Raw genomic sequence first — 112,875 nt, 5'->3', positions numbered from 1 at the left:
TGGTCATTCGCACCGGCTATCTGGATGATTCGAGCCTGATTGCCCGCCACATCCTCGACTCCCAGTGGGTGATCTGCGCTGCCCCCGCCTACGTGCGTCGCTTCGGGGCGCCGCGCGAGCCGTCAGACTTGCTCACCCACAACTGCCTGCGCTACGCCTACCAGAGCACGGGGGCCTCGGAGTGGGCCTTCAAGGGGGAAGATGGCAACTACCTGGTGTCGGTGTCGGGGAGCTTTTCAACCGACAACGCCGGGGCCCTGCGCAAGGCGGCGCTGGGAGGACGCGGTATCGTCTATGTGCCGCGCTGTCTGGTCTATCACGACCTGATGCAGGGGGATCTGGTGGACTTGTTTCCCGACCGGGTGGGCAAGAAGCTCGGCATCTACGCCGTCTACCCCTTCACCCGCCAGCCGCCGCGCAAGATAAGGCTGCTCATCGAGCACATCCGCCAGCGCTATCTGGAAATTGGCCACTACTTCATCTGAGACCCTTGCCGGGCCTCAAAGGGCGGATGACGCCGCCTGACGGGAGAGAAACGCCAGGGACTGGCGGTTGAAGTGATCCGGCTGCTCCACGTTGCAGACGTGGCCGCACTTTTCGATGATTTCGAGGCAACTGTAAGGGTCGCGGGCTACCTGCTCGCGCACCGGTGCGAGGAACATGTGATCCTCCTCCCCCATCACGTAGAGGGTGGGAATGGGCAGGGCCCGCTCGCGAAAGTAGCGCATCAGGGGGTTCACCTCGGTGGCGAGACGGAACCAGCGCTTGAACTCCTTCTGGCACAGCTTTCTGGCCTCGCGCACGAAGAGGTTGCGGGACTCCTGATGGTGCTGGCGCGGCATGATGATGAAGGCGAACAGGCGGTAGAGCCACATGTAGGGCAGGAAGTGCTGGCCGAGGCGACCAAGCTGCACCAGCACCCGGGAGCGGATGTCGAGACGCAGGATGGCACCGCCGAGCACCATGCTCTTGACCCGCTCGGGGCGAAGCTCCGCCAAATGGCGAATGAGGATGGTGCCAAGGGAGATGCCGACAAAATGGGCGTGGGGGATGCGCAGGTGATCCAGCAGGCGCAGGATATCCTCGGTCACGGCCCGAAAGCTGTAGTGCCCCTTTACCACCTGCTGCAGCTGGTTGGACTGGCCGTGACCGCGAAGGTCCAGCAGCAGCACGTTGAAGTGCTCCCGGTAGGCCCGCAACTGCTTGAACCAGATGGAGGAGCTGCCGCCCGCACCGTGCACGAACACCACCCAATCCCGATCGGGACCCAGTTCAAAGGTCTTGTGGTACAACATCTCATGGGCTCCCGGGGTGATGGGGGGTATACTCGGCGCGCATATTAACAGAAGGCTCACCCCGGTGAACATGCTTCCACCATGATCGGACCAGCCTGGAGTCCCCATGACCCTCGTTCAATTGCGTGAATTTTTGCTCAGCCAGCCCGGCGCCACCGAGGACACCCCCTTCGGCCCGGAGATCCTGGTCTACCGCATCGCCGGCAAGATGTTTGCCCTGGTGGACTGGCAGGCGGAGCCCCTCTCCATCAACCTGAAGTGCGAACCCGAGCTCGCCCTGCTGCTGCGGGAGATCCACCCCGAGGTGAAACCGGGCTGGCACATGAACAAGCAGCACTGGAACACGGTGACCCTGAGTGAAGGCCTGTCTGACGATCTCTGGCAGGGCTGGATAGTCCACTCCTATGAGCGGGTGGTGGCGGGTCTGCCCAGGGCGAAGCGGCCCCAGGGCCCCCGCGCGACCATCAGGGAGGGTTGACCCATGCCGTCTCTTTCTTCTTCTCGCATCGTCCCCCTCGAGGAGGCGCACATACCAAGGCTGCTGGATCTGTTCGAGCAGTCGGTACGCCGCCTGGGGCCTGCACACTACAGCCCGGAGCAGGTGGAGCAGTGGGCCAGGGGGGCCCATCACCCGGGGCTTGCCAGCCAGTTGCGCGAGCACCATGGCTGGGTCATCGAGCAAGACGATGTGCCCCTTGGCTTTGCCACCCTGAGCGATGACGGTCATCTCAGCCTGCTCTACGTGAGCGCGGATCATCCGCGCCAGGGGCTCGGCACCCTGCTGCTGGAGCGGGTGCTGGCAGCCGCCAGCCAGATGGGGCTTGGCAGCCTCACCACGGAGGCGAGCGCCTTCAGCCTCGCCCTCTTCCTGCGTCACGGCTTCCTGCTGACCGGATTGGAGACGGTGGAGCGCGGCGGTGTCCAATTTATCCGCCATCGGCTCCACTGCCGCTTGCCATGACGGGTTCAGCCACTAAAATACGCACCATTTCCCCAAGGCAATGAAGAAAGGGCAGCCATCATGGTGGTAGAGAGCGACGGTTACATTGCGCTGATCGAGTATCTGGTAGAGAGTCTGGGTCTGTTCGAGAGCCAGCAACAAGGCGGCGGTGCCCAGACCATCGAGGATTTGGTGAGCAGCCGGGTGGCCGACAACCTGATGGCCATCTGCGAGCAGAACCCCCAGCTCGACCCCAAGGTGCGCTTCCTGATCATGCAGGAGGCCGATGCCGTGGTCGCCGACCTGGAAGAGGTGCTCTCCGCCGTTTGGTTGTCCGCCCCCAGCGAAGCCCAGCAAGCCTTCCTCATCGAGTTCATCGACCTCATCAAGAACCTGTTCGACAGCACCATCGGCTGATCCCATCCCTGCCGTGACGGCAAGGGGACGAGATGCAATGAGGCGAGGAGTGAGGCGGGACGCCCAATGAAAAGGGCCGCCTCATCGGGCAGCCCTGCTTGCTAGCATTGTCAATTCATCGCGCTTGTCAGAGTAATGAATTTCGGGGCAAAAAATGTGTCTGGTCTTGGCAACCATCCGTGGTCGCTACCCTGTTGGTCAGCCAGGGTTCAGTTTAGTTCCCCACCTGACGCATTTTTTTCAATTATTTTTCATCACAATAACACGGGGGCCTGATGGCCCCCGTGGTATGCATTGATGCCTCAGCGATTCAGGCTGGGAGGCAGGCAGACACCGATGCCCCCCAGGCCGCAATACCCCTCGGGATTTTTCTCCAGATATTGCTGGTGATAATCCTCGGCATAGTAGAAGGGGGCCAGCGGCAGGATGCGGGTGGTGATGGTGCGCCCGTCACCGCTCGCCGTCATGGCCTGCTGGTAGGCGGCCAGGCTCTGCTGGGCAATCGCCTCCTGGGTGTCGTCCCCGACGAAGATGACGGAGCGATACTGGGTGCCGATGTCGCCACCCTGGCGCATCCCCTGGGCCGGATCATGGTGTTCCCAGAACAGCTTGACGAGATCCCCATAGCTGATGACCTTGGGATCGAACACCACCTGCACCGTCTCGGCGTGGCCGGTCAGGCCGCTGCACACCTCCTTGTAGGTGGGATTGGGGGTCAGCCCCCCCTGATACCCGGCGGCGGTGGAATAGACCCCGGGCTGCTGCCAGAACAGACGCTCCACACCCCAGAAACAGCCCATGCCGAACCAGGCAAGCTCCATCCCCTCGGGCCAGGGCCCCTGGGTCGGGTGGCCGTTTACTGCGTGCACCTGGCCAATCTCCAGCGCTTCCCGCCGTCCCGGCAGCGCCTCTGCCGGTGAAATAATCTGCTCCATATGCCCTGTCCTTGTATAAAACCCCGCGCAATGCGGCTGACGAAAAGGAACACCGAAGATATCAGGTTATTAGCCCGGATCAACCAGGGAGCGGCCCCCGGGGCTACCCTCCCGCCCTCGCCTGCGTCTCCCCCTCCCCGCCCGCACTGGTCAAAATGGCGACAAAAAAACATCAAGTCGATATTTAGTCTTGATTTGTGAATTTATTTTCATATATTGGGCAAATTGCTGCTTTTTTATGGAATGAAACACGTGCGTGAACGCGAACCCAGCCTGGTCCATGCCTTTCGGCAATCCACCCCCTATGTCAATGTGCACCGGGGTGCCACCTTCGTCCTGATGATCGGCGGGGAAGCCATTTGTCACCCCAATTTCGCCAACATCGTCAGCGACATCGCCCTGCTGCAGACCTTGGGGATCCGCCTGGTGCTGGTGTTTGGTTCGCGTCCGCAAAATGACGAGGCCCTGGCCCGCGCCGGCATCCAGGCCCAGTATCACAAGCGGATCCGGGTCACCGACGATGCCAGTTTCGCCATCATCAAGCAGGTGTGCGGCGGTCTGCAATACGACATCACCGCCCAGCTCTCCATGGGCCTCGCCAACACCCCCATGCAGGGGGCCCGCATCAGTGTGGTGAGCGGCAACTTCGTCACCGCCCAGCCGCTGGGTGTGGATGACGGCATCGACTTCTGCCACAGCGGCCGGGTGCGTCGCATCGATGTGGAGGGGATCACCCGCCAGCTGGATCAGCACGGCCTGGTGCTCATCTCCCCCATCGGCTGCTCGGTCACCGGCGAGAGCTTCAACTTGAGCTCGGAAGAGGTTGCCCGCCGGGTGGCGGTGGATCTCAAAGCCGACAAGCTCATCTGCTTCAGCAGCACCCAGGGGGTCATGGACAGGCACGGAGAGGCCATCTCCGAGCTCTTCCCCGAACAGGCCGAAGAGCTGCTGGTGGCGCTGGAGCAGGCGGGTGAAGAGATGTCAGGCACCGCCCGCTACCTGCGCGCGGCCATCGCCTCCTGCCGGGGTGGCGTGCCCCGCTCCCACCTGGTGAGCTATCAGGACGACGGCGCCATGCTGCAGGAGCTGTTCAGCCGCGAGGGACTGGGTACCCAGATCGTGCGCGAAAGCGCCGAGCGGGCGAGGGCCGCCACCATTGAGGACATCGGCGGCATCCTGGATCTCATCCGTCCGCTGGAGGAGGAAGGGATCCTGGTGCGCCGCTCCCGGGAGCAGTTGGAGATGGAGATAGACAAGTTCACCATCATCGAGCGGGACGGCCTCATCATCGGCTGCGCGGCGCTCTATTGTTTCATGGAAGAAGCCATGGCCGAGATGGCCTGCGTCGCCATCCACCCGGAGTATCGCAACTCCAACCGGGGAGACACCCTGATCGCCAAGGTGGCCGAGCGGGCCAAGCGGCTCGGCATCCGTCGCCTGTTCGTGCTCACCACCCGCTCCATCCACTGGTTCCGGGAGCGGGGCTTCGATCCCCTGGAAGTCGAAGATCTGCCGGTGGAGCGCCAGCGCTTCTACAACTGGCAGCGTCGCTCCAAGGTTTTGTCCAAGACCATTTCGTAACTGATTGATCTTGTGCCTGGTTACCGTCAATTTTGTTCTTTTTTACGAACTCGATTGACAGTGCAATCCAGACCAAGGTATTTGTACATGCACGCCACCTGTCACAGGTGGCACCAGAAGAGGAGCGCTGCCCAGGCAGCCCAAGGGAGGACACCAGTGTCCGGTGAACTTGGGTCAGGGGGAGCAGCGCCGAGACGAGGCGAGTGACTGGACACCGCCACGTCGGCTGCGGGGGCTGAATCCCCCGGGTTGTCATCGGTAGTGGTCATCCCACACCGCGCCCCACCTGGGGCCGGTACGGGATGGGCTCTGCAGGTGGAGTGCTTCTGGCCGGGATCCTCGCGTTTTCCTGCCATTTTTTGCCTCCTCCTCTCTTTTTGCCCGATGAAACCGGATTTTCACCTTGAGACAGGAGTATGCAATGAACCCGATCAATGTCGCCAAGTTTGGCGGAACCAGCGTCGCCAATGCCGCGGCCATGAACCACTGCGCCGACGTGGTGCTGGCCAATCCGGCGACCCGGGTGGTGGTGCTGAGCGCCAGCGCCGGCGTCACCAACCTGCTGGTGAGCCTGGCTCAGGGTGAACTGGACGAAGCCGGACAGGATGCCCAGCTTGCCAGGCTTGCCGACATCCAGCTGGCCATTCTGGCCGCCCTTGGCAACCCGAGCGACGTGAGCGCCCTCATCCATGCCCAGCTCGGCGACATTCGCACCATGGCCCGTCAGGCCAGTCAGCACACCGACGCCGAACTCGCCGATCGCCTCATCGCCTGCGGCGAGCTGATGTCCACCCGTCTCTTTACCGAACTCCTGCACCAGCGCGGGGTCAAGGCCCAGTGGCAGGATGCGCGCCAGCTGCTGCGCACCGACAGCCGCTTTGGCAAGGCCACCGTGGATCTCGCGGCAACCCGCGCCCTCTGCCAGCAGGCGGTGGGCCCGTTGCTGGGTGACAGCCTGGTCATCACCCAGGGCTTCATCGGTGCCGACGGCGATGGTCGCACCACCACCCTCGGCCGTGGCGGCTCCGACTACAGCGCGGCCCTCCTGGCCGAGGCCCTGGACGCAGGCAGCATCGAGATCTGGACCGACGTGCCCGGCATCTACACCACGGATCCCCGCCTGGTCACCCGCGCCCGCCCCATCCCCGAAATCAGCTTCGTGGAGGCGGCGGAGATGGCCACCTTCGGCGCCAAGGTGCTGCACCCGGCCACCCTGCAACCCGCGCTGCGCCAGGACATCCCGGTGTTCGTGGGCTCCGCCAAGGATCCCGCCGCCGGTGGCACCTGGATCCGCGCCACCACCCGCAGCAACCCGCTGTTCCGGGCCGTGGCCCTGCGCCGCCAGCAGGTGCTGGTGACCCTGCACAGCCTCAACATGTTCCACGCCTACGGCTTCCTGGCCGAGGTGTTCGGCATCCTGGCCCGTCACCGCATCTCGGTGGATCTCATCACCACCTCCGAGGTGAGCGTCTCCCTGACCCTGGATCACACCGGCAGCCAGAGCAACGGCGAACCCATCCTGAACGACAAGGTGCTGGCGGAGCTCGGCCAGCTGTGCAAGGTGGAAGTGGAGACCGGTTTCGCCCTGGTGGCGCTCATCGGCAACCGCATGAGCGAAGCGGCCGGGGTGGGCAGCCAGGTGTTCGACGCCATCCGCGAGCACAACATCCGGATGATCTGCTACGGCGCCAGCGCCCACAACCTCTGCTTCCTGGTCAAAGAGGACGAGGCGGGCCACATCGTCAACTGCCTGCACCGGGAACTGCTCGACTGAGTCGCCCCGGCGCTGGCACACCACAAGCCTCCTCCGCCCCATCACACCCGGGGCGGCCTTCCCCACTCAGCAAAGAGGGGCGCCGCGGCGCCCCTCTTGTCACTCTTCTTCCACCATCAGCTGGTGACCAGGGTGGCCCGGGTGGGCAGCAGATTGGCCCGGATCTGCTCGCGCAGCCCTCCCAGCCGTTGCAGCAACCCGGCCTGACCGAGCCCCGCTTCGTCAGGGGCCAGATTGTCCACCAGGGCCGGGAAGTGCTCCCGTACCGCCTGCTCCAGCCAGTCGAGGCGGCGCAGGGTGAGCGGGCCGCAGCTCTTGCCGCTGAGGTCGTCCAGGATGTCGAGCCGATGGCTGCGGTACATGTCGCGCCACCAGTTGGCCGCCAGCGCCTCGTCGCTTGCCAGCGCCGCACTCCACTCCCCCACCAGTCCCTGCATCCGCGCCAGCACGGGGGCGCTCGCCCCCTCCCGCGACAGGTATTGCAGCTCTCCCCTGGCCCAGGCGAGGCAGAGCTCGCGCCAGCGGCGAAACAGCGGCAAGGGATCCGCCTCGTCCAGCCAGAGCCCGGAGAGGGTGCGGGTTTCCAGCCGCTCAGGCACGTGGAAGTCGGGATCGGTGAGGCCGTTGGAATTGAACTCGTGCAGGGGATCGAAGGGCCACATGTAGCCAAAATCGAACACCGAGATATGCTGGCCGTCATCCAGCAGGTTGCCCGGGCTCGGATCCCAGTCAAACCAGCCCCAGCGGGCCAGCTCCGCCTCCACCGCCAGCATCTGCGACAGGTTGCGCTCGCACAGCGTGCGCACCGGCTCCCCCCGCAGCCAGGGGGAGACCAGCACCCCGGCCCGGGCGGAGCCGAAACTGGTACAGACCACGTTGGAAAGGATGGTGGGATGCAGCTCCCGCAGGCTCTCTATCTCCCGACGCCGCTCCAGCTCGGTGAGAAAGGCGGTCTTGCCGTCCACATTGGCCACCAGAGAGTCCTGGCGGCAGCGTTTCAGGCACCAGTGGTGCCCCTCCACCTTGAGATGGAACACCTCGGCGGTGAGCCCGTGACCGTAGACCTTGACGACGTCCGGGTGATCCTCGGTCAGCCGGACGAGCTGGGGCAGCGGCAGGGGGCAGTCCCGCTCCCGCCCGATCCGGATCTCTTCTTTGCTCTCCAGCATCTGGAGCAATCTGGCCTGACGCGCCGCAACTTTGGGATTCATACATGTACCTCCAACCGTTACTGAGAGACTAAACAGCGCCCCCCTCCCAGACCAGCGGCAAAGGCTCATGATGACGCTTTCATCACAGAATGAGTGCCCCTGGCGGATCGGGATCACAAATTGCTTCACAGTGCTCATCACGGAATATTCATCTTGTTGTCATTAAATTGACATCAAGGAACAAGCCACGCACCATCGGGTCAAAATAGAGGCAGTCGTCGCTGCCATGACCGCTCCAAGGATGAGCCCTTATGAATGCCCCCGTCACCGGCCACCGCCCCGCCTCCCAGCCCCTGGCCGGGCTGTTGCTGGGTCTGCTGACCGCCCTGCTGCTGCTGACCCTCGCCCTGCCGCTGCTCAACCCCGTCAGCTGGCTCGGGCGTGCCGCCCCCCTCATTCTGGGCCCGGCGGATCAGCCCATCGCGACCCTCAATCGCTACAGCCTGCTCTACAAAAGTGACAACCGGGGCTTCTATCTGGTGGTGCGCAGCCAGTGGCAACTGCTCAAACCCCTGCAGGAGGGGGACAAGGTGCGGGTGGAGCTGCTCAACGACAAAGGGGTGCGCATCGATCAGCTGAGCCAGGCGGTGGACAAGCGCCAGAAGTGCCGCAAGGAGCGCTGCACCCTGAGCCTCAACAGCGCCCTGCGCGCTCCCGACGACGCCCTGGACAGCCGCTACCAGCTGCGCATCGGGCTGCTGCTGGCAGACAGGCCGGAGAGCGCCGAATACAGCCAGATCCTCCAGACCCTGCCGGAGCGCGGTTTCAACCTCCTCTACCTGATGACCAGCCTGCTGCTGGTGCTGCTGGTGAGCGCCGCCGTGCTCAAGGCCCTGCTGCCGCGGCTGCGCCGAAGCTACCGCGCCCGGGTGGCAGGCAGCCTGCTGCTTGGCAACCTCACCTTCGTGCTGCTCCACGGCTTCGTGGTGTTCAAGCTGGGGGAATTCCTGTTCTGGTCGGGCTTTCGGCCAGAGCACTACTACCTCGCCTGGGGCAGCATGGTGCTGGGCTGGAGCCTCTGCGCCCTCGCGGGCTTCAGCCTCTATATGGGGCTGCTCTTCACCGCCCTCTCGGGCATCGGGCTGCTCGCCAACTTCATGAAGATCGCCATCTACGGGGTGCCGCTGGGGGGGGACGATCTGGGCAACCTGCTGGCCCTGCTGCACATCCTGCTCGATCAGCACCCTGTGGTGCCGGTGCTCGTCGTGCTGGGGCTCCTTTTTCTGGTGTGGCGCTTCGCCCTCTCCCGCTGGATCCTGCGGGGCTTGCTGCGCACCACCGCCGCCACCGCCGCCTTCTTCGCCCTCTGCGTGTTCGCCACCCAGACCGGCAACAAGCTGCTAGGGGCCAACATCCGCTACGTGGACAGGGCGGTGAACTACCACAGGGACATCATCCGCGCCGGCCCCGGCCTCTACCTGTTCAACCTGGTGGACGAGATGCTGCAAAGCGGCAACGTGTTTCGCTACCCCTTGCAGATCAACGAGCGCACCCCGGAGCTGAGCCTGCCCGCCCAGCCCAGGGCTCCACGCTTCGATCTGGTGATCGTGCTGCAATACGAGTCGCTCTGGCTTGACTGGCAGGGCCGTCTCTGCGCCCCCGCCCCCACCTTGAGCCTGCCCGCCAGCGTGGCCCAATGGCGCAAGACCATCCACTCCCCCACCACGGGTGGCATGACGGTACTGGCGGAGTTCGAGATGAACACCGGCCTGCCGGTGGGCCTGCTCAAACAGGGAGTGGTGCCCTACTACTACCTCTCGGACAAGGTGCCCGGCCTTGCGCGCAGCGCAGCCCAAAGCGGCTACCAGACCCTGTTCGCCCACCCCTATGTGGAGAAGTTCTGGGGCCGCGCCAAGGCGATCCCGGCCCTCGGCTACCAGGAGCGCTGGTTCGATACCCGCTTCAGCGCCCTCGAGCACAAGGGGCTCTACATCTCCGACGATGCCCTCATCGATCACCTGCTCAAACGCAGCAACCAGGACCATCAGCCCCTGTTCGCCTACGCGGTCACCATGCAGGGGCACGGCCCCTTCGACGGGGATCGCTACCGGGCCCAGCAGCGCAGCGGCGCCTGCCCGGATCAGAGCCCGGCGGATACCCAGTTGCTCAACACCTACTACACGGGGGTGGTGGATGCCATGGCCTCCCTGGAGCGGCTGCTCAAGACCCTGGACAATTCCGGCAAGCGCTACCTGGTGGTGGCCTTCGGGGACCACCAGCCCTTCCTGATGTCGGCCGACAAGGGTATCCACGGCGCCAAACCGCCACGGGATGCCAGCTACCAGATCCCCATGATGGCCTTCACCCGGGCCGGGGACGGGCTGGATCTCGCCCGCCAGTTCGACCCGGTGCGCCAGCTCTACCAGATGGGTCAGGCCACAAGGCAGCTGCTGGCGGGGGACCTCACCCCTATCCGGGACCAACCCCTGCTCCACCCGGTGCTCGGGGAGGAGAAAGGCTTCGACCCCTCCCCCCTGGTGCCGCAGATCCGCGCCAGCTTCCGGCCCGATGCATTGCCCTGATCGATTGAGACACGAGGGACACAGATCCTTGCAACACCTTCCGGCCCGATGCCCTGCCCTGATCCGCAGCGAAGTCGCAGACGACAAAGAGGTCGCCCGGGCGACCTCTTTTTATGGGCGGGATGCGAGTACAGTGCCGCCTGCACCTCGCCATGTTCGTCCTGATCTGGGCTTTCGACCCCTGACAGGCTATTTTTTGTTTAGATATATCAAACGATAATTCATTATCGAATAGCAAAATTGAACAATTTTGCCGACCTTCAGACCCCGTGCCCCCATGTTCCCGCACCTTCTCCGGGCCGGGCCGCTTTCTCCCTCATTCCCGGCCAGCCCAGAGCCATCGGAGCGTTCGATACGTTCAGGCCTTGAGCCACACTCACTTGCGCCCAGACTACCCACGCACTCGAAAAATGTCTCAAAACTCTCAAAGCCTTTGATGGTGCCGACTACAGAGAGAACAATATCTAAAATACACATGGACTAGTATTCTCTCGAAAATCTCTGAAAATGTGCACCATAAATTTTATGGTGTAACAGTTATTCGAGAGGTAGAGGAATCCCTTTTGTAGCATTTTGACAACAAGCTCACCCACTTAGACTAAGAATGCTAAGAGTATTGGTTCTTTGAACTGCTGTTCCGCAGGCATTCCTTGCGGCTTGTACCAAGCAAGCACCTTATGGCTAGATACGATCCCCTAATCTCGGACTCAGTGACTTGTTTGACCTCTTCGACTTTGAATGTTTAGGGATATGATTGACGAGTTACAACACATCCAATAGTGACCTCATTTCAAAATATTGAGGTGCCTAGGGAACTAGCGGCGATTCAGTTCAGCTATGCAGAGGCAGACATGTATCAGGTTATCGGGTTGACGGGGACTCTTAAGTGGTTCGGTATCTCATGTGTACTGGTGTTCATCTTGTTGCACTTAGGAAACATTACTGAATTCTTAGATCTTGGAATGGCGCCGACAGCGTTGTTCGATGGAGCCTCCAAAATGTTCAAAGAGGCATGCAAGGCTGCTGCGATTGTTGGGGTAATCACCTACTTGCTAGGGCAGACATGCATATTTCCATGGATTTGCAAGATACCAGGAATACGTAACTGGTTTCCTCCAATCGACGGCGAGTGGCAAGTCACTTCGCACTCGAATTGGAGTCGGCTTGCCAACGGTGGTGGTGATAAAGATGCTGACTTGCATATCACCTACGGTAAGGTAAAGATAATTTCTCGCTTCTTCAGTGTGCACATGACTTTTGTATCAGATGACGCCTATTCAGAATCACGTACTGTACACATATCTGTTCAGCGAAGCCCACACTTGGGAACAACACAGCTCAACTATATCTACGAGAATTTTACTCTCATCCCAAAGGCAACTGACACGAACCTTCACAATGGCGCGGCAAGACTTTACATCACAGATAACCAAGGTGAACTGGCAATGGTTGGAACCTACTTTACTGACCGTAAGTGGACAGAGGGTTTGAATACCGCAGGTAAAGTGACCTTTACTCGGTTACCGAAGCATAAGGGCTAACGCTGCCAAGACACCATATATAGATGTACCACATCACCATTGCACTACATGTTGTGCCGTGGCAATATTATCCCGTGTGCTGCTCCATGTAGGAAGAGTCAGCCTGTCAGTTCGTTCAGATAGTAGTTGGCGAAGGCCTCTAGGTTGCATCGGTGTGATGCATAAAACCATAGATACAACACCCCAAAAATGATCGGGAATCTCTATGCCAAATTTCAGTTCGCTGTTGTACACCACCACCCAAGAACGTTGCTTCCTGAACGAGCTTGACCTCACTACTTCCGAATACGAGAGTATCGACTCTGCGCGAAAGCTTATCCGTGACACTCTGAAAGCTCAGTTGCCTAGCGTGCTTAAAGAAAAAGGGTTCCAGGGAAGTATGAGGGAACCACGTTTCTTCATCCAAGGATCCCGAGCTTACAAAACCCTGAACCGCCCATGTATAACCCCACCACAGCAGTCAGACATCGACGATGGTGTCTACCTGCCAATGACCACAATCCAAGAAGAAGAGCGGCCTAGCTTGGCTATCGAGACCTTCTTTGAAGCCGTGGTCGAAGTTCTTGAGCCATTGGCAGATAAACAGGGGTGGAAAATTAGCCAAAAGGATACCTGTGTGCGAGCAGTTATCTCAGATGCTGCCCATATTGATTTGCCTCTTTACGCAATTCCTGATGATCAGTTCGTACTTCTGAAAGCTATGATGGAGAGTCGGGGATGCGAAAGTTTGAAGGACGTAGCCATGGATGCGTCAAATGATAACTGGTCAGCGTTACCTTCAGATAAAATTCTTTTAGCCCATAAAGCAGAAGGTTGGATAGAATCTGACCCGCGGGCTATGAAATCTTGGTTCGTACAACAAGTAAGCGACAAGGGCGAACAACTCCGCCGAGTAGTCCGTTATATAAAAGCCTTTCGCGATTTTCAATGGCCTACTCGAGGGCCGAGTTCAATCCTACTCATGGCAGCTTCTTGCCCTCTGTTCAAACAGTTCGATCGTCGAGATGATATTGCTCTCCTAGAAGTGGTGAAAGGTATTCCTAAAGCGTTGCAAGAAGGTGTGCTCAATCCTGTCGATTCAACTAAATACTTGACCGGAGCCCTCAGCCGCGAAGAGATCCAAGACGCAGTTGAGCGCTTCACAATTTTTGCTGAGCAGCTAGAAGAAGCCATCAATAGCATGGAGAGTATCCACGCGTGTAAGTGTATGACAGCAACACTGGGAAAACGTTTCCCCAATGAGCCTGATCGTATGAAGGTCAGTAATGAAGAACTTCCTGCGGCTATAGCGTCATATCTTCCGGAACGTGGTCCATCTGAAAAGATACAACGCACCAAGGCAGGCTGAGTGTACATGGGCGTATTCCCTGAACTGATCTCGCTGCTCCAAGCGAAAGGCTTTTTCTACAGTGACAAGCAGCCAGTTTCTGGTTGGCTGACTCTCACTGGTTCCTTAAATACCCGCTTTGGACCTGTTGAATGTGAAGTGCTGATTGATCGCACCCATCAAACTCACCCACAAGTTAGATTGCTAAAAATACCCTCACAACTTCAGCCAATTGCCCCTCATGTCACAGCAGGGGGGCATTTTTGCTACGTTGCAGCAAGTACAGAGGTGGTCGATATCTTTGATCCCATAGGGTTCACACTCTTGTCACTTGATCGCGCAGCTTATGTCCTCGATCGGATCATGGCTAAAGAAATGCTTGAAGATCTCGAGGAAGAGTTTTTCGCTTACTGGATAAGTGATCAATGGTGTTTAAGTGACGTCCAGCGTCAAGACTCCGGAGCATTACAACTACTTGGGCTTCAACGAAAGGGGGTGATGTTCCTAACCGATGATGTTAATCGTAGTGCAGGAAAAATCCAAAGCCTTGGTGGCCAAATTAAAAAACGAAGCGCTACAGTCGCGATGATCGTAACGAAAGTAAAACCCAGACCGTCATTGCAAGTATGGCCACCAGAAACTCTCTCTGATATTTTGCATTGGCAACAAATGCTTGACAGAACATGTTGCAGAAAAATAAAAAAGCACATTATTAAAGCTTATCGCTCTGGCTACGATGCGCAACTTATTATCATCGAATCACCAAGTATGCCCTACGGTTTTTTAGTCACAGACCTACAGGAGCATAAAGAGTCGGCCATTACTCGACTATATCGCGAGCGAATTTATGATCGGCCTATCAAGCGTCTTATGATAGCGAAAATAGATGATCGATACCTCGCACAACGAAATGTCCCAGACACTCGATCTTTAGCTGGAAAAAAAATAGCCCTGGTGGGGTGTGGAACAATTGGCGGATACTTAGCCGAAATGCTGATCAAATCAGGCGCTGGCACCATAGGGGGAAAATTGACGCTGGTTGACAGTGAGATACTCCTGCCTAACAACTTGGGACGCCACCGATTGGGCTTTAATCGTTTATTCCAGAACAAAGCCGTGGCCTTATGTGATGAATTCAAGCTCATCATGCCATCTGCTAACACTATCGCTCATCCTGTGGATGTTAGAGAGACCAACCTTGCTGATTATGACTTACTGATTGATGCTACAGGAGAAGAAGCAATAGGGCACTGGTTGTCAGCTAAGTACGGAAAGTTGATGCCTATGCTGCATGCTTGGATTGAAGGTGCGGGAGTCGCAGTTCGGACTTTGATGCGAAAAAAGGAAGGAGAATGTTGTTATCGATGCCTTAGTGGGCATACACAACACGGTAATTATCTTTCCGTTCAAGGAGGGTTTGCACCAGTATTCTCAGGTCATGGATGTGAGGGATTATTCGTTCCATTTCCGGCCTCAGTATCTGTGCAAGCAGCCAGTCTTGCCATTGATGCTACCTTAGCCTGGGCCAATGAAACGCCTTGGCCTGCTTTGTCTACACGTGTAATTAGCCGGGAGCATATTGCTGCCGGTGAAGATTGCTGCCCGCCAGTGCTTAAAGGGTGCCCTGCATGCCGTTCGTAAAAACCTGGGCTGTTGCGACCTCTGGCCAACTTGTTCATATCGGGCCACAGCCGATCGAGGTTTTCTCACGCCACATCCAAGAGCGCGGGGATGCAAGAGAGGCAGGCGGCATCTTGCTAGGCCATGTCCGAGGCCCACACCTTGAAATAATCAAGGCATCAGAGCCAACATTCAGGGATCGACGTTTCCGCTTCCTATTCGAACGACAGGTCTATCATCATGATTCGTTTGCAAAACGCTGTTGGCTCGAAAGTGGCGGGACGATTCGCTATATTGGCGAGTGGCATACTCATCCTGAAGACTATCCAATCCCTTCACTCCTAGATACAGCAGAGTGGAAAGCGCTTGCAGCAAATCGATCTGATGGACGAGCGTTAATGGCTCTAATCGTTGGGTGCCGTGACTTGCATCTTGAATATATGCATGCAGATGGTGAACGGCTATTTTTGAGACATGCAACCGAGGCGGAGTGTCGGTAACAGGTGATAACTAGATCTGTACACCCCTTTTCGAGATATCAATAGTGTGAGGGTGTATTTTTGCTTTTTCGTGTGGGGGTACCACCTTTGCGCGTCACACCCAACAAAAAGCCGACCTAGGGGTCGGCTTGTGACGGGGCGTTTGGCCATGCAGGGCCGGACGCTGGCGGGCTAGATCACCACGGCGGTGCCGCTGATGCTGACCATCAGCATGCTGCCATTCTGGCCCACCACCTCGTAGTCGATGTCGATGCCCACCACGGCGTTGGCCCCCAGCGCCTGGGCACGCTCCTTGAGCTCCTCGAAGGCGATCTCCCGGGCCCGGGCCAGCTCTTTTTCGTAGGCGCCGGAGCGACCGCCGATGATGTCGCGGATGCCGGCGAACAGATCCTTGAAAATGTTGGCGCCGAGGATGGCTTCGCCCACGACGATGCCACGGTACTCGCGAATGGTTTTGCCTTCCAGGGTGGGGGTGGTTGAGAGGATCATGAGGTCTCCTGTGAGTTGGGCTGGGTGCACGAAGCACCGTTGCCGCCATGGTAGCAAGGTGTTGGCCAAAGCATAAGCCCGGCGTGGCCAGGGGCTTCAAGCACAGCGCCCGCCAGGCTCATCAAGGTGCCATCCATACGGCCTGTGTCGTGCCACTTACCCCCTCAAAGCGACCTTGGGCACCGGTGCTGGGGAGAGTGCTTCCAGGCCACGATGAAAGCGGGGCCTTGATGATGCAGACACGACGGCAGCTGCACCCGGCCCTCTACTTCTTCGCCCTCAACTACGGCAGACGTTTCTAGCGTCGCCCTGCGTCGGCCATAAAAAAAGGAGAGGCAAGCCTCTCCTTCTTGATGTTCGCAGCGGCAGCCGCCATGCACTCAGTGCAGCTTCATGCTCGGGCGCAGCACCCGGTTGATGCGGCCCACCAGCATGATGAGGCCGGTCTTGATGTAGCCGTGCAGGGCGACCTGGTGCATCCGGTAGAGGGAGATGTAGACCAGGCGCGCGATGTAGCCTTCTACCATCATGGAGCCGCGCATCAGGTTGCCCATCAGGCTGCCCACGGTGGAGAAGCGGCTCAAGGAGACCAGGGAGCCGTGATCGTGGTAACGGTAGGGCTTCATCTCGCCGCCGTTCATCTTGGCCAGGATGTTCTTGAACGCCTGGGTCGCCATCTGGTGGGCGGACTGGGCGCGGGGCGGCACGAACTTGCCGTCCGGCTGCGGGCAGGCGGCGCAGTCGCCGATGACGAAGATGTTCTCGTCCCGGGTGGTCTGCAGGGTCTCGTGGACCACCAGCTGGTTGATGCGGTTGGTTTCCAGGCCCGCGATCTCCTTCATGAAGTCCGGCGCCTTGATGCCCGCGGCCCACACCATGAGGTCTGCTTCAATCAGCTCCCCATCCTTGGTGTGCAGACCATCGCTGGTCGCTTCGGTGATCATGGTGGCGGTGCGCACGTCCACGCCCAGCTTCACCAGCTCCTGATGGGCGGAGCCGCTGATGCGCTCCGGCAGGGCCGGCAGGATGCGGGGGCCCGCTTCCACCAGGGTCACCTTGAGGCTGTCGGTGGTGAGGTTCTTGAAGCCGTAGGCGTAGAGCTGCTCCACCGCGTTGTAGAGCTCGGCGGAGAGCTCGACGCCGGTGGCGCCGCCGCCGACGATGGCGATCTTCACCTTGTCACCGGGCTGGTATTCGGTGGCGAACTGCAGGAAGCGGTTCATCATGCTGTTGTAGAAGCGGTGCGCCTGGGAGGGGCTGTCCAGGAAGATGCAGTGATCCTTGATGCCCTTGGTGTTGAAGTCGTTGGAGACGGAGCCGATGGCCATCACCAGAATGTCGTAAGCCACTTCCCGCTCGTTGACCACCAGGGCGCCGCTCTCGTCGTGGATGGGGGCCAGCACGATGCGTTTCTCGTCGCGCTTGATGTCGGTCAGGCTGCCGAGCTGGAATTCGAAGCCGTGGTTCTTGGCGTGGGACTGGTAGCTCAGGGCGTCGATGCCCGCATCCATGGAGCCGGTGGCCACTTCATGCAGCAGGGGTTTCCACAGGTGGGTGCGATTGCGATCCACCAGGGTGATCCTGGCCTTGTTCTTCTTGCCCAGCTTGCGGCCCAGGCTGGTCGCAAGCTCGAGACCACCGGCGCCACCGCCTACAACGACAATATTCATCATGATGATTTTCCTTGGTTCCTCAAAACGAAAGGGAGCCATTGGCTCCCTAAAACGAAATCGGTTGACGTGATGGCTCAGGCTTCTTTGAAGGCCTTCATCCGTTGCAGATGGTGCGAGATGTTCTTGAACTTATGGGTCTCGCGCTCATCCCATACGATGTCGTAATAGTTCTTCAATTCACGTTCAGTGTCCCGATTATCGCGGATTTCATCCTGAACGGAAAGGATGCACAGGTAGTTTCCTGAATTTTTATTACGAAATTCGGTTACACACTTGGTGCCGATGTCCTCGTACTCCTCCGGCCGGTCGATCTTGCCCTGCATGTTCTCTTCCGGGTGCAGATTGGGGTTGAAGACCACCTGCTTGATGCCGCACAGAAACCCGATCCGCTCGCTCCAGTAGCCACCAAGGCCCACGCCGCAGATGAGGGGTTTGGGATCCGTGCTCATGTCGAGCTGCTTCTTCACTTCCTTGAGCAGATGGCTCATGTCGTGGCGGGGGTGAACCGTGCTGTAGTGCACGAAACGCACATCATCATCGATAAACTGCAACTGCAGCACTTTTTCATGATTGCCGGGGCTGGTGGCATCAAAGCCATGCAGATAGATGATCATGGACAAGACCTCAAAAACTGTGTCGGTTCTATCGAAACTACCCCAGCGACAGGGCCTTGCGCCACCAAAACATCCCACTTTCTTGCTTTGGATCACGCCCCTTCGGGCCACCAAACCGCGCGTCGGGGCCGCTGTGGCAGCGCCATGCCCGGCGGGACATGGCGCAAACCGGGTCTAGCGAGGTTAACTGCCGCACTGGGCGAAGCGCGCCACCGCCGCTTCCACCAGGGCCAGGCTCCCCTGCCAGAAGGCGGGTTTTCGAATGTCCTGCCCCAAATGCCGTTCGACCAGTTCTTCGGCGCTCATGCGACCGGTGTCTCGCAGCAGGGCGCGGTAGGCCTCGGCCACCCCCTCCTCCCCTGCGGCCTGGCGGCTCATCAGCTGCTGATAGACCCCGAGGCTGAACAGATAGCCAAAGAGGTAGGGGTAGTTGTAAAAACCGAAGCCCGCGATGGAGAAGTGCGCCTTGGCGGCCCAGAACAGGGGGTGATAACGGTCGAGGCTCTGCTCGTACCAGCGCCCCCAGGCCTCGTCGGTGAGCCCCTTGAGCCGGGCCGACGACACATAGCCCTGCTCGCGCTCGGCCACCAGGGCCCGCTCGAAGTCGAAGCGGGCCGGGATGTTGACCAGGAAGGTGGCGGCGCCATCGGCATCCGCCCAGGCAATGGCCAGACGCTCCTCGGCGCTTCGGGCCTGCTCGTAGAGGGCGCTGCGCACCAGGGTCTCGGCGAAGATGGAGGCGGTTTCCGCCAGGGTCATGGGGTAGCTGCGCTGGCTCATGGGCAAGTCGCGGATGAGCCAGTTGTGCCAGGCGTGACCGAGCTCGTGGGCCAGCGTGATGACGTTGTCCATGGTGCCCGCATAGGTGATGAAGACCCGCGGCTCCACCGGCTCGGCAAACTTGGTGCAATAGGCCCCGGTGCGCCGGTTGGGGGTGGGGGCGGCATCAATCCAGCCGCGCTCGGCCATCATGCGGGCAAAGTCCCCCATCTCGGGGTCAAAGCGCGCGAAGGCCAGGGCGATGATGTCGACCGCCTCCTCGAAGGGGATCTCCCGGTGGCTGGCGGCAGGGGGCGGCGCAAAGAGATCCTCCGGCCCCAGCACCTCGAGGCCGAGGTGACCGGCCATCAGCCCCAGGGCCCGCTGGCCCAGATGGCGGGCCTGCCAGGTCTCCGTCATCAGGGTATCCAGGGTCGCCCGCTCGATGTGACTCTGGTGGCAGGAGAGATCCAGGGCATCGAGGCGCCGGTGTTTGCCGCGCTGGCGCGAGAGCTCCAGGCGCCAGCCGTTGAGGGCGTTGAGGATGGCCGCCACCGTCTCCTGCTCCCCTTCCCAGCCGGCGCTGATGGCATCGAAGGCCTCTTTGCGCAGGGCCCGATCCGGGCTGGAGAGCAGGTTGCTCGCCTCTGCCAGCCCCATCTCGCGACCCGCGATCACCAGCCTTATCTTGCCCACCAGATCGTTGTAGAGGTTGCCCCAGGCGTGCAGGCCGTCGGTGCCAAGGCCGATGACCAGCTGCTCCGCCTCCACCGGCAGCCGCTGATCCTGCAGGCGACGCTCGTGGCGCAGCCGGTACCCCTCCTCCCCGAGCAGGGGGTCGGCCATCAGTTGCTCAAACTCGGGCGCAGGCAACCCCAGCATCAGATCTTCGATGGGGGCAAGCGTCTTGAACAGGTCCGCATTGAGGGCACGGGCCCGGGAGGCAACCTGCTTGGCGAGGGGATCCCGGGCGTCCTGGCTCCCCTTGCAGGCGGCCAGCACGGCGATGTTCCAGCCGATGTCGCGAATGCGCCGGGCCCGCAGGCGTACCTCCCTGAGGAAGTCCTGCAAGGCGCCTGGGGTGCGAGGCACCTGGGCCAGTCCCTCGATAAAACCGCTCAGCTCGGCCAGGCTGGCGCGGGCCAGGCTCATGTCCGCCTCGAGGACACAGCTGTCGAGGGAGGGGTAGATGTGATCATTTTGCCACTGCTGTGGATAGACTCGTTGTTGCATCGAACGCTCATCGTCAGGGACGGGCCTGGCCCGTCGTGAAATCCAGGTGGCCAGAGCCACCACCTTCGCGGGCAGGCATCACACCAGCCGCTCGAGGCGCACCACCGCCTCTTCCACATAGCGCAGGCTCTCCTGCCAGAACCCGGGTTCGCGGATGTCGACCCCCAGGTGCTTCTCCACCAGCGCCTCGGCGCTCATGCGGCCGGTATCTCGCAGCAGGGCGCGATAGGCGGGCACAAACTCGCCCCCGGCCCGCGCATGCTGGGCATAGAGCCCCAGGCTGAAGAGATAGCCAAACAGATAGGGGTAGTTGTAAAACCCGGACTCGGCGATGGAGAAGTGACCCTTGCTGGCCCAGAACAGCTCGTCATACTGGCTGAGGGCGTCACCATAGCACTGCTGCTGCGCCGATTTCATCATCTCCCGCATCTGGCTCGCCCCCACGTAACCCGCCTCCCGCGCCGTCACCAGGGCGCGCTCGAAGGCAAAGCGGGCGGGGATGTCGAGGAGCAGGCTCGCGGCCCGCTCCCCGTCCAGCCAGGCGATGGCCCGGCGCTGCTCCACCTTGTCGGTGGCGGCCAGCAGGACATCGCGCACCAGGATCTCGGCAAAGAGGGAGGCGGTCTCCGCCAGCGTCTTGGGGTAGCCCCGCTGTTCGAAGGGAAGATCCCGCAGCAACCAGCTGTGCCAGGCGTGGCCGAGCTCATGGGCCAGGGTGATGACGTTGTCCATGGTCCCCTCGAAGGTGAGGAAGACCCTTGGCTCGGGCGGATCGGCATACTCGGTGCAATAGGCGCCGCTTCGCCTGTGCTCGCTCGGGGCGGCATCGATCCACCCCTTGTCGGCCATCATGCGGACAAACGCCCCCATCTCGGGATCGAAGGCGGCAAAAGCCTCCATCACCAGATTCAGCGCCTGCTCGAAGCCGAACTTGCCGTACACGGCCTGAGGCGCCGGAGCAAAGAGATCCCAGGGGGCGAAGTCGGTGATCTGCTGGGCACAGGCCATGGCCCGCAAGGCGCGGCGCCCGAGTTCCCTGTGCTCCCCGGCCGCCGCCATCAGTGTCTCCAGGGTCGCGCCCGTGATGTGCTCCTGATGGCAGGTGACCTCGAGGGCATCCAGCCTGTGCCCCTTGCCGCGCTGGCGGCCGAGCTCGTTGCGCCAGCCGTTGATGGCGTTGAGAATGGCGGCCACCGTCTCCTGCTCCGCCTCCCAGGCGCCCTGGATGGCGTGCCAGGCACTGGCGCGCCGTGCCCTGTCCGGGTGGGCGAGCAGGTTGTCCGCCTGGGCAAGCCCCATGGGCACCCCCTCCACCACCGGCAGCAGCCGCCCCACCAGGTTGTCGTAGAGATCCCCCCACCCCTGCAGGCCGTCCACCGCCAATCCCTCGATGATCTGCTCGCTCTCGAGCGAAAGCCACTGATCCTGCAGCGCTCTGTCGTGATGGATCTGGTAGGCGAGCTCGAAGAGCTCGGGGTCTTGCAGCAGGGTGCGCACCAGTGACTCGGGGGCGCGAACCCAGAACAGGTCCACCGGCTTGCTGCGCTGGGCCAGGGTCGCCTCCAGCTGCTGGCCCCGGGAGAGCAGTACCCGGGCCTCCTCGTCGCGCCCGTTCTGGCTCAGCCGGTTGTAACCATAGACCTGACTGTTCCAGGCCAGGCTCTTCACCCCGTTGGCCTCGCGGCGGATGGCCCGCAGCAGGTGGCGCAGGGCATTGGCATCCGCAACGGGATGGGCGGGATCCGGCAGGTCCGCCAGGAGGGCGTCAAGCCGGGTGAGGGCGCGGGCAGCCTCCTGGAAGGCGGCCTCGATGGCAGGATCGTCGGGGGCGGCATAGATGTGATCATCTCGCCAAACGGGTGGTTTCATGGTTGTCCTTGTCTGTTTGCGTCCATATCGGGTCACCCCGCCTCTGCGGGCGGGTGAAACCGGATAGTACGAAGGGGGCCAGGCACTTGCCTAGCCCCCATTCGAGGCAACCAGCAGAAGAGCGCCCCCGGGTGCGACGGCCCCTGTCGGCCCTCCCCCGACAAGCGACCTATTTGGCGGGCTGAAGCTTGCTCACCAGGGTCATGGCCACCACCAGCACCAGCCCCGCCACCACGCCGGCCAGGGCGCTCAGCAAGGTGGGCGTCACCACGGCCAGTACCCCGCCGACCCCGGGCAGGGCGGCCACCGTGTCCGCCGTCCCTTCGATGAGATGATGGAGGAAGGGCCAGCCATGGACCAGAATGCCGCCGCCGACCATGAACATGGCGATGGTGCCCACCAGGGCAAGCAGGTGCATCAGACGGGGCGCCGTCACCAGCAGCCCCTGCCCCACCGCCCGGCGCACGGCGCCGCCATCGGGCTTTTGCAACAGGTGCAGACCGATGTCGTCGAGCTTGACGATGAGCCCCACCAGGCCATAGACCCCGACGGTCATCAGCAGGGCGATGCCCGCTACCACGGCGATCTGCAGGCCCAGGCTCGACCCCTGCACGGTACCGAGGGCGATGACGATGATCTCCGCCGAGAGGATGAAATCGGTGCGAATGGCCCCCTTCACCTTCTGGCGCTCATAGGCCGCCAGATCCTCGGGCACCGGCGCCGCCTGATGCGTCTCTTCCTCGTGGGGCAGGAACTTGTGGACCAGCTTCTCCGCCCCCTCGAAACAGAGGTAGGCCCCCCCCAGCATCAGGAGCGGGGTGATGAGCCAGGGGATAAGAGCACTGATGGCGATGGCGGCAGGCACCAGAATGAGCTTGTTGCGAAACGATCCCTTGGCCACCGCCCACACCACCGGCAGCTCACGCTCGGCCCGCACCCCGGAGACCTGCTCTGCATTGAGGGCAAGATCGTCCCCCAGCACCCCGGCCGTCTTCTTCGCCGCCACCTTGGTCATCAGGGCGACATCATCGAGCACGCTGGCAATATCATCGAGCAGGGTCAACAAACTGGCTCCGGCCATATCTGGCATTCCTTCTATTGAGTGGGACACATCCGGGCTGCCCCGGTCAGGGTGATGAGGGGGTCAGGGGATCACGGGCCCATCCGGGGATCACCCTTTGGGGCAAAAGATGGCACAGTGTAACGGGAAGCCGCCACGGCGGCAGCCCCCCATGGCAGATCCCCTGCTCCGTTTTCACCTCACGGCCACCGGCCCAAGGAGTTACCATGCAACCCTGGCAACCTCTGCTCGACTTCTGGTTTGGCGATGACGCAGACGACGCGCCCCGTGCCGCCCGTCAGGCCCCCCTCTGGTGGGGCAAGAGCAGCGAGACCGATGCCCTGCTGGCCTCACGCTTCGGCGAACTGGCGGCCCGTGCCGCAGCGGGCGAGCTCGCCCGCTGGGAGGACGATCCCGCAGGGCGCCTGGCCCTCATCCTGCTGCTGGACCAGCTGCCGCGAAACCTTCACCGCCACACCCCCGCCGCCTTCGCCCAGGACGACAAGGCCAGGGCGCTGTGCCTCAAGGGGCTCACCCTCGGAGTCGACAAGGGGCTCTCGCCGCTGGCCCGGGTCTTCTTCTATCTGCCCCTCGAGCACGCGGAGTCCAAAGAGCAGCAGGCCAGAAGCGTCGCCCTGTTCGAGGCCCTGGCCGACGAGCAGGCCACAGGCCCGGCCCGGGCCACCTTCGAAGGCTTTGCCGACTTTGCCCGGCGCCACCAGGTGATCGTCGAGCGCTTTGGCCGCTTCCCCCACCGCAACGCCATCCTGGGCAGGGCGAGCACGGAGGAAGAGGCCGCCTTCCTGCAACAGCCCGGGTCGGGGTTCTGACATAAAAAAATCCCCGCCATGGGCATGGCGGGGAGAGAACAACCGATCCGCTCATCACTGGATGCGATAGCGGGAGATCTGCTGGTGGATATTCTCCGTGGTCACGTTCAGCTCCTCTGCAGCGGCGGAGGTCTCCTCCGCCGTGCTGCTGGTCTGCTGCACCACCTGGGCTATCTGCTCGACCTGGAGGGCGATGGATTCCGCCGCCGAGGTCTGCTCGCGGATGGCCAGGGAGATCTCGCCGACCTGATCCATGACGCGATGGGAGGCCTGGCGGATCTGGGTGATGATGGCACCGCTTTCCGTCGCCATGGCCACCCCTTGCGCCACCTTCTCCTCCACCAGGACCATTCTGGCCACCGTGGCCTCGGACCCTTGCTGGATTGCCTCCACCGTCCTTGAGATCTCCTGGGTCGACTGGGCCGTCCGCTCCGCCAGCTTGCGCACCTCGTCGGCGACCACCGCAAAGCCGCGTCCCTGCTCACCGGCCCGCGCCGCCTCGATGGCGGCGTTGAGCGCCAGCAGGTTGGTCTGCCCCGCCACATCGTTGATGACGTTCACCACCCCACCGATGCGGGAGATCCCCTCCCCCAGCGCCGTCACATCGCGGGAGGCCTGACGAATGGCGTCGGCGATGTCGTTGATGGCGAGCACAGTGCGATCTATGGTGGCCCCGCCGTCACTGGCGAGCTTGCCGGATTCATTGGTGATGCGGCTGGTCTCCTGGGTGCGCTGGGAGATGTCCGTGATGCTCACGCTCATCTCCTCCACCCCGGCGGCGATAAGGCTGGTGGCGTCATTGGCCTGACTCGCCGACTCCGCCATGTGCTGGGCCGCCTGGGAGAGGGACTCTGCCGTGCTCTTGATCTGCAGGCTGCCCACCGAAAACTCGGTGAAGGTCTGCTGCAAGGTGTCCAGCAGGCGGTTGACCGCCGTCAGCGTCTGGCCGATCTCGTCCTGCTGGCTCACATTGGCCCGCAGGGTGAAGTTCAGGTCGCGCTGGATTTCGGACAGGGTCGTCATGGCCAGACGGAGGGGATTGGCGACCTGCCTGAACAGCCAGAGAAAGAGCACCAGCGTGAGGGCACCCGTGCCCACCGAGATGAACAACAGTGCCTGCATGCTGCTATCGGCATTTTGCTCGCCTCGCAGCTTGACGGCGTCACCTTGCTGGATGTTGAAGTGGACGTGCTTGTCGATGGCCTTGGTAAGCTGCTCATACAAGGGGGCAAGCGCCTTGTCGATCGCCTCTCTGGCCTCCACACTCTTGTTCTCACGGGACAGGCGCAGGACGTCTTCGGAGGCTTTGTCGTACTGGGCAACCAGGCGCCGATCATCGGCGATGAGCTGCCTGTCCTCCTCATTGGTGATCATCCCGCTTTCATACTGGCTCAGCAGGGCGTCCATATTGGTGTGATAGGAAGCGATGCCCTGCTCTATCTGACTCATCTTGCCGTCGTCGGTGTTGAGCACGTGCGCCTGGATCAATGAGTGCAGGGCGTAGAAGTCCGTTTCTATCTCCTTGATCGTGGAAATGCTGGGGACTGTGTTGTCTGTTACATAGCTGAGATCCGCATGGGCGGAGGAGAGTCTGCTGATGCTGAACCAGCTGAGACACCCCAGGGCCAGCATGACCAGCAGGGCAATGAGTTGAAGCCGACGAGCGATATTCATGAGTGCTTACTCCATCCATAGACTCCCTGCCAGTGTAGCCGAAGCGGGCCCCGAAAATAGCGCCTAAAACATGCATTTCATTACACTTTTCAACTTCTGCTCGGCCGCGTCACACACGCCGCCCCAGCCCGGCCTTCGGGACCGCCGCCCCCTCTGGCAGAATGGAAAAAGGAAGGCATTCGCCTTCCTTTTTTGCCCGGGGCGGCCGCACTGGCCGCCCATGTGCCCCGTGACGGGGCGCTCGGCGGTCACGCCGCCTCGGCCAGCTCCTCCTCTTTTTTCTGGTAGGCCTGGGGGGAGAGCCCCAGCAGCTCCTGCACGGTGGAGGCCACCGTGATGGAGGAGATGGTGCCCACCAGGATGCCGGCGAACAGGGTGAAGGAGAAGCCGTAGAGGGCGTCGCCGCCGAACAGGAGCAGGGCCCCCACGGTAAAGAGGGTGGTGCCCGAGGTGATCATGGTGCGGCTGAAGGTGGCCTTGATGGCCACGTCCGAGCACTCGTGGATCCCCATGCGGGTACGCGACCCCAGCAAGTCCCGCAGCCGGTCCGAGATGACGATGCTGTCGTTGAGGGAGTAGCCTATCACCGCCATCAGGCCCGCGATGACGTTGAGGTCGAACTCGATGTCAAAGAGCGCGAGCAGCCCGATGGCCACCAGACCGTCGTGCAGCACCGACACCAGGATGCCGATGGCCTGGCGCCACTCGAAGCGCACCGCCAGGTAGGCGGAGATGGCGAGCGAGGCCACCAGCACCGCCAGCATCCCCTGCTGGAACAGCTCCGCGCCCACCTGGGGCCCGACGATGGTGGTGCGCAAGAGCTCCACCGGCAGGGCGAGTTGCTGCCCCAGCATGGTCGCCAGATCCTCCGCCGCCCAGGGCAGCGCGTGGGGGGGCAGCTTGATGAGCCACTCGCCGGGCACACCGGCGCCGTGCAGCTCCACCACCCCCGCCAGGGGCGCCGTCAGCAGAGCGTTGAGCTCATGGGCCTCCTTCAGGGTCTGGATGCGAAACTCCAGCAGGATGCCGCCGGTGAAATCGAGCCCGAGGGCGAGCCCTTTTGTCGCAAGGACGGCCACGCAGGCCAGGGTCAGCAGCACGGAGGCCCACAACCCGATATAGCGCCAGCGGGTCAGCCCCATGGCCAGGATCATTCTCAGCATTGTTCTTCCCTCGACGTCAGGTGGTTCAGACTTCCCGGCAGGAAGTGGTCGGTGCGCAGGTCATGCAGACTCACGGGCGCGGCGTCATGGTGATGAAGTCGGTTCATGGTCATACCCTCAGCAGCTTGGCGCGGCTGTTGCCCCACAGGGGATTGATGATGGCGCGGGTGCCCCAGATGCCGGTCACCATGCTGGAGATGAGCCCCAGGATCAGGGTGATGGAGAAGCCCTGCAGCGGCCCGGAGCCGATGGCATAGAGCACCACGGCGCAGATGAGGGTGGTGATGTTGGCATCGAAGATGGTGCGAAACGCCGAGCGATAGCCAAAGTCGATGGCGTTGGCCAAAGACCCCCCTTCCCGCAGCCGGTCCTTGATCCGCTCAAAAATCAGCACATGGGTATCCACCGCCATGCCCACGGTGAGCACCAGACCGGCGATCCCCGGCAGGGTCAGCACGGCCCCCGGCAATACCGCCAGCATCCCCACCTGCATCAGCAGGTTGGCGACCAGCGCCGTGATGGCGACCCAGCCGAACTTGCGATACCAGGCCATCATGAACAGCATCATGCCCGCCATGCCGAACGCCAGGGCGGTGAAGCCCGCCTCGATGTTCTGCAGACCCAGGGTCGGGCCTATGCTGCGCTCCTCCAGGATCTTCAGCGGCGCGGTGAGGGCCCCGGCCCGCAGCAGCATGGCGAGCTCCTGGGCCTGTGGCAGGCTGCCAATCCCGGTGATGCGGAACTGGTTGCCAAGGGCGGTCTGGATGGTGGCGACGTTGATCACCTCGCTTCGGGCGCGCAGCTTGCCTTCGGCGTTGGTCTTGTACTCGGTGAAGACGGTGGCCATGGGCTTGCCCACGTGCTGGCGGCTGAACTGGTTCATCTTGCTCCCCCCCAGGGTGTCGAGCACGATGTTGACCTGGGGCTGCCCCATCTCCCCCATGTTGGCGCGGGCATCGACGATATGCTCGCCGCTCAGCACCGGCTGGCGGGCCAGCCCCACCGCCTGGCCGCTGCGATCCGCCATGAAGAAGCGGCTGTCGGCCTTGGCTTCATAGAAGGCCAGAGACGCGGTGGCGCCGATCACCTCTTTCGCCTGCTTGGGGTTGTGCACCCCCGGCAGCTCGATGCGGATGCCGTCCTGCCCCTGACGCACCACCGAGGCCTCGACGATGCCGAGCTCGTTGATCCGCTTTTTCAGGATCGACAGGTTCTGGGTCACGGCGTTGTTCACCAGCAGGGTGCGCTCGGCGTCGCTCAGCACCAGGGTCAGTGCATTGCCGGAGCGGCTCAGTGTCCACTGATCCTGGCGGGTACCGGCACTCTCCTTGATGATGGAGAGCCAGGCCTCCTGCCCCGCCACGTCGGGCAGGGTGACGGCCACGCTCCCCTGGGCGGTGCGCATCACGCTGGCCCCCCGCAGGTTGGCCTCGCGAAAACGGGTGCGCAGGGTATCCACCAGGTTCTTGGTCTGGTTGTCGATGACGAAATCCACATCCACCCCGATCAGCAACTGGGAGCCGCCGCGCAGGTCCAGCCCGAGCTTGATGGGATCGGCGCCAAGCCGGCTGATCCAGGCCGGGGCGTTGGAGTAGAACTCCAGGGTCAGGGCGGCGCTGTCCAGCCCCTGCTGCTCCAGCAACTGCTTGGCCAGTTGCTGCTCCCCCTGGCTGGCGAACACCAGCTCCATCCGGTTGCCCTGGGCGACCTGCTTGAGGGGGTCGATGTGGTTCTCGGCCAGCAGGGTGCGCTGCGCGTCGCTCAGGCGCGACTGACCGTGCAGACCGAGGGAGGGCTGCTCACCGAAGAAGGTGGGCAGGGAATAGAACGCGAACGTGACCAGCATCAGCAGCAACAGGGCGTACTGCCACAGGCTCATGCGGTTCAACACGATATGACTCTTTTTTCTCATGAAATCGGCCTCTGTCAGGCGATGGCAAGGGGCGACACCGGGGTCGCACCGTGCAAAAAAATGAAACAAGACAGCCTAGCCGTTCACTAAAAGTGAACAGCAACAGAGAGAAGATGAGGCAACAGGTGGCAAGCTGACCCCATCGGGGTCAGGCGAGGAAGCTCTGGGCGAATCGGTACTGCAGATGCCGGCGCTGCAGGCGGCGCCTGTGAATGCCGGCGAAGTGATCGCGAAAGCTCGTCCCCGGGTAGAAGAGGGCGGCATAGAACAGCAGGCCGCACAGCAGCAGCAGGATGGCCTGCTGGGACCAGCTCATCACCAGCTCGTAGACCACGCTGCCGGGCTGATGATCCCGGCTCAGGGAGTGCTCGAGGCGCAGCAGGTGATTCTGGTGGGAGCCGACGAACTTGACGATGCCATCGTCACTGCCGCTGACGCCGTGGGCCGCCGGGCTTGCGTCGGCAGGTGCCGCCCCCTCCGCCAGCGAGTGGGCCTGCTGGGCCGAGGGCTGGAACGCGGGTACCCTGACCCCCTCCACCGAGAGGGTAGAGAACAACAGTGCGAGGGTGATGAGCAGGGTCATCGCCGCCAGTTTCACGTTGTCGGTCAGGTTCAAAAGTTAATTCCCACACAATAGAAAGGGCAAGATACCACAGCCTGCCCCACAAGAACAAGGGCGGCAGGCCCGGGGCCCGCCGCCCTTGTGTTGTCTCACCGCGTCCTCAGCGGCTGCGGGTCATGCCCTCGAAGTCTTCGGCATAGTCCTTGAGCAGGGTGTAGAGGTGGGCCCGCTGGGAGAGATCCATGGAGTGGCTGAGATCGCTCAGCCACTGGATGGTGCGCTGGCGGGACTGGTCCGTGTAGCCGGTGAAGCGGCCATCCATCAGGCCGTCCCCCTGCTGGAGCAAGCGGGTCAGCTCCTGGCCGAAATCCGGACTCTGGCGCTGTTTCATCAGCCGATCAAGCTCCTTGGTCCAGGCCTCCTGGAAGTCGAGCCAGGGGGCCATCATCTCGTATTGCCACTCGGCCCACTGCGTGATGAGGGGCTCCTGGGCCGGCTTCACCTTGCCAATCCAGAACACCAGGCGCTCGTTCATCTTCTCCCGAAAGCCCTTGATCATCTCGGCCTTCGACTGGGTGGCAAAATCGTGCTGGCGCTCCTGCTGGCGCTTCACCCGATCGGCCATGAAGCGAGCCACCTGATCGTCGGTCAGGGTCTTGGCGAGGCGCACCGTGCGGGGAATGGCGTTCTCCAGGGTGCGGGTCAGGCTCGCCTGGGTTCTGTCCAGATGCAGGGTCACCTGGGCCGGGCTCATGGGGCTGGCCACCGCCTTGGCCAGGGCATCGAGATCCCGGGCATAGATGGGCAGCTCATGCTGCCGGTGCCAGGCCATCAGCCCCTTCACCTCCTGGTCCAGCAGCTTCTTCTGGCTGCGGTCCAGGGAGAAGTAGTCGTCCAGTTGCCAGACGATGGCCGAGTCGAGCCAGTAGTAGATCACCCGGGTGGCGCAACCCGTCAGCAGCAGGCAGAGCAGCAGCAGGCTCCAGCTACGCGGTTGACGCCATGAGAATGTGGTCACCATGCATGCCTCCCATTCATTGAATACACGCGTCGCGCGGGCCGTTGCCGGGCATCACTCCAGGCGCTGGCGGTTGATGTCGATCAGGGCCTGATACTCGGGCCCGGGTTGCTGTTCGGCCATCAGCAGCGCCCACAGCAGGCCGATGTAATCGACCCAGGGCAGGAAGGCGTCGGCCTGGAATCCCCGGGGCCCCAGCCCCGTCGGTGCCCCGTCCATGGCTTCAAGATAGCAGCTCTCCAACTGGCACCGCTGCTCTTCGCTCCAGCCGTGGGTGCGCTGAATGCTGGCGACCTCGAACCCTGGATGGCCGGCGGCGCCGTACTCCCAGTCGATGACCCAGGGCCGCGACCCCAACAAGTTAGCCGGATTGAGATCGTGATGGCAAGGGAGCCAGCAGTCGTCCGGCTCCCGGCTCGCGAGCAGGGCCCGCTCCAGCGCGGGCAGCCAGGGAGGGATATGGGCCAGACGCTGCCGATAACCGCCGCTGTGGGCCCGCACCGCCATCACCACGGTCGGCACCGGCAGGCGGTGCAGCCGCACCAGCACATCCGCCATCAGGCGGGGTTGCGCGGCGAGAGGCGGCGCCAGCTCGGCCCAGTTGGGTTCGTCGCACCACGCCAGCAGCATCAGGCCGGTGGCGGGATCGCCGTGATGACAGGGCAACGCCAGCCCCTGCCCCACCGCCCCCTGGTAGAGCTGCCACTCGGTGGCCCGGTCGATGCCAAGGCGCACCGGATCCGGATGACCGCGGCGCAGAAAGGCCTGCTCGCCAGTGGGGAGGCTGAGCCGGTAGTTGCCGTTGGTCAGGCCCTGGCCCAGCGGCTCAAGGCGCCCCTGATCCCAGGGCGCCGGCAGGCTGGCGAGGAGCGCCAGCTCCGCCAGATCCCCCTGCCCCCGCGGGTCCTCACCAGCCAAAGGTGGACTTCTTGGCCTGTTTGCGGATCTCTTTCTGATCGGCCCACAGCAGTTCGCCGTTCTCCACATCCATCAGGTTCATGGTCATCTGGTAGTAGACGTCCTTCACCTTGCCGTTGTCCTTGACGATGCTGGCGAGGTTGCCATAGACCATGTAGCGGGCACCGGTCTGCTTGCCGAGCCGCACCATGGTGGCGGGATCCACCATGCCGCTGCCCTGCTGGTATTCGAGCTGCTGCTTGACCGCCGCCACCTTGCTCATGTCCACGAAGCGGAACTTGCCCGAGCGCAGCAGCTTGGTGCGGATAGTGTCGGTGATGGCCTCGGTGTCGATGTGCTCCGAGGTCTTGTTGCGGATGGAGTCCATGAACATCACCGGGCGGCCCCCGGCGGTGATCTCGCTGGTGGCCGGGGACGCCAGCATGGAATCCGCCATCTTGTCGGCGATGGCCTGCAAGTCGGAGGAGCCGTAATCGACGGTCACCGTCTCGGTCTCGGTGGGATCGCCATAGCTGACGGTGGTGCTGGAACAGCCGCCCAGCAGCAGGGCGCCGGTCAGGATCAGCAGGGCATGATTCATTTTCATCAGTAGGATTCCTCCATCACTTCGCGAACGTAAATCCGGTAACCCCGTGCAGCCGGGCTCGGCGCCAGGGCGGACAGGGTGCGGGTCTGGTAGCCATGCAGCTTGAGGGGGGTCCAGCCGCGGCCATCGCTGGCCACCTCCTGCCCCGCGTCGTCATACCAGTAGAAGAGATATTGCAGCGTGTTGTCACCACGCTGGGTGCTGGCCGCCGCCACGTTGACCTGCAACAGGCCGTTCTGCTGGCGCCGGCTGAGTTCGGTCAGGGTGACGTTGACGTTTTGATGCTGCTCGGCCACCGCCGCCGCACCGGCCGCGCCATAGAGCGCCACGCCGGAAGTATTGGTGGCACAGCCCGTCAGCAGCAGAACCAGGCCCAGGGCCAACCCTTGTGCTTTCATCTTGTTCTCCTTGCCGGTGGCCGTCGGCCTGACCGGTCATTCATCTGAGTTGCCATATCCGGTTCCCCCTAGAGGGGCATCACCCGGGTCGTGAGCCCGCTCCCCAGGCGCTGTACCCACACCAGGGTGGTGCGCCCGGCGTGGACGCTGAGTGGCAGGGTACGCATGGCGCTGCCCGCCCCCAGGGTCAGGGTGACGTTCCCGGCCGGGACCATCCCCTGCCAGCTCGAGGCCTTGGCGGGCAGCGTCAGCCAGCTGCGGGTATCCGCCCGCTCCGAGAGGGTGTTGAAGATCCCCACCAGGATGTTGCCCACATCCCCTCCTTCCTTAGCGGCAGTGCGCCGCACCTGCTCCTTGGCCACCAGCCGCAGGGCCTGCCGGGTCAGCATGCCAGGCAGCCGCTCCTGCAGATCCTTGGCCGCCAGCGCCTCCAGCCTCACCAGCTCGCTGGTCTGCGCCACCCCCTTGCCCACCGACAGGGTGAGCGGGGCGCCGTCGCTGGCCCGATTGTCGTAATAGGGCACCGCCACGGTAAAGGTACGAAAATCGCCGCTGGAGGTGGAGATGGGCAGCGGCAGGAAGAGCTCCCGGCGCGCCGGGATGAGGCCATCTTCAAACAGCACCACCAGCTGGCCCTGATCCTTGGCCAAGGGCGGCGCCTTGCGGCCCATCCGTTGCTCGGTCTCCTTGAGCTCCTCGGGAGAGCCGCGAAGCCGGGCCAGGCGCAGCAAGGCATCCTGCAGGCTCTGGTTGTCCGGCGCTATCTGATAGCCGCGCTGGTAATCGACCCAGGCATCGTTGAGATCCCCGGCCGCCTCGTAGAGCACGCCGGAGAAATAGAAGGTGTAGGCGTTCTGGAAACCGTTTTTCACCTGGCCTATCAGGCGATCGAGCTCGGGGGCGCCGCGCGACATCAGCTGGCGCATCTCCCCGGCTTCGTCCTCCTGCTCCCCCTCCTGCGCGGCCTTGCGCACCTCGTCAGCCCGCCGTTTAAGAGCCTGCTCCTGCACCTGGTTGGCACGGCGCACCTCTACCAGGGCGCCGTCGGCATCCCCCCGCTGCAAGTAGTTGAGCGCCAGATAGTGGTGCAGCATGGTGCGCTCGTAATCGGGCGCCTGGTAAGCCAGGGTCTGATCGTTGGTGAGCAGGCTGCCCGCCTGGGCCAGTCCCCGGCTCAGGCGGTACTCGGCCTGATTGTCTTCCCACACAAGCCGGCTGTCGGCGGCGGCAAAGGCCTGCTTGCTGGGGCCGTCCTGACCCGCCAGCCAGGCGATGCGCCCCTTCTCCAGCTGGTCGAGCACGAAGGTGTCGTCCCCCGGGGTCGATTCGCGCACCTCGGGCAGGGCTTCGGCGGCATGGCCCAGCAGCAGCTGGTTGCGCAGGGGCAACATCTGATCCGAGTAGGAGACGAACATGTCTTTCCACTGGGAGGCACAGCCCCCCAGCAGCAGACCGGCCAACAGCAGGCCGGTCGACGGGACGAGGCGCATCACAGGCTCAGCAGGGGTCCCAGGGGCTCGCCACCGACCAGGTGCAGGTGGATGTGATAGACCTCCTGCCCGCCGTGGCGGTTGCAGTTCATGATGAGGCGGTAGCCGTCCTCGGCGATGCCCGCGTCGCTGGCGAGCTTGCGGGCCACGGTGAACATCCGGCCCAGCGCCAGCTCGTGATCCGGCTCCACGTCGTTGACGGTGGGGATGAGCACGTTGGGAATAATCAGGATATGGGTCTTGGCCTTGGGCTGGATGTCGCGAAACGCGGTCACCAGATCGTCTTGATAAAGGATGTCGGCGGGGATCTCCTTACGGATGATTTTGCTGAAAATGGTTTCTTGCGCCATGGGTAACTCCTTTATAGGAAAAAGAAAATTCAATACAAAGCTCAAGCGGCTCCCAAACAGGCCGCCGCAACGCGCCAAGTGTGACACAAGCCGACATTTGGCACAGCCGTTGTCCCAATCGCTTCAGTTATTGTGAAGAATACCGATAGCGAGGAGACGTCCCGCGAACCACAACGGCATCCCCTTCGGGGCATGCAGGGTATCAAAGGGACGGGGTACTCAGGCAAGGGACTTTTGCACAGACAGCGGGACAATAATGAAACAAACAATGTCAGACCTCTCGATCCTACAGAGAGTCTATCTGGGCTTTGCCATCCTGGTCGCCGTCATGGTCGCCAGTGCGGTACTGACCTTTCGCGGCCAGAGCGAACTCAGCGGCGCCCTGGATCAGGTGACCCAGGAGTCCATGCCGCTGGTACTCGCCAGCAGCCAGACCCAGATAAGCCTGCTCAGCGCCAACAAATGGCTCACCGACGTGCTGACCGAGCAGGATCTCAAGCAACTGCCGGCGGAAGTGGCCGAGTTGCAACAGGCCAAGGGCCAGGTCGACAAGATGGTCGCCAGCCTCAAGCAACAGGTGGCGGTTCATCCCCAGTTGCAGGCGGACATGACTGCCCTCGTCAAGCTGGTGGATGACTACCTGCAACTGACCCAGACCCTGCCCGGCGAACACGAGGCCCTGCTCACCCGACTGCACAAGGTCAATCAGGCCAAGGGCCAGTTCCAGGTCAGCCTGCCCCAGTTCAAGAAGAACCTGGGGGACATGATGGTCACCATCGACGACAGCTTCATCAAGATGCTCTCCGAGACCCTGACCACCAAGCTCTCCGCCATCGAGCTCTCCACCATGGATGCCCTCAACCAGAGCATCCCCGCCCCCATCGAGGCGGCGCTCAAGCGCAACAAGATGCAGATCGAGGGCTTCAACAGCACCATCAAGGATCTCCAGGGGGAGCTCAAGGACTTCGACAACAACATGGGCCACTACGTCCATGGCTTCGTGCGCGACACCACGGGCAATGACGGCGTGCTCTCCCAATACCTGGCCCTGATGAAGCAGCAGCAGGCCATGCGCGAGCAGAGCAAGCAGGCGAGCCAGCTCATCCTCAGCATCCAGAACAAGCTGGAGGGGATCACCGCCCAGAGCCAGCAGCTGATGAACGCCAGCATCCAGGCCTCCGATCGGGTGCAGACCCAGAGTACCCTGACCCAGGGGATCAGCATCGCCATCGCCATCTTCGTCGCCATCCTGGTGGCCTTCACCCTGGGCAAGGCCATCCGCCGCCCCCTGAAAGAGCTGCTGCGGGTGCTGACCGAGGTGACCCAGGGCGACATGACCCAGCGCGTCGGCTTCAAGAGCCAGAACGAATTCGGCCAGCTCGCCAGCCAGATCAACCTGCTGATCCACCAGATGGGGGATGTGCTCAAGCAGCTCTCCCAGGCTTCGACCCAGCTCAACAGCGCCGCCCACGACAACCGCCACACCACCGAATCGGTGCGGGCGGATCTGGAAAAACAGCGTCAGGAAACCGCCTCGGTCGCCGCCGCCATGACCCAGATGGAGGCCTCGGTGCGGGAGGTGGCCCAGGCCGCCAACCAGACCCTGGAGCGGGTGCAGGATGTGGAGAAGGCCTCCGAGATGGGGCGCAAGGTGATGGCAGGCAACATCACCACCACCCATCAGCTCGCGGGCAAGCTGCAGCAGACCGGCAAGGTGATTGGCGACGTGAGCGCCATGAGCGGCCAGATTGGCAACATCCTCGACGTCATCCGCGGCATCGCCGAGCAGACCAACCTGCTGGCCCTCAACGCCGCCATCGAGGCGGCCCGTGCCGGCGAGCAGGGACGCGGGTTTGCGGTGGTGGCCGACGAGGTGCGCAACCTGGCCGGTCGTACCGCCCAGTCCACCAGCGAAATCCAGACCATGATCGAGAACCTGCAGCAAGGCGTCGCCCGGGCGGTCAACGTGATGCAGGAGTGCTCCCGCGAGATGGACAGCTGCGTGGATCAGAGCTCCCAGGCCAACAACGCCATGGAAGAGGTGCAGGGCATCGTGGTGCTCATCAGCGACATGTCGAGCCAGATAGCCTCCGCCGCCGAGCAGCAGCAGGCCACCAGCGCCGACATCGCCACCAACCTCAACCGCATCTCCGACATCTCGGATCTCAACTATCAGGGCATAGAGCGGGTCGCCGAGACCAGCCAGCAGCTCGACTCCCTTGCCGAGCAGCAGGAGGGGCTGGTCCAGCGCTTCCGCCTCAGTGCCTGATGGCCACGACCCGATACGACAAGGCCCCGCATTGGCGGGGCCTTTTCATGGCAGCGAAGAACCTGGCTCAGGCGTAGGCGATGGCGCCCTTGCCGACCCCTTCATAGGCGACAATCTTGACGAACTTGTCCCCTACCTGCTTCTTCACCTCGCGGGCGATGTAGTGGGCCAGCAGCTCGATGGTAGTGTCGGTGTCGATCATCTCCACCTCCGCCGCCGGCATGGCGAGCTGGAACAGCCCCTGGGGCGCCACGTACTTGAAGCCGATGTAGTGCGCGTCCCCTTCTTTCAGTGACGCCTCGGCCCGCTCGCTCAGGGCGAGTTCGCCAAGGGCCACTCTGTCCTCTTCGGTGCCCAGGTAGATGTCGGCCCAGCGCTCGGCCCAGTTGAACTCCAGCTCCTCGTCACGCTCTCCATCCACCAGGATCTCGACGGGAGAGCGGTGGCCGTGGGCGATGCGCTGGCAGTTGCCGTCGTGCTTCTTGAGGCCGTGGCTGTAGTGGTAGAAGGCGCCCTCGATGCGCTCCGAGCGCAACGTCAGGGAGAGATCCTTGATGTTGCCGGGCAGACGCTTGGCCAGTACCCCCAGCAGATAGCGGGTCACCGACTCTTTATCCACCTGGGGGGCGGGAATGAAGGCAAAGCCCTGGGTCGGGCAACGCAGGTGGATGGCGCGACCCGGACGCAGCAGATCCACGGTGCTCTCGTCGTTCTCCAGCGCGTGGACATGGACCAGGGAACATTCCGTCGGCACCAGCAGCTTGTGATCCACCTCTTCATCGATGATCGACTTGATGAGCTTCTTCACCCGACCGAAGTCCAGCAACATGCTCATCTCGTTGAGCTCACCGCTCATCTCGATGTCCACCAGCCAGCTCTCGCCCACCATGCCGCGGCGCTCGCATAAATAGCTGGAATCGATCACAGTCAAATCTCTAACAAATAACTTCATTACTCAGGCCTTGCTACAGAGAAAGTGCAGTTTGCGATATTATGACCCCGGATTATCGGCAAAGGAACTGGAACCCCCCATGAACAAATTGCTTATCAAGAATGCCACCCTGGTCAACGAAGGCCGCATCTATGCCTCCGACGTCCTGATCGAGGGTGAGCGGATCGCCCGCGTCGCCCCGGACATCAGTGCCCCCGATGCCGTGGTGATCGATGCAACGGGCCGTCATCTCATCCCCGGGATGATCGATGACCAGGTCCACTTCCGGGAGCCCGGCCTGACCCACAAGGGAACCATCGCCAGTGAATCCCGGGCCGCCGTGGCCGGTGGCACCACCAGCTTCATGGAAATGCCCAACGTCAATCCCCAGACCACCACCATCGACGCCCTCGAAGCCAAATACCAGATCGCCGCCAACTCCGCCGCCGCCAACTACAGCTTCTACCTGGGTGCCACCAACGACAACCTGGAAGAGATCAAGAAACTCGATCCCAAGCAGTCCTGCGGCATCAAGATCTTCATGGGGGCCTCCACCGGCAACATGCTGGTGGACAACCAGGAGACCCTGGCAGCCATCTTCCGCGAGAGCCCGGTGATGATCGTTACCCACTGCGAGGACACCCCGTCCATCAAGGTGCTGGAAGACGAAGCTCGCGCCAAGTGGGGCGAAGACGTGCCCATGCGCGAGCACGGCCGCATCCGCAGCGCGGACGCCTGCTACAAATCCTCCAGCATGGCGGTCTCCCTGGCCAAGCAGTACGGCGCCAAGCTGCACGTGCTGCACCTGACCACGGCGAAAGAGCTCTCGCTCTTTACCGCCACCCCGGATCTGAAGGATCTCAAGGACAAGAACATCACCGCCGAAGTGTGCGTCCACCACCTCTTCTTCAACGAGGCGGACTACGACACCCTAGGCAGCCAGATCAAGTGCAACCCGGCGGTGAAGAGCGCTGCCGACCAGCACGCCCTGCTGGATGCGGTACGCAACGACGTGCTCGACATCATCGCCACCGACCACGCCCCCCACACCTGGGAAGAGAAGCAGAACAGCTACTTCAAGGCGCCGTCCGGCGTGCCCCTGGTGCAGCACTCCCTGCAGGCGCTGCTGGAGCTCTACCACAACGGGGTCTTCAGCCTGGAAACCATCGTCAAGAAGACCTCCCACGCGGTGGCCGAGCGCTTCCAGGTGCAGGATCGCGGCTACATCCGGGAAGGCTACTTCGCCGACCTGGTGCTGCTGGATCTCGGCAAGCCCTATGTGGTCACCGACAGCAACCTGCTCTACCTGTGCGGCTGGTCCCCGTTCAACGGCTACCGCTTCCAGAGCACCATCGAGATGACCCTGGTGAACGGGCAAATAGCCTGGCAGAACGGCCAAGTCACCGACAAGGTATTGGGCAAGCGACTCACCTTCAACCGCTGATCTGGATGATGACCGCTTCCAGCGCGCCTTGCTTGAGATGACCCTGGTCAACGGGCAAATAGCCTGGCAGAACGGCCAAGTCACCGACAAGGTATTGGGCAAGCGCTTGACCTTCAACCGCTGATCTCGGCTTGAGAACATCACGCCAAACGGCCACCTCCGGGTGGCCGCTTTTCCTGCAAGACAGCGGTGAGGTGCCGACAAAATGCACCACTGGTCGCACTTTGATCCGAAGTTGCTCGCAAAGCAGGCAAACGATCTCGAACCTGAATTTCCCCTGTTGACAGGGTCGGGGCATCTCCATAAACTCCCTCCCCGTCAGCCGAGCTGACTCCGTCGGTGTGTAGCGCAGCCAGGTAGCGCATCTGCATGGGGTGTAGAGGGTCGGAGGTTCGAATCCTCTCACACCGACCAAATTCCCCGAGAAAGGCCTTGTCAGACGACAAGGCCTTTTCTTTTATGGTCTTCCACCGCGATTGTCTCTCCGATCCCTTTGTGCTGTAGTAAACCCCCCTTTGCCAAGCGGCCCGCATCATGTTGTCTTCCCTTCGTACTTTCTGCACCCTTGCCCTCAGCGCCCTGCTGGTCGGCCAGCTCGCGGGCTGTGCCACCGCCTATGACAGTGAAAAATCGTTCTGGAATGGCCAGACCGGTTTTTCACAGACCCAGCTTGGCCCGGCCCGCTGGCAACTGGAGTTTGTGGGCAACGATCTGGTGGACAGGGAAACGGCGCGCAAATACGTGCTCAAGCGGGCCGGTGAGGTGGCACTGGCAAAGGGATACCCCTGGATTCGGGTCGAGACGCTGACCCTGTCGCGGGATGCCGTCAGGGTCACCCCGACCCGCCCCCAATTCGGGTTCGACGAGTACGAGCCAGACACCTTCATGGACGACATGCAGGTGGAACATCGCACCTCGGCCCTGCTCGTCTTCACCCTGGAGGCCAGCCCCCGGGACGCGCAGAGCATGGAAGCCGTTTATCTCGCAAAAATTAAAATAAACAGCGATTAATACAAATAAATCACAAGATGCATATCAAATGCAGCTAACAACAGCGCAAAACTCCGAAACAAGTCACTGGATTTCCCCTTCGCGATTAGGCATGCTCCAGCACACCGGCTGTCTGGATTCCACTGCCCGGATCACAAAAAAGGACTGAGGCGGCCTCTCGCCGCCTGCACAGGCATTGCACCTATCGAAACCGGAACTCCCCCATGAAAATGAACAAGTTGACCGTTGCCATCCTCATTGCGATGTTGCTTGGCATCGTGACCGGGCAGGGTTATCGCCTGCTCGCGCCCGCACAGGCCGCAGGCTTTGCCGATGACATCACCCTGCTGACCGACATCTTCCTGCGCCTCATCAAGATGATCATCGCCCCCCTGGTGTTCACCACGCTCGTGGTCGGTATCGCCAAGATGGGCGACACCCGCACCGTGGGCCGCATCGGCGTCAAGACTCTGGGCTGGTTCATGCTCGCCTCCCTGATGTCCCTGACCCTGGGGCTGGTCATGGTCCACCTGATGCAGCCTGGGGTGGGGCTCTCCCTCTCCCTGCCCGATGACGGCGCCAGCTCCGGCGTGGTTGCCACTGCCATCTCCCTCAAGGATTTCGTGACCCACGCCATCCCGAAAAGCGTGGTCGAGGCGATGGCCACCAACGAGATCCTGCAGATCGTGGTCTTCTCCCTCTTCTTCGGGCTGGCCGCCGCCGCCCTGGGGGACGACGCCAAGCCCGTGGTCAAGCTGATGGCCAGCGGCGCCGAGATCATGCTCAAGGTGACCGGCTACGTGATGAACTTCGCCCCGTTCGCGGTGTTTGGCGCCATCGCCGCCATGGTCGCCAAGGAGGGGCTCGGCATCCTCGCCACCTATGGCACCTTCATGGCCCAGTTCTATCTGGCGCTCGGCTGCCTCTGGCTGCTGCTCATCGCCATGGGCAGCCTCTTCATCCGCCGCCGCATCCTGACCCTGCTCGCCCTCATCCGCGAGCCCATCCTGCTGGCCTTCTCCACCGCCAGCTCCGAGGCTGCCTACCCCAAGACCCTGGACAGACTGGAGAAATTTGGCTGTGACAAGCGCATCGCCAGCTTCGTGCTCCCCATGGGCTACTCCTTCAACCTGGACGGCTCCATGATGTACTGCACCTTCGCGGTGATGTTCATCGCCCAGGCCTATGGCATCGAGCTCTCCACGGCCCAGCAGATCACCATGCTGCTGCTGCTGATGGTTACTTCCAAGGGAATGGCCGGGGTGCCCCGCGCCTCCCTGGTGGTGATTGCCGCCACCCTCAACCAGTTCCACATCCCGGAAGCGGGCATCCTGCTGCTGCTCGGCATCGACCACTTCCTCGACATGGGGCGCTCCGCCACCAACGTGCTGGGCAACGCCATCGCCGCGAGCGTGGTGGCCAAGAGCGAAGACAGCCTGGGGGAGACCGCCCCCCTCGGCGAGGTGGACACCGCCAAGGCGTGATCCCCTGACCCCCATGACAACGGCCCGCCTATGCGGGCCGTTGTCATATGCCTGATGGGGCACACCGCGCCTCAGCACCAGCGCCTGACCTGCCGGCAATAGTCGTCATAGGCATCGCCGAATTGCCGCCGCAGCGCCTGCTCCTCCGCCAGGATCTGGAAGCGGGTAAGCCAGCCCCAGAGCAGCAGCGGCCCGAGCCACACTGCCATGCCTCCCAGATAGCACGCCAGCGCCAGGGTCCAGCAGAGCAGCCCCAGGTACATGGGATTGCGGCTGATGCGATAGACGCCCCGGGTCACCAGCACCCGGCTGCTCTCCAGCCGCTGGGGGTGCACGGTGGTGCGCTGCTGCCAGAAATGCAGAAGCGCACCGCCCCCCAGCAGGGCTCCCGCCAGCCACAGCGTGGCGACCAGCACCAGCCACAGGGGTGCCGCCCTCCCCTCGCCCCGCCCCAGCCACATGGCGAGCACGATGACGACGAACAGCAGCAGCGGTGGAATCCGCAACGTCAGCTTCATATTTTCTTCCTGCAACACGTGCCACGATTGACGCCGTTGAGATACACTCCCAGAGTCGGCATCTGGATAAAAAGTGAAATATATCATTAGCATAGCAACATGCTATGACCAGCCCTGCCGCAGCTCGCCTCAGCGATGAGCCCAGCCTCAACTCAAGACAATAAGAAAGGACTTGCCCCATGCACAAGAAAACACTGCTCGCGACCCTGATCTTTGGCCTGCTGGCCGGCCAGGCGGTCGCCGCCCCCTATCTGCCGCTCGCCGACGACCACCGCAACGGTCAGGAACAGACCGCCGCCAACGCCTGGCTGGAAGTGGATCTCGGTGCCTTCGAGCACAACATCCAGACCCTGAAAAATCGCCTCGGTGACAAGGGCCCGCAGATCTGCGCCATCATGAAGGCGGACGCCTACGGTCACGGCATCGACCTGCTGGTCCCTTCCGTGGTCAAGGCAGGCATCCCCTGCATCGGCATCGCCAGCAACGAAGAGGCCCGCGTGGCCCGCGAGAAGGGCTTCGAAGGTCGCCTGATGCGGGTGCGTGCCGCCACCCCGGATGAAGTGGAGCAGGCCCTGCCCTACAAGCTGGAAGAGCTCATCGGCAGCCTGGAGAGCGCCAAGGGGATCGCCGACATCGCCCAGCGCCATCACACCAACATCCCGGTGCACATCGGCCTGAACTCCGCCGGCATGAGCCGCAACGGCATCGATCTGCGCCAGGACGATGCCAAGGCCGATGCCCTGGCCATGCTCAAGCTCAAGGGGATCACCCCGGTCGGCATCATGACCCACTTCCCGGTGGAGGAGAAAGAGGACGTCAAGCTGGGGCTGGCCCAGTTCAAGCTGGACTACCAGTGGCTCATCGACGCCGGCAAGCTGGATCGCAGCAAGCTCACCATCCACGCCGCCAACTCCTTCGCCACCCTGGAAGTGCCGGAAGCCTACTTTGACATGGTGCGCCCAGGCGGCATCATCTATGGCGACACCATTCCCTCCTACACCGAGTACAAGAAGGTGATGGCGTTCAAGACCCAGGTCGCCTCTGTCAACCACTACCCGGCGGGCAACACCGTCGGCTATGACCGCACCTTCACCCTCAAGCGCGACTCCCTGCTGGCCAACCTGCCGATGGGCTACTCCGACGGCTACCGCCGCGCCATGAGCAACAAGGCCTATGTGCTGATCCATGGCCAGAAGGCCCCCGTCGTGGGCAAGACCTCCATGAACACCACCATGGTGGACGTCACCGACATCAAGGGGATCAAACCCGGTGACGAGGTGGTCCTGTTCGGACGCCAGGGTGATGCCGAGGTGAAACAATCTGATCTGGAGGAGTACAACGGTGCCCTCTTGGCGGACATGTACACCGTCTGGGGCTACACCAACCCCAAGAAGATCAAGCGCTAAGCAAATTACTGGCATGAAAAAGGGCTCCCGAGGGAGCCCTTTTTACTGCACCGTTCACGCCGCCTTTTTGCGGGTCATCAGCAGACTCAGCCCCATGGAGGCCAGCAGGATCAGCGCCACCACGCCAAGGGCGATGCCGGTCGGTATCTTGAAGATATCGAGCAGCAACATCTTGACCCCGATGAACATCAGGATCAGCGCCAGGCCGTATTTGAGCAGGGCGAAGCGATCGGCCACCCCGGCCAGCAGGAAGTACATGGCGCGCAGCCCCATGATGGCGAAGATGTTGGAGGTGAGCACGATGAAGGGATCCGTGGTCACCGCGAAGATGGCCGGGATACTGTCCACCGCGAAGATGAGGTCGCTCACCTCCACCAGCACCAGGATGAGCAGCAGCGGGGTCGCGTAGCGCACACCGTCACGCCAGACGAAGAACTTCTCTCCCTCCAGCGTCTCGGTCACCTTGAAGCGACGACGCATCCAGCCGAGCAGGGCATTGTTCTCGAGATCCGGCTCCTTGTCGGCCGCCCACAGCATCTTGGCACCGGTCAGCAGCAGGAAGGCCCCGAACAGGTAGAGGATCCAGTGGAACTGCTCGATGAGCCAGCTGCCCGCGAACACCATGCCGGCGCGCATCACGATGGCCCCCAGCACCCCGTAGAGCAGGACCCGGCGCTGCAGCTCCGCCGGAATGGCAAAGTAGCCGAACAGCATCAGCCAGACGAAGACGTTGTCCACCGCCAGTGCCTTTTCGATGAGGTAGCCGGTGAGAAACTCCAGCCCCTTCTGGTTCGCGATCTCGCGCCCGGCACTGTGATCCAGCCAGAGCCAGATGGCCAGGTTGAACAGGAGCGCCACGCTGACCCAGATGAGAGACCAGATGCCCGCCTCTTTCAGCGACACCTTGTGCGCCTTGCCGCCACCGACAAAGCGGATATCAATCCACAACAGGACCAGCACTATGCTGAAGAAACCGGTCCACATCCACCATTCACCCATTTTCACTTCTCCCAAAACGACAAAACCCACGGCCGGGAGGCAGTGGGTTCGCGTTTGGAGCAGATACACCTTGCCTCTCGGCAAGGTCTCACTTACAGCCGACTTGCGTCAACTGCCCGGCTGCCGGGTGCACTGCAGGATATGGGTGCACCGTAATGACGACAAACCGGCGATAAGTTACTCCCCTTGTGCGGCGGATAGTAACAGTCCGGGAAGATGGCGCCAAGAGGCATCTTATCCCCCATGCAATAAAAAGAGCGCCAGCACGCGCCCTTCTCGATACGGTTCTCCTTAGAACCTGTTTACGAGCTGTCGCGAGAGGTCGTCAACAAGGTAAAGAGCAGCGCAGGAACCGGAATGTATATGAATACATGAGGATTCCGAGCAGCGCATGAGCCTTGATCACGGCCTCGCAGCAAGATCGTTAACAGGTTCTCAGAGCGGGTCCACCTTGAGGCAGGAGACCGCGTGGTCGAAGTTGCCCTCGAGCTGGGGCCGGGTCTTGGCGCACTCCGGACCTGCCACCGGGCAGCGGGTACGGAACACGCAACCGGAGGGCGGATTCATGGGGGATGGCAAGTCCCCTTCCAGGATCTGGATGACCTTGCTGCGCTCCAGATCCGGATCCGGGATGGGGACCGCCGACATCAGCGCCTTGGTATAGGGGTGCAGGGGATTGGTGAAGATCTCCTTGCCGGTCCCCAGCTCCACCGCGTTGCCCAGGTACATCACCAGCACCCGATCGGAGATGTGTTTGACCACGGAGAGGTCGTGGGCGATGAAGATGAGGGAGAGACCCATCTCCTTTTGCAGGGATTTGAGCAGGTTCACCACCTGAGCCTGGATGGAGACATCCAGCGCCGAGACCGGCTCGTCACAGATGATCATCTTGGGCTCGAGGATGAGCGCCCGGGCGATGCCGATGCGCTGGCACTGGCCGCCGGAGAACTCATGGGGGTAACGGTTCACCAGGTTCGGCAACAGACCCACCTTGGTCATCATGGCGCGCACCTTCTCCTTCACCTCTTCCCTTGGCAGGGTCGGGTAGAAGGTGATGAGGGGCTCGGCGATGATGTCCCCTATGGTCATGCGGGGGTTCAGGGAGGCCAGCGGGTCCTGGAAGATCATCTGGATCTCCTTGCGCTTCTCCCGCAGGGCGTTCTGCTCGAGCTTGGTCAAGTCCTGCCCAAGCCACACCACCTTGCCGTCGGTGGCCGGTACCAGGCCGATGAGGGCACGGGCGAAGGTGGATTTGCCGCAACCGGACTCCCCCACTACACCCAGGGTCTCCCCTTCGTAGAGGCGCAGGGTCACCCCGTCCACCGCCTTCAGGGCAGAGGGCTTGGCCCAGGGCCAGGCCTTGTCACTCTTGATATGGAAGTGAACCTTGAGGTCGGACACTTCCAGCAGCAGTTTCTTGTCAGTACCCATTTAGTTCACTCCCTTGATCATGGCATCCGATACCCAGTGGCACGCCCGCTCCCGGCCGTCGTTGAACGGCGTCAGGATCGGCGATTGCTGGCCACAAATCTCGCTCACCCGGTGGCAACGCTCCTGGAAGGGACAGCCGGTGGGCAAACGCAGCAGGTTGGGCGGATTGCCCGGAATGGTGGGCAGCTCTTCCCCTTCGGTGTCGAGGCGGGGAATGGCGCGCAGCAAGCCTTCGGTATAGGGGTGGCTCGGGCGATAGAAGATATCGTTGACCCGGCCGTACTCCATGGTCCGGCCTGCATACATCACCAGCACCTTGTCGCAGATGCCGGCCACGACGCCAAGATCGTGGGTGATCATGATGATGGCGGTGTTGAACTCGCGCTTGAGCTCGTTCATCAGGGTCATGATCTGGGCCTGTACCGTCACGTCCAGCGCCGTGGTCGGCTCGTCGGCAATGAGCAGCTGCGGTCGGCACAGGAGCGCCATGGCGATCATCACCCGCTGGCGCATGCCGCCGGAGAACTCGTGGGGATACATGTTCATCCGCTTGCGCGACTCGGGGATCTTCACCGCATCCAGCATGCGCACCGACTCCTCGAAGGCGGCAGCCTTGGTCATCCCCTTGTGCAGCATCAGCACTTCCATCAGCTGATCCTTGACCTTCATGTAGGGGTTGAGCGACGTCATGGGGTCCTGGAAGATCATGGCAATCTTCTCGGAGCGGATCTTGTTGAGCTTGTGCTCCGGCAGATTCAGGATCTCGTCCCCCTGAAATTTGGCCGAGCCGGTGATGACACCGTTCTTGGCGAGCAGCCCCATGATGGCAAAGGCCGTCTGGGACTTGCCTGAGCCTGACTCCCCGACGATCCCCAGGGTTTCGCCAGCAGAAAGAGAAAAGTTGAGGTCGTTGACGGCCACCACATTGCCGTCCGGGGTCTTGAACTCGACCCGCAGATCTTTCACATCCAGTAATTTCATCTCAGTACTCCTTATCGCGCTGTCGTGATGGGGGCCTGCCCGTGGTGAACGCGGTGCGTTCCCTGAACGGGTCTGATGGCCCCTTGGCGTCTTGCCGGTCCCTGGGTATCAGCGATCCTTGGGATCCAGGGCATCACGCAGACCATCCCCGAGGAAGTTGAAGCAGAACAGGGTCACCACCATGAAACCGGCGGGGAACAGGAGTTGCCAGATGGCCACTTCCATCGACTTGGAGCCTTCATCCAGCAGGGCGCCCCAGCTGGTCATGGGCTCTTGCACGCCCAGACCCAGGAAGCTCAGGAAGGATTCGAACATGATCATCCCCGGCACCAGCAGGGTGGCGTAAACTGCCACTATGCCAAGCACGTTGGGCACGATATGACGGGTGATGATCTTCCACTTGGAGACGCCGCAGACGTGGGCCGCCTCGATGAACTCCTTGCTCTTGAGACTCAGGGTCTGGCCGCGCACGATCCGCGCCATGTCGAGCCAGCTCACCGCCCCGATGGCGAGGAAAATGAGGGCCAGGTTGCGACCGAAGAAGGTCACCAGCATGATCACGAAGAACATGAAGGGGAAGGCGTTGAGGATCTCAAGCACCCGCATCATCAGGCTGTCGACCCGGCCGCCGATGAAGCCGGACGCGGCGCCGTAGAGGGTGCCGATGATGACGGCCACCAGGGCCCCCATGATGCCGACCATCAGGGAGATGCGTCCGCCGAGCAGGGTACGCACGAACAGGTCGCGCCCCAGGCTGTCGGTGCCGAACCAGTGGCCGGTCTCCATGTCCGGGGCACTCTGCATGGCCCCCCAGTCCGGGTCATCGAACGTGTACTGGGACAGGTGGGGCCCCACGATCACCGCCAGACCGATGATGGTCAGGATGATGAGGCTGGTCAGGGCCGCCTTGTTGCGCAGGAAACGGCGACGGGCATCCTTCCACAGGGAGCGTCCTTCCACCACTTCCACTTTCTGGGCGAACGCCTCGACGGCTTCGCGCTTTTCAGTTGTGACTACCATGATGAACTCCCGGCTTAGTAACGGATCTTGGGATCGATGACGGCATAGAGAATATCGACCACGGCGTTAAAGGTGATGGTGAGGGCACCGACCAGAATGGTCAGACCGAGCACCATGGAGTAATCACGGTTGAGGGCACCGTTGACGAACAGCTGGCCGATCCCCGGCAGGCCGAAGATGGTCTCGATGACCACGGAGCCGGTGATGATGCCCACGAAGGCCGGTCCCAGGTAGGAGACCACCGGCAGCATGGCCGGGCGCAGCGCGTGCTTGAGGATGATGTGACGCAGGGGCAGCCCCTTGGCGCGAGCGGTACGGATGAAGTTGGAGTTCATGGTCTCGATCATGCTGCCGCGCATGATGCGGGAGATGGCCGAGATGTAGTACATCATCATGCCGAACACCGGCAGTACCATGAACTGGGCGCCGCCCCCCTGCCAGCCCCCCGCCGGGAACCAGCCCAGATAGATACTGAAGAAGAGCACCAGCAGCGGTGCCAGCACGAAGCCGGGTATCACCACCCCTGCCATGGCCGACGACATCAACAGGTAGTCGATGAGGGTGTTCTGTTTCAGGGCCGCAATGGTGCCAAAGGTGACCCCCAGGGTCACTGCCAGCAGGAAGGCGACCGAGCCTATCTTGGCGGAGACAGGCAGGGCCTGGCTCACCAGATCATTGACGGTGAAGTCCTTGTATTTGAAGGAGGGCCCCAGATCCCCCTGGACCAGGTTGCCGAGGTAAGTGAGGTATTGCATGCCGATGGGCTTGTCCAGGCCATATTTGGCTTCGATGTTGGCCAGGACTTCCGGCGGCAGGGCGCGTTCGCTGGTGAAGGGGTTACCCGGGGCGAAGCGCATCATGAAGAAGGAGACGGTGATCAAGACCAGCAGAGTCGGGATCGCTTCCAGTAGACGTTTAAGGATGAATTTCAACATAGACATTTCCTGTCCTGTACTGCTTCCAAAGGGTCGCGGTTGTAATAAAGGCCCGCCGTCTGGCGGGCCCTGCTTGTTATGCGACTTGTTTCTTTACTCAGTGAGCAACGATGTACATGTCTTTGCTGTAGATGTTGTCCAGCGGGTTGGCCGGGTAGCCGCCCACGTAGGGCTTGACCATGCGGGAGGTCACGTACTGATAGATGGGGGCGATCGGCATGTCCTTGGCCAGGATCTCTTCGGCCTGGACATAGAGCTTGTTGCGCGCCTCGGCATCCACCTGGTTGCGGGACTCGCTCATCAGCTTGTCGAACGTCGGGTTGGAGTATTTGCCGTCGTTGTTGCCGTGAGTGGTCTGCATCAGATCCAGCATGGAGGAGGCTTCGTTGTAGTCGGCAATCCAACCACGACGGGCCACATCAAACTGGCCTTGCTTGAGCGTCTCCAGATAGGTCTTCCACTCCTGGTTCACCAGGCTCACCTGCACGCCGAGCTTCTTCCACATGGAGGCGACGGCCACGGCCACCTTCTTGTGGTTGTCGTCGGTGTTATAGAGCAGCTCGAACTTGAGCGGGTTGCCCGGGCCGTAACCGGCTTCGGTCAGCAGCTCTTTCGCCTTGGTATCGCGCTCTGCCTGGGTCAGCTTGGACCAGGATGGTGCCACCGGCTTGAAGCCGTCCACGAAGTCGGGCACCAGGGCATAACCCGGGGTCTCACCCTTGCCCATCACCTTGTCGGCGATCACGTCGCGATCGATGGCGTAGGTGAGTGCAGTACGCACCCGCACGTCGTCATAAGGTTTGCGCTTGGTGTTGAAGGTGTAGTAGTAGGTGCCCACATAGCCGCTCACCTTCACTTCGTCCGGCAGCTCTTTCTTCATCTGCTTGAAGCGTTCGATGGGCATGTTGTAGGTCAGATCCACTTCGCCAGCCAGATAGCGGTTCAGCTCGGCGTTGGTGGACTGGATGGGCAGGTAGGTCACCTTGTTGATGACGGTCTTGCCGTTGTTCCAGTAGTTGGGGTTGCGCTCGACGTCGACACGCTCGTTGACCACCCAGTCCTTCAGCACGTAGGCGCCGTTGGATACCATGTTACCGGGCTGGGTCCACTTGTCACCGAACTTCTCGATCACCTTCTTCGGGACCGGATAGGTGGTGGTGTGGGAGAGCATGCTGACGAAGTAAGGCACCGCCTTCTCCAGCTGCACCTCGAAGGTATGATCGTCCACCGCCTTCACACCCAGAGTGTCGGCCGGCTTCTTGCCCGCGATGATGTCGGAGGCATTGATGATGGTCGGGATCTCCATGTACCAGGAGTAGGGAGAGGCCGTCTTGGGATCCACCGCGCGCTGGAAGGCAAAGACGAAGTCATGCGCGGTGACGGGATCCCCGTTGGACCACTTGGCATCCTTGCGCAGGTGGAACACGTAGTGTTTGTTGTCCTTGGTTTCCCAGGACTCGGCGACGCCGGGCAGGGTTTCGCCCTTGGGGCCGGAGGAGACGAGACCTTCGAACAGGTCACGCAATACGTTGGATTCGGGGGTACCTTCCACTTTCTGGGGATCCAGGGTGGCGGGTTCGGAACCATTGCCTTTCACCAGGGTTTGCTCGGGAGCAAGCTTGGTACCGGCGGGGACATCGGCGGCGTGAGCCAGGGTGGCGCCACCGAAAAGTGCAGTCAATAAAAGGGTATTAATAATTGTTTTTCTATGAGTCATTTCCATACTCCAACAAGAACATTCCATGCATTTGTTATCCACGAGACAAACACCTCGCTGCCCGCATAATTCCCTGACAATTCTGATAATGCAATAGATATCATCAGGAACAGGCCGCTTTCATGGTCAAAAAAACAACTTAAAACCATTTATTCAGCATTTAAATATCCCGAGACGGTCATTTTTCGTACAGGGCCGCTCGATTCTAGGAAATGACCAACAAAAAAGAAACAATAAAAAGCCGGTCACAAGGACCGGCTCCGACAAAAACGGACCTGGCTCACACCAGACCGGGGAAGACTCCCTTGATGCCCGCCACGATGATCTCGATGCCAAGGGACATCATGATGAGACCCATGATACGAGTCACCACGTTGATGCCGGTGTTGCCCATCAGCTTGAACAGCAGGGGAGCGGCGCGGAAGATGAGCCAGGAGCAGCAGGCAAACGCCACCACCACCACGAACATGCCGGCCATCTGGGGCAGGGTCTTCTGGCTGGCATAGACGATGGAAGAGGAGATGGCACCGGGTCCGGCCATCAGCGGCAGAGCCAGGGGCACCACGGCAATGGATTCACGCGCAGCCAGTTCACCCTTCTCCTGCTTGTTGTGCTTCACCTCCCCCAGCTTGCCCTGCAGCATGGACCAGGCGATCAAGGTAATCAGCGAGCCACCGGCAATGCGAAACGACGCCAGGGAGATGCCGAAACTGTCGAGGATGAGCTGTCCCATGCACATGGAGACCATCAGGATGATCATCACGGCAATGTGGGCGGTGGTGTTGGTCTTGCGTCGCTCCTCCGGCGACATGTGGCCCGTCAGGCTCACAAAGACCGGCAACAGACCCAGCGGGTTGATGATCGCGAACAGGCCGACGAAAAATTTCAGGTATAAAGAGAAGTCTATTGCTGCCATAGGCGCCATCCAGAACCAATACGAGCCACAAGGGGCCAGCCCCCAAACTGCGCGTAAATTTACACCATGGCTTTTCCCTTCTCCAATCAAATAATCTCACCCTTACTGGGGCTTTTTAGTTAGTTCCGCTAATGTATCGACAAAATTCAACATATCGGGTTGTTAAGGGAGAGAGGTCGCCATTAACATCGCCGGGTGCCATGGCAGCGCGTTATATCAACCCTAAGCCAAGAAACGATATTTTCGGCAAATGGCACCCTTGCTTCTCACCACACCTGCTTGCCGCCCCCACCCGCTCCTGTGACCCCGATTTTTGGCCTTTCTCACCCTGGTACGGCACCAGTGGGGTCGGCTGTGAAGAGGTGACACGTTCCCTGCCACCGTCAGATGTGCTGTTTCGCCAGGGCGACTGGATGAAAACAACAACCCCTTTCTCAACATAAATGAAACGTCAGGGGCTGGGCGTTCTGCCGCCATCACGGCAATGCCACCTCCCCCCATCCCGGTCAAGGCGAGAATTCATCGGATCCCCTTCCCTAAGCAGATATTCCAAGGGTGCGTGACAGCAGCTCGTGATGCCAAGAAAGGATGACACACTCCCGTAACATAGTGGTGCGACAAGGGGTGAAACAAAATTTCTTTTGTTCTTTTGTTACATATGATCCAGATCAATCTTTTCTGACACATCCCGACCCTATAATCGAGCCAGAAAACAGTTTACTAAGGCATGTAAATACCCCGTTATGGTGATTCTCGCCTTGACAAGGTGGCTATAATTCCCGGGCATTGCCAAGGTCTTACTAAACAGTTTTCAAATCATCAGGAGATAAACATGGCAGTAACCAATTTGGCTGAACTGGATGCACTGGTTGCCCGCGTCAAAGAAGCACAGCGTCAATTCGCCAGCTTCTCGCAAGAGCAGGTAGACAAGGTCTTCCGTGCCGCCGCCCTGGCCGCCAGCAACGCCCGTATCCCCCTGGCCCAGATGGCCGTGGCTGAATCCGGTATGGGTATCATCGAAGACAAGGTTATCAAGAACCACTTCGCCTCCGAATACATCTACAACGCCTATAAAGATGAGAAGACCTGCGGCATCCTGAGCCAGGACGACGAGATGGGCACCATCACCATCGCCGAGCCGGTAGGCATCATCTGCGGTATCGTACCGACCACCAACCCGACTTCCACTGCGATCTTCAAGGCCCTCATCTCCCTGAAGACCCGCAACGCCATCATCTTCTCCCCGCATCCCCGCGCCAAGAACTCCACCAATACCGCTGCCAAGCTGGTACTGGATGCTGCCGTGGCCGCCGGTGCGCCGAAAGACATCATCGGCTGGATTGATCAACCCTCCGTCGAACTCTCCAACGCCCTGATGCGCCACAACGACATCAACCTGATCCTGGCCACCGGTGGCCCGGGCATGGTGAAGGCCGCCTACTCCTCCGGCAAGCCCGCCATCGGCGTGGGTGCGGGCAACGTGCCCATCGTCATCGACGAGACTGCCGATATCAAGCGTGCCGTCGCCTCCATCCTGATGTCCAAGACCTTCGACAACGGCGTGGTCTGTGCCTCCGAGCAGGCTGTTATCGTAGTCGACTCCATCTACAACCAGGTCAAGGAGCGTTTCGCGACCCACGCCGGCTACATCCTCTCCAAGGACGAAGCGGACAAGGTGCGTAAAGTGCTGCTGATCAACGGCGCCCTGAACGCCGACATCGTGGGCCAACCTGCTACCAAGATCGCCGCCATGGCCGGTGTGACCGTGCCTGCCACCACCAAGATCCTCATCGGTGAAGGTCTGGAACTCTGCGCAGAAGACGAGTTCGCTCACGAAAAACTCTCCCCGACCCTGGGTATGTTCCGTGCCAAGAACTTCGAAGAAGCCGTCGAAATGGCCTGCGACATGGTCAACATCGGTGGTATCGGCCACACCTCCGGTCTCTATACCGACCAGGATCGCAATGCCGACCGCATCAAGTACTTCGGCGACAAGATGAAGACCGCCCGTATCCTCATCAACACCCCCTCCACCCAGGGTGGTATCGGTGACCTGTACAACTTCGCGCTGGCCCCGTCCCTGACCCTGGGTTGCGGCTCCTGGAGTGGTAACTCCATCTCCGAGAACGTCGGTCCCAAGCACTTGATCAACAAGAAGACAGTCGCAAAACGGGCAGAAAATATGCTGTGGCACAAACTTCCGAAATCCATCTACTTCCGTCGTGGTTCCCTGCCGATCGCCTTGGGCGACCTGGAAGGCAAGAAGCGCGCCATGGTGGTGACCGACCGCTTCCTGTTCAACAACGGCTATGCCGATGAAGTGGTTCGCCTGCTCAAGAAGCTGAACATGGAAGTGGAGATCTTCTACGAAGTGGAAGCCGACCCCACCCTGTCCGTGGTCCGCAAGGGCGCCGAGATGGCCAACTCCTTCAAGCCGGATGTGATCGTCGCCCTGGGTGGTGGTTCACCCATGGATGCCGCCAAGATCATGTGGGTCATGTACGAGCACCCGGATACCGCGTTCGAAGACCTGGCCATGCGCTTCATGGACATCCGCAAGCGTATCTACAAGTTCCCGAAAATGGGCGTGAAGGCCGAACTGGTCTGTATCACCACCACATCCGGTACCGGTTCTGAAGTGACCCCGTTTGCGGTCGTGACCGACGACGCCACCGGCATGAAGTACCCCCTGGCCGACTACGAGCTGACCCCCAACATGGCCATCGTGGATGCCAACCTGGTGATGGGCATGCCCAAATCCCTGTGTGCCTTCGGTGGTATCGACGCCGTGACCCACGCCATGGAAGCCTATGTCTCCGTGCTGGCCAACGAATACTCCGACGGTCAGGCGCTGCAAGCCCTGAAACTGCTGAAGGACTACCTGCCCTCCAGCTACATCAACGGCGCCAACGACCCGGTTGCCCGCGAGAAGGTGCACAACGCCGCCACCATCGCCGGTATCGCGTTTGCCAACGCCTTCCTGGGTGTGTGCCACTCCATGGCCCACAAACTGGGTGCGGAGTTCCACATCCCCCACGGCCTGGCCAACGCCCTGCTGATCAGCAACGTCATCCGCTACAACGCGAACGACAACCCGACCAAGCAGACCGCGTTCTCCCAGTACGACCGTCCGCAGGCTCGCCGTCGCTACGCCGAAGTGGCTGACCACCTGGGCCTGACCGCTGCCGGTGACCGTACCGCCGCCAAGATCGAGAAGCTGCTGACCTGGCTGGACGAGCTGAAGGCCACCCTGGGGATCCCGGCCTCCATCCGCGAAGCCGGCGTGAACGAAGCGGACTTCCTGGCCAAGGTAGACCAGCTGGCCCTGGAAGCCTTCGATGACCAGTGTACCGGCGCCAACCCGCGCTACCCGCTGATCACCGAGCTGAAAGCCATCCTGATGGACACCTACTACGGCCGTCCCTTCATCGAGGAAGCCCCAGCTGCCGCCCCGGTTGCAGCCAAGGTCGACGCCAAGGTGGACAACAAGAAAAAATCCAAGGCCTGATAAACGCCACGGATGACAAGAGCCCGCGCACATGCGCGGGCTTTTTTGTTTGTCTATCTGTTTAATTTTGCTAGCTTGTTGATAGGCAAATTCGACAGAAGAGCTAGTCCATGGCGCTGATACAGGCCTCCATCGAGCAGTTGAGAGTCGGCCACTACATCCATCTTCCCACGGGTTGGACGAGCCACCCTTTCATGTTCAACGCCTTCAAAATCAAGGACCAGCAACAGCTCGACATCATCCGCCACCTCGACCTGACCCTGCTGATGGTGGATCCCGACAAGAGCGATCTGCCGGTCGAGCCCCTGCTGCGGGCCGAACCCGTTCCCTCTCTTGAGATGAGCGACACGGGGGATACCGCCCCCTCTTCTGAGGGCCCCACCTTCGACGAAAAGGCGTTCAGGCGCTCCCTTCGCATCGCGGACAAGGCGTTCGGTCAATCCCTGTCAGATCTTCGCGACGCCCTTGGCGCCCTCAACCTCAAACCGGACGAAGGCCTGGCCAATACTGCGCAGATAGTGCGCAGCACCGCCGCCCGTCTGGCAGAACACCAGGGGCCGCTCGGTCTGCACCTCATCCGCAGCCAGAACACGGATACCCTGCTGCAACACAGCCTGAGCGTGGCCTTCATCGCCATGCTGATGGCACGGGAGCTTGGCATGAATCCCGTCGAGATCGAGGAGACCGGTCTGGCGGGCCTGATCCACGACATCGGCGAGCTCAGGATCCCGAGCCAGATCATCCAGAAGCGGGGGGAGCTCAGCAAGGCGGAGCAGAATTTCCTCAACATGCACCCCCAGTACGGACTGGAGATGCTCAACCAGTTGCAGGCTTTCGAACCCAGGATCCGTGAGGTCGCCTACCTGCATCACGAACGCCTCGATGGCAGCGGTTTTCCCCTCGGGATCAAGGGCGACAAGATCCCCCCCCTCGCCCGCCTCATCGGGCTGGTGGATCACTATGACGAGCTGCTTCATCCGCGCAGCGGCCTCAACCCGCCGGGGCCCAGCCAGGTGATCGGCCAGCTCTACAAGCTCTCCCAGAAGAAGTTCGAGCAAACCCAGGTCAGGTTGCTGATAAAGGTGCTGGGGGTCTATCCACCGGGTTCCCTAGTGCGCCTGGATGACGATGCCCTGGCCCTGGTGCTCTCCACCGAGCCCAGCATGCCCCTCAGACCCAAGGTGCTGCCCTACCTCAAGGGGCAGCGACCGGAAGGGGTGGCCATGATCGATCTGCGGGAAGATGCGCGAAGCATCGTCGCCACCCTCAGACAGGAAGAGCTGGACGATGCGCAACGCGCCTTTTTCGGTCTGGGTCGGCGGGTCTGTTACTATTTCGCCTTCTGAGTTATCCCCAGAAGCTGGGGATAACTCATTGGACAAACCTGAATAATTGCTCAGGTCCCCTCGAAATCGTCCACCATTGGAGCTGGATAAAAAACGCCCAGCCGATGGCCGGGCGGAGCATGCCACCTCCGTGTGGCGTATCCGGTGGATACATTCATGCTCGTATCAGCAATATCAAGCGGGCGCAGGTTACACAAATATCAATTTAACGTGCTGATTTTATATGGTTTTATTTTTCCATTCTGGCAAACTGCCGCAGCGTTCAGCCCGCAGCCCACATCAAGACGGGCTCAGGCTCACCCTGCGTCATGACAACGCCCGGCTCCGGCGTGGTGTTTGAGGAAGCTTTTTTATGCAACTAGTCCTCTCTCTGCTCCAGCAGATGAGTGTCAGCCTGGTCATCGCCTACCTTTTTTCCAAAAGCCCCCTGTTGCGTCCCCTGGCCAACTACTCCGTCAGGCTGCCCCACAAGGTGCTCATCTATGTCATCTTCTCCTGCTTTTGCATCCTGGGAACCTATGTAGGCCTCGACATCGATGACGCCATCGCCAACACCCGGGCGGTCGGTGCCGTACTGGGGGGACTGCTGGGTGGCCCTCTGGTTGGATTCCTGGTGGGGCTGACCGGCGGCCTGCACCGCTATACCCTGGGGGGGTTCACCGATCTCGCCTGCGCCATCTCCACCACCTGCGAAGGCTTGCTGGGGGGGCTGGTGCACTGGCGGCTGATGCGGGCAGGCAGGGTCAATGACCTCTTTGCGCCCAGGGTCGCCTTCTTTACCACCTTCGTGGCCGAGATCATGCAGATGGTGATCATCCTGCTGGTCGCCACCCCCTTCGACAAGTCCCTGCTACTGGTGCGCACCATCGCCACCCCCATGATCCTCGCCAACTCCTGCGGGGCGGCACTCTTCATCAGCATGATCCGCGACCAGCAGCGGATGTACGAAAAGTTCTCCCGGGTCTTCTCCGCCAAAGCGCTCACCATCGCCAACCGTACCGTCGGCATCATGAGCCAGGGGTTCACTCCGGAGGCCAGCGGCAAGATAGCCCATATCGTTCAGGAAGAGACCGGCGTCGGCGCCGTCGCCATCACGGACACCGACAAGATCCTCGCCTTCATCGGCACCGGAGAAGATCACCACAAGCCGGGCACCCCCATCACCTCGGCGATCACCCTGCAAGCCATCGCCCAGAACAAGGTGCTGTTCGCCGATGGCAACAGCCAGCCCTATCGTTGCAGCATCTCCCCCCAGTGCCAGCTCGGCTCCGTGCTGGTGATCCCCCTGCAGGGTGACGAGGGGGTGATCGGCACCATCAAACTCTATGAGCCCAAGAAGCGGCTCTTCCTCAAGATCAATCACACCCTGGGAGAAGGGATCGCCAACCTGTTGTCCCAGCAACTGCTGGCAGGCCGCCTGGAGCAGCAGCAGCGCCTGCTGGTGCAATCCGAGCTCAAGCTGGTGCAGGCACAGATAAACCCCCACTTCCTGTTCAACACCCTCAACACCATCAGCGCCATTACCCGCCGCGATCCGGGACGGGCACGGGAACTGCTGCTGCACCTCTCCCGCTTCTTTCGCAACAACCTCAAGCGCCAGAGCGGCCTGACCACGCTGCGTGAGGAGCAGGAGCACTGCCTCTCCTACCTGGAGATAGAGCAGGCCCGCTTTGGCGAGCGGCTCACCGTCATCAACGAGATCCCGCCCCACCTTGCCGAGGTGCAACTGCCGAGCTTCACCCTGCAGCCCCTCATCGAGAATGCCATCAAGCACGGCATCTGCTCCCTGCTGGGAGAGGGGCGACTTCGCCTCTTCGCGAGGGAGACCCCCGAGGTGATCACCCTTTGCGTCGAAGACAATGCCGGGGCCTGGCAACCATCCGGCCAGGGGGATGGTCTGGGGATGAGCCTGGTGGACAAGCGCCTCAAGAGCGCCTTTGGCGAGCGCTATGGCATTGACGTCCAATGGGAGCCAGAGCAATGGACCCGGGTCTCCCTGACGCTCCCACGACAACCCCGCACCACCGCCAAGGAGATGACATGATCCGCACTCTGATCGTCGATGACGAGCCCTATGCCCGCGAGGAGCTGGCAGAGCTGCTGGCCAGCGATCCCGACATCGAGATCCTGGGCATGGCGGGCAACGCCATCGAGGCGCTCGGCCTCATCCAGCAACTCAAGCCGGATGTGGTGTTTCTCGATATCCAGATGCCCAAGCTCAGCGGCATGGAGCTGGTGGCCATGCTCGATCCCCTGCCCCGCATCGTCTTTGTCACCGCCTTTGACGAGTACGCCATCCAGGCGTTCGAGGAGAACGCCTTCGATTACCTGCTCAAGCCGGTGGAGCCTGCGCGCCTCGCCAAGACCCTGGCGCGGCTCAGGCAGGACATCACCCCGCAACCGGTCGGGACCCTGGCCCCGACCATCCACCATATCCCCGGATACCTGCACAACCGGGTACGGCTGCTCCCAGCCTCCCAGGTGGAGTACGCCTTCTCCGATCTCGGCGGCGTCCATGTCGCCTGCCAGGGCGAGCTGTTTCACAACCCAGCTCACCCTCAAGTCCCTGGGAGGAGAAGACCCCGCTGCTGCGCTGGTCACCGCCAGTATCTGGTGGCCCCGGCCGCCATCTTCGAAATCCGGTTGCTGGAGAATCATGCTGGCGGAGATCGTGACCCCGAGCGGGGCCCGGGTACCGGTCAGGCCGCCGCTACCTCAAGGGAGCTCAAAGACGAGCTGGGACTGGAATAAAACGGTGCGCGATGTGCGCCGGATCACAGTGGGCAAACCGCTCGGGTCGCCATGTCGCCGCTCACCCTCTTTCACCTGCCGTTAACAGAAGTCCCCCCCTACACTGGCTGCGCACACCAAAAAATAACAAAGCAGGAGCGTAGCAATGATCTGGTTCTTCCTCTGTGTCGGCTTGTTGATAGCCGGCTACTTCATATACGGCAAATTCATCGAACGGATATTCGGGCCCAAACCCGAGTTGAAGACCCCCGCCATCACCATGGCGGACGGGGTGGACTATGTCCCCATGTCGGACAAGAAGGTCTACCTGGTTCAACTGCTCAACATCGCCGGCGTCGGCCCCATCTTCGGCCCCATCCTGGGTGCCCTCTATGGTCCGGTCGCCATGCTCTGGATCGTCTTTGGCTGCATCTTCGCCGGTGCGGTCCACGACTACTTCTCCGGCATGCTGTCGGTACGCGCCAGGGGCGCCTCGGTGCCGACCGTGGTCGGTGAGCACCTCGGCACCGCCGCCAAGCACTTCATGAACCTCTTTGCCGTGGTGCTCCTGAAGCTGGTGGGCGTGGTCTTCGTCCTGAGCCCGGCGGGCCTGCTCGCCAACCTCACCTCCACCGATCTGGTCTACTGGATTGCGGCCATCTTCGCCTACTACATCCTCGCGACCATCGTCCCCATCGACAAGATCATCGGCCGCTTCTACCCCATCTTCGGTGCGCTGGCTGGTCTTTCATGTCGGTCGGCCTCATCATCGGGCCCTCATCGTCTCCGCAAGGGCTTCTACAACACCGGGATGGACTTCTCCAAACCTGCACCCGACGACCTGCCCGCTCTGGCCGCTGCTGTTCATCACCATCGCTGTGGTGGCCGTCTCCGGTTTCCACGCCACCCATGTCCCCGCTGATGGCGCGCTGCATGCAGAACGAAGAAGGCTCCGGTCCGCTTCATCTTCTACGGAGCCATGATGGGGGAAGGGATCATCGCCCTCATCTGGTGCACCCTGGGTCTCTCCTTCTACGACAGCACGAGGCACTCAACGCCACCCTGGCCAGCGGGCGGGGCCCTCTGCCGTGGTGCACGAAGTCTCCACAGCCTGCTCGGTACCGTGGGCGGCATCCTGGCGATCCTCGGCGTGGTGATCTGCCCATCACCTCGGTGGACACCGCGGTTTCGCAGCTGCCCCGCCTCAATCGTGGCGGACTTCCTGGCACCTGACCCCAGAAGCCGATGGCCAAGCGTCTGCTCATCGCCATCCCCATGTTCATCCTTGGTTTCATCATCTCCAAGGCCGAGTTCGGGGTGATCTGGCGCTACTTCGGCTGGGCCAACCAGACCACCGCCGTCATCATGCTGTGGGCTGCGGCCGCCTACCTCATCAAGGAAGGCAAGCTGCACTGGGTATGCACCATTCCCGCCATCTTCATGACCGCAGTGGTCATCACCTACCTGGCCAACGCCCCCATCGGTTTCGGCCTCGAGATGAATGTTTCCACCATCATCGGTCTGGTGAGCACCGCCCTCATCACCCTCGCCTTCCTGGTGAAATTCAGGCCCTCCCAACTGAGAGAGGCCAAGGAGAGCTGAGGCGTCAGCTTCTCTTCATGACAAGAGGCCCGGCATTGCTGCCGGGCCTCTGCTTTTTGTGGTCACTCCCTGGCGGGGGGCTCGGCGGGATCGGGCGCCCGGGCCGGCGCCTGATACCACTGCTCCCTGGCCACCAGCACAGCCTGCTCCGGCTGGGCAATGAAGTTGGGGGACATGATCTGCACCCCGAACTCGTTGAAGACATCCTGAATATGGCCATGGAGCTCCGTTTTGACCACCGCAGGGAGTTCGTTCGCCTTCATTCTTACCTGCAACTCGTACTCCACATACCAATCCTGCAGATTCAACTGCCGCACCAGGGGAGCTTCATCCTGATTGAGCCGGGTGCAGCGCCGCGCGGCCAGCTCCAGCATGGCATGTACCTGACGCCAGGGGGTGTCATAACCGATGGTCACCTTGGTCAACAGGGCCACCCCCTTCTCGCCCGCCAGCCGTGTCAGGTTCACCACCTTGCCCCACCACCACCGCATTGGGCAGCGTGACCTCGTGATCCTGTCGCGTCACCAGCTTGGTCGAGAGGGCATTGAGCTCGCTCACCATCCCCTCCACCTCGCCGATCTGCACCAGATCCCCTGGCCGCAGTGCGCGGGAGTAAATGAGCACCAGGCCGCTCATGGCATGGTTCATGATACCGGCCGATCCCAGTGTCACCATCAGACCGAAGAAGACGCTGATCCCCTTGAAGGCATCGGAATCCGCACCCGGCAGATAGGGGTAGGCCACGGTCAGGGCAAACAGCCAGATCACCACTGACAGCAGTCGCCGGGTGGCGCCTATGGTCTCGGCGTGCAAACCCTGCACCCGAAACTGGCCACGCTCGATGCGGTCGAAGAGGATGGCCAGCATCTTGATGAAGAAACGGGTGATGACCACGATAAGCAGCACGGTTACCAGACCGGGCATGGCGGCAATCATGCCCTCCAGCATGTCGCCACACAGGGCAAACAGGGATTCCCCAAGCTGATAGCTCCAGGCCCGGGTCTGGGGGAACAGGCCGAGCACATAGGTCAGCCAGCCATAGGTGAGCATGAAGATGAGCAGCAGCGTGATGAGGCCGAGCAAGCGGACCTCGACATTCCCGGTGACCTGGCGCCAGGAGTGGGGGACCAGCCCCTTCTGCAGCAACAGGCGGTTGGCCAGCCACTTTCTGACTCGCCGATGCCCCCGCTGCAACAGCCAGATGAGGCCGAAGAAGATCAGGCTGACCACCACGCCAAGCCGACGGCTCTGAGCAAATAGGGGGTCGAGTGCAGCTCGAGATACTTGATGCGCACGCCGTCGAGCCGATGCAGGACGCGTTCGGCCGCCTGATCCAGGGTCAGTTCGTCGAATTCATCAAGGTCCCTTCCAGCAACACCAGAATGCGCTTGCCATTGACCAGAAACTCCCGGCTCTCCTGGCCGTGTCGGCTGCCTTTCGTCACGGCCACAGGCGTCATGAGGTCGCTTGGCTCCATCCGCTGAACTCGCTCATGGGCCAGCCGTACCCTGGCCGCCCCATCCAGGTTGCCATATTTAGCCGTCAGCATGACGATGGGTTCATGAAGCAGGACCAGGGTCTGTGCCCGCTCCTGCTCATTGGGCTCCATTCTGGGTTCGGCGGTCCAGCCGAGGCGGGACCACAACAGGCAGATCAGCAACAGGCCAAGCCGCCATCCTTTGCCACTGCACCATTCGTTCATCAGGTTCACCTCTCACCTTGCCGGGCATCCATTGCTGTTTGATTTTATCTAACCAAATCAATTTTGTGTGTTAAATGAGCAACCGATGAACCATGCCTGTACCGCCACACCAACTCTCCGATTGCAGACTTGCACCGACGGCATATGCTGTCATTATTGCCGAAGCCTCGACTCGACAATCGAAGCATTGTTAGCGACTCAGACGGGAGAAATCGATGGTACTTGACTACATTGCCCTGGGGATCCTGGTGTTTGTCGTCTTGGTCATGTTCTATGGCATTATCGTCATTCACGATATTCCATATGAAATTGCCAAGCACCGTAATCACCCCCACCAGGACGCCATTCACGTGGCAGGCTGGGTCAGCCTGTTCACCCTGCACGTGCTCTGGCCCTTCCTCTGGATCTGGGCCACGATTTATCGCCCCGATCGCGGCTGGGGCTTCTCGCAACGCCTACAACATGACGAAACAGAGATCAGCGCACTCAAAGAGGAGCTGGCAGCACTGCAGGCTCGCATGACTACGCTCGAACAGACCGACAAATAGGTAACGCCCCATGGACCTGCTACTTATTCTCACCTATACAGCCCTCTGCATAGGTATTTTCAAGATCTTCAAGATCCCGCTCAACAAGTGGACCGTGCCGACCGCCGTGCTGGGTGGCGTCATCATCATCGGCACACTCATCATGCTGATGAACTACAACCACCCTATTCCGAGCTGGCTCGCAACTATTATGTCTCCACCCCGGGGTCGTGCCCCTGGTCGAGAGGGGGCGTGTCACCGACGTCCCCGGTCGAAGCCCAACCAGCCGGGTCAAGAAAAGGGGATGTGCTGTTTCGCATCGACGCTGAGCCCTTCCAGGAGAAAGGGGACGGCCAGGCCTGAGGCGCGCCTCGCCTCCCAACCCGATTTTCTGAAGGCTCCTGGACGCCCGCCTTGCGATCCGGCTCAGCGATCTGGACAGGGATCGCGGCCCAGGAGGCTGAGGCGACGGGGCTCGGCCAACAGCGCGACGCTCGACGTCACCCAGGCGCAACGTGGAGACATCATCGCCCAGATAGATCTGCAAAAAGCGACCGCTCAATGACCTGAGTGCCCAGCTGCGTACAGTCGCCAAGTAACGACCTGGAGCAGACCGTGGGTCTACGCCCCGAGTGAACGGTATGTCGTGCAACTGGCATTGCGCCCGGGCAGGATGCCGCGCCCCTTCAATGTTCCGCCCCCGTGATGACCTTCATTCATGAAGATGCCCAATTCCTATGTCGGCTGGTTCTGGCAGAAACAGCATGCAGCGGCTCAAGCGGGTGACGAGGCCGAAGTCGTGCTCGACGGCATTCCGGGTCGCCATCTTCAAGGCCAAGGTGCAGTCCGTTATCCCGGCCATGGCTCGGGCACAACATCCAGGCACAGGCGGGTGCTTTCGATCAGACTTCGGCCCAGGTACCGGGTCGCCCTACCCATCGTGCTCGAGATCACCGATCCCGAGTGGGCAAACTACCAGGTGATCGCGGGCTCCAGCGGTCAGGCCGCCATCTATACCGAGCACTTCCACCACGTGGCCATCATGCGCAAGATCCTGATGCGCATGGGTAGCTGGCTCAACTACCTGTTACCCTTCCACTGAGGTCCCTGACCTGCACGGGCCGGCATCTTGCCGGCCCGCTTCCTGTCAGCACGCCCCCCTCGCTGCATTTTCCCCGCAAGATCCCTATAATGGCGCCACCTTGCGCCACAGCCGTTCCCCATGTTCGTTCTCAGACCCTATCAGACCGACGCCGGTCCAACGCTCTGGTCATCAGCACTTCGCAAACACACCCGGGATCCCGCCGTGGTGGTACTGCCCACCGGGGCCGGCAAACGAGTCTGGTCGACTCGCCGAACTGGCCCGCAAGGCGCGCGGCCGAGGTGCTGGTGCTGGCCCACGTCAAGGAGCTGGTGGAGCAGAACCACGCCAAGTACGAGGCGTGGGGGCTCAAGGCCGACATCTTCGCCGCCGGGCTGGATCGCAAGAAGGCGAGCGCCCAGGTGGTATTTGGCTCGGTGCAGTCGGTGGCACGCAATCTGGCAGCATTCGACGGGGCGTTTTCGCTGCTCATCATCGACGAGTGCCACCGGGTCTCGCTCGATGACGACAGCCAATACCACCAGGTGATCGAGCATCTCAAGGCCGCCAACCCTGCCCTCAAGATCCTCGGGCTCACCGCCACCCCCTATCGGCTGGGGCTGGGCTGGATCTACCGGCGCCACTACCACGGCATGGTCAAGAGCCACGGCGAGCGGCTCTTTGGTGACTGCGTATTCGAACTGCCCCTGCGCTTCATGGTGAAAAACGGCTCCCTGACCCCGCCGCGCCTGGTGGACGCCCCCATCGTCCACTACGACTTCAGCAAGCTGGTGCCGCGGGAGAACGGCCTGTTCAGCGAGGCGCAGCTCAACGGCGAGATCAAGCGCCAGGAGCGGGTCACCCCCCATATCCTGAGCCAGGTGCTGGAGTATGCCGCCGACCGGCAGGGGGTGATGATCTTCGCCGCCACCGTCGAGCATGCCCGGGAAATTCATGGCCTGCTCGGTGCCAGAGGCCAGCAGGCCGCCCTCGTCACCGGCGAGACGCCGGGACCGGAGCGCGACGCTCTAATCAGTGCCTTCAAGGCGCGCGAGCTCAAGTTTCTGGTCAACGTGGCGGTGCTCACCACCGGTTTTGATGCCCCCCACGTCGACCTTATCGTGATGCTGCGTCCCACCGAATCGGTGGTCGCTCTATCAGCAGAATTGTGGGACGGGGGCCTGCGCCTCTCACCCGGCAAGGAGCGATTGCACTGGGTGCTCCGACTACGGCAGGCAACGAAACTTCAACCTGTTGTGCCCCGAGGGTTTGGGAGGAGCCCAGGCCCCCCATCGCCCGGCACGCGAGCGTTCAGATGTAGCCCTGCCCCGCCTGCGGCTTTAGCCAACACCTTCTGGGGCAAGGACGACGAAGGATGCAAGGTGATCGAGCACTATGCCGCCGCTGTCAGGGACCTGTTTGAAGATGACGAGGGCAACCGCGAGGAGTGCGACTACCGCTTTCGCGCCAAGATCTGCCCCGGATGCGGCGCTGAAAACGACATCGCCGCCCGTCGCTGCCAGAGCTGTGACCAGCTGCTGGTGGATCCTGACGACAAGCTCAAGGAGGCCCTCAATCTCAAGGACTGCATGGTGATCCGCTGCGCCGGTTTGACCCTGAGCCCTGGGCGCGGCAAGCAGGGGGAGCGGCTGGAGGTGACCTACCACGACGAAGATGGCTTGACCCTGACGGAGTACTTCCCCTTTCACTCCCGGGGTGCACAGCGCTTGTTTCAACAACGCTTTGTGCGTCATCATTGGCCCGCCCCTGGCCTGGAGCCCGAATTCACGACCCTGGCGAGCGTGATGCTCGCGGCAGACCAGTTCCGTCACCCGGATTTCGTCATCGCCCGCAAGTCGGGACGCTTCTGGCAGGTGAAGGAAAAAATATTCGATTACGAGGGGGCGTTACCGGACTGCCAACGCCCCCGGCCTGACCCCATGGCAGGCGATACCCCGGCAGTCACCCGGTTTTGATTATCGGGGCGGTATCTGATGCCGCCCTTTCGTTCCAGTTAGAGGATCCTATGCAGCGGCCTGTTGATTGGTTTTTGTGCTCTCTTTTCTCTGGCGGTCCAGGCCGCCCCCCGCTGACCCCGCCCCAAGGGGGGCCAGTACGCCGGTCATCGTACAGGGCAAACAACGGGGTGGAATTTGCCCCGTCATGCCCGATGACATGATAGCCCCCGCCTCCACCAATGAAGGTGCTCCACGCGCTCGCCGCCCCGCCTCGAACTCGGCGCCCGACTTCCGCTTCGCCACCGACATCCAGGCCCAGCCCGGCGCCAAACAGGGCCACCACCATCAACGGCGACATCTGGATCAACTTCGTGGGCGACCCCCCACACTGTCGCGCATGGACTCTGGTGGCCCCTGTTCAAACAAGCTAGGCGCTCACCCCGCATCCAGGGCAACGTCTCTGTCAAACACCGGCGCCTACAACGGCTACGAGCGCGGCAACGGCTGGTCCTGGGGGGATCAGACCCTCTGCTTCGCCGCCCCTGTCTCCTCGGTCATCATCGACAAGAACTGCGCCTACGGCACCATCACCGCCACCCAGATTGGCAAGCCTGCGGTGGGCAACGTGGCCACCGGTGTGCCCATCGGCATCGGCGCCGACAACGTGGAGGTGATGAGCTATGGCGACATGGCGCGCCAGTTCTGCGCCCTGGAGGTGGACATGGCCAAGGGCAACTTCTACGAGCTCAAGGGCTGCATTACCCCGAACAAGGAGCCGCAAGGGCTGCGCTTTGCCATCCACGACGTGGAAGCCTGGGGCTGGGACAACATCCGCTGGGCCATGAACCGCGCCGGCATCAGCCCCGACGGCCTGCTGCGGGTCACCCATCAGGCCCCTGTCGGTGCCGACACCCTGGCCACCCACTACTCGGTCTCCCTGCCGGTGATGCTGTCCAAGATGCTGAAAAAATCTGACAACCTCTACGCCGATACCTTCCTCAACACCGTGGGTCGTCACTACTACAACAAGCCGGGCAGTTATCGCAGCGGCACCATGGCGGTGCGCGCCATCCTGACCAAGCACGGCATTGACCTTGGCAACGCCACCCTGGCTGACGGCTCCGGCCTCTCCGCCCACAATCTCATCAGCGCGCGCCAGATGTTGTCGGTGCTTAACTTCATCCAGAAGAACGATGCCGAGCTCGACTTCATCAAGCTGCTGCCAAGCTCCCAGGTGGACGGCACCCTGGCCTGGCGACGCAGCGTCACCGCTCCCATGATGAAGAACAAGGTGCACGCCAAGACCGGTACCATCACAGGTACGTCGAACCTCGCCGGTTTCATCGACACCGCCGGTGGCCAGCGCAAGGCCTTCGTGATGTTCCAGCGCGGTCTCTCCCAGGATCCGGCGACCCACGAGCGCTACCGCGCCAGCAAGGCGCCCTGGCCCTGGACCGTCTTCGAAAAAGGCGTGCTGGAGAGCATCTACCAGCAGCAACCCATCCAGATCGTCGAGCAGTGATAGACGGGCTGCCTTGCCGGCAAGGCAGCCTCATTCCCCGGCCTTGGGGCGAAACAGGGACGCTGGCGCCGTCATCAGCAGTGGGCGCAATCGGAGATGGCGAACGTAAGCATCGCTATTTTCAGCTTTGACTGACAGGGCGCCAGGGCTATGCTGTGCCCAGCCTCATCTCAATGGCCTTCTTCAACGGCTTGTTTAATGGAGAGAAAAGATGTTTGTAGAGATTTTTGGTCGTCCCGGTTGCCCCTATTGCGTGCGTGCCAAGCAGATTGCCGAGCAACTGACCGAGGAGCGCGATGACTTCGAGTTCCGCTACGTGGATATCAACGTGGCCGGGCTGACCAAGGACGATCTCGCCGCCAAGGCGGGCAAGCCGGTCACCACTGTGCCGCAGATCTTCCTGGATGAGCAGCACATCGGCGTGCTCAACCGATTTTGAGGCCTATGCCAGAGCCAATCTGGGTCTGTAAGCCCCGACACCATGAAAAAGGCGCCTCTGGCGCCTTTTTTCATGTCGCCATGCCTGCCTCAGGACACGGCGTGAAGCGGCTCACCACCTGTCCCTGATGTTCAATCCACTCCATGAACATGGCGACGGGGCGGGCATAGACCTGACCATCCTGTTCGGATTGATAGATCACCAGCTGCTCCTGGGTTTCGGTGTGCAAAGCAGGGCCAGAACCTGGTAATAGCCCCCCTTGAAATGGCGGTAGCGACCGGTGGCGGGTGCCTGCATGAGTGAACCTCGAGAGCGGGAAGATGAGCCCCGTGCCTGCGTGCTCCCCTGGCAGACCCGACGGGTCGGGGCCTTTTTTACCCCAGCCAATCGTGCCAGATGGGGGAGATATTTCAATACACTCATGTTGCATTATGAATCTGCCCCCATCATCTTTCACTGATCTACCAAAGAGAGACAAACGATCATGCTGAATTTAACATTTCAACAACCCTGTTTCGGGGTAAATATCAGGGATTTATTCCATAAATTAGATTGTTCTAGCATTCAATTCTGTGAAGAATAGGGCAAAGAAATTTTGATACTAAAAACAGCTTTTCTGCCAACGCGCCCCACGGGGAAGGAATCACGCTCACCATGTTCACTATCGACAAGTCGCACAAGCTCGACGATGTCTGCTATGACATCCGCGGCCCGGTGCACAAAGAAGCTCGCCGTCTCGAAGACGAAGGTCACCGCATCATCAAGCTCAACATCGGCAATCCGGCCCCGTTTGGCTTCGAAGCACCGGAGGAGATCATCAAGGATGTGATCCTCAACATGCCCCAGAGCCAGGGCTACTGCGACTCCAAGGGGCTCTTCTCCGCCCGCAAGGCGGTGATGCAGTACTACCAGCAAAAAGGGATGCGCAAGGTCGACATCGACGACATCTACATCGGCAACGGTGCGAGCGAGCTCATCGTGAAGGCGATGCAGGCGCTGCTCAACAACGGCGACGAGATGCTGGTGCCCTCCCCCGACTACCCGCTCTGGACCGCGGCCGTCACCCTCTCCGGCGGCCATGCGGTGCACTACCGCTGTGACGAAGGGGCTGACTGGTATCCGGATCTCGACGACATCCGCGCCCGAATCACCCCGCGCACCCGCGGCCTGGTGCTGATCAACCCCAACAACCCGACCGGCGCCGTCTACGGCAGCGAGTTTTTGCTTGAAGTGATCGAGATCGCCCGTCAGCACAACCTCATCATTTTCGCCGACGAAATTTACGACAAGATCCTCTACGACGACATCTCCCACACCAGCGTCTGCACCCTGTGCGACGATGTGATGGTGGTGACCTTCAACGGCCTCTCCAAGGCCTACCGCGCCTGTGGCTTCCGCCAGGGCTGGATGGTCATCACCGGTCCCAAGGGTCGTGCCAAGGGTTATATCGAGGGGCTGGAGATGCTGGCCTCCATGCGGCTGTGTGCCAACGTGCCCATGCAGCACGCCATCCAGACCGCCCTTGGGGGCTACCAGAGCATCAACGAGCTGATCCTGCCGGGGGGCCGCCTGCGTCGCCAGCGGGACAAAGCCTGGGAGCTTTTGAACGAGATCCCTGGGGTCTCCTGCGTCAAGCCCAAGGGGGCGCTCTACATGTTCCCGCGCCTCGACCCCAAGGTGTACGACATTCGCGATGACCAGAAGATGGTGTTCGACCTGCTGCAGCAGGAGAAGCTCCTGCTGGTGCAAGGCACCGGCTTCAACTGGCCGGCACCGGATCACTTCCGCCTGGTGTTCCTGCCCCGGGAAGAGGAGCTGGAAGAGGCCATCGGTCGCCTCGCCCGCTTCCTCAAGGGCTACAAGCAGTAAGCAAGGCTCATGAAAAAGGCTCCCGCGGGAGCCTTTTTGTTGTCTGTCGCGTTCTATCCGCGCCATCAGCCGTGGAGCAGGGCCCCGGCCACCAGCACCGCCATGGTGATGAGGGCCACCCCGATGATGAAGGGCAGCACCCAGCGCACGAAGCGATCGTAGGGGATCCTGGCGAGCGCCAGCCCCGCCACCAGGTGGGCGGCGGTGGGGGCGAACAGGTTGATCCAGCCGGAGGCGGACTGATAGGCGGTGATCACCAGATCCCGCGAGATGCCGGAGAAGTCCGCCAGCGGCCCCATCAACGGCATGGAGACGGTCGCGAGCCCCGAGGTGGAGGGAATGAAGAAGCTCAGGATGATGTGCACCAGATAGGCCATCAGGATGAAGACCGACGACGACAGCCCGCTCACCAGTCCCTCGGCCCAGTGCAGTATGGTGTCGATGATGACGCCGTGCTCCATCACCACATAGATGCCGCGCGCCACCGCTACCACCAGGGCCACCCCGATGAGATCCCGCGCCCCGTTCAGGAAGGTCGCCACGTAGTTGGACTCCGGCATCCGGTTGATGAGGGCAATCAGGATGGAGGCGCTGAAGAACAGGGTGGAGAGCTCGTCAAACCACCAGCCCAGGGTGGGCAGCAGATCGATGCCCAGATCGGACCAGCACCACCGCATAGATCATCAGCAGGAAGGTGCCGAAGAAGACCAGCATGGTGAGCTTCTGCTTACCGCTGAAGGCGAGGTTGCCGCTCTTCATCTGGGAGAACTCGTCGTCATAAACGATGTCGGCCAGCACGGAGCGGGACTTGTTTCTGCTGCACCTGCCTGGCGTAGCGCATCACGAACCAGGAGGCGAAGATCACCAGCAGCAGCCACTGGATGACCCGCAGCCCTATCCCCTCACCGATGGGGATACCCGCAAAGCCGGAGGCGATACCGGTGGCAAACGGATTGACGGTGGAGGCGAGCACCCCGACCCCGGAGCCGAGCAGGATGATCCCCGCCGCCACCATGCGATCGAAACCCGCCGCCATCATCACCGGCACGATGAGTGCCCAGAAGGCTACCGTCTCCTCCGCCATGCCGAAGGTGGAGCCACCCAGGGCAAACAGGGCGATCAGCACCGGTATGAGCAGCCGCTCGCGCCCGGCGAAGGTACGCACTATGGCCCCGACCCCGGCATCCAGCGCCCCGCTCTGCATGGTCACCGCCAGAAAGCCGCCGATGATGAGCACGAAGAGTGCCACGTCCGCCGCCTTGTGAAAGCCCTGGATGGGCGCCTTGAGCACATCGAATACCCCCTGCGGTTGGGAAGGGAGCTCGGTGTAACTGCCGGGTACCGGCAGCAGTCGCTCGTCACCGCTGTAGTCGGCCACGGCGGCTGCCGCCACCGGCTGCTGGGTCTTGGCCGTCACATAGTTGTATTTTCCCGCCGGCAGCACCCAGGTGAGGGCCGCCATCAGGGCGATGATGAGGAAAAGCAGGGTATAAACCGTGGGGAGCTGGCGCTTCTTAGGCGCCTCATGGGATGTGGTCATGACTTTCGTACCTCGGCGGTGCCGTCTGTGATCCGGACAGCGCAAGCCTAGCGGGTTTGTTCGGGGAAAAAGGTGATCGCGGATAATAAACCTGAGGCAACAGGTTGAGTCTGCTGCAAAAAAACAGGGCCCCGCAGGGCCCTGTCTGTGCTGGCGACCGACTTACAGCTCGACCACGTCGAATTGCACGTCCGGATTCACGTCCGCATCGTAGTCCACCTCGTCCAGGCCGAAACCGAACAGGCGCAGGAACTCCTGCTTGTAGCCGGTGTAGTCAGTCAGCTCGGAGAGGTTCTCGGTGGTGATGGAGGGCCAGAGATCACGGCAGGTCTGCTGCACGTCTTCACGCAGTTCCCAGTCATCCATGCGGATGCGGGCCTGCTCGTCCAGCGCCATGTCGGCGCCGTACAGGCGGGTGCGCATCATGCGGTCCACCTGCTCCATGCAGCCCTCGTGAATGCCCTTCTCCTTCATGATCTTGAAGGCCATGGAGATGTAGAGCGGCATCACGGGAATGGCAGAGGAGGCCTGGGTCACCACGGATTTGAGCACGGCCACGTGGGCGGTCCCCCCCTTGGCAGCCAGATCGCCACGGATGGCGGTGGCGGCGCGGTCCAGATCTTCCTTGGCACGGCCCAGAGTACCGTGCCAGTAGATGGGCCAGGTCAGGTCGGTACCGATGTAGGAGTAGGCCACGGACTTGGCACCGTCAGCCAGCACACCCGCATCGCGCAGAGCCGCCATCCACAGTTCCCAGTCCTGGCCGCCCATGACGGTGATGGTGCTCTGGATCTCTTCCTCATTCGCCGGCTCGACGGTGGCGGTGATGATCTGATCCTTGTTGGTGTCGATGGCGGTGGAGGTGTAGACCTCGCCGATGGGTTTGAGGGCGGAGCGCACCACTTCGCCGGTATCCGGCAGCTTGCGCACCGGAGAGGCCAGGGAATAGACCACCAGATTCGATTTGACCCAATCCTGCTGATGAGCTCGCTCACCTTGGCACGGCACTCGTGGGAGAAGGCATCGCCATTGATGCTCTTGGCGTAGAGGCCGGCCTCTTTGGCGGCCTTGTCGAAGGCGGCGGAGTTGTACCAGCCGGCGGAGCCCGTCTTGGTCTCGGAGCTCGGCTTTTCGAAGAAGACACCGATGGTAGCAGCTCCGCTGCCGAAGGCTGCGGCAATGCGGGAGGCCAGACCATAGCCGGTGGAAGCGCCGATCACCAGCACCTTCTTGGGGCCATTCTCGATGGCGCCCTTGGCTTGGGTGTAAGCGATCTGGCGACGAACATTGGCTTCACAACCGACCGGGTGGGTGGTGGTGCAGATAAAGCCGCGAACCTTGGGTTTGATGATCATGTGTTGTCTCTTATCCGTTTGATGGATGAAATCGGGGCATAAGATACCTCATTGCGGCCCGTTATGGTGCTCTGATGTGTTGAACTGCGGGGAAACAGGTGTAGCCCGCCGCGAAAAATGAAAAAATCTTCTGGGTAAAACGACAAACAGAGTTCAGCCGCATTTATCAAACTCGGTGAATCAGGAATCACCCAGTTTGAAAGACGCTTAACAGGGGTTTAAACCTCGATTTCATAGGTTGGTAAATCAGGCGCGGGCCCAATGATGGCGCCTCCCTGATAAAACGCCTTCTGGCCGATGGCCACCCCTCCCCCTCGCACGATCACTACGCCCCCGCCCGGGGCCTCCAGCGTGGTACTGGTACCCGTCGTTGCGGTGACGGTACCGACCAGCAACGGTTCGGCGCCGGGTATCAGCTCCCGGAACTGCTTGAACAGGTTCATACAAATCGCTCCACACTCAGTTGCTGGCGCACCGTCATGGCCTTGTTCTGTAGCTCAGCAGAGACCCTGACGCCCCGGTTGTATCCCTTCCAGCCATCCACCGCGAGCAACGCCCCGGGCAGAATAAGCCCCGTGTCGCCGGACAACGGCAGCTGGATGGTCTGGGTGCGCTTCGGCATAGTCTTGGCCAGCCCCACCACACCTTGGGCGCGGGCCGCCACCACATCGCACACCAGCGGGTGGGTGATGGCCAAAGCCTGCCGCTCCCCTGCTGTGCCTTGGCGCAGCACCCGCGCGTTGATGCCCTGATGGCCACCGCTGACATAGATGCCGTTCGCAGGCTGCCCCGGCTGGAAGTCGCTGCCCAGCGTCGTGATGATAGCGCGGGGGATGGCCACGTCGGCCAGCGCCCCATCGATCTGCCAGGGCACGGTCGGATAGCGCGGCTTGATGACCAGGTGCCGATCGCGCTGGTGCGGCAACACGAACCCACCCGCCGCCTCGGCCAGGTACTTGATCGCCTCGATGGGAGTCTGGCTGTCCAGGCTGAAAAATCCGCCAGGTACCAGCCAATCCGGCGCCTGCCAGTCCAGGGTCCAGCCGAACGGCAGCAGCGCCTCTGCGAGCTGGGCCATGGTCGCAGCCCCGATCTCGCTCACTGCCTGGGGTAAGACATGGGTCGGTGACAAATAGGCCGTGCGAGAGCGCCCGGTGAGGGTCGCCGACTCACGGGCAAAGCTCTGGCTTGATTGCCAACCATCGCACACGCAATCCCACTGCTGGCCGTTGACGAAGATGCTTACCTCCTCCTCGTCCGTCATCTCGGCTGCCGCGATGCGGGGGATCTGGGCCGTGAACTGCCAGGCCCAGGAGTCGGTATCAAGTTCGATGCCCAGCGAGGTGGCGGGAATGTCGAGCCCGTCTCTGACTCGCACTATCTGTGCTGCGTTGCTCACCAGGTAAACCCTCCGGGTTGGAATAACGATGTGGGCTTGCCCGAACCAGACAAACTCCAGGGATGCGCCCCCCCGGGGGCGGCCGAACGCCAGCTTGCGGCTGCGCTTGTCCGGGCGCTCTGGGGTGATGGGGGGCTTGGGGGGCGGCGTGATGCCCCAGGGGGGCTGTATCGCCTCGTCCCACCCATCCCGCCAGCTTTTGCGAAGGGGCAGACCCCACTGCCAGCGCTGGCCGGTCAGGGTGAACCCCAGCCCGATACCCTGGGCCCAGCCGCCCTGCCACTCGTTGTCCAAGCGCGGCAGGTCACGATAACCGCTCACCTGCCAGCACCCCGCCCTGGTGGCCTCACGCCACGGCGAGCGCGGAGTGACATCGCAGCGCGGCAGGCTGGTAAAGCCGGTTCCGTGGGTCGTGCCCAGTGCCGGGCCTTCTTCAAAGCGATCCTGCACCAGGTTATCGCAGCGCGGCATCTGGGCCGCGACACCTACCAGAGTGCTCTCCAGCGCCGTGCCCTCTTGCCAAGACTGCTGATGGTGCGCCTGGGCCACCCCGGGTCGCTCCCAGTGGCTGATGACGCTGGCCACTACATCCTGGGCTTGCTGCCACTGACCCTGGCTGGTGTGGCTCGGCCCCCGAAACACGTTGATGTCATTGCCAGCCTCATCTGGTAGAGAGCGTCGGCCGCGCGCCGTCACGGTCAGCGTTGCATCGATCACACGCTGGCGGTGATGTCCGTGACCGTGGCAGGGGCCGTGCTGGCCAGGGTAGCCGGATGGATGGGCGTGATCGTGACATCAGTCAGCGGTGCCTGCCCCTGCCCCTGCAAGACGGCAGGCAGCACCAGCCCGGGGGAGCTGGCGAAGGTGGGCGGCAGACAGGTGCCCTGCAGCACGGCCACATAGCGCACCACCATAGCCGGGTTCAGCTCCAGGGCAGCGGACACGACTTGCGGGCCTTCTGCAGCGCCAGGCGGGCGTCGGTTCTGGCCATGCTGACCTCTTGGCTCACGCAGAGCGGTTAGGGTTCGGTGAAGGTGGCATTGTTGATGCGCACCATGGCGCCCGCATACAGCTCGTTCGCCGGGATCTCGATGTCGGCCCCGCTGCCCGGTGGCCCCACATCCAGGTCTGCGATAAAGACCCCATCGCGGTTGGCCAACCGCCCCCACGCCTGGACTCCGTTGCCGGTGACCATCTTCTCGGCAAGCGGCTTGAGGGTCAGCACCCCGCCCGTCACGCTCTGTGCGCAGGGGTGGGTAAACTGCATGGCGACCAGCAGCACCTGGCTGGTGACGGCGGCCCCCGGGCGGGCCGTGGCCCGGTATAAATGGTGAGGGTCGCCGGCCCCGCACTGCCTGAGTCGATGGCCGTGGCCAGCAGATCGGCGCGGGCGGTGCGCAACGTATCGGAGTAGGTGAACATATCAACCTCCTGACAGACCGACCCCCTCACCGGGGGCGTAGGGGGTGGGAAGCTGGAAATCAGCCGCCACGGCGTTGTAATCGGCCGGGCCGAACGCCGGATCATCCTGGGCGACCACCATGTAACGGCGGTTGAGCCAAAGCAGGTCGAACCGGTACTTGCCGTCAGATGCCCGGCTGTAGGTCTCGCCGATGAGGTTCCCCGCCTGTTCAAAGCACAGTACCCGGCGTCTGACCCCCTCCCCGTTGATGGTGACGGTGCTCTCGATGTAACCCTGCTCGGCGCTCTGTTCGCCATCCCGGATCCAGTTCAGATCCCGCCCCTGGCAAAGCGGCGCCGCCGTCACCGGCAGGGCAGACATGGGGCCGGCATAGACTGCCCCTGGACTGCCACGCCACTCAACATCCTGCGGCTCGAACTGGCTGCGGGGCTCCTGGTTGGCGGGAACGGCATTGAGCGCGGCGGTCTTGATCCAAGCGAAATGGCTGGCGAGCGGTGATCTCCTCTTGTGTCAGGGGCCGACCATAAATGGCGACATCACAGGTCTGGCAAGAGCCGTTATTTACGGCGTTGTAGTAATAGGCCCCCACCGTCAGGTATTTGCCGGCTGCTTGAGAGAACACATCGAACGGCACCGTCATTGCCGAGTCTTTCACGCCGTCGATGTAAACCTCGGTCGCCGTGCCCGCCTCATTGAGCTGCACGACATAGTGATGATTGCCGACTGATAGGTTTTCCCAGAAGTTGGTCAGCGAGGGGTAACTGACAGGCACCGATGGGTTGGTCATATTCTGGTAACTGCACACACCCAGGTTGTCTTGATAGAGCAGCATGTATCGGCCCGCGTTCCCTGTAAGGGGCTGATTCACACCGATGGCGGTGCTGTATGTGCCATTTCCTTTTTCGCCATCCAGTCTGAATATCCCCTCAACGGCCTTGATCTTCGGCAAGCTGTCCTGGGCAATCCGCAGTGACCCACTAATGGGGGCGTCAGAACCGATGGCACCAGTTGTGTCGTCATCGGTGGGGCTAAAAAACTCACCGAACCGACCGGGGTGAGATGACGGTTATTACCACTGAGATCATTGCCGTTACTGTTCAACGGCCAGTAAGCAAGCAAACCAGCGGTGGCCTGAATGAGATCAGAGAGTGTGGCCATGCTTACCTCCACGGTCCGGTCAGATCAAACGCCACCAATGTGACCAGCCCGGCGGTGGATTGTGTCTCCGAATAGCACGGCTGAATAAAGCGCACAATTTTCCCGGGCACGGCGGGCAAGTCAGCGAAATTCTTGCGATCCCAGCCCGCGATGGTGCCATAGGGCACAATCAGGCCCGGCATGAAGCCACGCAGGTTAGACCCTGTTTCAAAGAGCATGATGGGATCGGTGCTCATGTAAAAACCGTTATCCGGGCCGTTGGGGGTATTCATGCCGGTGCCAAACCGGGAAAAGATGCCTTTCAGCCACCAGTCAGCAGAGCCAAACAGTTGGCTATATGCCGCGCCATTTTGCGATAGAGAGACACATCAAAGTTGAGGAACTGGTTGCCATAGTTGCTGTTGGATGCCCCAGCGCCTTGAGCCCAGTTTCTGGCCGTTTCTGTCGCCAGCAGGCTGGGATAATGGGCTATGACAGCATGATAGCGATCCCTGGCCTGACCGACTTCAAATAGCCGAAGAGGTAGAAATGCTGGTAGTTCGAGGCGCCATAGGCGGGCAGAAAATAGAACAGCTGGGGATCACCGATAAGATCCAACGCTTGTCGCTATAGCGCCCCGTGGCAGGCCAGCGGTGCTCGTAAATGGTGGTGAAGGTGTTGATGTCCACCACATCCTCGACCATGGCCACCTTCGCCAAATAGGCGTTGGCTGCACCGGTCCAGCCGCTGAATGCGGTGTTGTCGATGCGCAAGGAAACGTTGCCCGACTCGCTGACATTGGTGGGGCGATAGATGGCCACCTGGCCGTCACCACTCTCATGGGTCAGGGTCCAGCCGAGGGGTGCCACCTTCATCGACATGGTGCCGCTGCCGGCACTGCCCGGGTTGCCGCCGTCCAGCTCGAACCAGACTTCGGTGCTGCTCACCTTCTTCACTCGATGCTCGCCGTTGTAGGCGGCCGGGCTCGCCCCGCTCACCTCGATCACCGAGTCTTTGAGGTAGGCGTGCCCGCCGGAAAACGTGGCCTTGGCGGCCCCTTCGGCGGCATCCCACACCAGGGCATTGATCGTGAGGTTGCCGAACCCGGTCACCAGCACCGCCTTGAGCAGGGCCGTCAGGGCCCCGGCGGTGGTGTCCCCCAGGCTCGGGGCTCCCTGCATCTGACTCGCAAACCATTTCACCGGAAACGCCATGATGATCTCCTATGGGGTGGGGCAGATTGCCCCACCTGGTTGGTCCCTTATGGGGTGTTGATGTTGCCGCGCAGGGCCAGCTCAAACTTGTCGGTATCCTGTGACGCCACCGACTGCAACACGGTACGGATCGGCCAGAAGGGGGCGCCGGCTGCCTCGGTGGTGAAACGCAGCACGTTGCCACTCGCCCAGCCTGACCCCCAGCCCCGCTTGTCCAGCAGGAAATAGGGCTGGCCGTTGTTGGGGTTGATGGGGGCCAAGTCGGTGTTTACATCCCCCGCCGCGATCTGGCCCACATGCTCCCCGACCAGCACAAAGGTGGTGCTGGAAGTGAAGATCACCGCCCAGCGCTCCTGCAGGGCGCCCCGGTTGGTGACCAGGATCGGGTAAACCGTGTCGTTGTATTGCGCCGTAGACTGATCGCCGATGAGGTAATCAGACCAGACATTGGTCCACGCCTTTTGATCGAACAGGTTGGTATACCTGGCCCACAGGTCGCCGATGATGAGGGCGCTGGAGACATAGGTATCTGCCGGGTCATAGGCATGGGACAGTGCCTTGGTCAGCAGCAGGCGCCCCGAGATCTCCACGTCGCTGACCAGGCTCATGTCCTCAATGCGATGCACGGCATAGAGGGGTTCGACATAGCCGGTCAGGTCTAATGGGGTGCCGAGGGTCACCACGCCGCTATCCAGGTTGACGCTGTAGAGGGTGGTCGCCAGCGCCTTGCCATTCTTGTCCTCCACATGGGCATGCGCCAGGCGGGTGCGGCCGGTGCTGAGCTGCTGCCCTGCACTGACCCCCAGCGGGAACGCCGACTTGCGGGTGCTGTGAACCACCACCGTGGTCCCCTTGCGGATGAAGGGCACCCGGCCATCGGACGGCAACCGCACCGGATCCAGCCCGATGATGTCGGCATCGAGGGGTAGATAGCTGAACACCACACAGTTGAACAGGATGGTGTCGGCCACCACGCTAGTGGGGCGCCAGATCTTGCCGTCCAGCCCCACCTGGTCAACGTCATACCAGGGCTGGCTCTCGTTGCCCGCAGCGGTGACGAACCGACCAAAGCGCACCGTCACCACCCCGGTCTGGTAGTTCACCCGGCCATCCATGTCGGTGGTGGTGAAATAGCCGTCCCCGTCCGCCGTGGCCTCAATGCGCCGCCCGCTCGCGGTGTTGGCGCTGATGTAGAGGCTACCCGGCGCCACCGGCGCCCCCGGGGTGCGGAAGGTCACCTCATCCACCGACTGGGCACTGAACGAGGTGGCCAGGGACTGCAGCGACGGCTGCGCCGTCTGCCCGGCCGCCCAGTCAGACAGCACCGCCAACCCGTTCGAGTAGTCGATGGTCCCTGCCTGGATACCGGATCCCGTCTCCGGGTCCGGGTTGCGGTAGAGCAGGCCTTGGCGGTCTACATAGACCGCCCCCCCCAGGGTGAAGCGCAGCGACCCTTCCAGAATGGCCTCCGCAAACCCGGGGGTGACATCAATGCGCAGCGCCTGGGCGGTCAGGGTGGCGTTTTGCGCCAGCGCACTGTTGTTGTTGCGGTAGGTCACCTCGACCCAGCCCCCCTCGCCATCGGGGAAGGTGTACGCCGTGTTGTGGTACTCGATGCCGGTCATGGTCCAGCGCTGCACCGCCACCTGGTTGTTGCCCACCCATTTGGTGCCCACGGTCACCCAGGCATAGGTCGGCTTGGGCAAGGGGGCACTGCCATCCGGCATGAAATGCAGGGTGCCGGCGGCGTAGTTAATGGCCCCCAGGGTGTTGCCGCTGGCGTCCTTGAGGTTGCCCTGGCCGTCATCCAGCAGGGTGATCACCGGGTCGCGGGTCTGGATCACCAGCTCCTGATCGTCCACATCGAACTTGTGATAGAGCGCGTTGAATTTGACATGCACCGACCCGGGGGTCAGGTTGGTGGCCCCGCCACCTGCCCCGTCCAGGGTGATAGAGAGGTGCCCCACCTGGCCGGGGGTACTCAGGCGCCCCGGTTCAACGTGGCGCTCGGTCACCGGCTCACCGTACTGGTACTGGGCGATGTACTCCTGGCCCAGCGCCGGCAGGGTGATGTGATCGAGGATGATCACCCCCTCGGCATAGTTGATGGTGCCGGTGATGTCGCCGCGCAGGCGCCCGTCCCCCACCGCATCGTTGGCCGTTTGGCCGCTGCCCCAAGTCAGGATCACGCTCTTGGGGGTGATCCCGGTGTGGGGCAGTTGCCATGCCGATTTGCTGATGCTGATGGGCTGGTTGCTGCGGTTGGTGTAGTTGACCGGGGTCGCCCAGCTGAACAGGATCGCGGTGTCCACGTCCGGCAGGGCCCCCAGGGTCAGCATGACCGACCCGGTGGCCAGGTTGACGATCCCGGTGCCGAACGAGCGATCCGCGCCGAACAGCTCGCCGCGCCCGTTGTCCTTCAAGTCGTACCATTTCCCCTGCGCCATAAACGACACCGTGAGGGTGCCCGGTGCCGGAGTCGGCAGCAGGGTGATGGTGTAGGCATAGCCCCGGTTGTTGGCCTTGATGTCGATCCTGGCCGTGTCAGCGATACGGGACGGGCGAGACGCTGGCCAGAAGCTGATGGTTTTGCTGGCGGCCCCGTAGTTCGGGCACTGGGCGTTGAACTCCAGCTGACCACGGCCATAGTCGATAGCACCCACCACGGACCCGGCCACAACCAGCTCGCCCCCCTTGTCAGTGATGACGGCCGCACCGATGGTGATGGTCAGGGTGCCGGGTTTCACACCCGTGCCGAGGAACAGGCCCCGGCTGGGGGCAATGCTGACCACGGTCGAGAAGCTGACCAGCCCCTTGCCAGAGTCCACCAGGCTGGCCATCTCGCCAGCCGCTGTCAGATCCACCGCTGGGGTCTCGGTGCGGGCAGACGGCACGATCTGGGTAAAGATCGTCTTGGCCCGCACCTGCATGGCGCCCAGGTTCACCGCCTCCGCCAGCTTGGTGGTGGCGAAGTAGTTGGCGGCATCGGCCACCACGGTTTCCCGCAGGGCGGTTTTGACGTTGGTCACCACATCATAGGGGGTCGGCTGCTCCCCCTCGAAGGTGTAACGCAACGGGTCAGCCAGCTTGCAGGTCACCACGTTGCGCGTGAACTCGGGCACGTTGGGCACCTGGAACTTGGCCAGCTGCTGGGTGACTTCCAGCACCCGCACGTACTGCTCGAACTCCCCCGCCTTGCCCTCGTTGCCGACCAGCACCAGGGTCTCCCCCACTTCCGGCAGGCGCACCTCGACGCGCTGGAAGAAGCGGATCGCCCGCTGGCCTTCGAGCTGGGTGTCGTACAGGAAGCCGCGCCACTTGGGCCCACGGGCCAGATAACGCTCCAGCACGTCGCGGGCATTGGCGCGGGTGTCGTGATGATCCCGGGTGTTGATGAGGCATAGCCCCACGTTCGGGTCAGCCGGGGGCACCTGCACGATGATATGGGCACCCCGATAGGTGTCCGTGTCATCCGTCTGCACCGCCAGAAACGCCTTGCGCATGCTGACCACCCCATAAGTGCGGTCGAGATCGCTGATGTCCTGAAACAGGCCATTGTGCTCGCCGCTCACGATTTCATGACCGGTGATGCGGCCGCCGCCGTCCGTGGTGTCAGTCAACCGCTGACTGGCCATCAGTTTGATGTCGCCGGAATGAATGGTCATCGGATCACCTCGGTGAAGTTAAGAGTCAGGGCATAGGGCTCACCCGCCTCGGGGTCAGCCATCTCGATCACGGGGATGGCCACAACACCAGGCCGCCGCCAGACCACCTCCCGCTGCTGCCCATCGAGCAAAGTGAGGGTCATCAGCTGGGCCACCTGCGCCTCCAGCGCTTTAAGCAAGAGCACCGTGGCGCGGGGGGCATGGCCCACCAGGGTGATGGGGCGTCCCTCCGGCGTGGCCGTTTCCTCGACCAGGAGAGCGCCAGAGAGCGTCGGCGTGACAACCTGCTCGACGGGCGACCAATCGAACTCGTCGCGCCAAACGAGATCATCGGGCAGGAGCAGCCCGTTTAAGGTGACGTTCATGAGCGCAATCCTTGCTGTTTAAGGAGGTTGATAAAGGCGGCAGCATTGGCCTCATCGGCCTGAACTTCGGCCCGGGCGGAGCCTGATCTCAGCTCGATGATGATCCGCTGGGGCTGCCCCTGGGTGAACGAGGTTTGGGAAGATGGCCCGGCTTGACTGGCAGCCGAGGTGGAGGTCTGCGCCTTCTCTGCTTCCTTGGCCTGGGCTTTGCTCAGTTCCTGCTGGAGCTTGGTGCGCATGGCCTCCATCTCCTTCTGGAACTTCTCGCCGTAATACTTGCTCCACTCGCTATAGGCCGGGATGTCCCTGACCTTCTGGCTGTAGCGGGCCAGCTCCTCTTCCACGCCGGCGAGCGTGTTGGCCAGGGCATCGGCGTTGCCCCGCAGGTTGTTGATGTCCACGGTCTTGTAGAAGAACGAGCCGGCGCCCACGCTGCGGGTCACCTCCCCCCGGCCACCGCCCGAACCGCCCCCGCCTCCTGCCGACGCCACGGCGTTGCCGGTCTGCACAGCTTCGTCCTGTACGCCACGAAGGCCCGAGCGCATGGCATCGGTGGCACTCTTGGCCTTGGCGGCCGCCGTATCGAAGCCATCGCCGATCGCCGCCACCGCCTGTTTGGCATCGCCGCTGCCCCCTTTGATCTTGTTCATCGCATCATTGGCGATGGCCATGGAGCGGGTGATGCCGTCCCCGGTGAGCTGGCCCTGCTTGGCCATCGCCTGCATGCGCTCGATCACCGCGTCGATCTCGGCCTTGTTCTTCGCCTGGTTGAACGCCGCCGCCAGGTACTCTTCACAGGCCGCCGAGCTGGATCCGCTGTGCTGCACCAGGGTATCCAGGGCGCCGAGGGTCTCCTTGAAGCTCTCGCCGATGCGGCCATTGGCCCGCTCGAAGTCCAGCCCCAGGGTCTGGGCAGCCTTGCCAAGGGTGGCGGGGAGCTCTGCCGCCGTTTTCCTGGCGACGGCATTGATCTCATCCAGGTAGTCGCGGGTCTGCTTGGCCTCGGTACCGATCTCTTTGACGGCGGCGGCCCCTTGTCGCCAGCTGCCGGTCGCCTCGTCGTAATGCACCTTGCCCTCGGCCACGGCCCGGTCCATGTCTTCCACACTGGTGATTGCAATGCCCAGCTGCGCCGAGAGCGCCGCCAGTTGGCCATTGAGCTGGGCCTGGGTTTGCGAGCGCAGGGTCTGCGCCTCTCTCAGGGCCAGCTCCGCCTGCACCCATTGGCGCAGGGCGTTGGCGAACTGGGTGATCTGGATGATGGATTCCACCGTCACAGCGGCCAGCACAGCCCTGATGGCCATGCCCAGCGCCCGCACGCCGATAGCCGCACCGGCTGCCGCCGTCCCTGCCGTGGTCATGCCACCCGCCGCCGTGGCCGTCGCCGCTGGCAGGGCGATGAACTGGCCATAGAGGCCGCGCAGATCGGCAATCCAGCTGGCGATTTTCAGGCCATACCAGGCCTGGGCCATCACCAGCAGGGCATCCCGCCAGGCATAGACGGTCTGGATAAAGGCCTTGATGGACTCCCCAAGCCCGACGATGCCATCGGAGAGGCGCTGGGCCCACGCCTGCAGGCGGCCATCCTGGGCCATCTGGTCAAATTCACGGTTCAGGCTGGCCAGCTGGTTCTTGAGCCAGGTCAGCGCCCCGCTCTCCGCCACTATGCGGTAGAACTTGGCCAGGTTGTCCTGGGCGTTGGAGATAAGCCCCGAGAGCAGGCTCATGTTGTTGGCCGCCGCCCCGCTCGACTGGGCGGCGATCTCGTTCATCAGCGCCTGGATGGTGTCACGGCCGAGCTTGCCAGCCTCCGAGAGCTTCTGCAGCTCGGCGGTGTTCTTGCCGGTGACCTGCTCCAGCAGTTGCCACACCGGCACCCCGCGTTCGATCAGCTGCAGGATCTCCTCCCCCTGCAGCTTCTGCTTGGCCCAGGCCTGGCCGAGGGCCAGGGAGATGCCCTGCACCTCCTCAAATCCCCCGCCGAGCTTGAACGCCTGATCGACGATGCCCTGCATGGCGCCGTTCATGGGGTCGATGCCAAAGGCTTTCAGGCGCACGAAGACCTGAGTCACCTCGTCGAGCTGCAGCGGGGTGTTCTTGGCGAAGTCCTGGATCCAGACAGAGGCCTCTTTGCCGCTGGCAATCGACCCCATCACCGCCTTGAGCTGCACATTGAGCCGCTCGGCCTGATCGCCGGTCTGGAACATGGCCATCAGTTGGGTGGTCAGGGTCTGGATGCCGAACCAGGTACCGGCCAGGGCCACCAAGCGGCCAGTCAGGCTACCGATGGCCCCCTGGAAGCCGCCAGCGCCTTGCGCTCCCTGCACCAGGGAGCGCCCCAGCCGCTCGGTCTGGGCCGCGCTCTCACGCAGTTCGCGCTGCAGTCTGTTCTGTTCCTGGGCGAGGTTGCGGGTATCGAGCCCGGCTTGGGAAAGGCCAGCATGCAAGCGGCTATGGCTGGCCGCCTGGGCGACCAGCTGGCGCTCCAGCTGCTTGACCTCGGAGGCCAGCAGTCGTTCCTGGTCGGTGAGCTGGTGGGCGCTGCCTGCTGCCCCCTGCTGCTCGCGGCGCAGTTCGGACAAGCGGTCCCGGGAGAGCACGGTGGCCAGTTCGAGCTGAGTCAGGGCGCGGCCGCTGGCCTCGAATTGATTGATCAGCTCCTGCTGCTGAGTCAGGGTTTCCAGGGTTTGCGCCAGGCGCTCGGTCTCGGCGGCGGTCTCGTCAGAAAGGGGGCCCAGTTCCTGCACCTGCCCCGCCAGCGCGGCCAGATCCTCGCGGCCAGTGACCTTGGCTGCCAGCTCCAGGGCAAGTTTGAGGGTGGGAGAGGTGGACATGGGGCATTCCTGAGAGATTCAGATATGCCCTATGATAAATTGGTAGAAGATTATTATGATTTATTGCAGATTACAGAGGGCTATCACAGGCAGCGAACGTGTTCGTTTACGTTGCCTCATCCTAACATAGGATTTAAAGACATCATTGGAGGAGCAAGTGGCTGAAGCACAATATCCTGGAGGTTCGAAATCACGAGTAATAAAAGCTGGCGAGCGTATCCGTCAGAATACAGCGACACCAGAGGACTTCCAGATTATTGAGGAATGGCGAGCTGCGCATCGTGGTGTACTGAATACTTTCCAAGCTATACTTCGAAACCGTACGAGTCACACGAACATCTCCGTGGCTCAGCGTCATAAGCGAAAAATGACAATCTTTGACAAGCTAAAGCGTTTTCCAAAGATGCAATTAGCACGAATGGATGATGTTGCAGGCTGCCGGCTAATTTTTCACTCTACTGATGAGCTATTAGCGTTTCGTAGCAAGTTCCATAAGGCCAGATTTAAGCATCGACTTCGAAATGATCCGGATAAGTATGACTACATAAAAACTCCGAAACGAACTGGATATCGTGGAATTCACGACATCTATGAGTATGATGTTAATTCTATTTCAGGAAAACGCCTTACTGGTTTGTACATTGAAATCCAATATAGAACACTAGTCCAGGGTAATCCCCCCGAAAAACTGAGGTGCTCATAAGTAGAATTTTCTCGTATCTTGAACGCAGGAGGTTCTACATGAAAACATCACGCTTTAGCGATGCACAGATCATCGCCATCCTCAAGCAGGCCGAGTCTGGTTCACCCGTCCCTGAGCTCTGCCGTGAGCATGGCATCAGCTCCGCCACCTTCTACAAGTGGCGCTCCAAATTCGGTGGCATGGATGCCTCTCTCATGGCGCGCCTCAAAGAGCTGGAAGAGGAAAATCGTCGCCTTAAGAAGATGTATGCCGAGGAGCGCCTAAAGGCTGAGATCATCTCCGAGGCGATGGCAAAAAAGTGGTGACGCCATCTGCCCGCAGGGAGATGGCGACCAAGGCTGTGGCTCATTACGCCATTTCTATCCGTCTGGCTTGCCAGGTGTTCAAGGTGAGCGAGGGTTGCTACCGTTATCAGCCCGTGCTGGCTGATGAAAACCAGGAGATTGCCGACTGGCTGCTGCGCCTCACCGCCAACCAGCGCAACTGGGGTTTCGGACTGTGCTTCCTGTACCTGCGTAACGTCAAAGGCTTTGGCTGGAACCACAAGCGGGTCTACCGGATCTATCGGGCGCTAGAGCTCAATCTGCGGATAAAACCCAAGAAGCGGCTAGTGCGGGCCAAGCCGGAGCCGTTGGCAGTCCCTGACCAACCGAATCACTGTTGGTCGATGGACTTTATGCATGACCAGCTCAGCGATGGTCGTTCGGTGCGGTTGTTTAATGTGATCGATGACTTCAATCGCGAAGCACTGTGCATCGAGGTGGATTTTTCCTTGCCTGCCTCGCGAGTCAAACGGGTGCTGGAGCAGGTCATCGAGTGGCGGGGCAAACCAGCCGCAATCCGCTGTGATAATGGTCCGGAATACATCAGCGAAGAGCTCAAGCAATGGGCGCAGCAGAAGAGGATTGCGCTGAGGTATATCCAGCCAGGCAACCCGCAGCAGAATGCCTACATAGAGCGATTTAACCGCACTGTGCGTTACGACTGGTTGGGCCATTACCTGTTTGAGTCACTGAATGAGTTACAGGAATTTGCCACGAACTGGCTGTGGGTTTATAACCATGAGCGGCCCAATATGGCGCTGGGCGGCTACACGCCGAAACAGCGCTTGGCACAGGCCGCATGACCTCTACTTTTGAGTGCTCCAAAAAATGGGGGGATTACCCCAGCACGCATGGGCTACAGCTGTTGAAGTCATTGGCTTCATTACACAGAGTCAGCCTAAGTTTCAACGTGGTGATAAACGTTATGAAAAGGCAATGGCATTAGCAAGTGAATTGCTAGCTCGAGCTCATGAGAAACAGACAGGCCCCTTCCCAGGTGCAACTGATCAAGAAGTTCTGAACGAGTTTCTGGAACTCGATAGAGAACTCCACCTGATGCAGACGTTACGAGGCCTGAATGTCACGAAGAGTGATGTCACTGATAAAAGAAACTCTATTCTTATATTCTCTCTAGAAGGTGACCTAGAGGTTCGTAACTATCGTGACGCTACTGATGCATTACGAGCACTATTCGAGCTTGAGAAAAGGATGCCGGAACGAGATATTGTATTGGTTCGTGCCGATACCAGCGAAGAAGTTCGCTTAGCTTTCAGGAACTATTTTACTGATGCTAGTGATTTTGTTCGACTTGTGAATGATGCTTGTACGATTCTGGGTGGTAGAAAAATAGTACAAAAGGCAATCAAAAAAAAATAGATCTTCAGGTCTACCCACCAAGGTATAGAGTAATTTTCCAATTATTTAAAGATGGCGGACCCCTTCCGCCATCTTTATGTTGAGCTACTCTACGAGCGCCCAACCTCAACCCATCCTTTCTGTGGCAAGCCGGTTTAGGCCACACTCTAACCATTTAAAAAAAAGATGAGAATGATTGACAACCCACAAAAAGGGTGAAACAATAAAAATCCACGATAAGAGATTTTAGACCAGCAACTGGGGTCATCTCACTTGGGCTACCTTTTTCTATACCCTACATCTTTGCTGCCTTCATTATCATAATTTTCATTCGTTTTCTCGGATGGTTTTTGAGCGATGCTCATTTGGATTCAGATAATAAGGGGGTATATATGGAAAAATCTTTTAGTTTTCTATTTATGAAATTTACTGGCTATAGTTTTGAAACAGCATGGGCAGTATTTGTAGGTATTGTGGCTGGTAGCCTGTTGACCTAAAATTTCTTCAAACAAAACGGCGGGTCTCCCCGCCGTTTCCTTTCCACCCGTCACACCGTCTCCGGCCGATCCACATAGAAAGGCGCATCCTCGCCATCCAGGGCCAACAGCTCCCCCTCCAGCTCGATCTCGATGGGCTTGTCGCTGAGGAAATCCACCGCCTTCTTGGGGGACAAGCTGGCGCGGGGCACCGTCAGCAGGATAGCCTCACCGCCGATCACGCTGCGTCCATCCAGGGTCAGCTTCGCCTTCACCTCCGGCTGCACGTTGCCGGCGATGCGGGTGCCGGTGATGGCGTTATAGCTGGCGCTGACGGTCACGGGCCCACCGTCTGCCACCGCCCCCGCCTTGGTGGCCCGCAGCAGCCCCAGGGCATAGTTGATCTCGAAGTCGGTACCGAGCACCAAGGAGGTGGCCCCCTCCTTCACCACCAGGCCGGTGGCCGAGAGATTGGTCTTGCCCAGGCTCACCCATTTGGGATGCGCCAACAGGGTCACCGGCACCTCGGTCAGCGTCCCCGCCCCCTGGTTGATGGGGCTCTCCAACCCCATAAAAGCGGCGGCCAGCAGCACAGGCGGGATCTCGCTGGTCTTGATGTTGACCGTGGCGGGCTTGGGCACGAAGTAGCTCTCCCGCGCCTGGCCCAGCTTGTGCTTGCGCTTGCTCGGGATGCTGATCTTCTCGCTGTCCGGTTTGACTTCCAGACTGTTGACGTCCACCGGGCCGATCACCCCGTTCGAGACGTTGTTGGTGAAGGTCTCGATATAGAGATCCCCTTCCAGGTGCAGTGTTTCGCTCATGACCGTTCTCCCTTGAATTTCACTGTCGTCTTGAAGGCAAGGGGCAGATAGACCACCCCACCCTTGTAACTCGGCTTGACCGGTGCGCTTTCACGCCGAAAGGTACTGTCACCGCAGGCCCGACCGGCCACGGCCTGCAACATGCGCCCCAGCCACACCCCGGCGCTGGCCTCCTTGGGGGTGGCTCTATGCACCAACACCAGCAGCCAAACCTGATCGAACGCGCTTTGCCGCCCGCTTTGGCTGGTTTCGCTCTCCCGCTCTCCCTGGTAAATCACATGAATGGCCGGGGTGTACTGCCCCAGGTTGGCCACCGCCTCCAGGTCGGTGGCCACAAACACCTCCTTGAGCCCCTGCCCTTTCAAGGGCAGCAGCAGCTCGCGCAGCCGCTCCCCCGCCGCCAGGTAGTCGAGTTCAGGCGTGGGGGCACTCATAGGAAGCCCCCAGTTCCCCGGCCAAAGACCCGGCCATCGGACTGCAGCTGGGCCAGGTTCTGGCTCTCCACCTGCTCGCCGTCTGCCGCGAGGCCCAGCGCCAGCTCCCCCTTGCCTACCGACTTGAGGAAGGCCAGAGCCGCCTCATTGCGCTTGGCTATCTGCTCAGGTGCCTGCTCACCATAGAGGCGGTGGCGGGCAATGTCGGCGCAGATGGGGACCAGGGCGCTCGGCACATGGGCCAACGGCAACGGGTAGCGTCCCGCCAGGTAGCCGTCGATCAAGGCGCCGGCGTCCTGCAGGGCGACGGTGATCGCCGCTTCATCCAGCTCGCCGGCCGGGGTCATGGCCAGGCGCAACAGCTCCGCCTCGCCAAAGCGGGTCACCATATCGCTGACGCTGGCGTAGCTCATTTGCCTTTGCCCTTGCTGCTGACGGGTGCGGCCGCAGGCTCTGCCGCATCAGGGGCCGGGCTCAGGCCGCCCACTGCTGCGTCCAGATCCCCGTCCGTCTGCGGTGCATCAGCCAGCGCGAGGGCGACGTCTTCACCCAGGCGGGTGACCACCAGGCGCGGATCGGCCTCCAGGGTCTCGCACTGCACAGGCGACACAGCCAGCTCAGACTTGCCAGGTGCAATCGCCAGGCCCGCGCGATAATAGACCTGACGAACCGTTGATGTGATGCCAACGCGAATAGCCTGTTCCATCTCGTGTTCCATCTCATGTTTCCCTCTGTCTCGTTCCATCCAGGATCCGGTTTAAACGGGGGTTAAACGCCCACACTGCGCTCGCTTCACCCCGCCGTTAAACAGCACGGGTGGGTTACAGGTAGTCCGCCACCACCAGTTCCAGCTTGCCCTTGAGCTCGTTGCTGGAGCTCTCGGAGAGCTCGCGCTCCAGCATCTGGGTCGCCAGCTTTTCCAGGGAGGCCGGCACCACCAGCAGGGTCGGCTTGATGCCGAGCTTGCGGCCGCCGTCCGCCTCGAAGGCACGCATCCTGGAGAAGGCATCCCACAGGTTGTCGGGGGTCAGCGCCCGCTTGTTGGCAAAGGCCAACTGCCAGAAGCCGAAGCCGGCGGCGTCGCGGCAGTCCACCCCGTAGCGGAACTCCTTGCGGGTGAACACAGCCTCGTCGTCAACCTTGGTCATGGCGATGAGCTCGGGGGACTTGCGATCCTGGAAGATGATCGGCTTGAGGGCGCGGCTGGTATCGAGCAGGAACCAGGGCTCGCCGGTATAGGCGCCATCCACCACCAGGTTGGCAACCAGCGCCGGGGTGCCGGTGCCATCGACCTTGGGGTAGACCGGGTGATCGGTATCGAAGAAATACTGGGCGTCGTAGCAGGGTGTGGTGAAACCGGCGCCCAGGAGGCCGAAGCAGAGCTCGTCGGGATGTACCCCGGCCGAGCGCCCCATCTCGGCGAACAGGGGGGCATAGATGCCCAGCTCGTCGTCCGCGATATCGTTGCGATCGACGGCCACAGTGGCTTCGAAGTCTTCGTTGACGATTTGGTAACCGTGGGTCTTCATCGACTCGATCACCCGATCCCCGACCCACTTGCGCAAGCTCGGGAACTTGCCGAGCCAGCCATAGGTGTTGGACTTGGTGGTCGATTTGATCACAGTGGCGATCTTGGTGTACTGGGTCGGCGCCTCGCTCTTGGCATCTTCAAAGTTCTTCTTGAAGCCGGTGAAGAGGGACTGCAGCAGCGCGGGTGTAATCATGGCCATGGTCTATTCCTTCTCTGGTTATACGGAACTGCCTTCGCGTGAAACGGGGCTTGCTCAGGCCTTGGCCTTGGCAAAGTCCTCGTGGCTGATGCCGAGCTGGTCGGCGGCGTACTTGTCTTCGGCCGAGAGCACCGCCTCGCCCTTCTTTTCCGGCAGGGTGACGGCGGCGGTCTGGCTCGCCGTGAGCGCGGCGATGGCCGGGCGCGGCTCCAGCAGCGCCTTGAGGGCAGCCACCCCCTTCTGGGCGGCGTAGGCGGTCAGGTACTCCTCTTCGGCCGCCACCACCTTGCCTGCGGCGCGAGCCTCCTTGATGAGGGTCGCGGCGTCGGTGGTGTCCACCTGGGCGGTCAGGGCCGCCACCTGGGTGACCAGGGCGTTATAGGTCGCCACCGGCACGTATTGCGCCAGGTCAACCTGGGCTCCTTGTTGTACTGACGTCGTCTGTGCCTTGAGGGCGGCCAGAGCGGTCTTCTCGGCCGAGAGCGCGGCCTCCAGCTCCGGTGCCTTCTTGGCACTGGCCTGCAGATTGTCGAGCTCGGTAAGCGCCTTCTGCAGTTGCTCGTCGGTCGGGTCACCGGTCAGCTCGATACCGAGCTTGGCCAGCAGCTTTTTAAGCAGTTCATTCATGGGAGTCTCCTTGTGTGTAGCATGGGCGGGGGTGGCCGGCTGGCCGGGTTGAATCAGTTGGGCACTCAAGGCCGCCAGCGCCTGCATACCCACCACCCCGGGATCGTTGGTGATGGCGGTCATGCGCAGCTCCAGGGGGCGGCCCTGGGCGTCATAGGGGAAGACGGCAGAGAGGAAGCGATACTCTTTGGCAGCAACCAGGGCGGCGGCCCGTTCGGTCCAGCGGGGTTTGATAAAGAGGCCCTCCCCCTCGCGCCACTCGATTTCGTCGCCGTTGTACCAACCGGCCGCCGGGGCTTCCTTGCCCGTCTTTTCGACATTGAGGGTCTGGTGGTCGTAGTCGATGAGGATGTCTTGGCCGAGCGCCTTGGCCCGGTTGATCAGGGTAGTGGCGATGGTCTTGTCGAGCTGCCAGTGGCCACCAGGCACATCGAAGGGGCGGCCATCCCTGGCCTTGAACGGGCCGACCGGCAGCAGTTGATACCAACCGTCATCCTGCTGGGTAAGCTGCGCATCGAGCACGGCCAGCCCCAGGGTGGTGGGTCTGGCATTCAAGATGGCCACGGCAATCGCAGATGGGGGCATCACTCTTACTCCGGCTGGACATAGCAAAAATCACTGGTGCCAGTGTTAGGGAGGAGTGCAAGGGGTGGGGTTTATGGTGGGTTAGTGCAGATCTAGATTAAACGGCAAAAGCACGAATGTTCTTGCGGGGATATTGGAGCCTGCATGACAAGCTGGTGACTACTTTACATACACCCCGATTACGGCTACAAATTGAGTGCCGCTATACCTTCAAGGGAGCGGTGTAAGGCTGCCTAGAAACGTCTGGTCAGTGCCCGCCACTACGGATTTGTAAGGGACGGGACTTCAACTTAAACCGAAGTCCGTCCGGCCATAACTCAATCGATACCGTTACGGACTTCAATACCAGATTTATTGAGGTCACGACCATGGGCAACATCGCCAAACATCGCCACCAGGCAGCCGTTCGTCAATCCTTCCACTGCTTCTATTGTGGACTTCCCATGTGGGAGTCATCCCCAACGGCCTTTATCAATCAACATGGGCTGACAAAAGCGGAGGCTAGTCTGCTGCAATGCACTGGAGAGCACCTGCACCCCAAAGGCGAAGGCGGTTCTGACAAGAGCCATAACATTGTCGCCGCCTGTAAACATTGCAACCAGACTCGTCATAAGAGCTCCAAAATAATGACCCCGACCCAGTATCGGCAAAAGGTACAGAAACGGCTCAATAAAGGGGCGTGGTTTCCTGAGGGAGTGATCCGCAAAGCCAAAGGTAAACGCACAACGGCTGTTTAATGGTGTTTAAACGCCTTTTCCCTGCTGTAAGACGGTGCCAGATATACCAGTGTGGCGGTCTGGCCCTCACAGACGCTCCCAGCGGCTTAGGGCGCGTCCGCCGTCAGATAGCCTTCCAGCGTCTCCAGCACGCTCTGCTGGTCTACTTCCGACAACCCCAGATAGGGGCGCTCAGGCAGGTTGCTCTCTGGGCGGCCGAACTGGTGGGCGGCACCGTATTCCAGCGGGGTGCCGAAGTAGAGGGCCCGGGGGTCGGCCTGATAGTTGAGGGTGTCGCGCAGATCGTCGTTGAGGCGCAGCACCTCGTCGGCATGGCGCGGCTTGCGGGCGCGGTACTTGTCCGAGAGGGGGGCCCAGGGCTCCCCTTCCGGGGTCTCCTGCGCATCCCAGCGATCCCGGTGGGAGAGCGCCAGCCCCTCGCCGATGTCCGCCAGAGGCTCGCTTAAGTCGCCGGTGCGCTGATAGAGCCGGGCCAGCAGCTCATGGGCATCGGCCACCCCATGGTGGCTGATAGCGATAAAGCTGCCCGCCATCAGGCCTCATCCTCAAAGGTGGTCATAAAGTGCAGGGCCTCCTTATCGGCCGCAGCCATGGCGGCAGCCCAGAGATCCCCCAGCAGGTCGGCCTCTTCACCTTCGGCTTGTTCGCACAAGGCATCCAGCGCCTTGGCCTGAGCCAGGGTAAAGGGGCCATCTTCTGCCAGCAGGGCGCTGGCTTGCTCCAACAGGGTCATCCTTTCTCTCCTTTGCGGCTGGCGGTCGTGGCCTGGGCCAGCATGGCCTCCACCCGTTTGGCCAGTTCGGGGAAGTGCGCCACCATGGCATCCCTCGCTAAGACCCAGGCGGCAAACGCCTCGGCGGCGGCTTCCATCCTGGTCTTGCCGGCATACTCCGTTAGCAGCCCCACTCCCGTCAGGTCAGGCTCCCCGGCCCAGAAGTGAACCTGGTGGCCGAGTTCGTGCAACCAGGTTGAGAGCCGCTGGGCTGATTCTCCCTGCTTGCCGCCGACGTTGGCGGAGATGCTCCAGTGACGGCGCAGTGACTCGCCGCTGGTGCCCCTTGGCTGCCACTGACGGGGCCCGGTGTTGGCATGGGCATCGGTCACCACTTCGGCCGCCGCCGCTTGCACCGCCTGCATGTCCACTGCTTTGAGTGTATCACCGGCCTTCACTTTGATAACCAGATGGCCCCAGCTTTTGGCCGTAAAGCCGTTGGTCGCGCTGGCCCGGCGCGTGTAATAGAGGGAGCGTACCAGGTAAGGGTCTGTGCCCAGGTACTCGGCAATAGCCGGCGCAACCTTGAGTCCTGCCGCTCCCTTGCCCATCTCGGTCTGCTTGATAAACAGGGTCTTGATTGGGTGGGCCTTGAGAAAGGCCGCCAAGGGCTCGCGCTGGGGGGCGGGTAGCTGGGCCAGCAAATCGCTGACCCCCTGCGCCGTCACCCCCTTGGCCGTCGAGAAGGCGCTCTCTACCAGGCGTTCCGGCAGACGCTCGGCCAGCGCGGGTTTCGCCGCCTCCCGCTTGGCCATCGCCTCGGTCAGGGCGGCGGGCGTCTTTGGCCGGTAATCAAAACCGGGGTCGATGCCACGAGGGATCCGGTGTATCTCCCCGGTGGCCTTGTCCACCCACTCATAATCGCCATCATCCGGTGCCTGGCCCACCGTCAACCCCCGACGCTTGAGATCCGCCTCGGAGAGCAGGAACTTCTTGCACTTGCAGCCATAGCCGTTGCTGGGGCTGTGGGTCTCCCACCAGGGATGGTCCACCGGCAGCACCAGGTTGTTCCACTTGAGGTGCAGCTCCCTGGGGTGCTCGGAGTCGCCGTGACGATAGAGCGCATAGGGGCGCTTGTGCTTGATGCGCTCAATCTGGTCATCACGCCCGGCGTTGTAGCTCTGGCGCAGGTTGGTCTCGAAGATGACGCGAGAGCGCCAGGAGGCTGGGCCGGTGTGCTTCCACCCATGGCGAGCCACGATTTCCTTGAACGCTTTCTGGAACGCACCGAGGGATTGCCCTTCGCTTATCGCCTTGTCCACCGCCCCTCGCAGGTCCGCCAGCAAGTCCGTCTTGGTCGCCCCCGCCACCATAAAGGCGCGGTTATGGGCATCCCGCCACACATCGGCCCAACGCTCGCTCGGCATATTCAGCTTCTGGCGAAAGAAGGCGATCGCCTCCTCGAACGGCAGACTGCCGTAACGAACGGGCATCAGTTGCCCTCCTCCATCTCCAGCATGCCGAGCAGTTCGCTGGCGGCGATGGCCTGGGCCAGCAGTGCCCCCAGTTCGTCATGGCTGAGGTTGGGCTCCAGCGCCAGCAGGCCATCCCGGATCTCCTCCAGGGTGGTGGCCTGCATCACCAGTGCCTGGACGGCATCGGTCATGCCGGCGAGCAAAGGGGCCACCTCGGCCTGCAGCCGGGCCAGCTGGGCATCGTTGTTATCACCCTGGACAGGGGGCTTGGCCGCCAGCGCCGCCAATCCCTGCGCCGTCAGGGCCGCCTCCCCGACCCCTGCCTGCTTATCGACGATGACCAGCACCTCTTCCCCTTCCTTGGGTGCCGGGATCTGCAGTTTGTCGCGCACCCACTGCGCCGGGATCTGCATCCCCATGCCCACCAGGGCCCGCAGCGGATAGGCCAGATCGCGCATGTCCTCCGGCTCGGTCACGTCAAACTCCAGGCGCGGGCAGCGGCGCGGCCCCTGGAAGCTCTTGCCGTTCAGGGCAAACAGCGGATAGACCAAATCCCGGGTCAGGGTCGCGGCGAGCTGGCGAAGGTCCGCATCCCGCACCTCCTGGCGCACCTCGTTATGCACGTTGCCGAGCGCATTGGTCGAGCTCTTGCCGTCGGCCTGGCTGGTCAAGGTGCCCCCCAGAATGGCCTTGCTCATGGAGCGCTCGCACCAGTCCATCATCACCAAAAAGGGCTCGGCCTGGCCATTGGCCGCATTCTGGAACTCGATCTCCATCCCCCGGGGGATGATGCCGCCCGCATTGTGACCGATGGAGAGCACCGCCTGCAGCAAGGTGGATTTCTCCTTCTCGGTCGCCCCTTCCGGGTATTTGCCCAGGCGCACCGGCAGGCCGTAGATCTCCAGAAACTCGGCGAGATCCCGCACGCTGTAATTCTTGAACAGGAAGGGCCAGACCAGGGTGCGGATAAGGCCGGTGCGGGCGAGATAGCCGGATTTCGACTTGGCCTTGTGCATGACCCAGCCGAACGGATTGAGGGCGGCCCCCTCCTTGCTGCCGTCCCGCAGCCGCAACTGGTTCCAGTCATCCGGGTGGGTCTGGAACCAGGCGGGATCCCGCCAGACGATGCCCTTGGGGAGCTGCAGCCCCTCCACCATCTCCCAGCCGCTGAACTCCTGGGCACTGAACCCCTTGAGCACCGCATCGGTGGCGTCAAAGATGGCGTCGTCCAGCCAGGTGAAGTCCTCCAGCAGCTCGCGGATCATCTCGCAGTCGCGCTGCTCGGCGGGAGTGGCATTACGGGGCGGCTCTATGGTCCAGCTCACCCCGAGCAGGGACCGGCGCCGCTTGCCAAGCTCGCTCTGCAGGTGAGCGTCCTTCTCTTCCATGTCTTCGGCCAGCTCGCACTGGGCGATGAGGCTTCCCTCCTCCGCCTCTTTCAGCGCAGCAGCAGCCTTGCCCGGGGTGAGCCCCACCGTGGGGTGTTCGCTGTAGTGACGGCGCAGCTGGGCCAGCTTGGCATCGTTTTCGGTTTGCGGCTCTTTCTGCAGGCGCAGCGAGTTGCCATGAATGTCGATGAGTCCGGCCATTACCAACCCCCTCTCTCATTTTTGATCAGATCCCTCGTCCCGAGGGATGGGTGATAGTCGTCGTTGCTGTCGCGCCCGTGTTTACCAGGTAAGGGGGTGAACTCGATGGCGCCCCCCTCCATCCAACTCGCCCGCACTGCCATGGCCAAGGCCACCGCAAAGTCGCCGTGACGCTGCTGGCCGCCCTGGCCGGTGTTCTTGCCCTTGTCGATCTTGGGCACCCCGTTGATGACCTGGATCTTGCCCAGATCGTCCTGCACGTCCGCATGGCGCGGGATCATGAGGTTGCCATCCTCAAACTCGGCCTTGAGCTTAGGCATCCACTCCCGATACCAGGGGTCATTGAGCATCACGCACTCGATCATGCTGGCGCCCCAGCGCAGCCGAGCAGCTTCTGCCAGATAACCGCCGTTACCGGTGGCATCGAAGGCGGCCGCCGTGAAGCGGTGTAGCCCCTGCAGCAGGTAGAACAGGATCTGGCGCTGGGTCTCATAGGGAGCGTTGACCAGTTCCACCACGAAGGGCACCCGTTTGCGCAGGTTGGGGGCGATGGCGAGCGGCACGAACACCGATAAGTCCCCCTTGCGGGCGAAGTCCTCGCCGAGCACATGGCGGCAGCTGTGATCGAGCGCCTCCAGGCAGGGCTTGAGATTCTCCTCGCACCAGAGCTCCGCCACCGCCTTGCGGGTCTCCTCGCTTTGCAGCTCGAAGTCCGCAGGGGAAGTGAAGCGCAGGATGGGGATATCCGGCTGCATGGCACGCTCGATCAGGGTGCGCTTGATATAGACGCCGCTACTCTGTTTGGGCACGCAGAAATACTCCTCCAGCGCATCCTCTTCGGTGGCGGTAGCCTTGAGCAGCCCTGCCTTCCAGCTCTCCTCGGCCTCCGACGTCCAGGGCGTGCCCTTGACCTGGCAGATGCGACGATAGAGCCCCTGACGGCAGGCGTCGTCCAGGCTGATGGTGTGAATGGAATAGTCTTTACGACCCGCCCGGCTGTCATTTATCAGCTGGTTAAACAGGTTATCGACGCCGTTGTGGGTGCTGATAAGGCGCACCTTGGCCCCCCACATGGTCAGCGCCATCGCAGCCTTGAGTACCTCGGCCAGCCGGTCGTGGAACGCCGCCTCGTCGATGGTGACATTCCCCTGCATCCCCCGCAGGTTGGAGGGGTTGCTGGAGAGGGCCTGCACCTTGAAGCCCGAGGCGAAATAGACCACGAAGGTGAGGATCGCCTTGTCCTCGTCGTCGGTGAACACCTCCTCCTGGATCTCACCGGCTGCCTTGTTGTACGCCTTGGCCCACATGGCCACGGCATCGATAAACTCACGGGCCATCTCCTTGTTGCTGCCCACATAGAAGTGGTGGCAACCCCCGGCCGTTTTAGTCTTGGAGGCCGTCAGGGCGGCGTCGGCCGCCTCCGCCCAGGTGATCCCGGTACGGCGGCTCTTCTCGGCGATCTTGAGCGGGCTCTCGTCGGCAATCCAGATACGCTGGTAGGGCAGCAGCACCTCGTCGGGGTTGTATTCGGTACCGAGGGACTGGGCCAACTGTTGGGCGATCGTGGTCATCAGGCAATCCCCAGGATTTCGCGGCGAATGGCGGCGGCGGCCTCACCGCTCAGGCCCGCCTGGGTGACGATGGCCTCGGTCTTGGCGGCCACCTCCTCGGCAAAGGCCTGGCGGATCTCCTTCTCCCGCTTGTGGCTTTGCATGGCCGTGGATTCGAGGCGCTGGGCCGCCAGCATGGCGTTTTTCAGCATGTCGATATCCACCGCCTCCTCCGGGTTCTGCACCTGGGCCAGCATCGCCTTGAACAGCTGGGAGCGGCCGAGTTCCAGGATGAGCTTGGTGGTCTCCCCCATCGGCTTGTCGCCGAGCTGGGCCGTCAAGGCCGCCGTGGTCTCCCGCAAGTCGCGCAGGTGCTGGCCCACCAGCTCCACCTGGCTGGCGTGCCGGCTGAGCCCAGAGCGGGAGAGCTTGAGATCATCGGGCAGCCCAGCACCTTCGATAAGGCCATTGATCTCGTCCAGGATGGCGGCCTGGCTGTTGGCCTTGTCGCGCAACATCTCGTTGAGGGCGTTGCGGATAGCTTCGGGCAGCAGCCACACCTTGCTGGCCCGGCCCCGGGTCGGTTTCTCGGCCATGGTCATCCTCCCTCAATCTTCGGCACGGGGCTTCTTGACGCCAGGCACGCTGGATCGCCCTTCGGCCACATCCTGACCCCGACCGGTGAGGTGGGCCACCTGCACCTGGGCCAATTTCTCGATGCGCACCAACCCCTGCTCATCCAGCCAGGCCAGCAGGGTCTTGACCCGATCCCGGGACACCCGGCCGGTACCCAGCTGGTCGAGGCAGTCATTGAGGATCGACTCGTTGGCCGCCCCGCCGATATCGAGCAAGGATCGCAAGATCACCAGGCGTTGCTGGGCGTCCAATATTCCTTGAATGCTCATGGTCTCTCCTTGAGTTCATTTTCCAGCAGCAGGTCGGCGAGCCGGCGAGCCTGGCGCAGCTCCGGCGCCAGTGCCCGCAGCTCGCCACGCAATTCGCTTATCTCCAGTTGCAGGGTGTGCAACTCCTTCTCGGTCGGCAGATCCGAAAGTTGCTGCTCGACCCTGGCCACCCTGGCGGCCAAGCCGGTGACATCCTCCCGTTTGGCATAGGTCTTGGAGAGCAGGATGATGACAATCAACCCCACCAGACTGGCCAGGGCGTACAGGGGCCCCCAGTTCTTAACGATGAAATCCCACACGGATTGCCTCCTTGCGCTCGAATAGGGTCTGGCACTCGATGCAGCGCGGCGCATCGGGTTCGGCATGCAGCCGTGCAATCGGGATGGGCTCATCACAATCGCAGCAGATGCCATCGCCACGGGGTTTGGGCCTTGCCCGGTGGGCGTCAATAAGGCGCCCGGTCCGCTCGGCGTCGAGCTGCTGGGCGCGGTCTATGGGGTCGCTCAAGGGTGTCTCCTGCCCTGCTTGATGGCTTATTTGATGACGTGGGTCGCCTTGAGGCGCCCCCAGATGGCCAGCAGGCCGCCGATGGCACTGGCCAGATCCACGGCGGTGGAGACCAGGCTGGCTTGGGTACCGGTATCGATCGGTACGCCGAACAGGCCGGCGATACCGGCCCCCACGGCGATGACGCCCCCGATGACGGCACGGCTCCTGAGCGCAGGCTTTGCTTGGGGTAGCAGGGAATCAGGCATGATGGGCTTCCTTCTGTTGAGATGGGGTAAGACGGGCACGGGCCCGCAGGCGATCCAGCTCCCCTACCGACCGCCAGCCCTGCTCGTACAGGGATTGGCGAGTGGCGTGATGGCTGTAGAGCGGGATGGCCTCCAGATCCGCACCGGCCAGGGCGGCCTTGAGATGGGCGCGGCGCCCATCCTTGAAGCAGGCGAGGTAACGGGGGTTCTTGAGCTCAGGGATGCCGAAATAGCCGGCCACCTCGATCCGCTGCTGGGCCCGTTGGCGCTTGTTGGTGAGGCTGGGTTTGCTCATGCCGCCCCCTCACCGAACCGGGTCGAGAGCAGGTAACTCTGCAGGCGCAGCAGGCGGTTGCTCCAGCCGTGAGCATTGGCCCACTGGCTGGGGTCTTTGCGCACGATGCCAAGCATGAAACCGGCGCGGACCTCAAGCAGCGCGAGCAGCAGGGCCCGGCCACCATCCCGGCCGGTCTTGGCGGCCAGCACCCGCAAGGTTTGCGAGCCCAGCACCCCATCGACCATGACACCGAGCGCCTGCTGCAACTGGCGCACTGAGCGGCCAGGGCCGTGATGCACGGCCCCATCGAACAGGGCGATGGCAATCAGCGGACAGACGCTATCAACCCGATCGCAACGGGCTGGCAGCCAGTAGTTCGCGCGGTAAAACAGCTGGGCGTGGGCAGGGGTCGCATCGCCGACGGCAATATCCGGCCGACCATCCCGATCGAGGTCGAGCATGCCATCTTTCTTGCCGTCGGCGGCATCGGCCATGCCGAACTTGGTGTGGCCGCCACGGTCGGCCGGGTGGTTGACCTCGCCCCCTTCCACATCGGGACGGAGCAACCAGGCAAGAGCAATCGGGTAGGTATCAGGCAACATAAAAGGCCCCTCGATAAACTGCGTTATCGCAGCGTACCGAGGGGCCTTAATGGGGCGGGTTTATGGTGGGTTACTTCAATGCTTGAGTCTTAAAGTTTAAATTAAAGCCCTGCATCATCTTTAGTCTTACTTTCCTGCTCACAATCAGCTTCGTTGGTAAAACTATATTCAATTGCTAGATACCCTTTGTCGGAAGCATTTGCAGCAGCAATAAGCCCAATCTTTGATAGATTATTTGGTAATGCCTTACCCTCACCAGACCAAGTGGTAAAAAGATACCGTTCCTTCTTCTGTAAGGCTGTCATCCAATCTTCCGGCTCTTTCCATATTGACCCAGACGCTAAAAAATCTACTCTTTTGTGTGCACCGTATCGCTCATCCAGTTTTTTCTCAAAATCATCAAAGTTAGTTTGTAACTGATAGCCGTGACTGCTTGTCAAAATGTCCTTTCCAACTGCTTTAATCCAACACAACCCAGCCTTATCTGAAATTTGCACCACATACTGCTCATATTGAGGATGTGGTTTTGGTGGGTTATTGAATATGAAAATGCCATTTCCGGCAGGTGTTAAATGGCCTTTGAACATTTCCTTCGTCATCCCCATGGAAACACCAAATGGGCCATCGGTAGCTAGCATAGCGTTTTCATCAACGGTAGACTCTGACGCTGGCACTAGTGTATTGGCTTGGGTTGCTGTAGATGCCCCTACAGGCTTACTGGCGGGTTCCGCAGATACTTTGTCTGTTAATGACAGTCCATATTTCGCAATTAAATATTGCTGTTCTAGCATCGCCAGTGTCTGTTCCTGGGTTGCTACCGTAGACTGGCTGATTGCAGCAATTAAACCACCGCTATACTGGGCTGCTTTTGCTTTAGCCTCAACTAGTTGCTGTTTTGCCTGTTCAATCTCGCTTTGCAGTGACTGCGCACGCTCGGAATCAGGTTGACTGGTAGGTGCAATCACAGTCACCTTTGCGCCAGTTTCAATAGCTTGAATGCGCTGGTTAACTATGTCTCTGCTCAACTTCAGTGTTTCTTCTCGAACCTGTTTGATGGTCTTAATCAGTCCACTGTTGTACTGTGCAATTTCGCCAGAAACAGTCTCGATTTCTTGCTCCAACTGACCCCGTTCCTGTTTAAGCTGATTGACTAGCTCTTGCTCTTGTGGAGTCAAAGTTCTTTGCCCATTACAAGCTGGAAGGATAAATATTGAACACACCAATAATGCTATCTGAGTTTTTTTAAGCATTGTATCCCCTAATCCCTGATTCAACTTATCGATCATCAACTCTTGTACGGAGAGTAACTCAATCCATACAGCACCCGAACACTGGTAAGTCAGCCATAAAAAAGAACCTCGTCAAATGAGGTCCTTTTGTATCTGTGAAGAAGCGCGCAATTTAATGACAGCTACTTCAGTTACCTAAACAGATCTGGCTGATGGCGGCGCCGTGTAAGCTCCCGCTGCTCTGCCACTACCGCATAAGTCTGCGGCACGGAGAGGCCGTGCTTACGGGCCAACTGGTCGATGTTGCGGCCATTGAACTCATCCCAGATGGCCCGATCACGCAACGCCGCCTTGAGGTGTTCCCCGGTCGGGATGTAGTAGGCCCGGCCGCCCATATAGTGAGCCTGCACCAATGCCAGCTTGCGGGCCTGGGCCAAGGCCTTATCCGCTGCCATTCCGCTGCGCCCCAGCTCACAGGCGAGCACATCGACCAGCTCGGCCAGTGCCTTGGGCCACTTGGCGGTCAGCTCAGCCGCCGGGATTTGATCCAGTCGGTCCACCAACTGCCCCAAGGATTCATGGTCATCGGCGAACAGGTCCAGATTCTCTTGGCTGCTATCCATGTTGCACCTCCGCCTGCATCTGCTCAAAGGCTGCCACAACGGCCTGATAGCCCGCCACACGCCCGGTTTTCTCATTGATTGGGACAGTTTTCTTGGCCGCCTGCAGCGCCTTGACCATCTCTCGCTTGTGCCAGTGCTTGAGGGACTCCAGCACTGAATAAGCCAACGCACCATCAAGCCAGGACACCTCGGCCACACCCACCCCGTTGTTGATCCGCACCGTCTGACGCGCCACATAGTGATTGAGCGCAGTCTCGCTGCCATCACACAGCAGGCCGTGGCGGTGCATGGTGATCCAGATAGCCCGGATCACCCCTATCTCAGCCGTCCGAACCGGGGTACCGCTGACCGGGCTTAAACGCTTCTGCTTGCCCCCTTTTACGCCACGTTTAACGGTCGGTTTAAACCCTGCCCCCTTCATGACCTGCAGCACCTTGTCCAACTCCTGGATCGACAGCGCTGCCGCCGAACGCTTGCCGCTCTGCTGGACCAGCAGCGCTCGATAGGTCTCCTCATCCAGCCCCAGGGAGCGGCGGCCCACCTGCACCAGCCGGATCAAGCGGGTGCGTTCATTGCTTGCTGTCATGACTTCTCCCCACTTTTGCCACCCAGATTTGACCGGCAGGCACATCGTTTCCATTGCGCCACTCAGGGCAATGACTATCGAGCCACTGCTCGGCACCTTGCTGGTTCAAGGGGCCAAACTTCATCACATAGGCCAGCAGGGCCTGCCAATTAGACGCCGCCATGACTGACCTCTGCTGCTCTGGCTTGCTGCAGCTCTGCCACGAGTTGCCAGCGCATCTGGCTGGCCTCTCCTGCCAGGGCAAACAGCCCTTGAGCACGAGCCTCTCTATCAAACTGCTTGAGCTGTCTGCACACAGCCCGTTTATCAGGGGTCGCCTGTGCAATGGCGGCCGCGCTGAAAATCTTGGTAAGCCGAATATCCATCTCTGTTTTGGTCATCGCCGTGCTCCTTGTTCGAGGCGGTGAAGACCTGGGCCCAGGTCGGCTGCTCATCAGTGCCCGGCCACCACGCCGGGCAGACAGGGCGGCGCGGCCACCCTGTTTCGCATCGTTACTGCTCGAACTGCAGCGGCATAAGATCCTGGTACTCCTCTTCGCTCAGCGGCGCCGGGCCCAGCCCCAGCACCCACAACAAGGCAGCCTTGATGCCATCCTCATAGGTGTCATCGGGATAGCAGGTGCCTTCGGTCTCGCTGATCTGTTCACAGAGCTGCAGCTGCTCTTCGGCCTGTTCTACGTTGATATCCATCGCGCACGCCTCCCTTACAACTTCGCCAGATCCAGGCTCATCTGGACGTAACGTCCCTGGGCGTCACGCTCGTAGAGCCGCAGATATTGGCTGGTACCGGTCACCTGGATGGCGTCGGCGATCGCCTGCATGGCCTGCTCCCAGTCGGCGTCGTCGATGTTGAGCTGACGCAGAGAGAGCACCTGGTTGACGTCGATATGACCGGCCTTGGACACCCGAAAGGCGTGGTCCACCAGGGCACGGATCTCGGGGCTGGCGCCATCACTCCAGCGGGCGATGCACTGGTCGATCAGTACCTTGGCCGCCTGGATCCGTTCATCAAATTTGCGGTGCTCCCCCACGGCCCGGATCAGCTTGTAACGACCGTCGAAACTGAGCAGGTTCACATTGCCCTTGGTGCCACCCCAGGCCACCCCGTACCGCTCGGCAGAGAGGTCCACAAAGTCGGCGATCTGCTGCATGGCGCCGATCTTGAAAGCAGCCAGGCGTGAGCGCTCTTCCTTGGCAGCCGCGATGATGCCCATTACCACCTCATCGCGCAGCTTGTCAGCCGGGGCGATCAGGTTCTCCGGTACCCAGTGCCCCTGGGCGTTCTGCCGCATCGGGGTCGTGTCTTTGGTCTGTGCTTCTTGCATAAGGCTCTCCTTGATTTATCCCGTTGTTGTTCGGTGGTCGCTCACTGGCGCCAGTGCAGCAGGCAGCCACCAAAGCGAACCATGGCCACCTCGCTGACCACGCCAGCCAGGTACTCGCGCCCCCACACGGCCCGCCGGGTCATCTCCGGCGGCAAGGGACCGGTCACCATCAGCAGTGGGGTATCGCGCACCTGGCCGGTGCGCACTTTGCAACCGTTCGCCGTCAACCAGAGACGCAGCTGGTCGGCCGTGTTTTGCAGATTTCTGTTCATCCCGTTCTCCTTGTGATGTCTCACTGGGCCCACCGCACACCCCAAGCCCGCTGGTTTATTGGCCGTGTTTCTCAACCTTGTCGAGCAACCGGTTGTATTTGATGCCCAGGATCTTGAGCTCTTCGGCAAGCAGCTCTGCCAGAATGCGCAGGCTGTTGCTGGCGTTCTCACCATCGCTTTTTGCCTGGCGGCGCAATCTGGAGAGGGTGGCGTCAGCGTCATAACGAACGCTTCTGTCCCCACCTCTGCCGCCTTGTTCGACGGCGAGACGCATCGGCCGGCGCAGTTGCTGATCCTCACTGAGCTGGCTATGGGGGCAGCCGCTATGGCACGCCTTCCAGAGCTTGATATCCATCGGTCTGGTTCCGACCTCATCCGCCCGTCGGCGCTGATGGGCCAGGCACTGATGCACCGGGATCTCCCCCAGAATGGGGCAGGTCACCTTGTGGCCCATCAGGTTCCCCTCCACCAGCTTCTGTACCCGCGCCAGATCGCCCGGGTACTTCTGGTTGCAGACCTGGCTGATGGTGGTGCGGGACAGACCGAGCTTGTCGGCCACCACGGCCAACGAGCTGGCCGCCACCTCGGCTTGCAGAACCTCAAGCCACGTGTCCATGAGGGGCCTCCTTCACATCGAACTGGTAAAAACGCTGTTCGTTTTGATCCCAGCATCCCCCCTGTGTGGCCCTGACCATGGGGGCGAATCGCCCTGTATCCCTGACCAACTGGTAGCGATTCTGGTCACCCTTCACTTTGAAACGCTCAATCTTGTCCACCAGCCGGACATAACCAGCCCGGACCAGGAAGGTGGTGAAGGTACTCGCGCCGCTGTCATCTACCCCAGACGTGATCGCGAGGTCATTCAGGGTGAAAAAACGGCTGATTTTCATGGTGTTCCACATCTTTTGTTGAACCGTTTTACGCCGTATCCGCCGCTTCTTGCGGTGCTTGGTGCTGCGGTTTCCTGACCCGAATTGAGGTGTTAGCGCTGCATCCACAACCTGATAACGACTGCCCCGGAACGATATACGGCGACCAAATGGTTTCTGGTAGACACAGCGCAGATGGCCACTTGCCAACCAGCGCCGAACAACCAGATAGACATTCCCCAGCTTTAATGGGCTGGCTGCCGCTAACTCCAAAAGATCAAAGGATTCTTGCTGGCACATCCACTGCCAAGCCGTCTCTGCATTGGTGTTTACACTTTTCCCGACCACTGGTATCCCTCCCGTGCTTTGTTGTTATTTGCTGGAATCCAGTAGCTACCGGCTGCGGCGCACGTCATGCAGCAGTTCGCTGGCGTCCACGTCCTCCAGCCGGATAATCCGGGCATCGGAGGCCATGGCCATCTTCTCGATCTTGTCCAGGGCCGAGACGATGGTGCGCACCACCCCGTTGGAGCGTTTGCGGATGAGGTCCAGCAGGGCGTCGTCGATCTCCACGTCCACCTCCAGCATTTCGCTGGCAATCAGGGAGACGTCTTCCAGGTCCGCCGGCTTGAACTCGATCCACTGGGAGATGCGGTTGAACAGTTGCTTGCGCTGGCTGATGCGGCGGGCAATCTCCTCCATCCCTACCAGGATCAGCGGCTGTTCGGTGGCGTCGTAGATATCACGCAGGGTCTCCATGATGCGGGCATTGCCGACCACGTAGTCCGCCTCGTCCACGAAGATGGCCAGCTCCTCGGCTCGGACCGCCTCGACGATACTGTCCACCTGCCCCCGCAGGTTGTGGCGCTGGGGAATGCCGATCTCCTTGGCGATCTGCTCCAGCAGGCTGGTCACTGTGTCGGCCTTGTAGCAGCGCACGTAGATGCCGTTCACTTCGTCCTGGTTGAACAGCCACTCCACGGCCGTGGTCTTGCCGAAGCCGGATGGCCCGTGGATAAGGCCAATGCCCGGCACGATGCTGGAGCGGTTGAGCAGGTTGTCGAGCAGTTGCTCGGTCTTGATCATGTTTTTGACTTCGACGATCTTGTGTTTCATAGTGTTTTTGTCCTTATGAGGTTGTTTTACAGGGCCGCTCGTTAACCTTTTGCCTGGGTGTTGCGAGTGGCCCTGGTGCTTTCCAGATGGCGGTGGATCCGTTTCGCCATCAGCTTGTGGCTGTAGAGGTACTTGGTCAGCCATTCCTTCTCCCGCTCTGTCAGCGGTGCATCCAACTCCTTCTCGGCCAGATAGATGGCCTGCTCGTACTCGGTCTTGAGTGCCCTGGATTCTTGCCCGGCCGCCGCCTGGGCACGGGCCGCTTTCTCCTCGCGGTGGGCTTCTATCGCAGCCAGTTCGGCGGCGCTGAATTGCGCCGGTTCGCGGGGAGTGGTAACGCCTGAGAGTGCGGCCAGTGCCGGGTTATCGAGCCCGAGATCGCCGCGCTGGAACTGGGCCACATCACGGGCCTGGTCAACAAAGTGACGCACCACATCCTGATGCAGCTCGTTGACGCCGAAGGTCTTGGCGAGATTGCGCATTTCGCGGCGAAAGCTGGCCAGCGCCTTGGCATCGGCACGTTTGGCCGCACGGAAGGCATCCGGACTGACGCCATTGCCCAGCAAGTCGAGGTTCACCGCCTCGATCCGCTCGTTCCAGTCGCCAGTGCGGTACAAGATGGCCCGGCCCACGTCGCTCGGGTCGAGGAACACGCTGACCCGCTGGCTCTTCCAACTGTTCTCCAGCAGCTCCGGGGCGCTGTATCTGAGGCCGCCGGCCTTGATAAAACCCTTGGAGACCGTGGCCTCACCGATATGGTTGAGCAGCAGATCCAGCGCCGATTCATCGACGATGGCGCGGCGCTGGTAACGGGCGCTCTGGTATTTCTCGTTGGGGGTCATCCCGAGCGAGCTGTGTTTGCGGTTGTGATAGCGGGCATCCAGCCAGTCATCGAGCAGGGTCTGCAGCTCGGCCGCCGTCATGGCCAGCTCATAGAGCTCCTTCTCCGCATTCGGCTTGCGCTTCTCCTCCAGCCGCTCGGCAAAGCTCTTGCGAGCCTCGATCACTTGACGGTCAGCCACGCAGTGACCGACATAGCCAGGCAGCAGCTCGATCAGGCCGTGGGAGAGAGTGCGGAAGAAGCGTTCGATATGCGGCTTCTCCCATCCCGAGTAGGCGTTGGAGCGGCTGACATTCATGCCGAGCAGGGTGCAGATGGACATGACCCGCTGGCTCACGTAATCAGAGCCGTTGTCGGTACGCATCACCCCGTTGTCGTTGAGGGTGCCCCAGGCCAGCAGGGTCTTGCGCAGCAGCAGGCAGATCCCCTCGCTCGACGAGGTTTTGGCCACCAGCAACCGCACCCGACGGGTGAACACATCGATCACCGCGATGATGCTGTGACGACCGTCCACCAACATGGCATCGACGGGAGTGCTGTCGAACTCCCACACGTCGTTGGGCTGGCCCATCCAGGGGTACATTTCCTCGATGGCGGTGCGGTACTTGTTGTTGTAGGCGTCGGGGTTGGTGGCATAGGTAAAGGCCACCTTGTTCTCTGCCAGCCACTTGACCAGCCAGCGTCGCAGGGAGGACTGGCTCGGGATCTGCCAGCCAAGCTGGTTCATCTCGTTGTACTGGGTCGCCAGCTCATGCAATGCCCCCCACTTGTTGGCCAGATGCGGCTTGGCAATGATCAGTGCCGTGAGGAAGCGGGCCAGATCCGGGCTTTGCTCGACGCTGGATGGCCGCTCCCGCTGGTAGTTGCCAGCCAGCGCCGCCGGACCGGCATCCGCCAGGGTGCCTTGCCAGCGCCGCAGGGTGATCAGGCTGAACGGCTTCTGTTGCTCATAGACACTCGCTGGGAGTGACAGGCTGCGGGTACGGTATGCCTCGATAAAAGCGCGACGCCCCACCTCCCCTTGCTGGCAGGCTTGATAAGGTGCCAGGAAGAGATCGGCGGCCTGCAGGATCAACAACCGGGCATCTACCTTCTTGCGTGCAGCGGCCCCCAGGGTCAGCAATTTGCGTCCCGCATCCGGCTTCACTGGCACCTCGCGGGCAAGCAGCTTGGCCATCGCCTTGCCGCCGGCCGCATGATCGGTCACCGCTTGCCCCTGCTGGGCGACAGCCTGCTCCGCCAGGTAACGTCGGGTTTCTGCGGGTAATGAGCTGATGTGGTATTCAACGCCCTTGCCTTTCTCGCGCTTGCGACTTTGCCACTCTTCACGCTCCGCCTTTTTGCGCACACCATCGGGATAGGCTGGCATGCCAATCAATCCGGCCAACCCTTGGGCGGTGAACCAGGTACTCATTGGCTACCTCCCAGCAAGTCGATGCCCAGCGAGTCGGAAAGCTGCGCCATGATGGAACGACTTTCCCTGCGCTTGGGGCTGACGCCCATGGAGGGGGCATATTGTTTGATGCAGCGCTGCACTGCTCTGGGATGCAACCCTTTGGCGCGGGCCCAAGCAGCCTGGGAATATCCGCGTTTTATGAGCTCAGCCCTGATCCACTCTGGTGTTTTCCCTGACATACTCACCCCGTTTCGGTATCATCAAGTGTCGCGATGCGTATCTTTATCATTTATAAAAGAATGATTTTATGTCGCAATGCGTCACATATGAATGATTGATCACCCCAAAAAGATTGACAAGTCTTTTTGTGCGGAATTTTTTGTCTATCGACTCACCAGCAATAGCCACTAGCCGAGAATTCCTTGTATGTCAGAGCGTTATGAAGAAAAACCACAATCAGCACAAAAAGACGGTGAGGTATCTTTTCTGACGGTTGGAATGGATACTCTGAGTGACCGCCTGGACGAGCTACGTGGGAGTCTGAGCTACAAGGCATTTGCCGAATTGGTGGGGATGAGTGAGTCGGGGATGCGCAAATACTTCCCCCCGTTCAATTCGCTGCCCACCATCGACAAGGCGCTGCGCATTGCGCGAACGTGCAATGTGAATCTGGAGTGGCTGGCCACGGGTCAGGGCCCGAAACATCCCGATGGAGTTGCCGAGCAAGCGGTGCGTCGTGATGAGTTTGATGAGGAGTACGCGCTGATCGATGGCTACCATGTCACCGTCAGTACCGGCCATGGCGCGTTTAATGATGATCATGAGGTTAAACGCAAGCTGGCATTTCGCCGCAAGTGGCTTACGTTTCGCAAGTTGAGCCCGGATAACCTGGTGGTGGTCTTCGCCAAAGGCGACAGCATGGAACCCACCATTCACTCTGGCGACTCCATCCTGGTCGATATCAGCAAGAATCAGATCGAAGACGGATCCATCTTCGTGTTGCGGCTTGGAGAGGAACTCTATGCCAAGCGCTTGCAGAAGAACTTCGATGGCGGGATCACCATCATCAGCGATAACCGGGTTGATTATCCCCTGCAGGTCGTTCCCGCCAACCAGCTGGAAAGCCTGGCCGTGATCGGCAAGGTTGTCTGGGCAGGACACGATTTTTTTTAAACCCATCTAATCACTGTTAGACAGCGGTTTGAACATGGCGGCGTCACGCCAGAGTTAAAAGTCAGAGTTATCATTTTCAGCGCATCGCTCCCAAGAGCGATGCGCTTTTTATCATTTTGAGGCCACCAGAGCCAGGCACCTCCCGATCATCCTCCAAACCTTGTCAGCCTTGAGTTTGTCCCACGAGATCCCACTTGCTTTCGGCTGCTCCCGGTTTTCTCACTCTTGGTGACTGGTTACAACAGGCTGGGATCCGTCGCTTTATGCCGCCATGGCACACCCATTACGCAGGAGATCTCCCCGCCATGGACCAGAGAGAGGCAACGTGAGGACCGGAATGTCACACCCGGAACGAGGCCGTTGTCTGACCTTGCGCCATGTACTAGTGTGCAAGGAAGAGGATTCAAGGAGGAGTCTATGTCACGCATGCTGGTCATCTCTCTCGCCTGCCTGGGGCTTACCACCGTCCCCGTTGTCCAGGCGGCTGTCTATCAATGCGCCCGCGATGGGCAGATCACCTTCAGCGACATCCCCTGCAGCAGCGACGCCAAACCCATGGCACTCAATGTCTATACCCCCTCCCCCGAGGCGGTGGAGCAGGCGGCCAACCAGACCCGGGAGATAGAGCAGAGCCTGGCGAACGGCCAGAAACAACGCCAGGCCGAGGCGCTACGCACCGAGATCGAGGCCAAAAAGCAGAAGATGAACAACGAGATGACCCAGATCACGGAGAACAAGGCAAGATCCCGCAATGTCTCGGCAGAGATGCAATCGGTCACTACCCGATATCAGAAAGAGATTGAGTCCCTGAACCAGAAACTCTCCACCTTGCAGGCAAAATAAACACTCCCTGTTTCGGGACAGAAAATATACCGAAGCGGCAATGTCGTCACGGGTTCACACATGCCGCACATCCAGAACATCACACCCTTGGCCGTTTATTTCTCACACCAGAGAGTCAGATAGCGGCTATTTCCAGATCCCCGCCTCCACCTATTTCACTGTGCCCATATAAGACTCATTGAATCCCCATGTAGGCCACATGGCGCGCCACTGGGTTCATATGAAGGCGATATATAGAATAGTCAGTGCCAAAAGAGGCGCCTTCATGCCAATATTCCCTGGGGCCAGGGCGGCCCAGGAGATAAATAACCCTTGTACGAGACCCCACAATTAAAAAGCCATTTATCAACATTGAAAAATAAAAAGTTAATTTGAGTTCGATGACGACTCATCAGGACGCAATGCTATTGTTAATTTACTCAGATTTGGTCGTTATCCCATTCAAGGGTCTCATGGAGGAGCGCTGTCATGTTCTGGAATCAAAAAGCAAGCAAGGAAGCCAGTGAGCAAGCGGCAAGGGTGGTGGAACTGGGGGCATTTGAACAGGCTATCCAGTTGCAGGTCCCCTTCGTCCAGTTCACCCCGGCGGGAGTGGTCACCTTCGCCAACGCGCTGTTTCTCAAGATCGTGGGATTTGAACGTGACGAGGTGATTGGCAAGCATCACAGCACCCTCTGCTTCCCCGACGATGTCAATACCCGGGATTACGAGACCTTGTGGCAGGATCTGCGCCACGGCGTCTCCCGCAGCGGTCGCTTCATTCGCCAGTCGAAATCCGGCAAGGCCGTGTGGCTGGAGGCGACCTATTTCCCCATCGTGATCGCCGGCAAGGTGGTGCGGATCGCCAAGGTCGCCTCCGACGTGACCCAGCAGCAATCCACTCTGGAGCGCACCCAGGCCCTGCTGGCAGCCCTGGACAAGTCCCTGGCGGTCATCGATTTCCAACCCGATGGCACAGTCATCACCGCCAACCAGAATTTCCTCAACTGCTTTGGCTACCGGCTGGAAGAGGTGGTCGGCAAGCATCATCGTCTCTTCTGTGACACCGAGTTCTACCAGAACAACCCCCATTTCTGGCAGGATCTCGGCTCGGGTGACATCAAGTCAGGGCTTTTCATGCGTCTGGGTCACCGGGGGGAGAAGATATGGCTGGAGGCCACCTACAACCCCATCTTCAACCACGAGGGCAAGGTGGTCAAAATCATCAAGCTGGCGAGCGACATCACCGAGCGGGTGGAGAAATCCATCTCCACCCGGGAAGCGGCCCAGAAGGCGTGTGCCATCGCCAGCGAAACCGTCGCGAGCGCCGCCAGGGGGCGGGAGGTCATCGACAGGGTGCTCGACACCTCCTCTCACATCAACACCTCGGTCAATGCGGTCAGCAAGCAGATAGAGCAGCTCAACCAGCAATCCAGGAGCATCGAATCCATCATCTCCACCATCAGCGGCATCGCGGATCAGACCAACCTGCTGGCCCTCAACGCGGCCATCGAGGCGGCCCGCGCCGGGGAACAGGGACGGGGATTCGCGGTCGTGGCCGACGAGGTGAGGCAACTGGCGGCGCGCACTTCCAGCTCCACCAGCGAGATCGTCACCGTCATCAAGCACAACTCGGAGATCACCTCCCAGATCACCCAGACCGTCTCCGTCGTCTCCGACAAGGCGGTGGCAGGTCAGGAGCAGGCCACCATCATCGCCGACGTCATCAAGGAGATCATCGAGGACGCCAACTCGGTGTCGGACACCGTCAAGAGCCTCTCCATCTGAGCGACAGCTGCCAATGACAACGGGGGGCCCAGGCCCCCCGTTGTCATTGCTGTCCGCCCACCCGAAACCCGCTCAGCCATCCCCCAGGAGATAGTGTCTGGCTTCCTCGTCCGCCAGCGCGAGGGCGATGTCCCATAGCGCGGCGATGCAGAGCCCCTCCTCCCCCACAGCTTCCTCTTCCAGCGCCTCCAGGGCTCTGGCATCGGCCAGGGTAAAGGGGGGATGGCTCAACAGGCTTTTGGCCGCGGCCAGCAAGTGCATGTCGCTCATCGGTCGGCTCCTTCTTAGACAGCGTGTTTCCCTGTCCAGACTGTAGCCCAATGGCAGCGACTCATCCCCCGGTGGCGACTGCCTGCGCACGCTTCCTGCCGGACGGCAGCTGGCCCACCCCGATGCCGGCCAGCACGGCGGCACAGGCCACCCATTGCAGGGCCGTGAGCGTCTCTCCCAGCAGCAGATAGGCGAGCAGCAGGGTAAAGACCGGGATGAGGTTCACATAGGCAGCCGCCAGGGTCACTTTCACCTGGGTCACCGACCAGTTGTAGAGCAGGTAGGCACCAAGTGTCACGAAGGCGCCGAGGAAGAGGATGACCCCCATGTCCTGCCAGGCCCAGCTCGCGGGCCAGGGCGCACTGAAGGCAAAGGGCGCGAAGAAGAGCG

General features: G+C 61.3%; 107 protein-coding genes, 1 tRNA gene, 1 other RNA gene, 7 pseudogenes and 1 riboswitch (2 of these 117 cut by a window edge). Of the genes and pseudogenes, 37 read left to right on the top strand and 79 right to left on the bottom strand.

Annotated elements, in window-relative coordinates:
• A protein-coding gene (locus I6L32_RS15215) for a LysR family transcriptional regulator (protein WP_216944103.1) crosses the window boundary here: on the top strand, positions 1–485 show its 3' end. The gene continues 493 nt to the left of window position 1, outside the view; only the last 485 of its 978 coding nucleotides appear in the window; the start codon falls outside the window, past its left edge; the stop codon is at positions 483–485.
• Between the two features lie 15 nt (positions 486–500).
• On the opposite strand, the gene I6L32_RS15210 is transcribed toward I6L32_RS15215, so the two are convergent.
• Positions 501–1,295, bottom strand: a complete 795-nt coding sequence (locus tag I6L32_RS15210) for an alpha/beta fold hydrolase (RefSeq protein WP_104452773.1) — start codon at positions 1,293–1,295, stop codon at positions 501–503.
• A 106-nt stretch (positions 1,296–1,401) separates the two neighbouring features.
• On the opposite strand from I6L32_RS15210, the gene I6L32_RS15205 reads away from it, so the two are divergent.
• From I6L32_RS15205 to I6L32_RS15195, 3 genes are read left to right on the top strand one after another with little or no spacing between them, the layout of a single operon-like run.
• On the top strand, positions 1,402–1,773 hold the full coding sequence (locus I6L32_RS15205) for an MmcQ/YjbR family DNA-binding protein (RefSeq protein ID WP_124813428.1): 372 nt from the start codon (positions 1,402–1,404) through the stop codon (positions 1,771–1,773).
• A gap of 3 nt (positions 1,774–1,776) precedes the next feature.
• On the top strand, positions 1,777–2,256 hold the full coding sequence (locus tag I6L32_RS15200) for a GNAT family N-acetyltransferase (RefSeq protein ID WP_128274285.1): 480 nt from the start codon (positions 1,777–1,779) through the stop codon (positions 2,254–2,256).
• 60 nt (positions 2,257–2,316) lie between these two features.
• Complete coding sequence (locus I6L32_RS15195) at positions 2,317–2,652, top strand: DUF3802 family protein (RefSeq protein ID WP_041215402.1); 336 nt, start codon at positions 2,317–2,319, stop codon at positions 2,650–2,652.
• A 302-nt stretch (positions 2,653–2,954) separates the two neighbouring features.
• Here I6L32_RS15195 and msrA read toward each other — a convergent pair whose 3' ends face one another.
• Positions 2,955–3,587 carry a peptide-methionine (S)-S-oxide reductase MsrA gene (gene msrA, locus I6L32_RS15190; RefSeq protein WP_010674365.1) on the bottom strand — a complete coding sequence of 211 codons (633 nt, stop codon included), beginning with the start codon at positions 3,585–3,587 and terminating at the stop codon, positions 2,955–2,957.
• A gap of 252 nt (positions 3,588–3,839) precedes the next feature.
• Between msrA and argA the strand changes: the two genes are divergently transcribed.
• On the top strand, positions 3,840–5,168 hold the full coding sequence (gene argA, locus I6L32_RS15185) for an amino-acid N-acetyltransferase (protein ID WP_041215931.1): 1,329 nt from the start codon (positions 3,840–3,842) through the stop codon (positions 5,166–5,168).
• 109 nt (positions 5,169–5,277) lie between these two features.
• Positions 5,278–5,502: riboswitch (Lysine riboswitch) on the top strand.
• A gap of 87 nt (positions 5,503–5,589) precedes the next feature.
• Positions 5,590–6,942, top strand: a complete 1,353-nt coding sequence (gene lysC, locus I6L32_RS15180; protein WP_010674363.1) for a lysine-sensitive aspartokinase 3 — start codon at positions 5,590–5,592, stop codon at positions 6,940–6,942.
• Positions 6,943–7,058: 116 nt separating this feature from the next.
• Here the strand turns inward: lysC and I6L32_RS15175 are convergent, their stop codons facing one another.
• The gene (locus tag I6L32_RS15175) at positions 7,059–8,153 is read right to left on the bottom strand and encodes a hypothetical protein (RefSeq protein WP_216944102.1); all 1,095 of its coding nucleotides are present in this window, start codon (positions 8,151–8,153) and stop codon (positions 7,059–7,061) included.
• Positions 8,154–8,404: 251 nt separating this feature from the next.
• Here I6L32_RS15175 and I6L32_RS15170 point away from each other — a divergent pair, with 251 nt between their 5' ends.
• The 5 genes from I6L32_RS15170 to I6L32_RS23680 all read left to right on the top strand — a co-directional run bounded on the left by I6L32_RS15170 (position 8,405) and on the right by I6L32_RS23680 (position 15,663).
• A complete protein-coding gene (locus tag I6L32_RS15170) occupies positions 8,405–10,675 on the top strand; it encodes an LTA synthase family protein (protein ID WP_216944101.1) in 2,271 nt (756 codons plus the stop codon).
• A gap of 851 nt (positions 10,676–11,526) precedes the next feature.
• Positions 11,527–12,216, top strand: coding sequence for a hypothetical protein (locus I6L32_RS15165; RefSeq protein ID WP_216944100.1), 690 nt, complete (start codon positions 11,527–11,529; stop codon positions 12,214–12,216).
• A 205-nt stretch (positions 12,217–12,421) separates the two neighbouring features.
• Entirely contained in the window at positions 12,422–13,564 is a 1,143-nt protein-coding gene (locus I6L32_RS15160; RefSeq protein WP_048207428.1) for a cyclic GMP-AMP synthase DncV-like nucleotidyltransferase, read from the top strand.
• A gap of 6 nt (positions 13,565–13,570) precedes the next feature.
• Positions 13,571–15,184 (top strand): ThiF family adenylyltransferase, encoded by a 1,614-nt coding sequence (locus I6L32_RS15155; protein WP_216944099.1) that lies wholly within the window; start codon positions 13,571–13,573, stop codon positions 15,182–15,184.
• Positions 15,172–15,663, top strand: a complete 492-nt coding sequence (locus tag I6L32_RS23680) for a Mov34/MPN/PAD-1 family protein (RefSeq protein WP_080767898.1) — start codon at positions 15,172–15,174, stop codon at positions 15,661–15,663. The genes I6L32_RS15155 and I6L32_RS23680 overlap by 13 nt, the downstream gene beginning before the upstream one ends.
• 171 nt (positions 15,664–15,834) lie before the next feature.
• On the opposite strand, the gene I6L32_RS15145 is transcribed toward I6L32_RS23680, so the two are convergent.
• The 6 genes from I6L32_RS15145 to I6L32_RS15120 all read right to left on the bottom strand — a co-directional run bounded on the left by I6L32_RS15145 (position 15,835) and on the right by I6L32_RS15120 (position 23,381).
• Entirely contained in the window at positions 15,835–16,152 is a 318-nt protein-coding gene (locus I6L32_RS15145; RefSeq protein WP_010674360.1) for a heavy metal-binding domain-containing protein, read from the bottom strand.
• Positions 16,153–16,532: 380 nt separating this feature from the next.
• Complete coding sequence (locus tag I6L32_RS15140) at positions 16,533–17,825, bottom strand: NAD(P)/FAD-dependent oxidoreductase (RefSeq protein ID WP_042015040.1); 1,293 nt, start codon at positions 17,823–17,825, stop codon at positions 16,533–16,535.
• A gap of 74 nt (positions 17,826–17,899) precedes the next feature.
• The gene (gene ycfP, locus I6L32_RS15135; RefSeq protein WP_216944098.1) at positions 17,900–18,439 is read right to left on the bottom strand and encodes an alpha/beta hydrolase YcfP; all 540 of its coding nucleotides are present in this window, start codon (positions 18,437–18,439) and stop codon (positions 17,900–17,902) included.
• Between the two features lie 183 nt (positions 18,440–18,622).
• Positions 18,623–20,431: a M3 family oligoendopeptidase gene (locus I6L32_RS15130; RefSeq protein ID WP_216944097.1), complete on the bottom strand. Its 1,809-nt coding sequence runs from the start codon at positions 20,429–20,431 to the stop codon at positions 18,623–18,625.
• Positions 20,432–20,509: 78 nt separating this feature from the next.
• Positions 20,510–22,300 (bottom strand): M3 family oligoendopeptidase, encoded by a 1,791-nt coding sequence (locus I6L32_RS15125; RefSeq protein ID WP_216944096.1) that lies wholly within the window; start codon positions 22,298–22,300, stop codon positions 20,510–20,512.
• Between the two features lie 169 nt (positions 22,301–22,469).
• The gene (locus I6L32_RS15120; RefSeq protein ID WP_216944095.1) at positions 22,470–23,381 is read right to left on the bottom strand and encodes a DUF808 domain-containing protein; all 912 of its coding nucleotides are present in this window, start codon (positions 23,379–23,381) and stop codon (positions 22,470–22,472) included.
• 206 nt (positions 23,382–23,587) lie between these two features.
• Here I6L32_RS15120 and I6L32_RS15115 point away from each other — a divergent pair, with 206 nt between their 5' ends.
• Positions 23,588–24,190 carry a DUF924 family protein gene (locus I6L32_RS15115; RefSeq protein WP_161648249.1) on the top strand — a complete coding sequence of 201 codons (603 nt, stop codon included), beginning with the start codon at positions 23,588–23,590 and terminating at the stop codon, positions 24,188–24,190.
• A 54-nt stretch (positions 24,191–24,244) separates the two neighbouring features.
• On the opposite strand, the gene I6L32_RS15110 is transcribed toward I6L32_RS15115, so the two are convergent.
• The 10 genes from I6L32_RS15110 to hinT all read right to left on the bottom strand — a co-directional run bounded on the left by I6L32_RS15110 (position 24,245) and on the right by hinT (position 34,261).
• Positions 24,245–25,864, bottom strand: a complete 1,620-nt coding sequence (locus I6L32_RS15110; protein WP_216944094.1) for a methyl-accepting chemotaxis protein — start codon at positions 25,862–25,864, stop codon at positions 24,245–24,247.
• Between the two features lie 248 nt (positions 25,865–26,112).
• Positions 26,113–27,027 carry a protein translocase subunit SecF gene (gene secF / locus I6L32_RS15105; RefSeq protein WP_176722704.1) on the bottom strand — a complete coding sequence of 305 codons (915 nt, stop codon included), beginning with the start codon at positions 27,025–27,027 and terminating at the stop codon, positions 26,113–26,115.
• A gap of 109 nt (positions 27,028–27,136) precedes the next feature.
• A complete protein-coding gene (gene secD, locus I6L32_RS15100; protein WP_216944093.1) occupies positions 27,137–28,939 on the bottom strand; it encodes a protein translocase subunit SecD in 1,803 nt (600 codons plus the stop codon).
• Positions 28,940–29,087: 148 nt separating this feature from the next.
• Positions 29,088–29,555 (bottom strand): hypothetical protein, encoded by a 468-nt coding sequence (locus tag I6L32_RS15095; protein WP_045525161.1) that lies wholly within the window; start codon positions 29,553–29,555, stop codon positions 29,088–29,090.
• Positions 29,556–29,661: 106 nt separating this feature from the next.
• Positions 29,662–30,522 (bottom strand): DUF6279 family lipoprotein, encoded by an 861-nt coding sequence (locus I6L32_RS15090; RefSeq protein WP_042017226.1) that lies wholly within the window; start codon positions 30,520–30,522, stop codon positions 29,662–29,664.
• Between the two features lie 51 nt (positions 30,523–30,573).
• Positions 30,574–31,437, bottom strand: a complete 864-nt coding sequence (locus I6L32_RS15085) for a phosphotransferase (protein WP_216944092.1) — start codon at positions 31,435–31,437, stop codon at positions 30,574–30,576.
• Positions 31,427–32,023 carry a penicillin-binding protein activator LpoB gene (gene lpoB, locus I6L32_RS15080; RefSeq protein ID WP_010674346.1) on the bottom strand — a complete coding sequence of 199 codons (597 nt, stop codon included), beginning with the start codon at positions 32,021–32,023 and terminating at the stop codon, positions 31,427–31,429. The genes I6L32_RS15085 and lpoB overlap by 11 nt, the downstream gene beginning before the upstream one ends.
• Positions 32,023–32,421, bottom strand: a complete 399-nt coding sequence (locus I6L32_RS15075) for a YcfL family protein (RefSeq protein WP_010674345.1) — start codon at positions 32,419–32,421, stop codon at positions 32,023–32,025. The genes lpoB and I6L32_RS15075 overlap by 1 nt, the downstream gene beginning before the upstream one ends.
• Positions 32,422–32,489: 68 nt before the next feature.
• Positions 32,490–33,911 (bottom strand): COG3014 family protein, encoded by a 1,422-nt coding sequence (locus I6L32_RS15070; RefSeq protein WP_216944091.1) that lies wholly within the window; start codon positions 33,909–33,911, stop codon positions 32,490–32,492.
• Positions 33,911–34,261, bottom strand: a complete 351-nt coding sequence (gene hinT / locus I6L32_RS15065) for a purine nucleoside phosphoramidase (protein ID WP_010674343.1) — start codon at positions 34,259–34,261, stop codon at positions 33,911–33,913. The genes I6L32_RS15070 and hinT overlap by 1 nt, the downstream gene beginning before the upstream one ends.
• Before the next feature lie 256 nt (positions 34,262–34,517).
• Here hinT and I6L32_RS15060 point away from each other — a divergent pair, with 256 nt between their 5' ends.
• Positions 34,518–36,530: a methyl-accepting chemotaxis protein gene (locus I6L32_RS15060; RefSeq protein WP_041215416.1), complete on the top strand. Its 2,013-nt coding sequence runs from the start codon at positions 34,518–34,520 to the stop codon at positions 36,528–36,530.
• A gap of 67 nt (positions 36,531–36,597) precedes the next feature.
• Here I6L32_RS15060 and I6L32_RS15055 read toward each other — a convergent pair whose 3' ends face one another.
• Entirely contained in the window at positions 36,598–37,482 is an 885-nt protein-coding gene (locus I6L32_RS15055; protein ID WP_161469925.1) for a 6-carboxytetrahydropterin synthase, read from the bottom strand.
• A 79-nt stretch (positions 37,483–37,561) separates the two neighbouring features.
• Here I6L32_RS15055 and I6L32_RS15050 point away from each other — a divergent pair, with 79 nt between their 5' ends.
• The gene (locus tag I6L32_RS15050; RefSeq protein WP_039038976.1) at positions 37,562–38,905 is read left to right on the top strand and encodes a dihydroorotase; all 1,344 of its coding nucleotides are present in this window, start codon (positions 37,562–37,564) and stop codon (positions 38,903–38,905) included.
• On the opposite strand, the gene I6L32_RS15045 is transcribed toward I6L32_RS15050, so the two are convergent.
• A complete protein-coding gene (locus tag I6L32_RS15045) occupies positions 38,895–39,209 on the bottom strand; it encodes a hypothetical protein (RefSeq protein WP_216944090.1) in 315 nt (104 codons plus the stop codon). The genes I6L32_RS15050 and I6L32_RS15045 overlap by 11 nt on opposite strands.
• A gap of 33 nt (positions 39,210–39,242) precedes the next feature.
• On the opposite strand from I6L32_RS15045, the gene I6L32_RS15040 reads away from it, so the two are divergent.
• The 3 genes from I6L32_RS15040 to I6L32_RS15030 all read left to right on the top strand — a co-directional run bounded on the left by I6L32_RS15040 (position 39,243) and on the right by I6L32_RS15030 (position 41,379).
• Positions 39,243–39,319 (top strand) — tRNA-Pro (locus tag I6L32_RS15040).
• Positions 39,320–39,439: 120 nt separating this feature from the next.
• Positions 39,440–39,916: a hypothetical protein gene (locus tag I6L32_RS15035; protein WP_102948301.1), complete on the top strand. Its 477-nt coding sequence runs from the start codon at positions 39,440–39,442 to the stop codon at positions 39,914–39,916.
• A 203-nt stretch (positions 39,917–40,119) separates the two neighbouring features.
• Positions 40,120–41,379, top strand: a complete 1,260-nt coding sequence (locus tag I6L32_RS15030; protein WP_041215419.1) for a dicarboxylate/amino acid:cation symporter — start codon at positions 40,120–40,122, stop codon at positions 41,377–41,379.
• Positions 41,380–41,450: 71 nt separating this feature from the next.
• Here I6L32_RS15030 and I6L32_RS15025 read toward each other — a convergent pair whose 3' ends face one another.
• The gene (locus I6L32_RS15025; RefSeq protein ID WP_010674336.1) at positions 41,451–41,897 is read right to left on the bottom strand and encodes an isoprenylcysteine carboxylmethyltransferase family protein; all 447 of its coding nucleotides are present in this window, start codon (positions 41,895–41,897) and stop codon (positions 41,451–41,453) included.
• Positions 41,898–42,076: 179 nt separating this feature from the next.
• Here I6L32_RS15025 and alr point away from each other — a divergent pair, with 179 nt between their 5' ends.
• Positions 42,077–43,303, top strand: a complete 1,227-nt coding sequence (gene alr / locus I6L32_RS15020; protein ID WP_039038980.1) for an alanine racemase — start codon at positions 42,077–42,079, stop codon at positions 43,301–43,303.
• Between the two features lie 54 nt (positions 43,304–43,357).
• Here alr and I6L32_RS15015 read toward each other — a convergent pair whose 3' ends face one another.
• The 7 genes from I6L32_RS15015 to I6L32_RS14985 all read right to left on the bottom strand — a co-directional run bounded on the left by I6L32_RS15015 (position 43,358) and on the right by I6L32_RS14985 (position 51,302).
• Positions 43,358–44,302, bottom strand: coding sequence for a TerC family protein (locus I6L32_RS15015; protein ID WP_029314355.1), 945 nt, complete (start codon positions 44,300–44,302; stop codon positions 43,358–43,360).
• A gap of 435 nt (positions 44,303–44,737) precedes the next feature.
• Positions 44,738–45,733, bottom strand: a complete 996-nt coding sequence (gene oppF, locus I6L32_RS15010; RefSeq protein ID WP_200163567.1) for a murein tripeptide/oligopeptide ABC transporter ATP binding protein OppF — start codon at positions 45,731–45,733, stop codon at positions 44,738–44,740.
• The gene (locus I6L32_RS15005; protein ID WP_039038983.1) at positions 45,734–46,714 is read right to left on the bottom strand and encodes an ABC transporter ATP-binding protein; all 981 of its coding nucleotides are present in this window, start codon (positions 46,712–46,714) and stop codon (positions 45,734–45,736) included. It lies immediately after the preceding gene.
• 108 nt (positions 46,715–46,822) lie between these two features.
• On the bottom strand, positions 46,823–47,734 hold the full coding sequence (oppC, locus tag I6L32_RS15000) for an oligopeptide ABC transporter permease OppC (protein ID WP_010674331.1): 912 nt from the start codon (positions 47,732–47,734) through the stop codon (positions 46,823–46,825).
• 14 nt (positions 47,735–47,748) lie between these two features.
• A complete protein-coding gene (gene oppB / locus I6L32_RS14995) occupies positions 47,749–48,669 on the bottom strand; it encodes an oligopeptide ABC transporter permease OppB (protein WP_010674330.1) in 921 nt (306 codons plus the stop codon).
• Between the two features lie 97 nt (positions 48,670–48,766).
• Entirely contained in the window at positions 48,767–50,386 is a 1,620-nt protein-coding gene (locus I6L32_RS14990) for an ABC transporter substrate-binding protein (RefSeq protein WP_042883151.1), read from the bottom strand.
• Positions 50,387–50,666: 280 nt separating this feature from the next.
• Complete coding sequence (locus tag I6L32_RS14985) at positions 50,667–51,302, bottom strand: YchE family NAAT transporter (RefSeq protein WP_010674328.1); 636 nt, start codon at positions 51,300–51,302, stop codon at positions 50,667–50,669.
• A gap of 832 nt (positions 51,303–52,134) precedes the next feature.
• Here I6L32_RS14985 and adhE point away from each other — a divergent pair.
• The 5 genes and pseudogenes from adhE to I6L32_RS14960 all read left to right on the top strand — a co-directional run bounded on the left by adhE (position 52,135) and on the right by I6L32_RS14960 (position 60,488).
• A complete protein-coding gene (gene adhE / locus I6L32_RS14980) occupies positions 52,135–54,810 on the top strand; it encodes a bifunctional acetaldehyde-CoA/alcohol dehydrogenase (RefSeq protein WP_042883155.1) in 2,676 nt (891 codons plus the stop codon).
• Between the two features lie 110 nt (positions 54,811–54,920).
• Positions 54,921–56,156 (top strand): HD-GYP domain-containing protein, encoded by a 1,236-nt coding sequence (locus tag I6L32_RS14975; RefSeq protein ID WP_124244364.1) that lies wholly within the window; start codon positions 54,921–54,923, stop codon positions 56,154–56,156.
• Between the two features lie 352 nt (positions 56,157–56,508).
• Positions 56,509–58,200 (top strand): sensor histidine kinase, encoded by a 1,692-nt coding sequence (locus I6L32_RS14970; protein ID WP_216944089.1) that lies wholly within the window; start codon positions 56,509–56,511, stop codon positions 58,198–58,200.
• Positions 58,197–58,907: pseudogene (btsR, locus tag I6L32_RS14965) on the top strand (two-component system response regulator BtsR). Before I6L32_RS14970 ends, btsR begins: the two are co-directional and overlap by 4 nt.
• A gap of 145 nt (positions 58,908–59,052) precedes the next feature.
• Positions 59,053–60,488: pseudogene (locus tag I6L32_RS14960) on the top strand (carbon starvation protein A).
• A gap of 62 nt (positions 60,489–60,550) precedes the next feature.
• Here I6L32_RS14960 and I6L32_RS23165 read toward each other — a convergent pair.
• The 3 genes from I6L32_RS23165 to I6L32_RS23155 all read right to left on the bottom strand — a co-directional run bounded on the left by I6L32_RS23165 (position 60,551) and on the right by I6L32_RS23155 (position 62,190).
• Positions 60,551–60,955 carry a mechanosensitive ion channel domain-containing protein gene (locus I6L32_RS23165; protein ID WP_254203840.1) on the bottom strand — a complete coding sequence of 135 codons (405 nt, stop codon included), beginning with the start codon at positions 60,953–60,955 and terminating at the stop codon, positions 60,551–60,553.
• Complete coding sequence (locus tag I6L32_RS23160; RefSeq protein ID WP_254203839.1) at positions 60,888–61,718, bottom strand: mechanosensitive ion channel domain-containing protein; 831 nt, start codon at positions 61,716–61,718, stop codon at positions 60,888–60,890. The genes I6L32_RS23165 and I6L32_RS23160 overlap by 68 nt, the downstream gene beginning before the upstream one ends.
• 109 nt (positions 61,719–61,827) lie before the next feature.
• The gene (locus I6L32_RS23155; protein WP_254203838.1) at positions 61,828–62,190 is read right to left on the bottom strand and encodes a hypothetical protein; all 363 of its coding nucleotides are present in this window, start codon (positions 62,188–62,190) and stop codon (positions 61,828–61,830) included.
• A 215-nt stretch (positions 62,191–62,405) separates the two neighbouring features.
• Here I6L32_RS23155 and I6L32_RS14950 point away from each other — a divergent pair, with 215 nt between their 5' ends.
• The 6 genes and pseudogenes from I6L32_RS14950 (at position 62,406) to I6L32_RS14930 (ending at position 67,748) form a co-directional block, all read left to right on the top strand.
• Positions 62,406–62,738: a DUF3302 domain-containing protein gene (locus I6L32_RS14950; protein ID WP_039038991.1), complete on the top strand. Its 333-nt coding sequence runs from the start codon at positions 62,406–62,408 to the stop codon at positions 62,736–62,738.
• Between the two features lie 10 nt (positions 62,739–62,748).
• A complete protein-coding gene (locus I6L32_RS23150; protein ID WP_254203837.1) occupies positions 62,749–63,282 on the top strand; it encodes a hypothetical protein in 534 nt (177 codons plus the stop codon).
• A 327-nt stretch (positions 63,283–63,609) separates the two neighbouring features.
• Complete coding sequence (locus I6L32_RS23145) at positions 63,610–63,819, top strand: hypothetical protein (protein ID WP_254203836.1); 210 nt, start codon at positions 63,610–63,612, stop codon at positions 63,817–63,819.
• 120 nt (positions 63,820–63,939) lie between these two features.
• Positions 63,940–65,793 (top strand): annotated as a pseudogene (locus I6L32_RS14940) (DEAD/DEAH box helicase).
• 168 nt (positions 65,794–65,961) lie between these two features.
• Complete coding sequence (gene dacB, locus I6L32_RS14935) at positions 65,962–67,278, top strand: D-alanyl-D-alanine carboxypeptidase/D-alanyl-D-alanine-endopeptidase (RefSeq protein ID WP_254203835.1); 1,317 nt, start codon at positions 65,962–65,964, stop codon at positions 67,276–67,278.
• 211 nt (positions 67,279–67,489) lie between these two features.
• Positions 67,490–67,748, top strand: a pseudogene (locus I6L32_RS14930) (GrxA family glutaredoxin).
• A gap of 39 nt (positions 67,749–67,787) precedes the next feature.
• On the opposite strand, the pseudogene I6L32_RS14925 reads toward I6L32_RS14930, so the two are convergent.
• Positions 67,788–68,014, bottom strand: a pseudogene (locus I6L32_RS14925) (DUF1653 domain-containing protein).
• Positions 68,015–68,371: 357 nt separating this feature from the next.
• Here I6L32_RS14925 and I6L32_RS14920 point away from each other — a divergent pair.
• Positions 68,372–69,586 (top strand): pyridoxal phosphate-dependent aminotransferase, encoded by a 1,215-nt coding sequence (locus I6L32_RS14920; RefSeq protein WP_216944088.1) that lies wholly within the window; start codon positions 68,372–68,374, stop codon positions 69,584–69,586.
• Positions 69,587–69,651: 65 nt separating this feature from the next.
• Here I6L32_RS14920 and I6L32_RS14915 read toward each other — a convergent pair.
• The 13 genes and pseudogenes from I6L32_RS14915 to I6L32_RS14870 all read right to left on the bottom strand — a co-directional run bounded on the left by I6L32_RS14915 (position 69,652) and on the right by I6L32_RS14870 (position 84,518).
• Positions 69,652–71,126, bottom strand: a pseudogene (locus I6L32_RS14915) (YfcC family protein).
• A gap of 162 nt (positions 71,127–71,288) precedes the next feature.
• Positions 71,289–72,481, bottom strand: a pseudogene (fabV, locus tag I6L32_RS14910) (enoyl-ACP reductase FabV).
• Positions 72,482–72,699: 218 nt separating this feature from the next.
• Positions 72,700–72,924, bottom strand: coding sequence for a hypothetical protein (locus I6L32_RS14905; RefSeq protein WP_216944087.1), 225 nt, complete (start codon positions 72,922–72,924; stop codon positions 72,700–72,702).
• Positions 72,921–74,597 (bottom strand): hypothetical protein, encoded by a 1,677-nt coding sequence (locus I6L32_RS14900; RefSeq protein WP_254203834.1) that lies wholly within the window; start codon positions 74,595–74,597, stop codon positions 72,921–72,923. The genes I6L32_RS14905 and I6L32_RS14900 overlap by 4 nt, the downstream gene beginning before the upstream one ends.
• Entirely contained in the window at positions 74,594–74,824 is a 231-nt protein-coding gene (locus I6L32_RS23140; RefSeq protein WP_254203833.1) for a hypothetical protein, read from the bottom strand. Before I6L32_RS23140 ends, I6L32_RS14900 begins: the two co-directional genes overlap by 4 nt.
• A gap of 74 nt (positions 74,825–74,898) precedes the next feature.
• Positions 74,899–75,147, bottom strand: a complete 249-nt coding sequence (locus I6L32_RS14895; RefSeq protein WP_216945261.1) for a hypothetical protein — start codon at positions 75,145–75,147, stop codon at positions 74,899–74,901.
• Between the two features lie 156 nt (positions 75,148–75,303).
• Positions 75,304–75,663: a hypothetical protein gene (locus I6L32_RS23135; RefSeq protein WP_254203832.1), complete on the bottom strand. Its 360-nt coding sequence runs from the start codon at positions 75,661–75,663 to the stop codon at positions 75,304–75,306.
• A 37-nt stretch (positions 75,664–75,700) separates the two neighbouring features.
• Complete coding sequence (locus I6L32_RS23130) at positions 75,701–76,252, bottom strand: LamG domain-containing protein (RefSeq protein WP_254203831.1); 552 nt, start codon at positions 76,250–76,252, stop codon at positions 75,701–75,703.
• 211 nt (positions 76,253–76,463) lie between these two features.
• Positions 76,464–76,733, bottom strand: coding sequence for a hypothetical protein (locus I6L32_RS23125; protein WP_254203830.1), 270 nt, complete (start codon positions 76,731–76,733; stop codon positions 76,464–76,466).
• 234 nt (positions 76,734–76,967) lie between these two features.
• Positions 76,968–77,654, bottom strand: a complete 687-nt coding sequence (locus I6L32_RS23120) for a hypothetical protein (RefSeq protein ID WP_254203829.1) — start codon at positions 77,652–77,654, stop codon at positions 76,968–76,970.
• Between the two features lie 47 nt (positions 77,655–77,701).
• Positions 77,702–81,319, bottom strand: coding sequence for a curculin (mannose-binding) lectin protein (locus I6L32_RS14880; protein WP_216944086.1), 3,618 nt, complete (start codon positions 81,317–81,319; stop codon positions 77,702–77,704).
• Positions 81,316–81,684, bottom strand: a complete 369-nt coding sequence (locus I6L32_RS14875) for a hypothetical protein (RefSeq protein ID WP_216944085.1) — start codon at positions 81,682–81,684, stop codon at positions 81,316–81,318. Before I6L32_RS14875 ends, I6L32_RS14880 begins: the two co-directional genes overlap by 4 nt.
• Positions 81,681–84,518, bottom strand: coding sequence for a tape measure protein (locus tag I6L32_RS14870; protein WP_216944084.1), 2,838 nt, complete (start codon positions 84,516–84,518; stop codon positions 81,681–81,683). Before I6L32_RS14870 ends, I6L32_RS14875 begins: the two co-directional genes overlap by 4 nt.
• A 157-nt stretch (positions 84,519–84,675) precedes the next feature.
• Between I6L32_RS14870 and I6L32_RS14865 the strand changes: the two genes are divergently transcribed.
• The 3 genes from I6L32_RS14865 to I6L32_RS14855 all read left to right on the top strand — a co-directional run bounded on the left by I6L32_RS14865 (position 84,676) and on the right by I6L32_RS14855 (position 86,921).
• A complete protein-coding gene (locus tag I6L32_RS14865) occupies positions 84,676–85,221 on the top strand; it encodes a RelA/SpoT domain-containing protein (RefSeq protein ID WP_216944083.1) in 546 nt (181 codons plus the stop codon).
• Between the two features lie 38 nt (positions 85,222–85,259).
• Positions 85,260–86,347, top strand: a protein-coding gene (locus I6L32_RS14860; protein ID WP_088821966.1) for an IS3-like element ISAs22 family transposase whose coding sequence is annotated in 2 segments (ribosomal slippage) — positions 85,260–85,512 and positions 85,512–86,347 — 1,089 coding nt in all. Because the reading frame shifts where the segments join, the coding sequence is not laid out codon by codon here.
• A 13-nt stretch (positions 86,348–86,360) separates the two neighbouring features.
• Positions 86,361–86,921, top strand: a complete 561-nt coding sequence (locus I6L32_RS14855; protein WP_216944082.1) for a hypothetical protein — start codon at positions 86,361–86,363, stop codon at positions 86,919–86,921.
• 526 nt (positions 86,922–87,447) lie between these two features.
• Here I6L32_RS14855 and I6L32_RS14850 read toward each other — a convergent pair.
• The 6 genes from I6L32_RS14850 to I6L32_RS14825 all read right to left on the bottom strand — a co-directional run bounded on the left by I6L32_RS14850 (position 87,448) and on the right by I6L32_RS14825 (position 91,573).
• Positions 87,448–88,197 carry a hypothetical protein gene (locus tag I6L32_RS14850; protein WP_216944081.1) on the bottom strand — a complete coding sequence of 250 codons (750 nt, stop codon included), beginning with the start codon at positions 88,195–88,197 and terminating at the stop codon, positions 87,448–87,450.
• Positions 88,194–88,631, bottom strand: a complete 438-nt coding sequence (locus tag I6L32_RS14845) for a hypothetical protein (RefSeq protein ID WP_216944080.1) — start codon at positions 88,629–88,631, stop codon at positions 88,194–88,196. Before I6L32_RS14845 ends, I6L32_RS14850 begins: the two co-directional genes overlap by 4 nt.
• On the bottom strand, positions 88,628–89,044 hold the full coding sequence (locus tag I6L32_RS14840; RefSeq protein ID WP_216944079.1) for a gp436 family protein: 417 nt from the start codon (positions 89,042–89,044) through the stop codon (positions 88,628–88,630). The genes I6L32_RS14845 and I6L32_RS14840 overlap by 4 nt, the downstream gene beginning before the upstream one ends.
• The gene (locus I6L32_RS14835; RefSeq protein ID WP_254203828.1) at positions 89,041–89,349 is read right to left on the bottom strand and encodes an HI1506-related protein; all 309 of its coding nucleotides are present in this window, start codon (positions 89,347–89,349) and stop codon (positions 89,041–89,043) included. Before I6L32_RS14835 ends, I6L32_RS14840 begins: the two co-directional genes overlap by 4 nt.
• Positions 89,350–89,452: 103 nt before the next feature.
• Positions 89,453–90,361 carry a Mu-like prophage major head subunit gpT family protein gene (locus I6L32_RS14830; protein ID WP_216944078.1) on the bottom strand — a complete coding sequence of 303 codons (909 nt, stop codon included), beginning with the start codon at positions 90,359–90,361 and terminating at the stop codon, positions 89,453–89,455.
• 54 nt (positions 90,362–90,415) lie between these two features.
• Positions 90,416–91,573, bottom strand: coding sequence for a phage protease (locus I6L32_RS14825; RefSeq protein WP_216944077.1), 1,158 nt, complete (start codon positions 91,571–91,573; stop codon positions 90,416–90,418).
• A 368-nt stretch (positions 91,574–91,941) separates the two neighbouring features.
• Between I6L32_RS14825 and I6L32_RS14820 the strand changes: the two genes are divergently transcribed.
• Positions 91,942–92,310 (top strand): HNH endonuclease, encoded by a 369-nt coding sequence (locus tag I6L32_RS14820; protein ID WP_182935450.1) that lies wholly within the window; start codon positions 91,942–91,944, stop codon positions 92,308–92,310.
• Positions 92,311–92,396: 86 nt separating this feature from the next.
• Here the strand turns inward: I6L32_RS14820 and I6L32_RS14815 are convergent, their stop codons facing one another.
• The 25 genes from I6L32_RS14815 to I6L32_RS14695 all read right to left on the bottom strand — a co-directional run bounded on the left by I6L32_RS14815 (position 92,397) and on the right by I6L32_RS14695 (position 108,450).
• On the bottom strand, positions 92,397–92,843 hold the full coding sequence (locus I6L32_RS14815) for a phage virion morphogenesis protein (protein WP_216944076.1): 447 nt from the start codon (positions 92,841–92,843) through the stop codon (positions 92,397–92,399).
• Positions 92,843–93,043: a hypothetical protein gene (locus I6L32_RS14810; RefSeq protein ID WP_216944075.1), complete on the bottom strand. Its 201-nt coding sequence runs from the start codon at positions 93,041–93,043 to the stop codon at positions 92,843–92,845. Before I6L32_RS14810 ends, I6L32_RS14815 begins: the two co-directional genes overlap by 1 nt.
• Complete coding sequence (locus I6L32_RS14805; protein WP_216944074.1) at positions 93,040–94,515, bottom strand: phage minor head protein; 1,476 nt, start codon at positions 94,513–94,515, stop codon at positions 93,040–93,042. The genes I6L32_RS14810 and I6L32_RS14805 overlap by 4 nt, the downstream gene beginning before the upstream one ends.
• Positions 94,515–96,086 carry a DUF935 domain-containing protein gene (locus tag I6L32_RS14800; protein WP_216944073.1) on the bottom strand — a complete coding sequence of 524 codons (1,572 nt, stop codon included), beginning with the start codon at positions 96,084–96,086 and terminating at the stop codon, positions 94,515–94,517. The genes I6L32_RS14805 and I6L32_RS14800 overlap by 1 nt, the downstream gene beginning before the upstream one ends.
• Positions 96,086–97,657 (bottom strand): terminase family protein, encoded by a 1,572-nt coding sequence (locus I6L32_RS14795; protein ID WP_216944072.1) that lies wholly within the window; start codon positions 97,655–97,657, stop codon positions 96,086–96,088. Before I6L32_RS14795 ends, I6L32_RS14800 begins: the two co-directional genes overlap by 1 nt.
• A complete protein-coding gene (locus I6L32_RS14790; protein ID WP_216944071.1) occupies positions 97,657–98,232 on the bottom strand; it encodes a DUF3486 family protein in 576 nt (191 codons plus the stop codon). Before I6L32_RS14790 ends, I6L32_RS14795 begins: the two co-directional genes overlap by 1 nt.
• A gap of 12 nt (positions 98,233–98,244) precedes the next feature.
• Positions 98,245–98,541 carry a hypothetical protein gene (locus I6L32_RS14785; protein WP_010674005.1) on the bottom strand — a complete coding sequence of 99 codons (297 nt, stop codon included), beginning with the start codon at positions 98,539–98,541 and terminating at the stop codon, positions 98,245–98,247.
• Positions 98,538–98,840, bottom strand: a complete 303-nt coding sequence (locus tag I6L32_RS14780) for a DUF2730 family protein (RefSeq protein WP_081332095.1) — start codon at positions 98,838–98,840, stop codon at positions 98,538–98,540. Before I6L32_RS14780 ends, I6L32_RS14785 begins: the two co-directional genes overlap by 4 nt.
• Positions 98,821–99,048, bottom strand: a complete 228-nt coding sequence (locus I6L32_RS14775) for a TraR/DksA C4-type zinc finger protein (protein ID WP_042074576.1) — start codon at positions 99,046–99,048, stop codon at positions 98,821–98,823. The genes I6L32_RS14780 and I6L32_RS14775 overlap by 20 nt, the downstream gene beginning before the upstream one ends.
• Before the next feature lie 26 nt (positions 99,049–99,074).
• Positions 99,075–99,296 (bottom strand): hypothetical protein, encoded by a 222-nt coding sequence (locus tag I6L32_RS14770; RefSeq protein ID WP_104452626.1) that lies wholly within the window; start codon positions 99,294–99,296, stop codon positions 99,075–99,077.
• Entirely contained in the window at positions 99,289–99,591 is a 303-nt protein-coding gene (locus tag I6L32_RS14765) for a hypothetical protein (RefSeq protein WP_216944070.1), read from the bottom strand. Before I6L32_RS14765 ends, I6L32_RS14770 begins: the two co-directional genes overlap by 8 nt.
• Entirely contained in the window at positions 99,588–100,175 is a 588-nt protein-coding gene (locus I6L32_RS14760) for a glycoside hydrolase family 108 protein (protein ID WP_216944069.1), read from the bottom strand. The genes I6L32_RS14765 and I6L32_RS14760 overlap by 4 nt, the downstream gene beginning before the upstream one ends.
• A 101-nt stretch (positions 100,176–100,276) precedes the next feature.
• The gene (locus tag I6L32_RS14755) at positions 100,277–101,461 is read right to left on the bottom strand and encodes a hypothetical protein (RefSeq protein WP_216944068.1); all 1,185 of its coding nucleotides are present in this window, start codon (positions 101,459–101,461) and stop codon (positions 100,277–100,279) included.
• Between the two features lie 134 nt (positions 101,462–101,595).
• Positions 101,596–102,027, bottom strand: a complete 432-nt coding sequence (locus tag I6L32_RS14750) for a Mor transcription activator family protein (RefSeq protein ID WP_216944067.1) — start codon at positions 102,025–102,027, stop codon at positions 101,596–101,598.
• Complete coding sequence (locus I6L32_RS14745; protein ID WP_216944066.1) at positions 102,020–102,613, bottom strand: gp16 family protein; 594 nt, start codon at positions 102,611–102,613, stop codon at positions 102,020–102,022. Before I6L32_RS14745 ends, I6L32_RS14750 begins: the two co-directional genes overlap by 8 nt.
• On the bottom strand, positions 102,597–102,776 hold the full coding sequence (locus tag I6L32_RS14740) for a hypothetical protein (protein WP_216944065.1): 180 nt from the start codon (positions 102,774–102,776) through the stop codon (positions 102,597–102,599). The genes I6L32_RS14745 and I6L32_RS14740 overlap by 17 nt, the downstream gene beginning before the upstream one ends.
• Positions 102,763–102,993, bottom strand: a complete 231-nt coding sequence (locus tag I6L32_RS14735; RefSeq protein ID WP_042074588.1) for a hypothetical protein — start codon at positions 102,991–102,993, stop codon at positions 102,763–102,765. The genes I6L32_RS14740 and I6L32_RS14735 overlap by 14 nt, the downstream gene beginning before the upstream one ends.
• A gap of 40 nt (positions 102,994–103,033) precedes the next feature.
• Positions 103,034–103,103, bottom strand: an RNA gene (locus I6L32_RS14730) — hammerhead ribozyme type II.
• A 2-nt stretch (positions 103,104–103,105) separates the two neighbouring features.
• Positions 103,106–103,303 carry a hypothetical protein gene (locus I6L32_RS14725; protein WP_042074589.1) on the bottom strand — a complete coding sequence of 66 codons (198 nt, stop codon included), beginning with the start codon at positions 103,301–103,303 and terminating at the stop codon, positions 103,106–103,108.
• 14 nt (positions 103,304–103,317) lie between these two features.
• Positions 103,318–103,938, bottom strand: a complete 621-nt coding sequence (locus I6L32_RS14720; RefSeq protein WP_069652691.1) for a DUF3164 family protein — start codon at positions 103,936–103,938, stop codon at positions 103,318–103,320.
• A gap of 41 nt (positions 103,939–103,979) precedes the next feature.
• Positions 103,980–104,210, bottom strand: coding sequence for a hypothetical protein (locus I6L32_RS14715; protein WP_109421874.1), 231 nt, complete (start codon positions 104,208–104,210; stop codon positions 103,980–103,982).
• Positions 104,211–104,265: 55 nt separating this feature from the next.
• On the bottom strand, positions 104,266–104,826 hold the full coding sequence (locus tag I6L32_RS14710) for a transcriptional regulator (RefSeq protein WP_216944064.1): 561 nt from the start codon (positions 104,824–104,826) through the stop codon (positions 104,266–104,268).
• The gene (locus tag I6L32_RS14705) at positions 104,810–105,427 is read right to left on the bottom strand and encodes a hypothetical protein (protein WP_128296939.1); all 618 of its coding nucleotides are present in this window, start codon (positions 105,425–105,427) and stop codon (positions 104,810–104,812) included. Before I6L32_RS14705 ends, I6L32_RS14710 begins: the two co-directional genes overlap by 17 nt.
• A gap of 45 nt (positions 105,428–105,472) precedes the next feature.
• On the bottom strand, positions 105,473–106,195 hold the full coding sequence (locus I6L32_RS14700) for an AAA family ATPase (protein ID WP_042008341.1): 723 nt from the start codon (positions 106,193–106,195) through the stop codon (positions 105,473–105,475).
• 41 nt (positions 106,196–106,236) lie between these two features.
• Positions 106,237–108,450, bottom strand: a complete 2,214-nt coding sequence (locus I6L32_RS14695; RefSeq protein ID WP_216944063.1) for a DNA-binding protein — start codon at positions 108,448–108,450, stop codon at positions 106,237–106,239.
• Between the two features lie 408 nt (positions 108,451–108,858).
• Between I6L32_RS14695 and I6L32_RS14690 the strand changes: the two genes are divergently transcribed.
• The 3 genes from I6L32_RS14690 to I6L32_RS23540 all read left to right on the top strand — a co-directional run bounded on the left by I6L32_RS14690 (position 108,859) and on the right by I6L32_RS23540 (position 112,215).
• Positions 108,859–109,605: a helix-turn-helix transcriptional regulator gene (locus I6L32_RS14690; RefSeq protein WP_180898599.1), complete on the top strand. Its 747-nt coding sequence runs from the start codon at positions 108,859–108,861 to the stop codon at positions 109,603–109,605.
• A 417-nt stretch (positions 109,606–110,022) separates the two neighbouring features.
• Entirely contained in the window at positions 110,023–110,448 is a 426-nt protein-coding gene (locus tag I6L32_RS14685; protein WP_216944062.1) for a DUF4124 domain-containing protein, read from the top strand.
• A 468-nt stretch (positions 110,449–110,916) separates the two neighbouring features.
• Positions 110,917–112,215, top strand: a complete 1,299-nt coding sequence (locus tag I6L32_RS23540; RefSeq protein ID WP_216944061.1) for a PAS domain-containing methyl-accepting chemotaxis protein — start codon at positions 110,917–110,919, stop codon at positions 112,213–112,215.
• A 72-nt stretch (positions 112,216–112,287) separates the two neighbouring features.
• Here the strand turns inward: I6L32_RS23540 and I6L32_RS14675 are convergent, their stop codons facing one another.
• Together I6L32_RS14675 and I6L32_RS14670 are read right to left on the bottom strand one after the other, a co-directional pair.
• Positions 112,288–112,485 carry a hypothetical protein gene (locus I6L32_RS14675; protein WP_039038678.1) on the bottom strand — a complete coding sequence of 66 codons (198 nt, stop codon included), beginning with the start codon at positions 112,483–112,485 and terminating at the stop codon, positions 112,288–112,290.
• A 61-nt stretch (positions 112,486–112,546) separates the two neighbouring features.
• Positions 112,547–112,875: the final stretch of a DMT family transporter gene (locus tag I6L32_RS14670; protein ID WP_128272883.1), read on the bottom strand. Its footprint extends 568 nt past the window's final position; 329 of the gene's 897 nt are visible here — the last part of the coding sequence; its start codon lies off the right edge, out of view; the stop codon is at positions 112,547–112,549.

It is taken from the genome of Aeromonas sp. FDAARGOS 1402, from assembly GCF_019046925.1.
Classification (GTDB): Bacteria; Pseudomonadota; Gammaproteobacteria; order Enterobacterales; family Aeromonadaceae; genus Aeromonas; species Aeromonas caviae.
The sequence above is the reverse complement of the archived record's forward strand: the minus strand, read 5'-3'. Positions and strand labels throughout refer to the sequence as shown.

Bases quoted from the DNA above. Each gene is read 5' to 3' on its own strand.
- I6L32_RS14760 (WP_216944069.1), bottom strand. From the start codon at position 100,175: ATGTTGCCTGATACCTACCCGATTGCTCTTGCCTGGTTGCTCCGTCCC.
- I6L32_RS15160 (WP_048207428.1), top strand. From the start codon at position 12,422: ATGCCAAATTTCAGTTCGCTGTTGTACACCACCACCCAAGAACGTTGC.
- I6L32_RS15140 (WP_042015040.1), bottom strand. From the start codon at position 17,825: ATGATGAATATTGTCGTTGTAGGCGGTGGCGCCGGTGGTCTCGAGCTT.
- adhE (WP_042883155.1), top strand. From the start codon at position 52,135: ATGGCAGTAACCAATTTGGCTGAACTGGATGCACTGGTTGCCCGCGTC.
- I6L32_RS23540 (WP_216944061.1), top strand. From the start codon at position 110,917: ATGTTCTGGAATCAAAAAGCAAGCAAGGAAGCCAGTGAGCAAGCGGCA.
- I6L32_RS14790 (WP_216944071.1), bottom strand. From the start codon at position 98,232: ATGGCCGAGAAACCGACCCGGGGCCGGGCCAGCAAGGTGTGGCTGCTG.
- I6L32_RS14675 (WP_039038678.1), bottom strand. From the start codon at position 112,485: ATGAGCGACATGCACTTGCTGGCCGCGGCCAAAAGCCTGTTGAGCCAT.
- I6L32_RS14870 (WP_216944084.1), bottom strand. From the start codon at position 84,518: ATGTCCACCTCTCCCACCCTCAAACTTGCCCTGGAGCTGGCAGCCAAG.
- I6L32_RS15170 (WP_216944101.1), top strand. From the start codon at position 8,405: ATGAATGCCCCCGTCACCGGCCACCGCCCCGCCTCCCAGCCCCTGGCC.
- secF (WP_176722704.1), bottom strand. From the start codon at position 27,027: ATGCTGAGAATGATCCTGGCCATGGGGCTGACCCGCTGGCGCTATATC.
- I6L32_RS14750 (WP_216944067.1), bottom strand. From the start codon at position 102,027: ATGGATAGCAGCCAAGAGAATCTGGACCTGTTCGCCGATGACCATGAA.
- I6L32_RS15155 (WP_216944099.1), top strand. From the start codon at position 13,571: ATGGGCGTATTCCCTGAACTGATCTCGCTGCTCCAAGCGAAAGGCTTT.
- I6L32_RS14770 (WP_104452626.1), bottom strand. From the start codon at position 99,296: ATGCCTGATTCCCTGCTACCCCAAGCAAAGCCTGCGCTCAGGAGCCGT.
- I6L32_RS15195 (WP_041215402.1), top strand. From the start codon at position 2,317: ATGGTGGTAGAGAGCGACGGTTACATTGCGCTGATCGAGTATCTGGTA.
- I6L32_RS14740 (WP_216944065.1), bottom strand. From the start codon at position 102,776: ATGGCGGCGTCTAATTGGCAGGCCCTGCTGGCCTATGTGATGAAGTTT.
- oppF (WP_200163567.1), bottom strand. From the start codon at position 45,733: ATGGGTACTGACAAGAAACTGCTGCTGGAAGTGTCCGACCTCAAGGTT.
- oppC (WP_010674331.1), bottom strand. From the start codon at position 47,734: ATGGTAGTCACAACTGAAAAGCGCGAAGCCGTCGAGGCGTTCGCCCAG.
- I6L32_RS14830 (WP_216944078.1), bottom strand. From the start codon at position 90,361: ATGGCCATGATTACACCCGCGCTGCTGCAGTCCCTCTTCACCGGCTTC.
- I6L32_RS14895 (WP_216945261.1), bottom strand. From the start codon at position 75,147: ATGCAGTTTACCCACCCCTGCGCACAGAGCGTGACGGGCGGGGTGCTG.
- I6L32_RS23135 (WP_254203832.1), bottom strand. From the start codon at position 75,663: ATGTCTGCCCTGCCGGTGACGGCGGCGCCGCTTTGCCAGGGGCGGGAT.
- I6L32_RS14905 (WP_216944087.1), bottom strand. From the start codon at position 72,924: ATGAACCTGTTCAAGCAGTTCCGGGAGCTGATACCCGGCGCCGAACCG.
- msrA (WP_010674365.1), bottom strand. From the start codon at position 3,587: ATGGAGCAGATTATTTCACCGGCAGAGGCGCTGCCGGGACGGCGGGAA.
- I6L32_RS14815 (WP_216944076.1), bottom strand. From the start codon at position 92,843: ATGGCGGGCAGCTTTATCGCTATCAGCCACCATGGGGTGGCCGATGCC.
- I6L32_RS14840 (WP_216944079.1), bottom strand. From the start codon at position 89,044: ATGAGCTACGCCAGCGTCAGCGATATGGTGACCCGCTTTGGCGAGGCG.
- I6L32_RS15125 (WP_216944096.1), bottom strand. From the start codon at position 22,300: ATGAAACCACCCGTTTGGCGAGATGATCACATCTATGCCGCCCCCGAC.
- I6L32_RS14725 (WP_042074589.1), bottom strand. From the start codon at position 103,303: ATGGATATCAACGTAGAACAGGCCGAAGAGCAGCTGCAGCTCTGTGAA.
- I6L32_RS14880 (WP_216944086.1), bottom strand. From the start codon at position 81,319: ATGACCATTCATTCCGGCGACATCAAACTGATGGCCAGTCAGCGGTTG.
- I6L32_RS15050 (WP_039038976.1), top strand. From the start codon at position 37,562: ATGAACAAATTGCTTATCAAGAATGCCACCCTGGTCAACGAAGGCCGC.
- I6L32_RS14845 (WP_216944080.1), bottom strand. From the start codon at position 88,631: ATGAGTGCCCCCACGCCTGAACTCGACTACCTGGCGGCGGGGGAGCGG.
- I6L32_RS14685 (WP_216944062.1), top strand. From the start codon at position 110,023: ATGTCACGCATGCTGGTCATCTCTCTCGCCTGCCTGGGGCTTACCACC.
- I6L32_RS15200 (WP_128274285.1), top strand. From the start codon at position 1,777: ATGCCGTCTCTTTCTTCTTCTCGCATCGTCCCCCTCGAGGAGGCGCAC.
- I6L32_RS14795 (WP_216944072.1), bottom strand. From the start codon at position 97,657: ATGACCACGATCGCCCAACAGTTGGCCCAGTCCCTCGGTACCGAATAC.
- I6L32_RS14805 (WP_216944074.1), bottom strand. From the start codon at position 94,515: ATGCCCGTTCGTTACGGCAGTCTGCCGTTCGAGGAGGCGATCGCCTTC.
- I6L32_RS15015 (WP_029314355.1), bottom strand. From the start codon at position 44,302: ATGGGTGAATGGTGGATGTGGACCGGTTTCTTCAGCATAGTGCTGGTC.
- lysC (WP_010674363.1), top strand. From the start codon at position 5,590: ATGAACCCGATCAATGTCGCCAAGTTTGGCGGAACCAGCGTCGCCAAT.
- I6L32_RS15210 (WP_104452773.1), bottom strand. From the start codon at position 1,295: ATGTTGTACCACAAGACCTTTGAACTGGGTCCCGATCGGGATTGGGTG.
- hinT (WP_010674343.1), bottom strand. From the start codon at position 34,261: ATGGCGCAAGAAACCATTTTCAGCAAAATCATCCGTAAGGAGATCCCC.
- I6L32_RS14720 (WP_069652691.1), bottom strand. From the start codon at position 103,938: ATGCAAGAAGCACAGACCAAAGACACGACCCCGATGCGGCAGAACGCC.
- I6L32_RS14800 (WP_216944073.1), bottom strand. From the start codon at position 96,086: ATGGCCGGACTCATCGACATTCATGGCAACTCGCTGCGCCTGCAGAAA.
- I6L32_RS14695 (WP_216944063.1), bottom strand. From the start codon at position 108,450: ATGAGTACCTGGTTCACCGCCCAAGGGTTGGCCGGATTGATTGGCATG.
- I6L32_RS14715 (WP_109421874.1), bottom strand. From the start codon at position 104,210: ATGAACAGAAATCTGCAAAACACGGCCGACCAGCTGCGTCTCTGGTTG.
- I6L32_RS23155 (WP_254203838.1), bottom strand. From the start codon at position 62,190: ATGAACGAATGGTGCAGTGGCAAAGGATGGCGGCTTGGCCTGTTGCTG.
- I6L32_RS15115 (WP_161648249.1), top strand. From the start codon at position 23,588: ATGCAACCCTGGCAACCTCTGCTCGACTTCTGGTTTGGCGATGACGCA.
- I6L32_RS15145 (WP_010674360.1), bottom strand. From the start codon at position 16,152: ATGATCCTCTCAACCACCCCCACCCTGGAAGGCAAAACCATTCGCGAG.
- I6L32_RS15060 (WP_041215416.1), top strand. From the start codon at position 34,518: ATGAAACAAACAATGTCAGACCTCTCGATCCTACAGAGAGTCTATCTG.
- I6L32_RS15120 (WP_216944095.1), bottom strand. From the start codon at position 23,381: ATGGCCGGAGCCAGTTTGTTGACCCTGCTCGATGATATTGCCAGCGTG.
- I6L32_RS14950 (WP_039038991.1), top strand. From the start codon at position 62,406: ATGGTACTTGACTACATTGCCCTGGGGATCCTGGTGTTTGTCGTCTTG.
- I6L32_RS14810 (WP_216944075.1), bottom strand. From the start codon at position 93,043: ATGACCCTGTTGGAGCAAGCCAGCGCCCTGCTGGCAGAAGATGGCCCC.
- I6L32_RS23680 (WP_080767898.1), top strand. From the start codon at position 15,172: ATGCCGTTCGTAAAAACCTGGGCTGTTGCGACCTCTGGCCAACTTGTT.
- I6L32_RS15130 (WP_216944097.1), bottom strand. From the start codon at position 20,431: ATGCAACAACGAGTCTATCCACAGCAGTGGCAAAATGATCACATCTAC.
- I6L32_RS15005 (WP_039038983.1), bottom strand. From the start codon at position 46,714: ATGAAATTACTGGATGTGAAAGATCTGCGGGTCGAGTTCAAGACCCCG.
- I6L32_RS15075 (WP_010674345.1), bottom strand. From the start codon at position 32,421: ATGAAAGCACAAGGGTTGGCCCTGGGCCTGGTTCTGCTGCTGACGGGC.
- I6L32_RS15025 (WP_010674336.1), bottom strand. From the start codon at position 41,897: ATGAAGCTGACGTTGCGGATTCCACCGCTGCTGCTGTTCGTCGTCATC.
- alr (WP_039038980.1), top strand. From the start codon at position 42,077: ATGCACAAGAAAACACTGCTCGCGACCCTGATCTTTGGCCTGCTGGCC.
- I6L32_RS14835 (WP_254203828.1), bottom strand. From the start codon at position 89,349: ATGGAACACGAGATGGAACAGGCTATTCGCGTTGGCATCACATCAACG.
- I6L32_RS14820 (WP_182935450.1), top strand. From the start codon at position 91,942: ATGGGCAACATCGCCAAACATCGCCACCAGGCAGCCGTTCGTCAATCC.
- I6L32_RS15055 (WP_161469925.1), bottom strand. From the start codon at position 37,482: ATGAAGTTATTTGTTAGAGATTTGACTGTGATCGATTCCAGCTATTTA.
- I6L32_RS15205 (WP_124813428.1), top strand. From the start codon at position 1,402: ATGACCCTCGTTCAATTGCGTGAATTTTTGCTCAGCCAGCCCGGCGCC.
- secD (WP_216944093.1), bottom strand. From the start codon at position 28,939: ATGAGAAAAAAGAGTCATATCGTGTTGAACCGCATGAGCCTGTGGCAG.
- I6L32_RS14785 (WP_010674005.1), bottom strand. From the start codon at position 98,541: ATGAGCATTCAAGGAATATTGGACGCCCAGCAACGCCTGGTGATCTTG.
- I6L32_RS15090 (WP_042017226.1), bottom strand. From the start codon at position 30,522: ATGGTGACCACATTCTCATGGCGTCAACCGCGTAGCTGGAGCCTGCTG.
- I6L32_RS14850 (WP_216944081.1), bottom strand. From the start codon at position 88,197: ATGAGCGAAACACTGCACCTGGAAGGGGATCTCTATATCGAGACCTTC.
- I6L32_RS14735 (WP_042074588.1), bottom strand. From the start codon at position 102,993: ATGACCAAAACAGAGATGGATATTCGGCTTACCAAGATTTTCAGCGCG.
- I6L32_RS14690 (WP_180898599.1), top strand. From the start codon at position 108,859: ATGTCAGAGCGTTATGAAGAAAAACCACAATCAGCACAAAAAGACGGT.
- I6L32_RS23150 (WP_254203837.1), top strand. From the start codon at position 62,749: ATGGACCTGCTACTTATTCTCACCTATACAGCCCTCTGCATAGGTATT.
- I6L32_RS14970 (WP_216944089.1), top strand. From the start codon at position 56,509: ATGCAACTAGTCCTCTCTCTGCTCCAGCAGATGAGTGTCAGCCTGGTC.
- lpoB (WP_010674346.1), bottom strand. From the start codon at position 32,023: ATGAAAATGAATCATGCCCTGCTGATCCTGACCGGCGCCCTGCTGCTG.
- I6L32_RS15045 (WP_216944090.1), bottom strand. From the start codon at position 39,209: ATGGAGATGCCCCGACCCTGTCAACAGGGGAAATTCAGGTTCGAGATC.
- I6L32_RS14985 (WP_010674328.1), bottom strand. From the start codon at position 51,302: ATGGCAGCAATAGACTTCTCTTTATACCTGAAATTTTTCGTCGGCCTG.
- I6L32_RS14700 (WP_042008341.1), bottom strand. From the start codon at position 106,195: ATGAAACACAAGATCGTCGAAGTCAAAAACATGATCAAGACCGAGCAA.
- oppB (WP_010674330.1), bottom strand. From the start codon at position 48,669: ATGTTGAAATTCATCCTTAAACGTCTACTGGAAGCGATCCCGACTCTG.
- ycfP (WP_216944098.1), bottom strand. From the start codon at position 18,439: ATGATCATCTATCTGCATGGCTTTGATGCCACCAGCCCCGGCAATCAT.
- I6L32_RS14825 (WP_216944077.1), bottom strand. From the start codon at position 91,573: ATGCCCCCATCTGCGATTGCCGTGGCCATCTTGAATGCCAGACCCACC.
- I6L32_RS23125 (WP_254203830.1), bottom strand. From the start codon at position 76,733: ATGAATACCCCCAACGGCCCGGATAACGGTTTTTACATGAGCACCGAT.
- I6L32_RS14745 (WP_216944066.1), bottom strand. From the start codon at position 102,613: ATGACAGCAAGCAATGAACGCACCCGCTTGATCCGGCTGGTGCAGGTG.
- I6L32_RS15175 (WP_216944102.1), bottom strand. From the start codon at position 8,153: ATGAATCCCAAAGTTGCGGCGCGTCAGGCCAGATTGCTCCAGATGCTG.
- I6L32_RS14710 (WP_216944064.1), bottom strand. From the start codon at position 104,826: ATGGACACGTGGCTTGAGGTTCTGCAAGCCGAGGTGGCGGCCAGCTCG.
- I6L32_RS14920 (WP_216944088.1), top strand. From the start codon at position 68,372: ATGTTCACTATCGACAAGTCGCACAAGCTCGACGATGTCTGCTATGAC.
- I6L32_RS15070 (WP_216944091.1), bottom strand. From the start codon at position 33,911: ATGCGCCTCGTCCCGTCGACCGGCCTGCTGTTGGCCGGTCTGCTGCTG.
- I6L32_RS15165 (WP_216944100.1), top strand. From the start codon at position 11,527: ATGTATCAGGTTATCGGGTTGACGGGGACTCTTAAGTGGTTCGGTATC.
- I6L32_RS14765 (WP_216944070.1), bottom strand. From the start codon at position 99,591: ATGAGCAAACCCAGCCTCACCAACAAGCGCCAACGGGCCCAGCAGCGG.
- I6L32_RS15035 (WP_102948301.1), top strand. From the start codon at position 39,440: ATGTTGTCTTCCCTTCGTACTTTCTGCACCCTTGCCCTCAGCGCCCTG.
- I6L32_RS14755 (WP_216944068.1), bottom strand. From the start codon at position 101,461: ATGATCGATAAGTTGAATCAGGGATTAGGGGATACAATGCTTAAAAAA.
- I6L32_RS14975 (WP_124244364.1), top strand. From the start codon at position 54,921: ATGGCGCTGATACAGGCCTCCATCGAGCAGTTGAGAGTCGGCCACTAC.
- I6L32_RS15110 (WP_216944094.1), bottom strand. From the start codon at position 25,864: ATGAATATCGCTCGTCGGCTTCAACTCATTGCCCTGCTGGTCATGCTG.
- I6L32_RS15030 (WP_041215419.1), top strand. From the start codon at position 40,120: ATGAAAATGAACAAGTTGACCGTTGCCATCCTCATTGCGATGTTGCTT.
- I6L32_RS14990 (WP_042883151.1), bottom strand. From the start codon at position 50,386: ATGACTCATAGAAAAACAATTATTAATACCCTTTTATTGACTGCACTT.
- dacB (WP_254203835.1), top strand. From the start codon at position 65,962: ATGCCCGATGACATGATAGCCCCCGCCTCCACCAATGAAGGTGCTCCA.
- I6L32_RS23120 (WP_254203829.1), bottom strand. From the start codon at position 77,654: ATGGCGTTTCCGGTGAAATGGTTTGCGAGTCAGATGCAGGGAGCCCCG.
- I6L32_RS14875 (WP_216944085.1), bottom strand. From the start codon at position 81,684: ATGAACGTCACCTTAAACGGGCTGCTCCTGCCCGATGATCTCGTTTGG.